We start from the raw sequence: 114,483 nt of genomic DNA on the forward strand, positions 1-114,483 counted from the left end.
GGGTGGTTTGCGTCCTAACGTGCGGGGGGGGCGAAACTCATTTCGTTGGGGGGGGGAGCCCGCGCCCGCAGGGCGCTCGCCGCCGCAGGCGGCACAGCGGCGGCACAGCGGCGCACAGGGGACACCCAGCTCCGCGCAGGCGTCGGCCACGGCGGGCAGCACTCGGGTGCCGGCCATGGTCACCACCACCTGCGCCCCCTCCTCGCCGACCAGCTCCGCTACCGCCTGCCGGGCGCCCTCGGGGTGCGACCGGCTGTCACGGGCCGCGAACCGCAGCGGGTACCGCCGGGAGCCGTTGGTCATCGCCGGCAGCCGGGGTGCCAGCCGGCCCAGGACGAAATCGAGGGGATCCCCTAGACGAGCCAGCCGCCCCGACCGGGGGACGACCGCCCCGACGCATAGACCTCTCTCCGTGCTCCGCTGCGCGACCATCGCGTCGGCCTCCCGGATTCCCTGCCGCCGTCGGCTTCAAAGTCCCACGATCGCAGCCATGTTCACGTATGGAGGACAGATCCGAAAGGGGTGGGCCACGCACTCCGGTACGCGGTGCCATCAGGGCCCCGGGGGCCGACCTCGGGCCGACGTGGCCGGAAATCACCCTTGCCCCATTGTCGGGGCAATGACAAGGATGATCTTTGTTCGGCATTGGCGACCCGCATCGGGTAATGCCGTTCGTGACAACGGGCCGCGTTCTCGTCGAGGCTCTTCGGCCGGCGGCCCGCGTCGGCGACAGGTCGTGCGGGGCGCAACGCCGCGTCCCGCGCCCGTGCGGCGCCGTGCCCAGCCCCCCATCGCACGACAGAGGTGAAAGTCATGACAGTGCATGCTGTCGACCACGTCGGCCTGCAGGTAGCCGACGCCACCGAGGCGGCCCGCTACTTCTGCGAGGCCTACGGATTCCACATCGAGGCGGAGGCGGGTCCCGGGACCGGCTTCACCGACGGGCACTCCCTCGTTCTCACCCACGGCGGCGTCCGCCTCGTCGTGACGTCCGCCGACCACCCGGAGCAGCCCGGCGCCGAGTTCGTCGCCCGGCACGGTGACGGCGTGCGCGATGTCGCCTTCGCCTCCACCGACGTCGCCGCCGACTTCGCCCGCGCGGTCGCCGCCGGGGCCGAAGCCGTCCAGGAACCGCGGGTCTTCGAGGAGGAGGGGGCCGGGCGGGTCGTCGTCGCCGTCATCGGCACGCACGAGGGCCTGCTCCACTCCCTGGTCCAGCGAGACACCCCGGACGGTGCCTTCCTGCCCGGCCGCTACCGTCCCCTCCCCGTGGCGGCGTCCGGCGAGCCGGCCGCCCCGCTGCTCCGCAGCGTCGACCACCTCGCCCTGTGCCTGGCGCCCGGATCGCTCGACACCTGGGTCTCCTTCTACGAGCGCGCCCTGGGGCTGCGCCACACCTACAACGAGTCGATCAAGGTCGGCGGCCAGGTCATGGACTCCAAGGTGGTCCAGGACGAGACCCGTGGTATCACGTTCACCATGGTCGAGCCCCGGGCGGAGGGGAAGCGTGGCCAACTCCACGACTTCCTCGACAAATTCGGCGGGCCGGGCGTCCAGCACATCGCGTTCGGCACCGATGTCATCACCGACGCCGTGCGCGGCCTCGCCGAGCGCGGCGTGGAGTTCCTCTCCACCCCGGCCGAGTACTACAACGGCCTGGCCGGGCGGGGCATCGACGTGGGCGTGGACACCGAGGTGCTCCGCGAACTGAGCCTGCTGGTGGACCAGGACGAGTGGGGACACCTCATACAGATATTCACCCGGTCCCCCTACCCCCGGCGCACCGTCTTCTTCGAGCTCATCCAGCGCGTCGAGGCCCGGACGTTCGGCAGCGGCAACATCAAGGCCCTCTACGAGGCCGTGGAGCGGGAGCGCACCCGCGCGGCGGACTCCGACGAGGAGACAAGCCCGGCTCCGGCCATGACCGCGGCCCGGTGAGCATGCCCACCGAGCCCGAGCCCGGCCCGGAGTCCGCGACCGTCCGGCCGGCACCGGTCACCCTGGACGACTACCGCACCGCCGCACAGGCCGTCGTCGACCCCGGTGCCTGGGGCTACATCGAGGGCGGCAGCGGCGCCGAGACCACCCTGCGCGAATCCGAGGCCGCCTACCGCCGCTACCGGCTGCGCCCCCGGGTCCTCGTCGACGTCTCCGACTGCGACCTGCGCACCACCCTGCTCGGCAGCCCCGTCGAACTCCCCGTCGCCATCGCGCCCATGGCCTACCACGGGCTCGTCAGCCCCGAGGCCGAGCCCGGCACCGTCCGCGCGGCGGCCGCGGCCGGGGCGCTGACCATCGTCAGCACGTTCTCCGGAACCCCACTGGAAGAGATCGCGGAAGCCGCCGCGGGCGCCCCGCTGTGGATGCAGCTCTACGTCTTCCGCGACCGCCCCACGACGGAGGCGCTCGTACGGCGGGCCGAGGCGGCCGGCTACCGCGCGCTGGTCGTCACGGTGGACACCCCGCGGGTCCCGCGGCGCGCGAGGGACCTGCGCAGCGCCTTCAGTCTGCCGCCCGGCATGGTCCCGGCGAACTTCGACGACCGCCACGCGAGCGGACTCCACCAGGCGCCCCGCGGCTCCTCCGTGATCGGCGCGCACGCCGCCCGGCACCACGACGCCGCGTTCAGCTGGAACGACCTGGCCTGGCTGCGCTCGCTCACCACGCTGCCGCTCGTCCTCAAGGGCGTGCTGACCGGCGAGGACGCGGCCCGAGCCGCCGAGCTGGGCGTCGAAGGCATCGTGGTGTCCAATCACGGCGGCCGTCAGCTCGACGGTGCCGTCCCGGCCCTGGACGCCCTCCCCGAGGTCGTCGCGGCTACCGCCGGCCGCTGTGAGGTCTACGTCGACGGCGGCGTCCGCCGCGGCACGGACGTCCTCACCGCCCTCGCCCTCGGCGCCCGTGCCGTCCTGGTCGGCCGCCCCGTGCTGTGGGGCCTGGCCGTCGCGGGCTCCGCCGGCGCCCGCGATGTGCTGTCGGTCCTGCGCGCCGAACTGGAGGACGCCATGGCCCTGTCGGGCCGCCCCGACCTCGCGTCCGTCGATGCCGGTCTCCTCCGGCCCTACGGCGCCCCCGCCGCCCCCCTTCCCGCAGCCCCTCACCGCACCCCCAGCAAGGAGAGCACCCCCCGATGAGCACCGCCGAAGAGCTGACCTCCTCCGCCGCCGCTGCCTTCGACCTCAGCCCGGCCGACCGCGAACTCCTGCCCACCGCCGAGGACGTGGAGTTCTACCAGGAGCACGGCTGGTACCTGACGAAGCAGCTGCTCACCGACGCCGAGGTCGATGAACTCCTCGAGGCCAGCGAGCGGTTCTACGCGGGGCACCGCGACCGCACCCTGCCCGTCCGCCCGCCGCGCCTGGCGTACTGGGAGCCCGAGCAGGGCGATGTGCACCGGCACAACGACTACATCTTCTACGAGGACGACACGATCCGGCGGATCCTGTCGAAGCCGGTCATCGCCGCCACCGCCGCGCTCATCGCCCGCACCGAGCAGATCCGGCTGTGGAACACCACCCTCATCTACAAGCCCCCGCGTCCCGAGGACGCCCGCAACATCGTCCCGTGGCACTTCGACCGCCACTACTGGCAGACCTGCAGCTCGGACGAGATGCTGACCGCCTTCATCCCGTTCCACGACTGTGACGAGGAACTGGGCACCATCACCATGGTGGACGGCAGCCACACCTGGCGCGAGATCCCCGCCGGCGACTCCGTGACCCGTCACTTCGCCGAGCGGGACCGCTCGGAGCTGGAGGACATGCTCAAGGAGAACGCCGACTTCAACGGTGTCGAGATCCGTAAGATCCCCATGATCATCCCCAAGGGGCACATGAGCTTCCACCACTGCCGCACGTACCACGGCAGTGGGCTGAACACCAGCGACCGCCCCCGCCGCGCCATCAGCCTGCACCTCCAGGACGGCGCCAATCAGTGGCGCCCCTACCCGCTGTCCACCGGCGGCAACGTGGTCTACAACAACGACGTGCTGGTGCGCCCGGACGCCGACGGCAACCCCGACTACACCGACCCCGAGTTCTGCCCGGTGCTGTGGGAGGACAAGCGGTGACGGCTGCCGAGACCACCGACGGGACCACCGGTCGGACAGCCACCGGGGCCCTCCTGCCGCTCGGGGAGCTGCACGGCTCGCTGGCCGACCCGCTCATGGAGGTGATGAACTTCCTGAACGAGATCACCCTCCGCTACCCGGATGCCATCTCCTTCGGCCCCGGCCGCCCCTACGAGGGCCTCTTCGAGGTCGAGCGGATCGGCGAGTACCTCCAGGCCTGGACCCGCTACCTCGCCGAGGACCTCGGCCAGGGGCCCGACCAGGTGCGCACCACCCTCTTCCAGTACGGGCGCACCAACGGCCAGATCCACGAGCTGATCGCGCGGACGCTCCACAACGACGAGGGCATCAACGTCGACCCGGCGGGCATCGTCGTCACCGTGGGCTGCCAGGAGGGCATGCTCATCACCCTGCGGGCCCTGATCGCCGGGCCCGACGACGTCCTGCTCGTCACCGACCCCAACTACGTCGGCATCATGGGCGCCGCGCGCGTGCTCGGCGTCGAGACCGCGCCCGTCACCGAGGACGAGGGCGGCGTCGACCTCGACGCGCTGCGACGCGTGATCCACGCGCTGCGGGCGGCGGGGAAGCGCCCCCGGGCCCTCTACACCGTGCCGGACTTCTCCAACCCCTCCGGCACGTGCATGCCGGAGGAGCGCCGCCACGAGCTGCTCGCCCTCGCGGACGCGGAGGACCTGCTGATCCTGGAGGACAACCCGTACGGATTCTTCACCCGCACCGACACCGTCCGGCCCACCCTGAAGGCGCTGGACACCCGGCGCCGGGTGGTCCACCTCGGCTCGTTCGCCAAGACCTGCTTCCCCGGTGCCCGCGTCGGCTATGTGATCGCCGATCAGACGGTGGTCGCGCCCGACGGCCGGCACACGCTCCTCGCGGACGAACTGTCCAAGATCAAGAGCATGGTCACGGTCAACACCCCGACGCTCAGCCAGGCGCTCATCGGCGGCATGCTCGTCACCCACGACTGCCGTCTGCGCGAGGCCAACGCACCGGCCATCGCGTTCTACCGCGACAACCTGGACGTGCTGCTGGAGTCGCTGGAGGCGCACTTCCCCGCCGCGCTGCGCGAGCGTACCGGCATCCACTGGAACGCCCCCGAGGGCGGCTTCTTCCTCACCCTCACCCTGCCGTTCCCCGCCGACGACGCCCTGCTGGAGCTCTCCGCCCGGGAGCACGGCGTGCTGTGGGCCCCGATGCGCTACTTCCACACCGACGACACCGGTGACAACCGGCTGCGCCTGTCGTGCAGTTACCTCTCCCCGGAGCAGATCCGCGAGGGTGTCTCCCGGCTCGCCGTCCTCGTGGAGAAGGGCCTGGCGCGATGAACGCCGTGCTCTACGCGGTGACCGTGGTGATCTGGGGCTCGACCTGGCTGGCCATCAAGGGCCAGCTGGGCGAGGTCCACCCCACGCTGTCCGTCTTCTACCGCTTCGCGCTCGCCGCCGTCCTCATGCTGGCCTATGCCCGCGCCCGCGGACTGCCGCTGAAGTACCCCCTGCGCATGCACGTCCGGTTCGTGCTCATGGGCGGCCTGATGTTCTCGGGCAACTTCGTGTGCTTCTACTTCGCGGAGCAGCACCTGGCGACGGGGCTGGTCTCCATCCTCTTCGCCATGTCCCTGCTGCTGAACATCGTCTTCGCGCGGCTGTTCTTCCACCGCAGGGTGTCCCCGGTCGTGCTCATCGGCGGTGCCATCGGCCTGCTGGGCATCGGCACGGTCTTCTGGCCGGCGCTCGCGGACTTCGACCCGGACTCCGGCAACGGGCTGGGTACGGTGCTGTCGATCGCCGGAACCCTGGTGTTCTGCCTCGGTAACGTCGTCTCCGGCAAGGTGCAGGCCGAGGGCGTGCCGGTCGTGCAGAGCACCGGCTGGTCGATGGCGTACGGCGCCGTGCTCATCGCCCCGTTCGCCGCCGTGCTCGGCCACGGCACGCTCTACGAGCCGACGTGGAAGTACACCGGCTCGCTCCTCTACCTGGCCCTGATCGGCTCGGTGATCGGCTTCGGCACCTACCTGACGCTGCTCGGCCGCATCGGCGGCGAACGGGCCGCCTACGCGACGGTGCTCTTCCCGATCGTCTCGCTGCTGCTGTCCACCGTCTTCGAGGACTTCACCTGGTCGGCGCGGGACGGGCTGGGCGTCGTCCTGGTGCTGCTCGGCAACGCCGTGGTGCTGGCCGGCCCGAAGCTGCTGGCCCGCCACCGGGAGCGCGACCCCGCGCCACCGGACCACAAGGCGGCGCAGACGAGCGCGAGCGGAGGCAAATGACAGCGGCGGCCCGAACGGGCCGCCGCTGTCCGGCTACCGGCCGCCGCGCGCCCGCTCAGCCCTCTTGCCAGCTGACGCTGCCGACCCCCGTGCCGCCGCCGCAGGTGGCCGAGGACGTACCGGAGCCGCCGGGGTCCAGCGTCCGCCAGGTCCCCGACGATGCGGCGGAGGGCGCCCTCACCTATATCGAGGGCGCCCACGCCATGCTCGTCCAGCGGGACCCGCGCGCCATCGCGCTGTTCGCGCGGGCCCGGGAGCGGTACCGCCGCGACGGCCGGCTCGGTGACGCCCACATGGCCACGATGCTCGGGGCGATGACATCGGCCCTGCTCGGCGAGCGGGAGGCCGCGCTGGCCGACTGCCGCGCCCATTTGGCCGAAGCCGACGACTACCGGGCGGGCTGGGCGTACTCGTGGGGCCTGTGGGTGATGGCCCTGGCCGAACTGCGCCACGGCGACCCCCACCGGGCCGCGGGTCTGATCGACGACTCCCTGCGCCGCCAGCGCGACATCGGCGACCGCTGGGGCCCCTGCTGGGGCGTCCACGCCATGGCCTGGACCGCCGCCGCCCTCGGCGACCCGCACCGTGGCGCCCGGCTCATGGGTGCCTCGTACCAGCTCCGCGAGGCGATCGGCGTCGCGCTCGCGGGGCTGCGCCCCCTCCACGACGCCCACGTCGAGGCGGAGCGCGTCATCCGTGGCGCCCTCGACGCGCGGGTCTACGCGGCGGCCTTCGCCGAGGGCGCCGCCGCCCGCGACGCCGTGGGGCTCGCCCTGGGCACCGGCCGGTGAGCCGCGGCGGCCCGGGCGTTCACCATCGGATGGCGGTGAAATCGACGGGCCGGGGCCGCAGCGCCCGGGTGCGGACCGTCAGCCGTTCGAGCCGCCGGGACATCTCCGCCGCCGGGAGCCGCTTGCGGTCGCCGTGGCCCGGCAGCAGCCACTCGAAGCGCAGTCGGGCCGCGGTGCGCGACAGGGAGGTGGCCAACTCCTCGATGGAGTACCAGGTGACGCTCTCCGCCACCTCGATGTCCGCCGTCGTGCGTGACCAGTAGAGGCTGTCGCCGCTGAAGCAGTACCGCTCGTCCGCGACGTAGAGCACGCTGCCCGCGGTGTGCCCGGGGAGCGGATACGCGACGACGCCCTCGGCGATCCCGGCCGGATCGGTGCCGCGCAGCACGCGGTCGGCGTCCGGCGCGGCGTCGAGGTCACCTTCGTGGATCCATAACCGGGCCCCGAAACGGTCGGCGTAGCGGCGCCCGTGCGCCACATGGTCCCGGTGTGTGAGCAGGACGTCGGTGACCGGGCCCAGCGCCTCGTACCGGGCGGCCAGCGGCTCGTTCCAGCGGGGTGTGTCCACCATCATCCAGGTCCCCGAAGGGCGGCGCAGGAGATAGGAGTTGGCCCCGGCGGTGTGGTTGGAGTTGTGCCCGCACAGCAGGACACCCTCGTCGAGGGCCAGCGGGAACGGGTCCTGCGCCGGGTCCAGGCCGCCGCCGGTGCGGCGGATCGACCGGGTGGGGCAGGCGTACGCGGCGGCGTGCAGCAGACCCTCCTCCGCCGCGTCGCGGGGCTGGCGGAGGATCTCCGAGCGGCCGTCGACCTCGCCGATCAGCGTCGGGGCGAGTTGCCGGGCGACGTCGCAGTTCGTACAGCGGTCGTCCACGTACCAGCCGTCGTCGTCCTTGGGTGTCCCCGACGGTGCGTTGCCCATGGTGAGGCTCCTTTCCAGGGTTCCAGGCAGGTGCGGGCGGCCCATGGTTCGGTCGCCCGCATCCAGAGGTATCCCGGGTCGCGAGAGGAAAGGAAGGGGGGAGCGTTCTTGTGGTTTGCCGCCGGAGCGCATCTCTCCGTCACCGACAGTGGGGAGCGAAATGCACCGCATGTGCCTTATGGTCGGGTGCAGCGGCCGGTGCTGTCGCCCGTCGTGCCCGTCGCGGGAAGGCACAGGGCGTCCCGGTCGCCCGCGCTGTGGCTCACGTACCGGCCCACGCACGCGTTCCTGGTGGTACGGCCGTGCTCCGCGCACCAGTTGACCGCCTCGGACCCATTGGCGAACGGCCCCGGGGCGTAGAAGACCCAGTAACCGGGATTGAGCGAGGCGTAGTCGTCGCTGCGCAGCATGACCGCCTCGGGGATGCTCTCGCGGACGGTCGCCAGCCGCCGGTCCCGGGTGGCGGTGCCGGTGGAGACGGGCTCGGAGTGGAGCTGGGCGATCCAGGTGCCCGCGGGCCCGGCCAGGGGCGGCTCCAAGGCGCGCGACGGGGTGGGCGACGGCGAGGGGCGCCGCGAGGCCGGGCTTCCCGTAGCCGAGGCGCGCGGGGTGGGGCTCGTGCCCGCGGTGCCGGGGTTGCCGCCACCTGCCGTGCCGGGGGAGGCCCCGGTGGCCCGGTCGCCGTCGTCACCGCCGGGTTTGACGGCGAGATAGACGCCACCCGCGACGAGCGCCGCCGCGACGGCGGCGGCCACCGCTACCAGCGGTCCGCGCCGGGAGCGTGGCACACCGGGCGGCATGGGTCCGGTGGGTCCGGTAGGCCTGGTGGGCCCGGTCGTCCCGCCGGAGCCGTTCGTGACCGTCGGCAGGGAGTGACCGTCCCACTGGGTCGGCGGGTGGGCGGGTGCCGCTTCCGCCCGCGCCAGCATGTCGTCCAGCCGGGCGCCGTCGGGCCGCGCGGCCGGGGCCCGTACCAGTAGGGCCGTCAGCACCGGAGCCAGTGGCCCCGACCGTACGGGCGGTGGCACCGGGTCGTCGAGAACGGCGGCCAGGGTGGCGAGCGTGCTGGCCCGGCGCAGCGGACTGATGCCCTCCACGGCCACATACAGCAGCATGCCCAGCGACCAGAAGTCGGAGGCCCAGGTCTCCTCGCCGCCCCGGATGCGCTCGGGGGCGATGTACTCGGGCGAGCCGATGAGATCGCCGGCCGCCGTGAGGGCGGTGGAGCCCTGGAGCGCGGCAATGCCGAAGTCGGTGAGGACGGCCCGGCCGTCCGCGCGCAGCAGGACGTTCGCCGGTTTCACGTCGCGGTGGTGGATGCCCGCGGCGTGCGCGGCGCGCAGCGCGGAGAGCACCTCCCGGCCGACGCGGGCCGCCTCCCGTGGCGGCAGCGGACCGCGGTCGAGACGGTCCTGCAGGCTGTCACCCGGCAACAGCTCCATGACCAGCCAGGGGTGCGGGTCCTCGGCCACGATGTGATGAATCGTCACCACGTTGGGGTGGGAGAGCCGGGCGAGAGCCCGGGCCTCGCGCAACACCCGTTCCCGCAGGATACGCGTGGCCTCGGAGCCGGGGGCCGCCGCCCCCGGCTCCGGCGCTCGCACCTCCTTGAGCGCGACCTCGCGGTGCAGCGCGAGATCACGCGCCCGCCACACCGTCCCCATCCCGCCGCTGCCGAGGCGCTCCAGCAACGCGAAACGCCCGTCGATGATCCGCCCGCTCTGTCCACTCGCGCCCCCGGTCATGGCGCCAGGGTAAGGGCTGAGCCCCACCGCGGACCGGCCGACCGCCGGGTAACCCCGGCCGGTGGAACAGCCCTTGGGCGACGCCCTCGGCTTCCCCTACCAGTGCCGGCCCGTCGGGATCGCCGCCAGGTGCGGCGACGACAGATGCAGGACCTCGTAGCGCTCGGTGTCGGCGGCGGAGGCTTCCGGGGCCCCGGGGACGGTGTCCGCCCAGAGGGTGAAGCGCATCAGCTCCCAGTGGTGGGGATCGAAGGCGAGCGCCGTGGTGTGGACGTCCGCACGGCGGGCCAGCGCGCGCAGCTCCCCGAGGGCGTCCTCGACGAGGGCGGCCGGGTCGGCTCCGGCGGGCAGCGGTGTGACGCTGCGGGAGGCGGCCCGGGGCGTGCTCGCGCGGGCGGGGCCCGCCTCGCAGCCGATGCCCGCCCACTGGCGGACGGCGGGCCGCCCGAAATCGGCGATGATGCCCTGGAAGCCCCCACGGCCGACGAGGAAGTGGCTCATCGCGCCGATGTCGTCCCACAGATAAAAGGGGGCGTACTGATTGACGGGTGAGCCGTCGACGCCGCGCTCGCGGATGACATAGGCCTTGAGCCCGAGGCCCGGCCGGTCGTCGAGGGCGTGGCCGCGGGTCGCCACCCGCTCGCGGATGATCTCCATGTCGTAGTCGGCGGGCAGGGTGATCTCGTATTGCATGGCATACATGAGGTGTTCCCCGTGTCTCGTCTGCGGGTGTCGGTCAGGAGAGTGCGGCCGCGGAGGGGCCGGCGGTGTGTGCGGCCAGCAGTCCGAGCGCGCCCCTGACGGCTCGGTCGTACGGCTCCGTGGACCCGGCCGCGCGGGCGAGGACGTAACCGCCCTGAAGCACCGCCATGACGGCCGAGGCCGTGTCGGCGGGGTCGAGGCCCGCGGCCGTTTCACCGCGCTCGCGGCCCTCCGCCAGGAGCTCGGTGAGGCGGGTGCGCAGCCACTCGAAGGTCTCCTCGACGGGCCCGCGCAACACGGGGTCGGCGAGGACGTCCGGGTCCTGGGTGAGGCGTCCGATCGGGCAGCCCTTGAGCACGTCCCGCTCACGCAGCAGGTAGGCGGAGATCCGCTCGACGGCCGTGCCGGGGGCGGAGAACTGCCGCTCCGCCTGCTCCCGCAGCTCGGCGGCGGTGCGGCGGATCGCGGCGAGCGCCAGGTCCGGTTTGCCGCTGAAGTGGTGGTACATGCTGCCCTGCCCGGCGCCCGCGCGCTGCTGGATGGCCTTGGGGCTGGTGCCGACGTAGCCGCGCTCCCAGAGGAGTTCACGGGTGCTCTCGATCAGGCGTTCCGAAGTGCTCACAAGATCACTGTACATACCAGTAGGTACAAAGATCGAATGCCCGGCCCGGGTAAGCCCCTACGGCCTAGCATGAATGCGTCACTTGCGTGGAATTCATCCGATACGTCGGCCAGGGTCGGTGCCGATCGTAGGAAGGGCGCGCACTCATGCCGGACAGCTCCGCGTCAGACCCGCAAGGCGTCCCCGGCTGGGGCGGACCGTCGGCGGCGGGACATCCGCACCACGCGCCGCCCGGGCACCGCAGACGCCGGAAGTGGCCGTGGGTCCTGCTGGTGCTGCTGCTGTTGATCGTCGGCGGCTGCGCCGTCCTGTTCGCCGTCGTCTCGGACGAGTCCGACAAGACCGTCACGGTGAAGTACGAGGTGACCGGCGACGCCAAGGACGTGACGATCGTCCACACCACGTGGAGCAGCGGGAACCGCTCCGAGAGTCTGCAGAAGGTGCCGTCCCTGCCGTGGCGCAAGCGGGTCGACACCAAGGGCTTTGTCAAGGGCGGTCTGCTCGCGGTCACCATCGGCCCCCGGGGAGGCTCGGTGACCTGCAGCGTCACCGTCGACGACGGCAAGCCGACCACCGCCACGGCGTCCGGCGCGGGGGCCACCGCCACATGTGAGGGCTTCTGACCGCGGAAGCGGCCACGTGGCCCCGGCGGGCGCGGGGGAGCCCGGGACTACGACCGGCGGCGGGGCTTGCCGCCCTTGCTGCCCTTGGCGCCCTTGGCGCCGCCGGAACCGCCGCGCGGGTTCTTGCCGGTCGGCTTGCGGGCCGCGGGCTTGCGCCGGTCGCCGCTCGCCTCGGGGCGCTTGCGCTTCGGCTGAGCCGGGGCCGGGGTCTGGGAGCGGCCCCGTGAGCTGTTGACGGTCCGCCCCCGGACGATGCCGATGAAGTCCTCGACCAGATCGGTCGTCCTGTCCTCGGGCCACGACAGCGCGACGCGGGACTCGGGGGCGTCCGAGAGCGGCCGGTACGTGAGGTCCTTGCGGTGGTGCAGACGGGCGAGTGACTGCGGGACGACGAGGAGCCCCACGCCGGCCGCCACCAGTTCGACGGCGTCCGCCGTCGTGGCCGGCCGCTCGAACGCGGGCCGCCCCGGCGGACGCTCCCAGCCGAGGGTGTCGTCGAGGGGGTGCAGCACGATCTCGTCGGCCAGATCCTCGGCGGACACCTCCTCGACCGCCGCCACGACGTGGTCCTTCGGGACCACGACCACCGTGGTCTCGGTGTAGAGCGGGATCGCGCTGAGGTCCGCCCGGTCGACCGGCAGCCGGACGAAACCCGCGTCGGCGCCGCCGCCCCGCAGCACGTCGAACGCTTCGGCGGGGGACACCGCGACGAGGGTCAGCGGGACGTCGGGCAACCGCTCGTTCCAGATCCGCACCCACTTGGTGGGCGTCACTCCCGGGACATACGCGAGCCGGAACGAAGGGGAAACATCCGAGCCTGTCACTCCGCCAGGTTACCGGTCGTGGTCAGAGGTAGCGCACACGCTCGATACTCTTGACACCATGACGTCGCACAAGACCACCCAGACCATGAAGCCCGCGACCGCGGCAAAGAAGCTGGGTGTGTACCTCGAGGCCACCCCCGCCGAGTTCCAGGAGGGTGTCGTCTCGCGCACCGAATTGAACGCCCTGCAGGCCGACCCGCCCGAGTGGCTGCAGGAACTGCGACGCAACGGCCCGCACCCCCGTCCGGTCGTCGCGGCGAAGCTGGGCGTCTCCATCGCGGGCCTCGCGCGCGGCGGGGTCACCGAAGCCCTCACCACGGAGCAGATCGAGGCGCTGAAGGACGCCCAGCCCGAGTGGCTGCAGCGCGAGCGCGCCGTCCAGGCCGAGGTCCGCAAGGAAGCGGTGCGCATCAAGGAGAAGAACGCGGCGCGAGGCGAGTAACCCCGCCGACCGCGTCCCCGCCCCGGCGGCGCCGGAAGTGTGAGCCGTGATGCCGCCGGTGATCTTCTCGCGACGGTCCGCCCGCCCGCCGCCGCAGCGACCGGGCGGCGGTCGCCCCCTGGGCGGCGGCCGCCCGTCCCTCGTGATCACCTTTGCGCCCGACCCGACCCCGGCGCGGGGCCCGTCCCCCGGGGCGCGCCCAGTGATGCGCCTGTGCGCCGTAGAGGGGGCGCTCGTACAGCAGTACCTTCGGCTCCTGTGTCAGGGGCGGACGGGGGCCGTGATGGGTGACGACAAACGCTGGCTCAAAGTCGGAGTCCCCGTCACCGGAGTGCTTATCGCGGCGATCGGGCTGCTGTACGCCAGCGGAATCATGCCTCCGATCGGGAAGACGGGGTACATCGAGCGAGCCGACGCCGCCTGTGCGAAGCATCGCCCGGCCCTGGCCGCGCTCGGTCCGGATACGCAGAACGCGGGACCGCAGGCGTTCTACGCCCATATCCAGAGAGTGGCGGCCGTGATGCGGGCGGCGCACCGCGACTGGGGGACGGTCAAAATGCCGCCGGGGATCGCGAGCTCCGTGCGAGACGCCTACGCCTCCACCGACACGGCGATTCGCCTGTACGAGCAATCGGTGGAGGAGGCGCGGCGGGGTGACTTCGCCCGGGCGGATGCCTACCTCCAGGACGCCAACAAGCAGGGACAGGTGGCGTTCACGAAGTCCCGTGCGGCGGGGTTGAACGTCTGTCCCGTCGGCTTCTGAACTCTCCGCTCACCCGCCCGCCTCCGGCATCGGGCTCACATACACCCACTGGCCGTTGTCGCGGAGGAAGCGGCTGTTCTCGTGCTGGCTGTCGGCGTGCCCCTGCTCGCTGTAGTGCGCGATGAATTCGACCGAGCCCTCGCTGTGGAAGGCGCTGCCCCCTGTCGTGCCGAGGATCTCGAGCCCCGTCCACCGCTGGTCCGGGTCGAAATCGAGGTCGGCCGGCCGGGTCGCCGGGTGCCAGGTACGCAGCAGATAGGCCGCGTCGTGGACGACGAAGGCGCTGTAGCGGGAGCGCATGAGCCGCTCCGGGGTGGGAGCGGTGCTCTCCCCGCGGTGGAAGCCGCCGCAGCAGTCGCGGTAGGTCGCTTCGCGCCCGCAGGGACAGGGTGCGGAATCGGTGATCGCCGGCTGCCGGCGTGCGCTGTATCGGGCCACCCCACGATTGTGCCCGCTCCGCCGGGCGCCTCGGACCCGCGAGGGCACCCCGTCCGGCGTCCCGGGGTCGATTCCTTCTGCCGTGACATTCTCCGGCGCCTTATAGCGGGTATTCGGTGATTTTAAAAGTCACGTGATCCAGGTACCGATTTCCGAAACTGTCAAGGGTTTTCGGGAAAAAACTCGACCCGCTATTGACCGGTCCGCGAAACGCTCGCTACGTTGATCGAGGAACGAGGGGGACCCGACAGGAACTGGCGGCCCGGGCAGGCGTGATGGCCGCCCGGGCGGACCGCCGGCCTTGCCTGCGCAGCGTCTCCGTATTCATCGGGGTATTCACCCGAGTCGTGCTCCGAACAGCAATTAGACAGACGTGCGTGAAATAAAGAATTTCACGCTGTTCACTTGTGCTGCGCGTTGACCAGACACGCGGCCGGGGGAGTTTATCGTGGCCAGTGACGAGCGGACCGAACCCGCATTCAGCCCCACCGGAGACCCGGCGGCCGATGCCTGCACGGCGTCCCGCGCCCAGCAGCGGATGTATTTCCTCCAGGAACTGGAGGAGGGCAGGCCGACCTATCACATGCCCGTCTTCTACGCCCTCGACGGCCCGGTGGACGCCGAGGTGCTCGGCCGGTGCGCGCAGCGGCTGACGGACCGGCACGAGGCGCTGCGTACCAGGTTCGCGCTGCGCGACGGCGAGTTGCTGCAAGTCATCGACGAGCGGGCGCGGTGGGAGTGGCGGACGGCCACGGCCCGGGACGCCGACGACGTCACCCGCTGGCTGGAGGCCGAACACCACCGGCCCTTCGATCTGCACCACGGGCCCTTGTTCCGCGCCGGGCTGCTGCACACCCCGCAGGGTGGCGCCGTGCTCGTGTTGAGCATGCACCACATCATCGCGGACGGCTGGTCGGTCGGCGTGCTGCTGCGCGAGCTGCTCACCGACTACGCGGCGCACACCGGGGACCCGGCGGCCGCCGCCGCGACCCCGCTCGAGGAGCCCGACTACCAGTACGCCGACTACTCGGAGTGGCAGCGGGACTGGCTGGAGAGCTCCGCCGCCCGACGTCAGCTCGACTACTGGGCGAGGCAGCTGGCCGGGGAGCTGCCGTCCACCGCCCTGCCCAGGGACCACCGGACCCCGGCCCAGGGGCGCCCGGGCAACGCCGCCACCGCCGCCGTCCATGAGTTCCCGCTGTCCCCGGAAGCCCTCGACGGGCTGCGGCGGCTCTGCCGGGAGAGCGGGAGCACCCTCTACTCCGGGCTGCTCGCGGTCTTCCAGGTGCTGATGAGCCGCTACACCGGGCTGGACGACGTCATCGTCGGCACCCCGGTGGCCAACCGGAACCGCAAGGAGTTCGAGAACACCGTCGGGCTCTTCGTCAACACCGTCGTCATCCGGTCCGACCTCTGTGACGACCCCAGCTTCCGCGACCACCTGGGGCGCGTCCGGGACACCGTGCTGGACGCCCAGGACCACCAGGATCTGCCGTTCGAGCGGATCGTCGAGCACCTGGGCCCGGAGCGGACCGCCGACAGCGCCGCCCTCTTCCACGTCATGTTCGGCTTCCACGACGAGGACGACATGACGGCCGGCCTGCCCGGCCCACGCGCCCGCCTCGTCGACGGGCCCGCCGGGAGCGCCAAGTTCGAGCTCACCTTCGACGTCGTCCGGACGGACGAGACGGTTCGCTGCCGGCTGGAGTACCGCGCCGACCTGTTCGAGGCGGCCACCATCGAGCGGGTCGCCCGGCACTACGAGCGGCTGCTGACCGAGGCCGCGACCCACCCGGAGCTGCCTGTTTCCGCCCTGCCCATGCTGTCGGAGACGGAGCTGCGCGGCATCGTCGGCGAGTTGCCGCCGGGCGCCGGGGCGCCCGCCGACTGCGCCCACGAGATCTTCGCCCGGCACGCGGCCGCGACGCCGGACGCCATCGCCCTCGTCCACGGCACCACCCGGGTCACCTACCGGGACCTCGACCGGCGCGCCAACCGCCTCGCCCACCGGCTGCGGGCGCAGGGCGTCGGCCCCGACACGCTCGTCGGGCTCTGCCTGCGTCGCTCGCCCGAACTGGTCGTCGGCCTGCTCGGCATCCTGAAGGCGGGCGGCGCGTATCTGCCGCTCGACCCCGACAACCCGCCCGAGCGGCTGCGTTACATCATCGGCGACGCCGGGCTGACCCACCTGGTCGGCGCCACGGACACCGGTCACCTCTGGGGCGACCTGCCGCTGCGCGCCGTCGACCTGGACCGGGACGCCGCCCTGCTCGCCACCGAGCCGGAGACCGCCCCCGGGACCGGCGTCACCCCGGACCACCTCGCCTACGTCATCTACACCTCGGGCTCCACCGGCCGCCCCAAGGGCACACTCGTCCCGCACCGCAACATCACCCGGCTGTTCTCCGCGACCGACCACTGGTTCGGCTTCGGCCCCGACGACGTCTGGACGCTGTTCCACTCGGTCGCCTTCGACTTCTCCGTCTGGGAGCTGTGGGGCGCGCTCGCCCACGGCGGTCGGCTCGTGGTGGTGCCGTACGCGACCAGCCGGTCCCCGGAGGAGTTCCACCGGCTGCTGCGCGCCGAGCGGGTGACCGTGCTCAACCAGACGCCCTCGGCCTTCTACCAACTGGCCCGCGTCGACGAGGCGCACACGGCGGCCGGACACCGGCCGGAGGACGGCGGACTCGCCCTGCGCTACGTCGTCTTCGGCGGCGAGGCGCTCGACGTCGGCGCCCTCGGCCGGTGGTTCGAGCGGCACCCGGACGACGCGCCGCGCCTGGTCAACATGTACGGCATCACCGAGACGACCGTCCACGTCACCTACCGGCCGCTGACCGCCCGCGACGCGCGGGAGGGCCGGGGCAGCGTCATCGGCGTACCGATCCCGGACCTGCGACTGCACCTGCTGGACCGGCGGGGGAATCCCGTGCCGCCCGGTGCGGCGGGCGAGTTGTTCGTCGGCGGCGCGGGCCTGGCCCGCGGATATCTGCGCCGGCCCGGGCTGACGGCCGAGCGCTTCCCCGCCGACGCCTTCGGCGACGGCCGCGGCCCGGCCGGCGAGCGCCTGTACCGGACCGGTGACCTCGCGCGCCTCCTGCCCGACGGAGACCTCGAATACCTCGGCAGGATCGACGACCAGGTCAAGATCCGCGGCTTCCGGGTGGAGCTGGGCGAGGTCGAAGCCGCGCTCGCCGCGCACCCGCTGGTCGACGCCGCGGTCGCGCTGGTCCGGCCCGACGCCTCCGGCGCCGACACGCTGGTGGGCTATCTGGCGGTCAAGGGCGGAACCGGCCCCACTGTCGAGGACCTGCGCGAGCACCTGGCGCGACGCGTCCCCGCGTACATGATCCCCGGCGTGTTCGTCACCCTGCCGGAGTTCCCGCTGACCGCCAACGGCAAGGTGGACCGCCGGAAGCTGCCCGCGCCCGGCGCCGGGACGGCCCTGTCGCACACCGCCTACGAGCCGCCCCGGGGCCCCGTCGAGACGGGCCTCGCCGAGATCTGGCAGCAGGTCCTCGGCCGCGAGCGCGTCGGCGCCCACGACAACTACTTCTCCCTCGGCGGCGACTCGATCCGCAGCATCCAGGTCCTGGCCCACGCCCGAGCGCGGGGGCTGGACTTCGCGGTGAGCGAACTGATGCGCCACCAGACCGTCCGCGACCTCGCCCCCGTCGTCACGACCACCGCGGGGGCCACGAAGGAGGCGGCGTACGAGCCCTTCTCGCTGCTCGACCCGCGCGACCGGGCCGCGCTGCCGGACGGGCTGGAGGACGCCTACCCGATGACCCGGCTCCAGGCGGGCATGCTGTTCCACAGCGACCTGCCGACCGCCGGGACCATTTACCACAACGTCGCGAGCTACCACATCCGCGCGCCCTACTCCGAGCGCGCCTGGCGCGAGACGATCGCCCTCCTCGCCCGGCGGCACGAGATGCTGCGCACCGCCTTCAATCTGCACGGCTTCAGCGAACCCCTGCAACTGGTCCACGCCGACGCGGCACCGGAGATCACCTTCGAGGACCTGAGCGCCCTCGACGAGGACGAGCGGCGCGCCGCAATCACCGCCCGCTACGACGCGGAGCGGGCCCGGCCGCTGGACTGGGAACGGGCGCCGCTCATGCGGTTCCACGTCCAGCGCCGGTCGGCCGACACCTTCCAGCTCTTCCTCACCGAACACCACGCCGTCATGGACGGCTGGAGCGAGCGGTCGCTGTTCACGGAGCTGAGCGAGACCTACCTCTGCTTCCTCGCCGACGAGCGTCCGTCGGCGCACGGGCCCCGGTCGCGGTTCGCCTCCTTCGTCGCCCTGGAGCGCGCCGCCGTCGACAGCGACGAACAACGCGCGTTCTGGGCCGAGCAGATGGCGGGCATGGCCGTCACCCGACTGCCCCGGCGGACCCAGGCGACGGGCCCCGCGAGGATGGCGCGGATGTCCTGGCATCTCGCACCCCTGCCGGACGGCCTCCACGACCGGCTGGCCGCGCTCGCCGCCGAGCTGGGGGTGCCGCTGCGGGTCGTGCTGCTCGCCGCGCATCTGCGGGTCATGGGACTGCTGGGCGGCAGCGACGACGTCACGACCGGGGTGGTCTACAACGGCCGCACCGAGGAGAGCGACGGCGACAAGGTCGTCGGCGTCTTCCTCAACACGCTCCCCTTCCGGCTCACCCTCCCCGACGGTACCTGGCGCGACCTCGTCCGTGCGGTCGCCGCGCTGGACGTCCGCGTCCACGAGCACCGCCGCTTCCCGCTGGCGGAGATCGTGACGGCGGCGGGCGGCGGCGCGCTCTTCGAGACGTTCTTCAACTACACCCACTTCCACGTCGAACGGGACGCCCCCGCCCCGGACGCCTTCGCCGTGCTGGAGGAGGACGGGGAGGCCGGCACCGACGTCGCGTTCGGCGCGGAGTTCTCCCGCACCCCGAACGGCGACCGGCTCGAACTCGGTCTGCGCTACGACGCGGCCCGCTTCACCCCCGAGCAGGTCGCGGACATCCACACCCACTACGCCGCCGTGCTCGGCCTGCTGGCCACCGACCCGGACGGCACCGGACACGACGCCGACCTGCTGACGAGGGACGAACACCGGGCGTACGCGCGGTGGAACGACACCCGCGTCGACTACGAGCAGCCCCACGTCCTGCACGAACTGATCGAGCACCAGGCCCGGTCGACGCCCGACGCCCCGGCCGTACGGTTCGAGGGCACCGAACTGGACTACCGGCAGTTGGACGAGGCCGCCGACGGCCTCGCCCGCGCCCTGCGCGAGCGAGGCGCCCGCCCCGGAGCCTTCGTCGGAGTCCTGCTGGACCGCTCGGCGGACCTGTCGGTCACGCTGCTGGCGATCCTCAAATCCGGTGCCGCCTACGTCCCGCTGGACCCGGACCACCCCGAGCAGCGAGTGACGTCCCTGCTGGCCGACGCAGGCATCACGCTGGTCGTCACCGACGAGCGCCGGCAAGCGCTCCTGCGCGCCGCGGGCATCGACGCGATAGGGCCGCGGACGACAGAAAGCCACCCGGACGGCCACGCCACCGTCGGCGCCGGCCCGGACGACCCCGCCTACATGATCTTCACGTCGGGCTCCACCGGAAAGCCCAAGGGCGTCGTCATCTCCCACCGCGCCATCTGCAATCGGCTGCTGTGGATGCAGGACACCTACGGACTGCGCCCGGGGGAGCGGGTCCTGCAGAAGACGCCCTACACCTTCGACGTGTCGGTGTGGGAGCTGTTCTGGCCCCTCCTGACCGGCGCGACCGTGGTGCTCGCCCGCCCCGGCGGCCAGCGCGACCCCGCGTATCTCGCCCGGGCCGTCCGGGCGGAACACATCACCACCGTGCACTTCGTCCCCTCCATGCTGAGCGTGTTCCTGGAGGACCCGGCCGCCGCGGACTGCACCGGGCTCACCCGCGTGGTGTGCAGCGGCGAGGCTCTCCCGCACGACGTGCAGAGCAGGTTCTTCGAGCGGCTGCCCGGCGTGGAGCTGCACAACCTCTACGGGCCGACGGAAGCCGCCGTCGATGTGACGTCCTGGCGCTGCCACGACGACGGCACGGGCGTCGTCCCCATCGGACGGCCCATCGCCAACATGCGCGTCCACGTCCTCGACCGGCACCTGGCCGAGGTGCCCCTGGGCGTCACCGGCGAGCTGTACCTCGAAGGCGTCGGCCTGGCCCTGGGCTACCACGGACAACCGGAGCTGACGGCCGAGCGGTTCATCGAGCACACCGGCCGCGACGGGGTCGCGCGGAGGCTGTACCGCACCGGCGACCTGGCCCGGCACCGGCCCGGCGGGGAGCTGGAGTACGCGGGCCGCACCGACCACCAGCTCAAGATCCGTGGTTTCCGGGTCGAGCCCGGCGAGATCGAGGCCGTCCTCGCGGACGACGACGCGGTGCGCGAGTGCGCCGTCCTGCCGCGCGGTGACCGGCTCGTCGGCTACGTGGTCGCGGCCGCCGGACACCGGCCCTCGGCCGCCGGCCTCGCCGAGTGCGCCCGGCGCCGCCTGCCCGAATACATGGTCCCCGGCGCGTGGGTCCTCCTCGACGCGCTGCCGCTGACCGCCAACGGCAAGCTCGACCGGGCCGCGCTGCCCGCACCGGAGTCCACCGACGCGCGCGGCGGGCACCCTGCGGCACCCCCGCGCGACGAGCTGGAGTCCCGGCTCCTGGGGATCTGGGAGCGGCTGCTGGAGATGGGCCCCCTCGGCATCCACGACGACTTCTTCGCCGCCGGAGGCCATTCGATCGCCGCACTGCGGCTGATCACCCGGATCAACGAGGAGTTCGGCGAGCGCCTCGGCGTCGGGACCGTCCTGGAGAACGCGACCGTCGCGCAGCAGGCGGACCTGCTGCGCGACACCCACCGGGCGGCCCCCGACGAGAGCGTGGTCCGCATTCAGCGGGGCGGCGAGCAGCCGCCGCTGTTCCTCCTCCACCCGATCGGCGGGCACGTCTTCTGCTACCGGGCGCTCGCCACGGCCCTGGGCCCGGACCGGCCCGTGTACGGCCTGACCGCCCCCGGCCTCGCCGAAGGCGACGCGCCCGGCACGGCCCGCACGGTCGAGGAACTGGCGGCCGGGCACCTCGAGGCCCTGCGCCGGGTGCGGCCCACCGGCCCGTACCACCTGGCGGGCTGGTCGTTCGGCGGACTCCTCGCCTTCGAGATGGCCGCCCGGCTGCGCGCGGCCGGCGAGCAGGTCGCCACGCTGGCCCTGCTCGACACCGCCTACCCGCGGCCCGAAGCCCCCGAGAATGACGTCGAACTGCTGGAGTGGTTCTACGAGGACCTCGCGCGGGCGGCCGGCGCCGTCTTCGACGACGACTCCCGGGCCGCCCTGCGCGCCCTGCTGGGCACCGCCGGCGATTCCGGCACCCGCCTCAAGGCCCTGGCCGAGCAGGTGGCCGAGGACCGGCTCGCCCCCGGCCTCGACGCCGACCGGCTGGCCCGTCACTACGAGGTGTTCCGCACCGGCGTCCGAGCCGCAGCGGCCTACCGCCCGCCGGTCCTCGACGGTCCGGTGACCTTCCATCAGAGCGCGACCGGCGCCGACCAGGGCGCCGCCCGGCAGTGGGCCGAGCGGGTCCGGGGCACGTTCGACGTCCACGACACCGAGGCCGACCACTACGACCTCATGCGTCCCCCGCACATCACGGCGGTCGCCGCCACCCTCACCCCGGGCCCGGCCGGCCGGTGAGCGCACCCCCCACCCGCAGACCTCTTCGCAACGGAACGGAAGACCACGTGAGAAGCGAACACACCGGCCCGCCGGCCGCGCTCAGCGGCCGGATCGGCAGCGGGCCGAGCGAGCTGCTGCACGACGAGGTGCTGGACCCCCAGTTCAGGTTCGAGTCCCGGCACCTGATGGGCCACTACGTCGCCATCGAGAAGGTGCTCGCGGCCGAGTACGAGCGGATGGGGCTCGTCACCCCCGGCGAGGCCCACGCCATTGCCATCCTGCTCGACGGCGTCGGCCCCGACACCCTCACCGCGCGCCCCGGTGCCAACATGTCGGACATCGCCTTCGCCCTCGAACGCCACGTCGAGGAGGGCCTGGCGAAGCCGGTGACGCGCTGGCACGTCGACCGCAGCCGCAACGACCTCCAGTCGTGCGCCCAGCTGATGTTCGGCCGCGCCCGCCTCGCCCACTTCGCCGAGGCCCTCCTCGAATTCGGCACCGTCGCCCACCGGTTGGCGGAGTCGACCCGCGAGCTGCCCATGCCGGGGTACACCCACTTCCAGGCCGCGCAGATCATCACCCCCGGCTTCTATCTCGCCGCGGTCAGCGAGCAGGTGCTGCACACCCAGCGGCGGCTGCTCGCGACCTACGACGGCCTCGACGCCTGCCCCCTGGGCGCCGGAGCCATGGCCGGCCAGGAACTCGCCTGGGACCGCGACCGGATGGCCCGCCTCCTCGGCTTCGCCCGGCCCCAGCCCAGCGCCCTGACCTCGGTCGCCTCCCGACGCTGGAGCACGGAGATCACCGCGGAACTCAGCCTCCTCGGCGCCGCCCTCAGCCGCTTCACCACCGACCTGCTCACCTGGGGCAGCAGCGAATACGGCTTCATCGAACTGCCCGACGAACTGTCCGGCATCTCCTCCGCCATGCCGCAGAAGAAGAACTACCCCGTCCTGGAACGCGTCCGCGGCCGCACCGCACACCTCGCCGCCTTCCACCTCGACGGCCTGCTCGGCCAGCGCAACACCCCCTTCTGCAACCTGGTGGAGGTCTCCAAGGAAGCCGGCACCCACCTGCTGAACGCCTTCGAATCGGCGCACGGCACGGTACGGCTGTTCACCGAGGTGCTGCGCCGGCTGACCTTCCGGGCGGACCGCATGCGCGAGGTGTGCGAGCGGGAGTTCCTCGGCGGATTCAGCCTCGCCAACTCCCTCACCCTGAACCGGGGCGTGCCCTGGCGCACCGCCCAGGTCGTCGCCGGCCGGTACATCGTGCTGGCCGCCGCCGCCGGGCTCCCCCCGGCCCCGGGTGACGCGGACCTGCTGCGCGAGGCCGCCGCCGAGAAGGGCATCACCCTCGAGGACCCGGCGGAGCTGCTCGCCGAGGCCTTCGACGTCCGGCGCGGACTGGAGCGCATGTCGTCCGCCGGATCGGCCCACCCCGAGGCCGTGCGCGAGCTGCTGCGCACACAGCAGGAGGAGTACGAGCGGCTGCGCGAGCAGTGGGCGCGGCGGTCGGCGGCCCTGCGGGCCGGCGCACAGGAGACGGACCGGGCGCTGGGCCGGGAGACGGAGCGGGGTGAGAGCCATGTCGGTACCGATGGTGACGAGCGCCGACCGCGCTGAACACGAAAGAGGGCCGGGCACCCGGACCGGCGTCGGACGGGCCTTCGGAACGTTCGGGGAACTGCTGCAAGGGGCCCTGCCCGAGCCGCGCGGCGAATTCCTCGTCACCTTCCCGATAGCCCGCTGGGCCACCGCCGTCTTCCACCACGACCCGGACGCCGACGCGATCGTCGTCCGCCCGGCGCACAAGGGCAAGTCCCGCCGCGTCGCGGCCCAGGTCCTCGCCTCCCTCGGGGTGCGCGGCGGCGGCCTGCTGGACATCAGCGGCGAACTGCCGGAGGGCAAGGGCCTGGCGAGCTCGTCCGCCGACCTGGTGGCCACCGTACGGGCGGTCGGCGCGGCGTGGGACGTGACGTTCACCCCGGCCGAGACCGAGGCGTTCCTACGGGGCATCGAACCCGCCGACGGCGTCATGTACGACGAGATCGTCGCCTTCCACCACCGCGATGTGCGCCTCGGCCACCGGCTGGGCGCGCTGCCCCCGCTCACGGTCGTCGCCCACGACGAGGGCGGCCAGGTCGACACCGTCACCCACAACCGCAAGGCCAAGGTGTTCGACGCCGAGGAACGCCGCGAGTACGCCGCCCTCCTCGGCCTGCTGACCGACGCGGTCGCGACCCGCGACCTGCGCACCGTCGGCGCCGTCGCCACCCGCAGCGCCGAGATGAATGCCCGGCACCGGGCCCGCGGCGGATTCGAGGACCTGCGCCGCCTGTGCCACGAGGTCGACGGCCTCGGTCTGGTCCTCGCGCACAGCGGCACCATGCTCGGCGTCCTCCTCGAAACCGCCGACCCGGGGCTGGCCGGCAAGACCGAGCACATCCGCGCCGGCTGTGCGCCGCTCGGCGGCGAGGTCTCCGTCCACCGCGCCTTGGGCACCGGCGACCGCTGGACCCCGGCGACGCCGCACGCCGATCCGCCCCCCGGTGCCCACCCGAGCGCCCACCCGAGCCACGAGCTGGAGACCTGAGCATGCTGTTCGACACCATGACCGACGCGATCGGTCACACGCCGCTGGTACGGCTGCGGCTGGGCGAGGACCGGGGCGTGGAGGTCTACGCCAAGCTGGAGCTGCAGAACCCCTTCGCCATGAAGGACCGCGTCGCCCGCAACATCGTCCTGGAGGCCCGGCGGCTGGGCACCCTGCTGCCCGGCGCCCCGATCATCGAGAGCTCGTCGGGCACCATGGCGCTCGGCGTCGCGCTGGTGGGCCGCTCCCTCGGCCACGCCGTGCACATCGTCACCGACCCGCGCATCGACCCGATCACCCTGGCCAAACTCCGCGCCCTGGGCTGCGAGGTGCACATCGTCGAGGCCATGACCAGCCACGGCTGGCAGAGCGCCCGACTGGAACGGCTGGCAGAGCTGATGCGCGACCTGCCCGGCGCGTTCTGGCCGCAGCAGTACACCAACCCCGACAACCCCGGCGCCTACCGCACCCTCGCCGAGGAACTCCTGCGCGACCTCGGCGGCTTCGACGTCCTGGTCGGCGCCACCGGCAGCGGCGGTTCGCTGTGCGGCTCGGCGCGCGCCCTCAAGGATTCCCTGCCCGGCCTGCGCGTGGTGGGGGTCGACTGCGTCGGCAGCGCCCTGTTCGGCCAGCCGGACGTGCCCCAGCGCCTCCAGAGCGGACTCGGCAACAGCCTGCTGCCCAAGAACCTCGACCGCTCGCTCATCGACGAGGTGCACTGGCTCAACGACCACGAGGCCTTCGCCGCCGCCTGGGACCTCGCCCGCGAGCAGCAGATCTTCGCGGGCAACACCTCCGGCTCCGTCTACCGCGTACTCGGCTCGCTCGCCGCCACGGCCGCGCCCGGCACCCGTGTCGTCGGCATCTTCCCCGACCGCGGCGACCGCTACGCCGATACCGTCTACAGCGACGAGCACTGGGCCCGACACGAGGTGAGCGAGCTGCCCACCGCTCCCGCACCTCGGGCCGTCCGCCCCGGCGACACCGCCCTGACCTGGTCGCACATGCCCTTCCAGGCCCCCGGCGAGGTGCTCCGACACCTGCTGTTCGTCGAGTCCAACACCACCGGCACCGGCATGCTCGCCCTGGACCTCGCCCGCGAGCTGGACACCGTCCCCGTCCTGCTCACCGGCGACCCCGACCGCTACGCCGGGCTGGCGGACACGGGCTGCGAGATCATCGTCTGCGACGCCAACTCCCAACCCGAGCTGCGCCGGGTGATCCAGGAGCGGTTCCGCCGCGAGGAGATCGCCGGCATCACCACCACCAGCGACTTCTACGTCCCCGTCGTCGCCGAACTCGCGCACTGGCTCGGCCTTCCGGGCAACCCCGCCGAGGCCATGACCACCTGCCGCAACAAGGCCACCCTGCGGGAGACCCTCGCCGCGGCCGGGGTCCGCCAGCCGCGGTTCGCGGTCGTGCGCGAGGCGGACGAGGTCGCGGCCGCCGTCGCCCGGGTCGGGCTGCCGTGCGTGGTCAAGCCCGTCGACGACTCCGGCTCCACCAACGTCCTGCTGTGCGCGGACGAGGCGACGGCCACCGCCCACGCGGCCCGGATCCTCGCGGTGCGCACGAACGTACGCGGCCTGCCCACGGCCAAAAGCGTGCTGGTCGAGGAGTACGTGGACGCGCCGGAGTTCAGCGTGGAGATGTTCTCCTGGGACGGCGGCACCGCATGTGTGGGCATCACCGCGAAGACCGTCACCGACGGACCGCACTTCGTCGAGCACCGCCACATCTTCCCCGCCGACCTGCCGCCCGCCACGGCCGAGGAGATCACCGAAACCGTCCGCGCCGCCCTGGACGCGGCCGGCGTACGCCTCGGCGCCACCCACACCGAGGTCAAGCTCACCGCGGCCGGTGCGAGCGTCATCGAGATCAACCCCCGGTTGGCCGGGGGCATGATCCCCGAACTCGTCCGCCGGGCCGGCGGCGTACGGCTCCTTGAGCAGCAACTGCGGGTCGCCGTCGGTCTGCCGCCGGAGCTCAAGCCCGACACCGACGGATACGCGGGCATCCAGTTCCTCCTCGCCCACGCCGACGGGCAGCTGACCGCCGTCGAAGGCACCGACGTTGTACGCGCCTTGGACGGCATCGAGGCCGTCACCCTCACCGCCGCGCCCGGAGACACCGTGCGCACCGCACGCGGCGCCGCCGACCGGCTCGGCCACGTCATCGCCCGTGCGGACTCCGGGCGGCAGGTGGCCGACGCCCTGGACTCGGCCCTGCGTCGGCTGACGCTCACCATCGAGGACTAGGCCTGCCCGGCTGTCCCTCTGCGGGCGCGTCCTGGCCGCCTGCGGCGGCGGGCGCCCTGCGGGCGCGTCCTCAATCGCCGGACGGGCTGGTTCTCGGCTCAGCCCAGCCGTCACGCCACGGCCTGACAACTCCCCTTCCTCCCTGCCGCCCGCCCGTCCACGGGCGGCGGCCCCCAACACCACTGAGGTGACCCACCATGAGCAACCCCTTCGAGAACGACGCCGCCACCTACCTCGTGCTGAGGAACGACGAGAACCAGCACTCCCTGTGGCCCGCCACCAACCCCGTCCCCGCCGGCTGGACGACGGCCCACGGCGAGGACACCCGGCAGGGCTGCCTCGACTACGTCGAAGCGCACTGGACGGACATGCGCCCCGCGAGCCTCGCGGCCGCCATGGGCGACCCGCGTCCGTGACGACGGTGACAGGCGAGCCCGAGGAGATCCACCATGTTTGACGCACCGCGCCAGGGCACCACGCCCGTGCGGACCGGCCACGAAGAAATCCTGTGCGCTCTGTTCGCGGACGTCCTGGGCGTCCCGCGGGTCGGCCCCGACGAGAGCTTCATCGGCCTGGGCGGCGACAGCATCCTGGCCATCCAGGTGGTCAGCCGCGCCCGGCTGGCCGGACTCGTCGTCAGCACCCGCGAAGTCCTGCGCAAGGACACCGTCCGCGCGCTGGCAGCCGCCGCCCGCGAACCGGAGAGCACCGCCCCGCGCGTCCCCCCACGCCGCACCGGCCCCCTCCACCCCACCCCGATCATGCACTGGCTCCGCGAACTGGGCGGCCCGGTCGACACCTACCACCAGTCGCTCGTACTCCGCACACCCCCGGGTCTGGACGCCCGGGCGGCCGAGACGCTCCTCCAGGCACTGCTCGACACCCACGACGCGCTCCGGCTGCGCCTGCCCGCCGGCACCGGCGCGCCGGTGTGGGAACCGGTCATCGAGCCGCCCGGCGGCGTCCGCGCGGCCGACCTGATCGAAAGCCTCGACGCGAGCGACATCACCGACGACGCCCTGCCCGCACTCACCCGGGACCGGATGCGCCACGCCCGGCGGCTGCTGTCACCGCGGGACGGGGTCATGCTCCGGGCCGTTCTGCTCGACCGCGGGCCCGGCCGGCAAGGACGCCTCGCGCTCCTCGTCCACCACCTGGCCGTCGACGGGGTCTCCTGGCGCATCCTCCAGGACGACCTGCGCTCCGGCTGGCAGACGCTGTCCCGCGGCGGCGAAGTCGGTCTCGACCCGGCGCCCACCCCCTTCCACCACTGGTCGACCGTGCTGCTCACCGAGGCCACCCACGGCCGCCGGATGGCGGAGGCCGACGCGTGGCAGCGCACCCTGCGCACCGACCCGGCACCGCTCGGCGGAGTCTCGACCCTCGCCCTCGGCCCCGAGACCGAGGAGTGCCGGCACACCCTCACCCTCCCCCCGGAGATCACCGGCCCGCTGCTCACCACCGCACCCGCACTCGTCAACGGCACCGTCAACGACGTCCTGCTCACCGGTCTGGCGCTCGCCGTGCTCGGCTGGCGCCGCGACCGGGGGAGCGACGAGAGCGGCGCGGTCCTCGTCGACGTCGAGGGCCACGGCCGCGAGGACATCGTGGACGGCCTGGACCTGTCCCGCACCGTCGGCTGGTTCACCACCGTCTACCCCGTCCGCTTCGCACTCGGCCGCCCGGACCTCGCCGACGCCCGCTCCGGCGGCCACACCGTCGGCACCGCCCTGCGGCTGGTCAAGGAGGGCCTGCGGGCCGTGCCCGACCACGGCATCGGCTTCGGCATGCTGCGCCACCTCAACTCCCGCACCGGCCCCGGCCTCGCCGGGCCGGGCATCCCGGAGATCGGGTTCAACTACCTGGGCCGGTTCCCGATGGGCGACGCCGCCGACTGGGCGGCCGCCCCCGGGCACGACTTCGCCCTCGACGCCGCCGACGACGGCCTGCCCATGGCCCACGCCATCGAGGTCAACTCCGCCGCCCACGAAGGCCCCGGCGGACTGACCCTCAGCGCCACCTGGACCTGGGCCCCCGACGCCTACCCGGCCGCCCGGGTGAAGGCCCTCGCCGACGAGTGGTTCGCCATGCTGACCGCCATCGTCACGCACACCGAACTGCCCGGCGCGGGCGGCCTGACCCCCTCCGACGTGTCCCACTCCGAGATCAGCCAGGCCGATCTCGACGACTTCGCATCCCAGCTCGGGGAGTTGCTGTGATCCCTCTGTCCCACGCCCAGCAGCGGCTGTGGTTCCTCGACCGCACGGGCGACGGCGCGCTCTACAACATCCCCGTCGGCCTGCGACTGCGCGGCACCCTCGACCGCGAGGCGCTGCGCGCCGCCCTCGCCGACGTGAGTGCCCGGCACGAGGCGCTGCGCACCGTCTACCCCGACCACGAGGGGCGCCCCCACCAGCTCGTCCTCGACCCCGCCCAGGCACCGCCGGCCTGGACCGTGACCCACTGCCCCGCCGGTGCGCGCCAGGAGCGCGTACGGGCCGCGGCCCGGCACACCTTCGACCTCGCCACCGAACCGCCGCTGCGCGCCGACCTCCTCGTCCACGGCGACGACGACCACTACCTCCTGCTCGTCCTGCATCACATCGCGGGCGACGGCCGGTCGCTGGAACTGCTCGTACGCGACCTCGCCGCCGCCTACGCCGCCCGGCTCGCGCACACCGACCCCCAGTGGCCCGAACTCCCCGTGCAGTACCCTGACTTCGCCCTGTGGCAGCGGGACCTGCTGGGCGACGCGGGCGACTCCGCCAGCCTCGTCGCCCGGCAGCTGAGCCACTGGTCCAAGGTCCTCGCGGAGCTGCCCACGGAGCTGACGCTGCCCACCGACCGGACCCGGCCGGCGCTGGCCACGCACCGGGGCGCGGTCGTCCAAGCCACCCTCGACGCACGGTCGCACACCGCCCTGGCCGACCTCGCCCGCGACCGGCGGGCCACCCCCTTCATGGCCGTGCAGGCCGCGTTCGCCGCGCTGCTCACCCGGCTCGGCGCGGGCACGGACCTGCCACTCGGCTGCCCCATGGACGGCCGGGACGACGAAGCCCTGCAGGACCTGGTCGGCTTCTTCGTCAACACCCTCGTCGTCCGCGCCGACACCGGTGGCGACCCCTCCTTCGAGACGCTGCTCGACCGGGTCCGCGACACCGTCCTGGAGGCCCACGCCCATCAGGACGTCCCCTTCGAGGCCCTGGTGGAGCAGCTCAACCCGGCCCGGTCCGCGTCCCGGCACCCGCTGTTCCAGGTCGCCGTCGCCGCCCAGAGCACCGGTGGTGCGGACCCCCGGTTCCCCGGACTGGACCTGGTGATCGAGCCCGTCCGCACCGGCACCGCCAAGTTCGACCTGACCCTGGAGGTCGACGAGCACACCGACGCGGCCACCGGCGCCCCCGCCGGGATCGGCCTCGCCCTGGAGTACGCCACCGACCTCTTCGACGAGGACACCGCCCGGCGGATGCTCGACCGCCTCGTCCGGGTCCTGCGCGCGGTCGTCCGCGACCCCGCCGCGCCCATCAGCCGGCTCGACGTCCTCGCCCCCGCCGAACGCCACGACGTCCTCGAAGGCTGGCAGGGCCCGGCGCCCGAAGCGGGCGCACACACCGTGCACGGCCTCTTCGCCGAGCGGGTCCGCGCCCACCCGGACCGGACCGCCGCCGTCAGCGGCGCGCGGGAGATCACCTACGGCGAACTCGACGAGCGCGCCACCCGGATCGCCCACCGGCTCACCGCCCTCGGGGTGCGCCCGGGCGACGCCGTCGCCGTCCTCATGGAACGTTCCGTCGAGCTGATCGCGGCCTGCCTGGGCATCCTGAAGGCCGGAGGCGCGTACGTCCCCCTCGACGCCCGGGCGCCGCACGACCGGACCGCCGCCATCGTCGCCGACACCGGCGCGGCGGTCCTGGTGACCGACGCGGACCTCGACCGACAGCCCGCCGTCCGGCACACCCTGCGGCTCGGCGACGACGCCGAGCCGCTGCCCGGGGCCGCCGGAGCGCCGGCTGCCGCCGGGCACCCCGACGCCCTCGCCTACGTCATGTACACCTCGGGGTCCACCGGTGTCCCCAAGGGCGTCGCCGTACCGCACCGCGAGGTGGCCGCCCTCGCCCTGGACCGGCGCTGGCGCGGCGGCGCGCACGAGCGGGTGCTGTTCCGCTCGCCGCACGCCTTCGACGCCTCCACCTACGAGATGTGGGTGCCCCTGCTGACCGGCGGACTGGTCGTCGTGGCCCCGCCCGGCGAGCTCGACGTGGACGAGCTGGCCCGCCTCCTGGCCGACCGGCGCGTCACCGGCACCTTCCTGACCGCCGCCCTGTTCAACGTGCTGGCCGACCGGTGCCTGCCGCAATTGGCGTCGCTGCGCGAGGTCATGACCGGTGGCGAGGCCGCCTCGCCGCCGATGGTCCGCCGGGTGCTGGCCGCCTGCCCGGACACCACGGTGACCAACGCCTACGGGCCCACCGAGACCACCACCTTCGCCGCGACCTTCGCCATGCGCCCCGGCCACGAGGTCGCGGCCGACCAGGTACCGATCGGCCGGCCCCTGGACGGCACCCGCGCCTACGTCCTCGACGACCGCCTCGCCCCCGTGCCGCCCGGGGTGACGGGCGAGCTGTACCTCGCCGGATCGGGCCTCGCCCGCGGCTATCTGGGCCGCCCCGCCCTGACCGCGGAACGCTTCGTCGCCTGCCCGTTCGGCCCGGCGGGGGAGCGGATGTACCGGACCGGCGACCGCGCCCGGTGGAACGCGCACGGCCAGGTGGAGTATCTCGGCCGCACGGACCGCCAGGTCAAGATCCGGGGCTTCCGCATCGAGCCCGGCGAGGTCGAGGCGGCCCTCGCCGACCACCCCCGCGTCGGCCAGGCCGCCGTCACGGTGGTCGACTCCGGTGCCGGCCGCTCGCTGGCCGGTTACGCCGTGCCCGCCGACGGACAACCCGCGCCCGCACCGGGTGAACTCCGCGACCACCTGGCCCGCCGACTCCCGGACTACATGGTCCCCGCCTCCCTCCTCGTCCTCGACCGCTTCCCCGTGACCCCCAACGGCAAGGTCGACCTGCGGGCGCTGCCCGCACCGGAGCCGGTCACGGCCGCCGGTTCCCCCACCGCGCCGGAGACCGCGGGGGAGCGGGCCCTGTGCGCGATCTGGCAGCGCGTGCTCGGCCGTGAACGCGTCGGCACCCGCGAGAACTTCTTCGACCTCGGCGGGCACTCCCTTCTGGCCGCCCAACTGCTGTCGGACATCCGCTCCACGCTCGGCGCGGTGGTGAGCGTCCGGCAGTTCTTCGCCGGCCCCACGATCGCCGAACTGGCCGCCCTCCTCGACGCCGGCACCACCGGCACGGACGACGGGGAACCCCCGGTCGTCCGGCGCGCCCGCCGCCACCGGCCGCTCTGACCGCCCCCGCCGCCACCACCGCCCCACCCGACCTCGAAGGAACACCCGCTGTGAGCCAGTCCCGCATCGAAGACGTCCTGCCGCTCGCCCCCCTCCAAGCCGGCATCCTCTTCCACGCCCAGTACGACGAGAGCGAACTCGACGTCTACGTAGCCCAGTTGGCCCTCCACCTCGACGGCCCGCTCGACGCCGACCGGCTGCGGCAGGCGGCCGACGCGGTCGTGGAACGCCACGCCAACCTCCGCGCCGGGTTCCTGCGCCGCTCCAACGGCGACCCCGCGCAGGTCGTCCAGAAGGGCGTGCGCGCGCCGTGGGAGGACGCCGACCTCACCGGGCTGGACGAGGCCGCGCGCGAGGCCGCGACCGACCGGCTGCTGGACGAGGACCGCAGGCGCCGCTTCGACCTGACCCGCGCCCCCCTGCTGCGCTTCACCCTGATCCGCACCGGCCCCGACCAGCACCGGCTGCTCCTGACGTACCACCACATCCTCATGGACGGCTGGTCCTGGCCGGTCCTCGTCCGCGAGATGCTCGCCCTCTACCACGCGGCACCCGGCACCGACCCGCTGCCCGCCGCCACGCCCTACGCGTCCTTCCTCACCTGGCTCGGCGACCGCGACCGCGAGGCGGCCCGTGAGGAGTGGGGCCGGGCCCTGTCGGGCCTCGCCGGCGGCAGCCGCACCGCGCCGACGGCCACCGGCCCCGGCGGCGGGCTGCCGGACCGGGTGGAGACCGAGCTGACCGAGTCCGCCACCGCCCGCCTCACCGAACTCGCCCGCGGTCACCGGCTCACCCTCAGCATCATGATCCAGGGCGCCTGGGCAGTGCTGCTCGGCCAGCGCATCCGCAGCGACGACGTCGTCTTCGGCGCCATCGTCAGCGGCCGCTCACCGGAACTGCCCGGCGTCGCCGACATCGTGGGCCTGCTCATCAACACCGTCCCCGTCCGGGTGCGCATCGACCGCTCCGAGCCGCTGACCGGCCTCTTCGGCCGCCTCCAGGAGGAGCAGGCCCGGCTCATCGACCACCACCACCTCGACCTCGTCGAGATCCAGCGGCTGGCCGGGGCCGGTGAACTCTTCGACTCCTGCGTCGCCTTCCAGAACTACCCCGTCGACCCGGCGGGCCTGGCCGCGCTCTCCGCCGGCGAACTGCGCGTCACCGGCGTCGACCCCTACGACGCCGCGCACTACCCGCTCACGCTGACCGCCGTCCCCGGGCCGCGCCTGTGCCTCCAGATCGACTACCGCGCGGACGTCTTCGACCGGGACGAGGCGGACGCCATGCTGGCCCGCCTGGTGCGGATCCTCGACGCCGTGGCCGCCGACCCCGGCCTGACCGTGGGCCGGCTGGACACCCTCTCGCCAGCCGAACGGCACCGGGTCCTGGTGGAGTGGAACGACACCGACCGGGACGAGGACTACGCCGAACTCGTCGAGCGGGTCCGGGCCGTCGCCGAGCGCGCCCCGGACGCCGTCGCCGTCACGGACGCCACCGAAGAGATCACCTACGGGCGGCTCGTCGCCCGGGCGGACGCGCTCAGCCACCGACTGCTGGCCGCCGGCGCCGGAGCGGGCTCCCTGGTCGCGGTGCTGTCCGAGCCCACCACCCGGGTCCCCGTCGCCCTGCTCGGCATCCTCGGCGCCGGCGCCGCCTACATCCCCCTGGACCCCGAAGGACCCGTGGGCCGCACCAGTGACCTGCTCGTCGCCGGGGGAGTGGGCTGGCTCCTCGCCGCCCCCGCCCAGCGGGCCCGCGCCGACGAGATCGCCGCCGCCACCGGCGGCTCCGTCCGGGTCCTCACGCTCGACGACACCGAGGAATCCGGGCAGCGCCCGCCCCTCGCCGGGGGCCGCGACGCGCTGGCCTACGTCTGCTTCACCTCCGGCTCGACCGGCAAGCCCAAGGGCGCCATGGTCCACCGCCGCGGCATGAACAACCATCTGCTCGCCAAGATCGAGGACCTGCGGCTGACCGCCACGGACCGCGTGGTGATGAACGCCCCGCTCACCTTCGACATCTCCGTCTGGCAGATGCTTGCCCCGCTGATCGTCGGCGGCCGGGTCCACCTCGTCGGCCGTGACATGGCACGCGACGCCGCCGCGCTCTTCGACGAGGCCACACGCAGGGGCATCACCGTCCTGGAGACCGTCCCCTCCTTCGTCCGCGCCGCCGTGGACCTGTGGGACGGCGGCACGCCCGCGCCCGCGCTGCCCGCGCTGCGCTGGTTCATCGTCAACGGCGAGGTGCTGCCCCCCGAGCTGTGCGAACGCTGGTACGCCCGCTACCCGTCGGCGGCCATCATCAACGCCTACGGCCTCACCGAGTGCTCGGACGACAACACCCACGCCTTCATCACCCACGAGGTCACCGCCCAACTCGACCAGGGACGGCTGCCGGTGGGCAGGCCACTGCGCAACAACCGGCTCTACATCCTCGACCAGGGCCTCGCACCGGTGCCGCCCGGCGTCCCCGGCGAGCTGTTCATCGCCGGCACCGGCGTGGGACCCGGCTACCTCGGCGACCCCCGCCGCACGGCCGAGCGCTACGTCCCGGACCCCTTCGCCACCGAGCCCGGCGCGCGGATGTACCGCACCGGAGACCTGGCGCGGCTGCGCGCCGACGGCCAGCTCGACTTCCTCGGCCGCCAGGACCACCAGGTCAAGATCCGCGGCAACCGCATCGAGCTCGGCGAGGTCGAGACCGCCCTGCGCGCCGTGGACGGCGTCACCGAGGCCGTCGTCGCCGTGGACCGCGACGGCGCCGGCGGACAGCGCCTGATCTCCTACTTCACCGGCACCGCCACGCCCGAGGAGGTGCGGGCCGCGCTCGGCGCCGCACTGCCGAACTACATGGTCCCGTCCCTGTTCCTGCACCTCGCGACGTTCCCCCTCACCACCAACGGCAAGCTCGACCGCAAGGCCCTGCCCGCCCCCCAGGCCGTGCACCGGACCGTGGGCCGGGCCCCGGGCACCGAGCACGAGCGGACCGTCTGCGCGATCTTCGCCGAGGTCCTCGGCCTCCCCGAAGCCGGCCTCGACGACGACTTCTTCGCCCACGGCGGCCACTCCCTGCTCGCCGCCCGCCTCGTCGGCCGGATCCGCACCGCCCTCGGCGCCGAGGTGAGCATCCGGGACCTCTTCGAGACGCCCACCCCGGCCGGCGTCGTGGCCCGGCTCGCCACGGCCACCCCCGCGCCCGCCCGACCGGCCCTGCGCCCGCGCGCCCGGCAGACCGCGACCGGCTGACCCGCCGCCGCACCCCGCCCCCTCGAGAGGAGACCCCCCCCATGACCCGGACGGACACCCCCGTCCCGCTGCGCATCGCGCGCCAGGCGGCCCGGACCCCCGACGCGACCGCCGTCAGCGGCCCCGGCCAGGAACTGACCTACCGTCAACTGGACCGGCGCGCCCGCGCCCTGGCCCGCGACCTGCGCGCCGCCGGAGCCGGCCCCGAGGACACCGTCGTCCTCGGCGTACGCCGAGGCGCCCACTGGGCCGTCGGCCTGCTCGGCATCTGGTACACCGGCGCCGCCCTGCTGCCCGTCGACCTCGACGCCCCCGACGAGCGGCTGCGCACCCTCGTCACCGCGGCCCGTGCCCGGCACGCCGTCGTCCCCTCCCGCGCCGACGCCGCCGAGCTGCGCACCCGGTGCGGGACCGAGCTGTTCTGGGCCGCCACCGACGAAGCGGCCGCCGCCGCGGGCGCCGAAGGCGGCCCCGTCGCGGACATCGCGCCGGGCTCGCTCGCGTACGTGCTCTTCACCTCCGGCTCGACCGGCGCGCCCAAGCCCGTCGCCGTCACCCACGCCGCCCTCACCCACCAGGCCACGGCACTCGCCGGACGGTACGCCCTGACGGCCGACGACCGGGTGCTGCAGTTCGCGGCCCCCGCCTTCGACGTGTCGCTGGAGGAGGCCGTACCCACCTGGTGCACCGGCGGCGCCGCGGTGTTCGTCGAGGACAACGTCCTCTCGCCCGCCGAACTGGAGCCGTTCCTCGCCGACCACCACGTCACCCTGGTCAATCTGCCCACCCCCTACTGGGCGCAGTGGGCCCGGGACGTCGAGCGGCGCCCCCGGGCCCTGCCCCGGGCGCTGCGCCAGGTGGTGATCGGCAGCGACGCCGGCCGGATCGCCGACCTGGTCCGCTGGTTCGCCGCCGGCGGCCCGCCGGTCATCAGCTCCTACGGCCTCACCGAGACGACGATCACCGCCACCACCTACGAGCCGCGACCCCAGGCACTCGCCGGGCGCCCCGGCGACGAGGTGATCCCCCTCGGTGTACCGCTGCCGGGCGCCCGCGCCTACGTCCTGGACGGCGAACTGCGCGAAGCCGCCCCGGACGAGGCCGGCGAGCTGTACATCGGGGGCGGCTGCCTGGCCCGCGGCTACCACGGCCGGCCGGGCCCGACGGCCGAGCGGTTCGTCGCCGACCCCTTCACCACCGAGCGGGGCGCGCGCATGTACCGGACCGGGGACCGCGTCCGGCGCGGCGCCGACGGGACGCTCGCGTTCCTCGGCCGCTCCGACGACCAGGTCAAGATCCGGGGGCACCGGGTGGAGCTCAAGGAGGTCGAGGCGGCCGTCGCCGCGCACCCGGCGGTCGAGGAGGTGGTGGCCCGCGCCCTGCGCGACCGGGACGAACCTCAGCTGGCCGCCTACGTCGTGGCCGCCCCCGGCACCACCGTGGAGCCCGACGACATCCGCCGATTTCTCGGTGACAGGGTGCCCGGCTACCTCGTACCGTCCCATGTCGTCGTGCTGGCCGAGCTGCCGCGCACCCCCGGCGGCAAGCTCGACCCCCGCGCCCTGCCGGACCCCGCGAGGACAGCGGACCGGCCGCTCGCCGCCGCCTCGTCCCGCTAGACCGACGATCCCCACGTAAGGAAACCCCAGGTGTCCGTCTCCACCGCGGAACGCGCCGCGCCCGACCGCCGGCGCCGCCGCGACTTCCGGCTGTTCATGTCCTCCCACATCTGCAACGAACTGGGCAGCAGCATCACCTACGTCGCACTCCCGCTGATGGCCGTGCTCACCCTGCACGCCTCGCCCTGGGAGGTCGGCCTGCTGGCCGCCGCGGAACAGGCGGCCGCGCTGGTGCTCGGACTGCCCGCCGGGGCGTGGGTCGACCGGATGCGCCGCCGCAACGTCATGATCGCCGCGGACGCGGTGCGCGTCGTGCTGTTCACCGCCGTCCCCCTCGCGTACCTGCTGGACCTGCACTCCATGGCCCTGCTCTACACCGTGGCGCTGCTGCTGGGCTGCGCCCGGCTCTTCGGCGACGTCGCGGACCAGAGCTATCTGCCCACGCTGGTCGGGGACTCCGAGCTGATCGAGGGGAACTCCAAGCTGGAGACGGTCCGTTCCGCCGCCGAGCTCGGCGGCCCCGGCATCGCCGGATTCCTGGTCCAGGCCTTCGGCGCGGCCGGGACGATAGCCGGCCAGGCCGTCACCTCGCTGGCCTCCGTGATTCTCCTCGGGCGCATCGACGCCCGCGAGGAGCCGCCCGCCGCGGACCGCGAGGGCGGGTTGCTCACGGACATCCGCGAGGGCCTGTCCTACGTCCTGGGCCACCGCATCCTGCGGCTCATCGCCCTCAACACCGCGGCGACCAACCTCTTCCTCAGCGCGACCATCACCCTTGAGGTCCTCTTCCTCAGCCGGACGGTCGGGCTGCCGGCGGCGGCGGTCGGCTGGGTGCTTGCCGTATCCACGATCGGTGCGATGCTCGGCGCGCTCGTCGTCGGCCGGCTCTCCAAGGCCATCGGCGCGGCCCGGCTCACCTGGCTGTCCCTGCTGGTCACCGCGCCGTTCGGACTGCTGCTGCCGCTCGCGGAGAAGGACTGGCGGATCGGCCTGTTCGTCCTCGGCGCGGTCATCCAGTCGGCGGGCATCACCCTCTACAACATCTGCCAGGTGACGTACCGCCAGACGGAGTGCCCGCCGCACCTGCTCGGCCGGATGACGGCCACGATGCGCTTCCTGGTCTGGGGCGTCCTCCCGCTGAGCGGCCTGCTGGCCGGCGCCCTCGGCGAACTCATCGGCGTCCGGGAGACGCTGTGGATCTTCGCGGCCGGACTGGTGCTCGCCCCGCTGGTGCTGCTGTGCTCACCGCTGCGCACGATGCGTGATTTCAAGACGACTCCGCTCTCCTCGGAGCCCGTGAAAGCGGCATGAGGGAGCGTGATCGAGCTGATCCACGTCACGAGCGTGCCCGGCTTCGAGGTGGCCGCCCAGTCCGTCGGCGTCATCGGTGACGACGGCGGGAGGGCGGCACGTGGCACCGCTCCACGGCGGGATCCCATGAGTACGCCCTGGCCAAGGACGGTTACGTGGTCCGGCTCAGCGCGGCCCGCGACGCTGTGAGCCGCGACGTCCTGCGCGGCGCCGCCGAGGCCGCCCACCTGGCGAACGACCAGGAACTGGACGCGGTGCTCCCGCCGCTGCGCGAGCGGGGCGGCGTGCGGCCGGACGAGCGGGGCGACATGTGGCCGGGCCGTGAGGTGCCCGACAACCGCCCGCCCGCCGGCTCGGGCGGCTGAGGCCGGCCCGCCACGGCAGTGGCCCGAACCCTTCGGAGACCGACGGGCTCGGGCCACTGCCGTACGTACGCCCCGGGAAGCCGCGCTACCGCTGCGGCGTGAACCTCACGGGCAGGCCGATCAGTCCGCGCAGCGCCATGCTGGGCCGCCAGGCGAGGTGGGCGGGGTCGATGTCGAAGGCGAGGTCCGGGCAGCGCTCCAGCAGCGCCTTGAGGGCGATGGCCGCCTCCATCCGGGCGAGCGGGGCGCCGATGCAGTGGTGGACGCCGTGGCCGAAGGCGAGGTGCCCGCGGGCCTCGCGGCGGATGTCGAAGCGGTCGGGCTCGGGGAAGTGCCGGGGGTCACGGGCCGCCGCGGCGAGCACGACGATCACCGGTTCCCTGGCGGGGATGGTGGTGCCGCCGATCTCCACCGGCTCGGCGGTGTAGCGGAAGGCGCACCGCTCCACCGGGCAGTCGTAGCGGAGCATCTCCTCGATCGCGCCGTCGAGCAGGGACCAGTCGGCGCGCAGCGCCGCCAGCTGGTCGGGGTGGCGCAGCAGCTCGTGGACGCCGCTGGAGATGAGGTTGACGGTGGTCTCGTGGCCGGCGACGAGCAGGACGAAGGCCATGCCCAGCAGTTCGTCGGGTGAGAGCCGGTCGCCGTCGTCGTCCGTGGCGGTGGTCAGGGCGCTGAGGAGATCGTCGCCGGGCGCATGCCGCTTGGCCTCGATGAGCGAGACGAAGTAGGCGGTCATCGCCTGGGCGGCGGCGCCGGCGGCTTCCGGGCTGCTGGGCAGCACGACCTCGTTGGACCACTCGCGGAAGGCGGGGCGGTCACCGACGGGCACGCCGAGCAGTTCGCAGATGACCGTCAGGGGCAGCGGCAGCGCGAAGGATTCCACGAGGTCGGCGCGGCCGAGCGGCAGCATCGCGTCCAGGAGCTCGTCGGTCCACCGCGCGATGCGGGGGCGCAGCGCCTCGATGCGGCGCGGGGTGAACTCCTTGGCGACGAACTTGCGCAGGCGCGTGTGGTGCGGCGGGTCGACCTGGAGCATGTTCAGGCCGATCGCGTAGCCGCCGTCGTCCTCCCAGTCCGGCGAGTAGCGGATGTCGTTGCGCAGCCGGGGGTCCGTCAGGGCGGCCCGGGCCTCGTCGTTGCCGACGATCAGCCATGACTCGCGCCCGTCGGGGGTGCGCACCCGATGGACGGGGCCCCGCTCCCGCAGGCTCGCGTAGAGCGGATACGGGTCCTTGGCGAAGTCCGTGCCGACGGGCGTGAGGTCCTCGAGAGTTGGCGTGGACACAAGCGTTCCCTTCGTCGTCCGGGAGCATGACCGGAGCTCAAATGGGGATTACCCCCCACTTGATGGGCCGACCCTAGCATCAAATGGGGGGTTGTCCACACTTCGAGGGGTGCGGGGAGGAGTCGTCGTCATCGCGCGCGAACGCGCGGGGCCCTGATCGCTCATCACTCGTCGATCCGACGGGTTCGCACGCAATGCGGAGGCTGTTATTCAGTCACCGGGCGGCATGGCCCACGGAACCGGCGGACGCGCGCCGGGCCGCTCTGTCGACGCCCTGCGGGGGTCGGCCGCGACCGCCGGTAACTCCCTTGATATCCAGTCGATTTCACGCTCGGCCCGACGCTGATTTCCGCTGCATGAGGGCTGTTGACAGGGGTTCGGGCGGGGTGAAATCGGCCTCCGGTTCCTTGAGTCGACGCGAAGTGAACAAGTTCACAGAAGGCTGTTTGGGCTCTGGTTTTGAGTGGTTGATGATGCAGGATCTTTGCTCGAACACAAGAACCCGTCACAGAGGCGGGCGACCCGGGCGGACGCCGAGTCCTGCCGCCGTCCGGGTGCAGATTCAGATCAAGGATCGGCAGGAGCGGGAGACCCAAGCACGACGAACCACGATGGCAGTGGTTCTTGGGGTGAAGCCACGTATGTGGCCGGGCAACTTTGTCAGCCCGAACCCGACAGGTCACCTTTCGTAGGCGGATGACGAAGGGCTTTGGCATGTCTGCGTTCCCTGGCATACCCGCACTCCTTTCCCGGGCCGGAACCGCATCGGTTCTGACCGCAGCCACCGTCACCGCGTCGATGCTGATCCCGTCACTGGCAACCGACGCACAGGCGGCGACTCCGGGAACGAAGGCGCTGCAGATCGCGGCCTCCAAGAAGGGGTCGCCGTATCAGTACGGCGCCACCGGTCCGAACCGTTTCGACTGCTCGGGCCTGACGCTGTACGCCTTCAAGAAGGCGGGTAAGGCACTGCCGCGCACCGCGGCTTCGCAGTACAACAAGACCAGGCATCTTTCGTCCGGCTCACGTCAGCCGGGCGACCTGGTGTTCTTCCACTCGGGCAGCAACGTCTACCACGTGGGGATCTACGCCGGGAAGAATCAGATCTGGCACTCTCCGAAGCCGGGCAAGTCCGTGCGGCTGGAGAAGATCTGGACGAACAGTGTCTGGTACGGCCGCGTCAAGTAGCCCTTGAGGCTGTGCAAAAGCCCGCCCGGACGCTCTTGTGGGGGCATGTCCGGGCGGGCTGACGGCCGCGGAGGCACCGCTGCGCGCAGCACGCTACCAGCCCGAATCCGAAACGCCCGGGCGCCCGTCACCCCATTGGCCGCTCCCGAAGGCGCGCCCCGCGTGCGCGCGTAATTGCCCGCCCTGTCTCCCGGTGGGCCGGGGTCGTTTGACGGTTGCCTTTCGATGTCGCCGCCCATGATCCGGCTGGCTCAAATGAGTGAATGTCCGGAACTTCTTAAATCGACCGGAGTTACTCAGGTCGCTTCCTTGTGAGGGGCGCTAATCGATCGAAAGGCATGGACGTGCTCAAGAAGGTACTCGCCACGACCGCGATGACGGTTTCCGCGGTCGGCGCCATCACCGCTCCCGCGATGGCGATCGGCAACGACAACAACGACGTCGCCAATGGCAACGCTGCGAAGACCGGTTACGGCAACACCAAGACCGGCGGCGAGCAAAGCCCGCAGATGAGCCTGATCCAGGGCACGCTCAACAAGCCGTGCCTCGGCATCGGCAAGATCGGCCTCCAGTCCCTCATCGCGCTGATCAACATCGGTGTCCAGGACATCCCGATCCTCACGTCGCAGCAGCAGCAGCAGTGCACCGACAACTCCACGATCAGCGACGGGGACGACCAGCTGTCGCACATCCTGGACGAGATTCCGATCCTGTCGGGCAACGGTTCCGGGAACAGCGTGCACGACGGGCACTGACGGCCAGGAGCCTTTGGTGTTCATCCCCCTGCTCCGGGTACGCGGGATCCGGAGCAGGGGGATTCTCGTATGCCGACGCAATTGATCACCTTGTCCAACGGGCGGATTATCACGGGGGCTCGGGGTCCGCAGCGAGGAATGGGCCCGGAAGAGGATCACCCCGGATTCACCTCTTGTTGATGTACTGTCAACTCTGCGCTTTTATGGTCCGGGAGACCAGGCCTCGCCGCCGGTCGGTGATGAGGCACCCCCCAACTCCCCTGGAGTGACCGTGGAACGTCGCACCTTCCTGCGTGCGGCCGTCGTCGGCACCTCGGCCGCCGCGCTCGGCGGCTCACTGTGGAGCGCCGCCTACGCGAGCCCGGCCCAGCCGGGCGCCGGCCCCTACGGACCGCTCGGCGCCGCCGACGGCAACGGACTCCGGCTGCCGAAGGGCTTCACGGCCCGGGTCGTCGCCCGGTCCGGACGACAGGTCTCCGGCACCTCCTACACCTGGCACAACGCCCCGGACGGCGGCGCCTGTTACGCCGACGGCGCCGGCTGGATCTACGTCTCCAACTCGGAGATCAACCCCTCCGGAGGAGCGAGCGCGCTGCGCTTCGATGCCGCCGGGACCGTCGTCGCGGCGTACCGCGTGCTCTCCGGCACCCGCCAGAACTGCGCGGGCGGCAGGATACCGTGGAACACCTGGCTGTCCTGCGAGGAGGTCGACCGCGGTTACGTCTACGAGACCGACCCGTGGGGCAAGAAGGCGGCGGTGCGACGGGACGCGATGGGCCGCTTCAAGCACGAAGCGGCCGCCGCCGACCCCGTCCGCAAGGCGGTCTACCTGACCGAGGACGTCCCCGACGGTTGCTTCTACCGTTTCACGCCCACCACCTGGGGAGACCTCTCGGCCGGGAAGCTCGAGGTGCTCAGAATGGGCTCGGGGACCTCGGGACCCGTCACCTGGGGGGCCGTCCCCGACCCGTCGGGCGCCCGCACGGCCACCCGCGATCAGGTCTCCGGGGCCAAGCGCTTCAACGGCGGCGAAGGCTGCTACTACGCCGACGACACCTGCTGGTTCACCACCAAGGGCGACAACCGCGTCTGGCAGTACAACGCGGCGGCCGGAACCATCGAACTCGCCTACGACGACTCGCTGGTGAGCGGCAGCGCACCGCTCACCGGCGTGGACAACGTCACCGGCACGCCCTCCGGCGACCTCTTCGTCGCCGAGGACGGCGGCACCATGGACATCTGCCTCATCACCCCGGACGACGTCGTCACCCCCTTCCTGCGGATCGACGGCCAGCCCGGCTCCGAGATCACCGGGCCGGCCTTCTCGCCGGACGGCAGGCGGCTGTACTTCTCCAGCCAGCGCGGAACCACGGGAAGCTCCTCGGGCGGCATCACCTACGAGGTGACGGGCCCCTTCCGCGCCTAAAGGCTGGTGCAGAACGGACAAGCGTGGTGACTCACCCGATCCGGGGGGTGCGTCGCGGCTGGGAACGATCACTGCGCGGGGTGGGCGAGGAACCCCCGCGGTGCAGTGGGGCGGGGTTTGCGGAGCGGTGGGAAAGACACGGACCCCCGGGCCACGCGGGCCGGCTCAGGGGGTCAGCCCGTGCTCGCGGCACGCCTGGTTCCACCGCTCGGCGGCTTCCTTCGTCCGCAGTCTGCTGCGGCGCGCCTCCGCCGCGTGCAGCCGGTGGTACGCCGGGAACATCTGCCGTACGCGCAGGGACAGTTGGAGGTCGGCGGGGATGATCCTGCGCAGCACGTAGAAGGGGGCGGGCGCGGTGAAGTAGCGGGGCTCGGGGTGCCGGGGATCGTCGGGCTCGGCGGGGTCCTCGTGGAAGAGCGCCGCCGTGCACCCCCGCGCGTACACCGCGGGCAGCACCGCGCGGTGCGCGGCGGCCACCACCGGCAGCAGCGGGGCGGGCGGCCCGGGGAAGGCCACGACCAGCCCCGGGTGTTCGGTCGATTCCCGCTGGGAGGCCCGGTCGAACCACGCCAGGTAGCCGACGAGCGCCCGGGCCACCGCGCGCGGTGCCGTGTGCCCGGCCACCCGCAGCTCCGCGTAGTGCATGACGCCGGCCCGCAACGCGCCGCGGACGAACGGGCAGATGGCGTTCGAAGGGCCCGCGCGCCCGATGGAGTCGCCGATGTAGTCGCGCAGATAGGGGCGGAAGACCGCGCCGAGCTCGGTACCACCGTCACCGCCGTCGTCACCGTCGACGTCGTGGAAGACGACGGGAGTGGGCCGTATCAGCTCGCCGCGCCGCACCGCGCCGGGGTCCGGCGCGAAGGACTCCTCGGCGGGTGGCTCGGGGTCCGGCTCAGGGGACACGGGCACCATCCTCCTCGGCCTCCTCGGAGGCTCCCCCCACCACGGGGGAATCGACCGCCACGCTCGTGGGCGGCGTACGCAGGGACCGGACACAGAACCAGGCGGCCGACGCGCCGAACAGTGTCGTACCGGCGGCCGCGGTGGTCCACACCCCTGGGACGTCCGCGAGGCCGATGCCGAGCCCGCCCATCACATACAGGCCGAGGCCGGTGGCGAGGGAGTTGAACAACCCGCCCGCGGACAGCATGGTGGCGCGCGACCGGGCGGGCACCCGCTCGTTGAGAGCGGCCTTGAGGCCGGGCATGCACAGACCGCCCGCCATCACGAAGCCGATGTACAGCGGGACGCCGACCCAGCCGGAGGTCGCGAGGGCCGAGCCGGCGAGGAAGAGCCCGGCGGCCACGGCGGCCAGCACGATGATCCGGGCCCGCGCGCCCGGGTCGTGACGCACCTTCCGGGCGACGACCTCCAGCAGCGGGATCTGCAACAGGTCGCCGGTGCACCGGGCCGCGGCCAGGGCGATCAGGGAGCCACCGGTGAGGATGTCGAAGTGGACGGTCCACTGCACGCCCGGCAGCCCCCGGAAGAGGCACAGCGCGGCCGCGCACACCAACAGGCCGGTCAGGACGCGGTCGGTGCCCAGCGCCCGGCGGCAGGCCCGCAGGGCCTCCAGCGAGGCGGCGGCCAGCTCGCGGCGCACACCCGCCCGGTCCGCCCCGGCTCCGGCCCCCTCCGCCACCGGTGTCCGCCCGCGCAGCAGCACGGTCGTGCACACGGCCCCGGCCAGACAGGCGGCCCCGGCCAAAAACTGCGGTACGGCCAGCCCCAGGAACTGCCCGGCCGCGGCTCCGGCGACGGTGCCGGTCACGATGCCGGCGTTCTCGGCCATCCGGCCCCGGGCGAACAGCGCGTCGAGGCTCGCCGACGGATCCTGGTGCCGCAGCCGGTCGACGGCCCAGGCGTCCAGGCTGCCCGAGGCGAACGGCGTGCCCACGGCCGCGATCAGCGTTCCTGCCACCGCCACCGCCGGGTCGGCGGAGAAGAACAGCATGCCGTAGCCGACCGCCCGCACGGCGAAACCCACCACGACGGAGGCACGGCGCCCGATGGCGTCCGCGAAGACCCCCGTCGGCACCTCCAGCAGCGCCTCCAGCAGCCACACCGATGCGATGAGCCAGATGATGGTGCTGCTGCTCAGACCGCGCTCGCCGAGCAGCAGCACCGACGTGACCGTCAGGCACATGTCGCCGAAGAAGTCGAGGCCGGTCAGCAGCAGATACAGCCGCACCGTCGCGCGCCGCGCGGTGCCGTCCGGCGTCGTCGGGCCGCCCTTCACCGCTCGTCGTCCCCGCGGCGCAGCACGGGGACGACGCCCATGTCATAGCGGTACGGCCGCCCCGCCTCCTCGAAGGCGTGCCGGATCCGGTTCCGTACCTGCATGGGAATGCCCCCTGGGTGTCTGCGGGAGAACGCCGACTCGTGTTGGAACAACAGGAAGAACCCCTCCGCCTCGAACGCGTAACGGGTGTGGTCCGGCCCGAAACACGGGCCGAAGGCAACAGTGAACAGCCGGTGACCGTCGAAGGGGAACCACCAGGCGGGGTCCTCCAGTTCGGCCATGGTGACGTGGGAAGGGCTCGTCGAACGGCCGGCGAACCACGTCAGTACCGTCAGCGACGACGCCCGCAGCGTCGCCACGTCCGTCCCGAGCCGCGCCGGGAGGTCCAGGACGAACCCGTCGGCGTCGCCCGCGGCCGCCTGCCGCAGGGCCTGCCGGAAGCGCGGCAGGGCCCGTTCGAGGTGGTCCTCGACGGGCGCCCCGTCACGGGCGGGTTCGGAGACCGGCCAGGTGGAGGCACGGGCGTACGGGCAGTGGGTGCGGTCGATGACCGGCCGGAACCGGGACGGCCCGGCGCTCCCGCTCACCGCGCCGGGCCGTTCGACGACCGCCCGGCGCTCCCGCTCACCGCGCCGGGCCGTTCGACGACCGCCCGGCGGGCCCCGCCGTCAGCTGCTCGCGCAACTCGCGCCAGCTGTCCGCCTCGTCCCACCAGCGCTCGCCCCATCGCTCGGTGAACCCGGCCACCGTACGGTCGGCGAGGGCATGCCCCTCGAAGACCGCGCCCCAGTACCCGGCCCGCTCCGTCTCCTCCCGCACGTGCCGTGGATCGATCAAGTCGCCCGAGGCCCGTGCCACTTCCTCCTCCAGCAGCTCGGGGCGGGCGGCGCAGCGCAGGATGAGAGCGGCCAGCGCCCGGGTGTAGCGGTCCTCGTGGCGGCAGTGGACCGCTACCCGCTCCGCGGTGTCCGTCGGGATGCCGAGCGAGGCCAGCCAGGCGGCCGACAGACCGAGGGTCTCCACGACGAGGGCGCCCCACTCCGCGATCACGGGCGGGCGGCGCCAGCGCTCGGCCAGCGGCAGGCCGGGGGAGCGCCAGGCCAGTTCCATGGCATGCCCCAGTTCGTGGTGGACGTACTGGGCGCACAGGGGGGCGGGGCGGTCGGGCAGCGCCACCGCGGACCGGTCGGGGATCCGGACGGGGAAGGTGACCGAGGGCCGGTCCCGGGTCCACACGAGCGACAGCCGGTGGCCCTCGGCCAGGGCGGCCAGGCCCCGCAGCCGGGGCACGGCGGCCCGCACCAGCGCGCGCGGGCAGAGCTCGACACCGGCGAGATCACCGCGGAGGAAGGCCCTGCGGTCCGCGCGGAAGGCCGCCTCCGTGACGCCCATGGACCGCGCCCACTCCCGTACCACGCCGGACAGTTCTTCCGGGGCGTGCGGGCCGTTCGTGACATGCGGGGCGTGCGTGGTGCCTGGCGGCTCGGCGGGCGCCGGGCTGCCCGCGACGGAGCGCAGCAGCGCCGCGAGCCGTCTGCCGTTCTCGTCCAGGCCGGGCAGGCCGAGGTCGGCGGCGCGCAGCAGCTCGATCGCCCGCTCCACCACCGCCTCGTCATCCGCCCGCACCGGGGCCTGCGTCACCCGGTGCCCCCGTCCCGCACCAGTGCCCCCACCTCGACCAGCCGGCGCAGCAACTCCTCGCCCGGTTCCCCGGCCGGCACGCGCGCGTGCTCACGCGGGGCTTCGGTGAGCCAGGCGAGAGCCGCCGCCTCCTCGTCGTGCAGGACCAGCGGGCGCCCCGCGCCGGGGCCGGTGCCCGGGACCAGGATCGCGGTGCGGCGCTCCACCGGGCGCACCGTGTCGAGGACCAGGTCCCACGGCATCCGCTGCTTCTTCAGGGCCGTCCGACGGGCGAAGTCGGCGGTGTCGTAGGGGGTGATCCGCAGTCGGGTGCCGGGGGCGGGCGACAGCCCGGCCCGGCGGGCCGCGGGCGAGGGCACCGGTGGGCGGTAGGCCAGATCGATGTCGGCCGACGCCAGCTCCCACTGCCAGCCGGGACGGCCCTCGGGCCACCCCTTCTCCAGATACTCCGCGAAGGCGCGGGCCGTGCTCGGGCCCGGCGGGAAGTCCTCGCCCGGCTCCCGCTCCCGCGCCCGCCAGGCGTCACTCGCCACGAACCGCCCGATGCCCGGGGTGCCCTCGCCGGCGAGATAGAGGAAGCCGGCGGTGGGCAGCCGCGCGGTCACCGCGGCGGCCACGGCCGCCAGCCGCCGGGCCCGCTCCAGCCGGAAGCCCGCCGCGTTGCGCACCTCGGGCGGCACGGCGGTGGTGTCCTCGGTGTCGTACAGGGCCGCCCACACGCCGCGCACGGCCCGCTCGTACGCGCTCTCGCCCCCGGTGCGCGGGGGAACGACTCCCGTCATCGGCCCTCCCCGCGCCAGATCCGCACCTCGGCGGCCATCCGGCCGACCTTGGCCACCAGGTCCTCCCCGCGGATGCCCTCCGACTCGGCCACCATGGCGCGCAGCGCCGTCGCGGCCGGCAGGTGACGCCGCGCCAGCAGCCACAGCTCCTCACGGATCGGCGCGGCGTGCTGGTCGTCGGCGGTCACCCCGTCATCGGCGGCCAGCACCGTCACCCCCGACAGATGCCCTTCGACGACCCGGTCCCACGCGAAGTCGTCCGGCATCAGCGCGTCGGTGGCGATGCCGCTGACCTCGGAGGCGATCAGATGGTGGCCGACGTCGTAGACCATGAAGGCGTCGGCCCGCCGGGCGATCTCCGACTGGAGCGCGAACGGATTGGCGTCGCCCACGACGTAGGCGTAGGCGGAGTTCTCGACCGCGACCCGCACGCCCAGCAGCTCCTGCATCCGCTCGACGCGGGGGACCACGTAGTCGACGGAGTCCTTGATCCACGGCATCGGGACCAGCGCCTCGACCAAGGACTCACCGTCCTTGGTCCACATCGCCAGATCGGTGGTCACCCAGGAGACGCCCAGCCTGCGCACCGCGTCCCCGAGCTGCTTGACCAGCTCGTCGTCGACGGGATCGAGGCCGCACAGATCGAGGTCGAGGGTGTGCAACAGCGGTACGAGGCCGTGCTGTTCGCAGAACCGCACGGCCTCGTCGACCGTGGCGGCGTCCCGTGCGTAGGGCCCCACCATGAACGCCCGGTCGTCGCCCGCCAGCCGCTCGGCGAACGGCGCCAGCCGCTCGTGCTCGGAGGTCATGTCCCAGCTGAAGCCCACCAGGGGCGGCGCCCCGGGCGGGGCGGCCTCGCTCAACGTACGCATGAAACCACCAGTCCTCGTCCCAGGGCGGCCGTCACGGCCCTGCCGTCCGTGTCGAGCGGCCCCGCCTCCTCGTCCCACAGCGGGCGCAGCGCCTCGCAGGTGGCGTCCCGCAGATGCGTACGGCGCAGCCCGGTGGGCGTGCGCAGGGTGAGGGTCGCGAACGGGCGGGCCCGCGGGCGGGTGTGGCGCACCGCGTCCGGCCAGGGGTAGGAGGCGCAGGCCTCGCGCAGCCGGACCGCGTACTCGGGCACGTCGAAGACGCAAGCGGCGACCCACGCGCCCTCCGGCAGCCGGACCCCCGCCCGCAGCGCCGCCGCCGTGGGCCCGGTCGCGGCACCCCACAGCACGTCGCACTCGTACCGCGCGATCTGCCGCGCCCACGGGTCGGCCGTCGGCAGCCACGCCTCCTCCAGGAAGGCCGCGAACGTGGTGACCGTGGAGGCGGCCTCGGGGAAGAGGGATCCCTCCTGCGCCCGCCGCCCGTGCCAGTGCTCGCTGCCCAGGTAGGCGTCCATGGCGTCCGGGACCAGACCGCAGTAGACGCGGGTGGTGGCGGGCAGGGCGCCCGTACACCGCTCCAGCACCATGGCCTTGCGGGTCGAGCGGTCCACGGCCATGCCGGGGTCGGGCGGCCCGTCCACGGGCGCGGGCCCGTAGAAACCGCGCCACAGCTCGGTCACTTGCGTCACATACGGGTGGGGGGCCGGCGTCGGGCCCGCGGTTCCGGTCGTCACCACGACACCGCCTCCAGACAGTCGTCCATCCGCTCCAGCTTGACCACCAGGTCGTCGATGCCCATGCCCTCCGACTCCCCGATCAGGGCCTGGAGTTGAGTCATCCTCGGCATCAGCAGCTCCGCGGTGCGCCACACCGGGTCGTCGACGGGCCATCGGTGCTGGTCCTGTACGAGCTGGTAGGCGTGGAAGTCCCGGCAGGTGATGCCGGAGATGTGGGCCTCCACCACCCGCTCCCAGGGGAAGTCGGCGTCCTCGGGGCGCTCGATGGGCTCCCCGCGCTGCTGCCGCAGGATGTACAGGTGCCCGATGTCCATGCACAGGCCGCAGTCGGCCCGCTCGGCGATGCCGGCCATCAGGGTCAGGATGTCCAGATCCCCGGCCAGTACCGGGTAGGGCGGGTTCTCGCCGACGATCGGCAACTGGGCGATGTCCTGGATGCGCTTCGTCCGGTCCGCCACCCAGTCGACGGCCTCCCGGGTGAGCGGCACGGGGAGCATGTTCTCGATCAGTTTCTCCCCGCGCAGCACCCACATCGCGAAGTCGGTGGTGATCCACGGGGAGCCCAGCGCCCGCGCGTAGTCGGCGATCTGGCGGACCATGCCGGGGTCCACCGGGTCGATGCCGGCCAGGTCGAGGTCCAGGGCGTGCAGATAGATGGACAGGCCGTTGGCCTTGGCGAACGTTCCCAGCTCGTCGACCAGGTCGTCCTGTCCGCACAGGGCCGCCGCGCTGAAGGCCGTCACCGGCGGCCGGGTGCGGCGCACCGCCTCCGCCGCCAGGTCCCGCTCGGTCATGGAGTCCGTACTCAGCCCCAGCACCGGCCGGCCGGTACGGGCGGGCAGGGGTGGGGTCACACCGGCGACAAGGGTTTCAGGAGCCATCGGCGGCTACTCCGTTCACGGTGGCGACAGGGGGTGCGGTGCGCAGCAACGCCCGGGTGCGGTCCGTGACCTCGGACCCACCCCTCTCACGGGAGGCAAGGGCGTCGATACGGGCCGCCGCGCGCAGCAGCAGACCGTCGAGTCCGGGCGAACCGGTGCCCGGCCGGGGCAGCAGCGCGGCGAATTCCTCGGGGGTGCCGGGGGTGCCGGAGGCGTCGGGCGTATGGCCGCCACCTCGGCGTTCGCAGTCGTCGAGGACATGGTCGAAGAAGAGGTTGGGGGCGTGCCGCGCGGCCACGACGTCGAGCTGCAGGGCCAGTTCGTCCGGCGTCACCGGATGCTGTTCGCGTCGGCGCGCCCGGAACTGGAGCAGCGCCTCGGCCTCGGCGAGTACGAGATCGACGGCGGGCTGGTAGGCGGCGCGGAACCACACCAGGGCCGCGTGCGCCCGGGCCGTGGCCGCGTCCTCGATCAGCGTGTCGATGGGCGGCAGTTCGGACATCCCGAAGGCCGTGCCCCGGCGCTCCTCGTAGTAGTCCCGGATGGGGGTGCCCGCGTACAGCACGAGGTGGGTGTACAGATGTTCGTGCGGTACGTAGTCGTAGAAGCCGCCCGCGCGCAGGAACGCCTGATTGGCGCGCAGGTCCTCGACCGTGGTCTCCGGGTCGATCATGATGAAGTCCAGGGACACGCCCAGCCCGTGCCGCTCCAGAAGCCTGACCGCGCCCAGGTTGTCCGCGGGGTCCACACCCTTGGCAAGCCGTTTGAGCACCTGCGGCGAGGCGCTCTCGATCCCCAGCTCGACGAAGCGCAGCCCGCACTCCTTGAGATCCGGGAGGAAGCTCCGGTGCTTGATCAGCTGATTGACGCGGGTGCCGAAGCTGAAGGTGATCTCGGGGTCGTAGGCGTGCAGGGCCTGGACGATCAGCAGCGCCCGCTTGGGATACACGTAGAAGTTCGCGTCGCTGAAATAGACGTGCTTGTAATCCAGCCCGTCGGCGGCCCGGAAGTGGGCCATCTCCGCGACCACCGACTCGCCGGACCGCATCCGGTACTTGCGCCCGATGGTCAGCACACCGCAGAAGGAACAGTTGTACGGGCAGCTGCGGCTGGAATTGACCGCCAGCGCGGGCAGCAACGTGCCCCGCGCGGAGTCGAAGTAGGTCAGCGGCGGATATCCGGAGTCGGAGACGAACGGGAAGTCGGGAAAGGGCAGTGCGTCGAGGTCGTCGAGGAAGGGCGAGTCGATGTTGACGCGGACCTCCCCGGACGGCAGCCGCACGGTGGTGCCGGGGATGTCCAGCCAGGAGTCGTCGCCGCGGCGGGCCAGATCGAGCATGGGCTTCTCGCCCTCGCGACGGACCACGACGTCGACATCGGGGCAGTCCCGCATGATCTCGGTGTGCACGGCCGTCGCGTGCGGTCCGCCGAGCACGACGCGCGCCGAGGGATTGCGCCGCTTGATCCACGCGGCGTGCTCCAGCGTGGCGTCCAACGACTCGTTGTAGACGGAGAACCCGACCATGGCGAAACGGTCGAGGCCGTGGCGGGCGGAGAGGTCCACGGGCGCCTCGGGGCTGTCCCCGAAGTCGAACCCGGAGGCCTCGAAGCCGTTCCGCCGGAGGTAGGCGCCGATGTAGGCCAGGCCGATCGGCTTGGACTTCCGGCGGTCCGAATACCCCACGGAGGGGTTGACCAGAGCGATTCCCGACGGCTGCGGACCGGTCGCCGTCATCGGTCCCGCCAGCCGAGCACGCCCCGGGCCAGCAGATTCTCCAGGAACCGCCGGGACGGCTCGGGCAAGCCGGCCAACGCGGCCTCGTCCAGGGAGCCGACCGCGCCCCGCCACAGCCGCGAGGCCGAGGCGTTCAGCCGGAGGCACTCGCCTGCCGGGCCACCGCCGGCGACATACACATGTCCGCATTCGTCGAGCACGGGAAGTTCGCTGCGCAGCACCATCGCGCCCCTTCTCATACGGGCGCGGGGGCATGCGGAGCACGCCGCCGCGCCGTGCCCCGAGTGATCAGGACCAGATCCGGCCGAGCATCTTGGTGTAGCTGGCGTCGCCCATGCTGACCACGTCGGCCTCGGGGTTCTCGATCTCCTCGAAGCCGAGCAGCTCTTCCTGGCCGATGCCGTCGTCTACTTTGTTATCGGGGGAGTTGAGTGACTCGTTCATATTTCCTACCTCCAGCGCTCGACGTGTCGGACAACAACGGACCGACCGGCCCCGTGGGGCCGCTGTGCCGGTCCGGGCTTCGAGGTCGCCGCCGCGGTGACCGCGAGCGGCGTGACGTGAAGGAGCAGGGCGGGGGCGGTGGGTACGGGCGATGCAGAGGATCGGATGGGTCTGCCGGACCAGATGGACCGGATGGACCGGACGGATCAGCCGGGTCGGCCGGGTCATGACGAAGACGATGAAGATGACGTCATGGGCCCCCTATCACAGAGCACCCTAGGTCTGTACCTGAAAGCTGGTCAATACACGCGCACAAAGAGGGATTTGGCCCATGATGGACGACATGGCGGCAGAGCGGGACAACGACGAAACGATCCAGCCGTGGGAGCCGGAAACCTCCGGATCTCCCGGTGAGCAGGTGGCGGCCCAGGAGCGCGCCTTCTGGGAGGCGCGCCGACGCTTCGAGGACCTCGGCGGCGAGGACGGTGAGGACGGCGAGGACGGCGAGGGAGAGAGCGAGGGTGCCCGGCGCGAGCGGCGGCGCTTGAGCAAGCAGGCCCGGCGGCTGCACCTGAACGTGCGCAGCCACCGCTACGCCCGCGCGGTGGACGACGGGCCGGTGCCCGGCGATCTGCGGCTGCCACCGCTTCCGGGCCGCGATGACGATTTCGCAGCCGAGTTCGACGCTGATGTCGACGCGGATTCTCAGGACGGTTTCGAGGGCCGGGACGGTTTCGAGGGTGAGCTGGACGACCGGGACCCGGGGGAGGGAGCCGCCCGCTGATGCGTCCTGTCCCCGGGCGTCAGCGGTCGGTGGCGGGCTCCGTCAAGTGGGCCCGGGCGTGACGGACGAAGGCGCGGGCGGCCGGGCCGACCGGGCCCTCGGTCCGCCAGGCCAGCGCGAGAATCCCGCGCAGCGCCGGGCGGAATCCGACCGTGTGCAGTTGGGACGCGTGGGCACGGGCGACGGACTCGGGCACGACGGCCGCGCCCAGACCGCGCGCGGCGAGCTGGGCGAGCACGTTGGGGTCACCGGCTTCGAAGGCGACGTGGGGCCGGAATCCCGCGGCGGCACAGGCGTTCTCCACGGAGGTGCGCAGGCCCGTGCCGCGGGGCAGGCTCATGATCGGCCGGTCGGCGAGGGCACCGAGCGCGAGGGTGGTCCGGGCCGCCAGCGGGTCGTCGTGGCTCACGGCCACGACGAGCGCCTCGTCCACGACGGTCTGGACGCCGACCCCGGGCGGGGGCTCGCCCGCCAGCCCGACGACCGCCAGATCGATCCGCCCGCCCGCCACCGCTTCCAGCAGCCGGTCGGAGGTGTCCGCGGTCAGGCCGATCTCCACGGCCGGGTGGTCGTGATGGAAACCGGCCAGCAGCCCGGGCAGGTCGATGGACGGTCCGAGCGAGGTGACCGTACCGATGGCGACCTGCCCGCGCAGCAGCCCGGTGAGTTCCTCGACGGCCTGCCGGGCGCCACTGACCGCGCCGAGCGCGGCCCGCGCGTACGGCAGGACCGCCTCCCCGGCCTCGGTGGGCCGCACGGTCCGTCCCGACCGGTCCAACAGGTCCTGGCCGAGCTCCCGTTCGAGCTTGCGGATCTGGGCGCTGATGCCGGGCTGGGCGACGTGCAGTGCGGCGGCGGCCTTCGTGAAGCTCGCTTCCTCCACGACCCGCACGAAGTACTCCAGCTGGCGAAGCTCCATAACCGCTGATGCTAGCAATCGGGAAGTCGGGTGCTTCGCCTTATGGGGGCTGGAGGCTGGGGGAGGGGGCCACGGGGCTCGTCAGGCGATCATCGGCTCGTGTCCGTCGTCCGCGACTTCCCCGCAGACGTCGGCCAGTTCGTCCAGGGACAGGCCCAAGGTGCCCGCCAGGGCCGCCACGGTGAAGAAGGCGGGAGTCGGCGCGCGGCCGGTCTCGATCTTGCGCAGGGTCTCGGCGGACAGTCCGGCGGCTGCCGCCACCGCGACCATGCTGCGCTCGCCGCGTGCCCGGCGCAGCAGCGCGCCCAGTCGCTCGCCGCGCTGCCGTTCCCACGGGGTCAGAGGAGTTCTCACCATGACCGTGATACTAATACCGGTATAAGAATTGGTTGTCGGCGGTGTCGGTATGCCCGGCGCCGCCGCACGAGGGTGGGAGCCTGAGCATGGTGGAGATCAAGACAGATGAGGCACTGGAGGCCATGCGCGAGGCGGGGCGCGTCGTGGCCCACGCGCTCGCCGCGGCTCAGGACGCGGCGGCCGTGGGGGTGAGCCTGCGGGAGCTGGACGAGGCCGCCCGCACCGTGCTCGACAAGGCCGGGGCGCGCTCCCCGTTCCTCGGCTACCAGCCGTCCTTCGCGCCTACCCCGTTCCCCGCGGTGATCTGCGCCTCCGTCAACGACGCCGTCGTCCACGGCATCCCCGACGACTACCGGCTGCGCGACGGCGACCTCGTCAGCATTGACTGCGGCGCGGAACTCGACGGCTGGACCGGCGACGCGGCCGTCAGCTTCACCGTCGGCACCCCCGCCCCCGCCGACGTGGCCCTGATCGACGCCACGCGGCGAGCCCTCGAAGCCGGCATAAAGGCAGCTGTCGTCGGCAACCGCATCGGTGACATCTCCCATGCCATCAGCACCGTCGCCCGCGCGGCCCGCTGCGGAATGCCCTCCGACTTCGGCGGCCACGGCATCGGGCGCCGGATGCACGAGGACCCCGCCGTCCCCAATCACGGCCGCCCGCGCCGTGGTTATCCGCTCCGCCACGGCCTCGTCCTGGCCATCGAACCGATGCTCATGGCCGGCGGGCGCAACGACTATCGCACGGCCCCAGACGGCTGGACACTCCGCACGACCGACGGCACGCGGGCCGCGCACATCGAGCACACGGTCGCCATCACCGAGACCGGGCCCCGGATCCTGACCCTGCCGTGACATCGGGGGCCCGGCCGTGAGGCCTTGGGCTTCTCCCGGGCCGGGGGAAGCGCCCGAGTGGGGTGAAAGCACCGGGGGAGTGGCGTGTAAGGTCCGCTCATTCACTGAAAAGCCCTGGTGAGGGGCTTACTCGGAAAGAGGCGGAGGACATGGGCGAGGCAGTGCCGAGAGGCAGCTCCTGGAAGCTGAGCGCGAAGGAGGGCGGCGCCCTGGCGGCGCGCTGGTGGCAGTGGGCCCTCTCGGCGCCGGACGACCACGATCCGGTGAGGGACAAGACCGGGGAGTTCGCCGACTGGCAGCAGCCCGACGACCTCTGGTTCCTCGCCGGTACCTATGGCGGCCGGGTGGAGCGGCGCTGCTCGATACCGGCGGACCGGCCGGTTTTCTTCCCCGTCTTCAATACGCAGCGCCCCGTCCCGTGGCACTCGAGGAAGCCCATGCTGATGGGGGTGGCCGAGGCGACGGCCCACCTCAACGGCTCCGCGCTGCCGCTCGAGGAGTTCACCTCCCGCCCGTTCCGGGCCGCCGATCGCCGCCGGGTCGCCTGGGGCCTGTGGGCGGGCCTCGCGCCCCTGGTCCCGGGCCAGTACGTGCTGGAGATCAACGCGAGCACCACCGGTGGCTTCTGGGTGGACACCACGTACCACCTGACGGTCGAGGACCGCTGAGCGCGCTTCGGCCTGCGCCCGACCGCTGAGCGCGCTTCGGCCTGCGCCCGACCGCTGAGCGCGCTTCGGCCGCGCCGGTCGCGGCCTGTCCCGTGGTGCCGCCAACGGCCTAGCCGATCGGGGCTCGCGCCGCCAGCCTCCGGCTCTTCCGCGGGCGAGCGACTTAGTCTGCGAACACCTCGTCCGCGTCCTGGGCGGGGTTTTCGCGGCACGGCTATCACCTGGAGGAAGAAATGGCGCCGCAGCAGCCTTTCGGCACCGTCGTCAGCTCCATCGGGATCAATCTGCGCAGATATCCCAGCACCGATTCCGCCATCCTCGGAACACTCGCCAAGGACGCCCAGATCGGCCTGCGGAGCAAGGTCCACGCCCAGGACATCGAGGGCAACAGCATCTGGTACCTGCTGAGGGACCAGGCCGCCTGGGTCGCGGCGCGGCACGTCCTGAACACCGGACAGGTCCCGCTCTCCAAGGACGCTGACGGCACGGGCTGAGGGGAAGCGGCCGCGCCGTCGCCGACGGGGCGTGCGTATGTGTGATCCGCAGGATCAGTTGTGGCCGAACTTCCGCGGCTGCTTGTGCGCGACCTGTTCCGGAGTCGGGCGCCCCGTCTCCTGGGCCGACGATGCCTTCTCCTGCTTCCTGGTGTCCGTGGTGGTGCCGTGGTCGTGGCCGCCCGTGCGGGCGCCGCGGTTCTGACGCGTCTGCTTCTTGCCCACGATCGTGCCTCCTGCAGCGGATCTCGGATGATGAGCTGCTACCAGGCTCGCACGAACGTACGAAGCGTGCCATGTCGGACATTCCGGGGTGCGCCCGCGGTCACGGAGCGGGCGCGCAGCGTGATGCCCGCTCCAGCAGCTCCCCCTCGCGCGCGTTACGGGTCAAGGACGCCGCCCTTTCGCACTCAGCCGGTCTGCTTGACGCACGTCCCGTCGTTCGCCGGGAGTTCGCCCGTGGCCAGGTAGGCGTTGACCTTCTCGTCCACGCAGGTGCTGCCGTAGTAGCCGTAGATCCCGTGCTGGTTGGCGCCCTTCAAAGTGATCAGCCTGGAGCCGGGCAGCAGGCCGTGCAGGGCCACGGCACCCGTGTGGGGGGTGCGGGGGTCGCCGGTGGCGGACACGATCAGTGCCGGGGCGTCGTGCCGCACCTGTGTGGGCTCCTCGCGCGGACGGCCCCAGAACGCGCACGGGCCGATGTTGTTGGTCAGCGGGCCGAACAGCGGGTGGGCGGCACGGCTGCGCTCGATGTCGCGCCAGTAGCGCTCGGGATCGCGCGGGGCGGCCACGTCACCGCACAGGATGGCCGTCTGCGCACTGCCGGTGTGTGAGTTCGCGGCGGTCAGCATCCGTCGCAGGTACTGCTTGAACTCCGGGGAGAGCCGGGTCGGCCGGCCCTTGGCGGCCCTGGCCATCACCGACAGTTGATCTCCGGCCGCCGCCCGCGCGGCGTCCGTGTCTTCCGAGATCACGCCGACGATCAGGGTCGGCACCTGGGTGTCGTCGACCCGGAAGACATCGGGGGCAGTGCCGAGGGTCAGCCCGCGCGCGGACGCCTCGACGACGCGGTCGACGGTGGCCAGCACCTGGGCACGGGTGCGGCCGAGGCCGTAGGCGGCGTGCCTCTTCGCGGCCCAGGCCGCCCAGTCGGCGAGCGCCCGCTCGTTCTCCCGCTCGACGCCCCGCAACAGCCGGGGGTGGTAACGGCGCGGGTCGAGTGCCCCGTCGAGGACCACCCGGTCGTAGCGGCCGGGGAACATCTGGGTGTAGACGGTGCCCAGATAGGTGCCGTACGAGTAGCCCAGGTAGGAGATCTTCCGCTCGCCGAGCACGCCCCGGATGACATCCATGTCGCGGGCCGTGTTGCGCGTGCTGACGTGCGGCAGCACAGAAGCGTTCGTGGCACGACACTTCGCGGCCAGGTCCTTGTGGAGGGCAACCTGCCGGTCGAAGCCGGCCCGGCCGAGGCCGGCCGAGAAGACGGAGTGGCCCACGGGCCAGTGACAGTCGAGCGGGGTGCTGCGGCCGACGAAGCGCGGGTCCATGCCGATGATGTCGTAGCGTGCGCCGATGTCCTTCATCGCCTTGCGGGTGGCCGGCGGCTCCTCGAGGGCGGTCCCGCCGGGGCCGCCGAAGTTGATCAGCAGCGAACCCACGCGACGGCGCGTGTCGGTGGCCTTGAGCCGGGACATCGCGACGGTGATCGTACGGCCCCGGGGATCGGCGTAGTCGAGCGGCACGGTCACGTTCGCGCACTGTGCCCCGGCCTTCTCCAGGTCATCGCCCGTGGTGTCGTCGGGGCCCAGGACGCAGCTGCCCCAGTCGAGACGCTGCCGGTAGTAGCGGTCGAGACCGGACCCGGGCGTCGGCTCGGCGGCGAAGGCCGTTGGGGTCGCCGGGGTCGCGGTGAGACAGGCGACGAGGGCGAGGCCCACGGCCGAGGCGCGGCGCGCGGCGACGGAGCTGGGTATGGTCACGGAGTCTCCTCGGCACGGTCGGTGCTCCCGATGTGGTCGGCGCGATCGTTGCGGTCGGCGCAGAACGCGGTGCTCACGACGGCACGGAAGTCCTCTTCCGCCTGTGTGGTGCCGGGCGCCTCGTTGAGAGCGAGGGAAATGCTCCGGCCTCCGGGGCCGACCGCGCCCAGCGCCCGGTGGCCGCCGGGCGTCGTCCCGCCGTGCCCCCACCACCGGCCGCCGCACTCCAACGGAGAGGCGACCAGGGCCAGCCCGTACCGGGCGCCGGGCCAGAGCCGGTCCGGGTCGGCGGGGACGGTGCGCTTCATCTCGGCGAGCCACCGCGCGGGCAGCAGCTTGCCGCCGAACAGCGCGCCGAAGAACCGGTTGACGTCGGAGGGGGTGGAGACCAGCGCGCCGCCCGCGCCACCGGCGGTCATGTTCCACTCGGTGCCGTCGACCCGGGGCGGGCGTGCGCCGTCCGATGCGTCGGCGTCCGTGAAGTAGCTGCGTGAGTGCGGGCCCCGGATGCGGGTGTCGTCGCCCGGCCAGTAGGTGTCGCCCAGGCCGAGCGGCTTGATGATCCGACGGGTCACCTCGGCCTCGACACCGCGCCCGGTGACCTTCTCGACGACGAGCCCGGCGATCAGGGTGTTGGTCGTGGAGTAGTGCCATTTCTTGTCCGGGCGCGGCAGCTTGAGCGCGGTCGCGATCAGTGCGCGGGGCTCGAAGTGCCGGTAGCGCCACTCGTTCACGGGCCGGTCGGCCAAGGCCGCCATGTGGTCGGCAATTCCGCTGGTGTGCTGGAGCAGTTGCCGCACGGTGATCGTGCGACCGTCGTGGCCGTCGCCCCGGATCAGCCCCGGCAGATAGCGCTCGACCGGCGCGTCCAACCCGATCCGTCCCTCCCCGGCGAGCTGTACGACGACCGTGGCGACGAAGGTCTTGCTGACGCTGCCGATCCGCAGCCGGTCCGTGGCATTCATCGGCCGCCCGGTGCCCAGGTCGGCCGTGCCCCGGGCGGCCCCCCACTTCCCGCAGCGGCTGTCGACCACTTCGACGGCCGCGCCCGCCAGGCCGTGGCGCTGGGTGAGGGCGCCCAGGGATTCGACGACCGCGTCGCGCGCGGTGTCGCATCCGGCGGAGGACGAGACGCGTGGGCCCGCCGCGCCGGCGGAAGGGGCGGTGAGTGCCAGGACGACCGACGCCACGGCGAACGCCGCCGCGCCACGCCCCCGCCTTCCTAAGGAGGCTCTTCTTTCGCTGTGCCGTAGGGATGTCATACGCCCAGACGCTAGTGACGCGCCCGTCCGCGAACCCTCCGGCTGTCCCCCGTATCCCTACGGGGGTTTGCTCCACCGACAGCTTATGCGTGCGGGTGGGGCCAACTGGCCAGTGGTCGGCGGACCATGCGCGTTTTTCGCTGTTGGCCGAGCGGGGAGGAGCCAGTACGCGCCCGGAGGCGATGAGAAACGGGCTGGAGTGGTGGGCGGCCGTCGATGAGATGGGCGGGCGGCTGCAGCGTGTCGAACAGCCTGCCGACCCGGAACAGCGCCGCTCCGACGCGACGGCCCGGCGTCGGAGCGTGCGTTCCCGGCGCGCGGAGGCGACGATGGGGTGCATGGGGCAGTCACAGCGAGTGCGGGTGCGAAGGGTCTACGATCCGGTCGAGGAGGCGGACGGCAGCCGGGTGCTGGTCGACCGGGTCTGGCCGCGCGGGCTGCGCAAGGACTCGGCCGCCCTCGACGAGTGGTGCAAGGACGTCGCGCCCTCCACCGAGCTACGGAAGTGGTACGGGCACGATCCGGCTAAGTATGAGGAATTCAGCCGCCGCTACCGTGCCGAACTCCGCGATACGGCACATGAGCAAGCCCTGCAGCACCTGCGCGAGCTGACCCAACGTGGACACCTCACCCTGCTGACCGCCACCAAGGACTACGAAATCAGCGCGGCAGTCGTACTACAGGCGGAGCTGACACACAGGTAACGACCGCTCACCCGACCGGCTCCCCGGAAACGCACGGCGCGTCGGTGCCTGCATCTGCTCGGCTGCGAACGTGGCGATCTGCTCAGCCGCCTCCGACGCCTTGACGCGACGTCACCTCGACCCGATAACTCAGTAGCGAGCTGGGTCGTCACGGACGACCATAGAACGCATGACTGACCAACCCAGGCGATGGAGCCAGGCAACCGTCTACCCCGACATGTGGGCCGACCCCAACGACGACCCCCGCAACAGCGAAGGTCCCAGTCCGGACGGTGAGCTTGCGACACTGCAGGACTTCCTGACGAACTACCGCATGACCCTGCGGATGAAGTGCGAGGGCCTGGACGCGGAGCAATTGGCCCGTCGGTCGGTTCAGCCGTCGACGATGTCGCTGCTCGGCCTGGTCCGGCACCTCGCCGCGGTGGAACGGGACTGGCGCAACTGGATCAGTGACGTTGACCCGCTGCCGAAGCTGTACGGCGAGCGTGACGCGGACTTCGATGGAGCCGTCGCCGAGCAGGCCCTGGTCGACGCCGCGTACTCCGATCTGGAGCGCGAGCAGGCCGCGACCGACGCCGCGTTGGCCGAGCACCCGGACCTGGGCGAGCGTGTGGGGAAAGGCGGGATTGCCATTCGGGAGCTGATGGTGCACAGGATCGACGGGTATGCCCGTCATTGCGGGCACGCCGACCTGTTGCGCGAGCGCATCGACGGAAGGGTGGGCCAGTGACAAGGGCCGGAGTTCGCAGCTGACCCCATGGGCATCCCGTGACAGCGCGCGCCCGGTGGCATCGGCAGGCCCGTCCGACGACGGGCCTGCCGATGACTTTGCCCCCGGACCGTAGACCCGGGCCGCTCCGGTTGGCGCCTCTCGTCAAGCCACGTTCTCGATCAGGAATTGCTGGTCCGGGCCACCGGTGCACCGCGTTTCGATGGCCTCCGCCTCCGGGGCGCTGTCCTCGGCGGCGATGCCCACGCACCGGTCCGTGCCCTCTGCGTGCAGGCGGTAACGCTTCGTGCCGCCCACAGGCTCCACGCGGAAGTGCTGGTCCTTGTTGGAACGGCTGCACGCGTCCCAGGGTTCGAGCATGCCCTTCGCCGGGGCGCTCCGGCGGATGGTGAGGCAGCCCTTTCCGTGTTGGGGGTGGCGCCATTCGATGTAGTACGGGGCGTCGGAGCCGTCGTGGACTCGCTTGAGGTACGTGTGCGGCGGTCTCGCCTCCCCGCAGGGACGTTGCGCGGCGATCGCGCTCGGGTACGCGCCACTGCGGTCGCGGCCTTCCGTCAGGCAGAGGTGCGGGGTGCGGGCCGGGCGGATCTCCACCCAGCCCCGTACCGCCGTGGCCGCCGGCGCACGTGTGCCGTTCTCGTCACCGGACCCCAGCAACGTCCACACCCCCGCCGCCAGCAGGAGGGCGGCGGTCACGGCCACGGCGGCGGCCACCGGCGACCGGCCGACGGGGGGCCTGGGGCGCAAGCGCCATGGCCTGCCCGACCCGTCCTCGATGCGGCTCCGGGTCCTCAGCCATTCCGCGATCTCGCGTTCGTCGTCCACCCCACAGGCGTGGAGGAACGCGACGAGCAGTTCCGGCCGTGGCAGGGACTGGTGCCGCAGTACGTCCGAGAGGGTGCTGCGGGCGAGCAACTCGCCCCGGTTCTGGGCCCGCTGTTCCAACTCCCGGTAGGTCAGCTCCGAACGGTCCTTGATACGGCGCATGAGATCGGTGAACTCGTCCGCGTCGCGTGCGCCTCGCAGCTGTATGTCTGTCCCCCGCATGCCGGAATGGTTCTCCGTGTCGGCGCGGGGTCGCAATCCGCGAACCGGCCAACCTGCCCGAACAAGGCCCGGACAAGGCCCGGACAAGGCCGGACACCAAGCCGGACACGGTTCTCATGTCCGGGACGTGCCACGGCGTTGACCCGCTTTCTCCGGTGCTCGCAAGGTGGTCCCGGGCCACCCCGGGGGTCAGCGGGGATCGCCCTCCTTCCACTTGAGACCCAAGGAGTCGTCGTGTTCACACGCATAGCCACCGGCATCGCCGCTCTCTCCCTCGCCGGCGCCGGAATCGTCCTCGCCCCCGTCGCTCAGGCCGGTACGGAGGCGTGGAAGCCCCCGAGTTGTCAGGGGCACTGGGCGAACACCGCTGTATGGGTCACCTGCAAGGGCCAGGGGTCCGCCAGCCAGGTCCGCATGGTCTTCAACTGCCGGGTCCTCGGCACTGTCGTCCGGCACTACACATCGTGGGAGCACCTGGGCGCCCGCAGCTCCACCACGATCAGCGACTCGTGCAACTTCGAAGCGGTCTCCGCCAAGCCTGAAAGTCGCCAGGCCTGACGGCCCGCTCGGCTCCCCGTCCCGCCGGCAACAGCAACTGGTCCGCGCAGCATCAGGCCCAGTCCTCGCCCAGTCCTCGCCCAGTTCGAAGGATCGGGCGAGGACTGGGCCGGACTCCGGGTGGGCGATGGGCGCTCGTGTGGCGGTTCGGGGCGCACGCCCGCGACCGCGGAACACCGCCGGTGGCGAAGAGGCGGCCCTCCGAACAGTTGTACTTCCAATCCCCTGACGCCAGTTGGCGGGTGCGGCATACTGCCGCGCATGAGAGTGGCTCTGTTGACCGCTGGTTCGCGTGGTGACGTGGCTCCCTACACCGGACTGGGGCACGCCCTGGAGCGGGCCGGGCACCGGGTCACCCTGGTCACCCACGCCCCCTTCGCGCCCCTCGCCGAACAGGCGGGCATCGGTTTCCATCCGCTGCCGGTGGATCCCCGGGCGGAGCTGGACAGTGCGCGAGGGCGCGCGCTGCGGCGCAGCGCCAACGATGTGGAGCAGCGGATCCGGGCCTTCGCGCTGGCCCGGCAGGGCGCGGGGCAGATGGCGGACGGCCTGCTGGCGGGCGCGGAGAAGGCCGATGTCCTGCTCGTGTCGAGCTCGCTGCAGTTGCTCGGGCACACCCTCGCCGAGGGGTTCGGGCTGCCCGCCATGGGGGTCTACCTCCAGCCCCTCCACTCCACCCGCGAGTTCGCCCCGAGCGTCATGAGCACCCGCTCCCTGGGCCCGGTCGGCAACCGCATCGCCGCACGGGCCGTGAACGTCGCCATTGACGCCGTCTACTCCGGCACCGCCCGCACCCTGCGGGCCCGCCTCGGCCTACCGCCAAGCAGCACCCGTGCCGCCCGCCGCACCCGCGAACGGCAACGTTGGCCCGTCCGGCACGGGTTCAGCCCGCTCGTCGTCCCCCGCCCCCGCGACTGGCGCCCGGAACTGACCGTCGACGGATTCTGGTGGCAGTACGACCCGCCCGGCGCCGGACTGCCCCCGCACGTCCAGGACTTCCTGGCCGCGGGCCCACCGCCCGTCTTCGTCGGGCTGGGCAGCATCCCCGTGCCCGACCCGGCGCGACTGGGAGTGACCGTGGTGCGGGCCCTGCGCGCGGCCGGGCTGCGCGGGGTGATCCAGCGCGGCTGGAGCGGGCTGGAGGCCGACGGCGACGACATGCTCACCGTCGGCGAACTCCCGCACGCCGCGCTCTTCCCGCACACCGCCGCCGTCGTCCACCACGCCGGAGCGGGCACCACGGCGGCGGCCCTGCGCGCGGGGGTACCCGCCGTGCCGCTCCCGCTTCAGCTCGACACCGGCTTCTGGGCCGCCCGCCTCATCGCCCTGGGCGTCGCACCCCGGGCCGTACCACTGCGCCGCATCACCCCGGAGGCCCTGGCCGCCGCCCTGCTGCGCGTCACCACCGACCCGTCCTACCGGGACCGGGCCCGTGCCCTGGGCACCCGTATCCGCGCGGAGGACGGGACGGCCCCGGTCGTCACCGCCGTGAACCGCTTGGCCGGGGCCTGAACCCTGCCGCGTGAGCGCAGACAGCACCCACACGCCTTGCTGGACAAAGTCTTGAGGTACTCGACGAAGACTTGGGGTGCTGGAAGAAGGCTTGAGGTCCCGCCCGCGCCGGGCGCACGGCACCGGTCTGCGCCGGCGCCGGCCCGAGGCCCGCCGCCCCCCGCGATGCCGCCGTGAGACTTTTGTCATCGAAATCCAGGAGGCCCACGCCCCCGCGGCCCGTTGAATGGGTGAAGACACAGCGGGCGTGAGGAGACGGACATGGGACGCATACGGCGGATCCTGAGCAAGCGGGTCGTGATCGGGGTGCTGATCACCGGACTGGTGGCGGTCGGAGCCGGGGTCTTCTGGTTTCAGCCGTGGAAGCTGTGGGTCGACGAGACCGTGCGGGAGGCGGTGCCCGCCGCGGCGGACGCGTCGGCCGCGCGGACCCTCGCCTCCGGTGAGCTGATCAGCCACGAGCACGCGACCAGCGGCACGGTGCGGATCCTGCGCCTGGCCGACGGGACCCGCGTGCTGCGGCTGGAGAACCTCGACACCAGCAACGGGCCCGATCTGCGGGTCCTGGTCGCCGACGCACCCGTGAAAAAGGGCACGGCCGGGTGGCGGGTCTTCGACGACGGAGCGCACGTCAGCCTCGGCAAGCTCAAGGGCAACAAGGGCGACCAGAACTACGTCCTGCCCGCCGGGCTCGACCTCGACCGGTACACCAGCGTCAGCATCTGGTGCGACCGCTTCGACGTCTCCTTCGGCGCCGCCGCCCTCAGCCGCGCCTGAACCACCGCGCGCCCGGGCGCTCAGTGCGGATGGCTCAGGCCCCGCCGTCGTACCCCCGGCGGGCGGCCCGCGAGCAGATCGCTGGTCGCCCGGGTGGGGCGCACGCCCAGCTCGCGGTCGAGGACGTGCACACACGTCTCGTAGGCCCGCCAGGCCTCGCCGATGTTGCCCTCGGCGAGGTGGACGCGCACCAGCACCCGGTGCGCGCTCTCCCGCAGCATGTCGGCGCGCAGCACGGTCAGCGCGACCTCGATGGCGAGGCCGTAGGAGCCCGTCTCGCACAGCCGCTCGGCCACGGTCTCCATGACGTGGAGGCGCATCTGGCGCAGCCGCTCGCGGGCGTCGGCGAGCCATTCGTCAACCCAGTCCGGCAGCAGATCCCCGGAGTTCTCGCCCGAGGGCCACGCCGTCGGGTCCACCTCGCCGCCGTGCAGCACGCGCAGCGAAACCTCGACCACGTCGCGGACGTCCACCTCGGCGCTCGCGCGCAACGCGATCTCACCGGCGGTGGTGACCACCAGCTCCGGTGCCGCCTGGTTGACCCGCCAGATGCCGGTCCGCAGCCGGGCCAGGGCGCGGTGCTCCTCGGTCTCCGGCCAGAGCATCCCCGCCAGTCGGCTGCGGCTCATCCGGCCGCTCAGCGCGAGGGCCGCGACCAACCGCTGCGCACCGCCGGGCAGTTCCACGTCGCGGCCGTCGAAGGTGAGCCGGAACCCGCCGAGGAGAGCGACCGTGACCCGGCCCGGCGTCCGCTGCGCCGGCCGGTGCGCGGGCGCGGGCCACTCCCCGGCGGTCAGCTGGCGCGGGACGTCGGAATTCCCCCGTGTATCGGTCATGGCTCCCCCCACCGGGTGCCTGCGGCACCTGCCGCACGGCGGCCGCGTCCTGGCGCTGCCTGACTGGGGGGCGGTCGGCGTGACGCACCCGGTCTGTGCCCGTCGGGCCCGGTCCCCACGACGAGGATGCCCGAGTTTGGGGGCACATGCCAAGGGATAGGCGGTGCCGTGAGAAGCCGGGGAAGATGCGGCTTCCGGCTGGTCGGCCGACGGGTGACGGCGAGCCGGGCGCGCGGGACCCGTGCCCGGGGCGGACGGCGGTACCGGTGCCGGTGCCGGGACCGGCGGTCCGGCCGGGGGCGGCAGGAGCGCAGAGCAGCCAGGTGTTCCGCCACCGCCCCGCACCCCTTCTTCCTCTCCGCACCTGTCCCCGGGTCAGCCGGAGACAGGTGCGGCACCCGCGTCCTGGCTGTCCGCGTCCCGGCCGGGTCCCGCGGGGGCGTCCGGCCGGGGCACCTGACCGGCGTCGGCGAGCCGGACGAGGTCGGTCAGCCAGCCGGGGGCCGCGCCCCCGTCGGTGCCCCGGCCCGCGGCGCCCGCGGCCGGCTCCCCGGCCGTCGCGCCCGGGGCGGCCCCGGCGTCGGCGGCCTCCGGACCGGTGGCCGGCGTGCCGACCGCCGCGGTGCCCGCGGGCCCGCCGTCGTCCGCGACCGTGATGTGCAGCTTCATGGACGGCTCCCTAGGTGATGAGACGGGGCTGAGGACTAGTTGAGGACCGCATAGCGGCCTTCGAAATTGATCTGCGCGCCACTTATGTTCTTCACCGTCAGCCAGTAGGTCACCGCCGTGGCGGACGCCCGCTCCACCGTGGTCTCCCACTCGATCTGCGGGGCCCCGGCCTGGGGCGACGTCGGCATGAAGTACCAGACGACATGCCACTCCTGGGGCCAGCTGTGGGTGAACCAGCGTCCGGTCTGCCCGGGGCCCAGCGTGCCGGTGAACTGCGTTCCTACTCGCATCGTTGCTCCCTCTCCCGATCTCGCATCTCCCGATCCCGGCGTGCCCGGTCGCGACGCTCCCGGCGTGACCGGTGCAGTGTTTCCGGTCCGACGCTCACCGTCCGGCCGTCACCATCCCCGTCACCATCCGAGGACCGCGAACCGGCCCTCGAAGTCCACCGGGACGCCCACGAGGTTGGTCACGTCGATCCAGTACGTCGCGTACGCGTCACTGGCCCGCTCGACCCGGACCCGCCAGCGGACCTGCGGGGCGCCGGGGCGGACGCTCGTCGGCTGGACCGTCCACACCACGTGCCAGTGGGCGGGCCAGCTGTAGGTGAACCAACGGCCGGTCGCGTTGGCCGCCAGGGTGCCCCGGAACTGGACGCCGACCCACGTGGCCGTCTGCAACGCGGCCGGGATCAGCTGTCGCAGATCGGGACGGTTGCCGATGCGCTGGGTGGCCGGACGGCCGGGCGCGTCCTGCTGCGGCGAGCCGGTGGCGCGCAACAGCTGCCTGGCGCGCGCCGGTGACAGCGGGATCCGGCCGTGGGCCCGCAGGACCCCTTGGGTGGAGGCCAGCGCGCCGACGACGATCGGCGAGGCACTGGAAGTGCCGCTGAAGTGGTCGGTGTACCAGAGGTCCTGGTTGGTGCCGCCCTGGAGGTCGCCGTACCCGGTGGACGTCACCTCCCGTCCCCAGCCCTGGGCGTCCACGCAGGCACCGTGGTTGGAGAAGTCCAGCCGCGACCGGTCGGGACCGTGGTCGGCGCCGTGGGTGCCCGGTGGCGGCGCACCGGCGCCGACGATCACGGCGCCGGCGTCCAGCGCGGTGCGCCGGAAGGGGTTGCGCCACCAGGCGGGGAAGCCGGGCTGCGGGGTGTCGTAAAGGGCGGCGTCCAGGTTCTCCGCGCCGTTGCCCGCGGCCTCGACCACGACGACGCCCTTGTTGACGGCGTAGCGGATGGCCAGGAAGTCGTCCGGCCACCACTCGACGGCGATGAACCCCTGTTGGCCGGAGCCGGTCGCGTTGGGACCGGGCCGGTGGATCTCCAGCAGGATGATGTCGCCCGGGCCGAGCCGGTCGGCCGCGTTGCGGATCGCGGTGGCGGTCGCGATCGAGAACGCGGAGGCGCTGGTCACCGCGTCGGGCGAAATGCCGGTGACACCGAGCGTGTTGACATCCCCGCCGATCTCGCCGAGGACGGCCGTGCCGTGGTTGACGAACGCGGTGTCGGTGCTGCCGGTGCCGGAGACGATGCCGCCCTGGTTGTTCAGCAGGTCCTCGTGGGTGAAGCGCCAGCCCCACTCGCAGTCGATGACCCGGACCCCCGCGCCCCGGCCGCCCGGCCGCGTCCAGGCGTAGCGGGCGTCGATCCCGCCCGGTGCGGCGTCGAGATAGCCCTGGCGGGCGGTGAAGTCCGGGGTGACGGGCGGGGCGTCCGCCGCGGCGGGGACCATGTCGTTGAGGGGCGGGCCCGCTGCGCTGTCGGTGCCCGTCTTCTTCGACGCCTTGGCCGCACTTTCCCGGGTCGCGAGCTGCGCGCCGGGTTTGACGTAGGCGGCTTCGACGGCGTCCGAGGACCGCAACCGCTCGGCCAGTTCCTCCAGCCGGCCGGCCGGAGCCGACACCTGGTAGAAACGCGCCATCCTGTCGATGACCTCGCGCGCGTCGTCGTCGAGGGGCGGTGCGTCCGCCCGCTGCGCCTGGGCGAGCAGCCTGTCCTGGTCCGCGCCGAACAGCGGACTGATGACGACGTCCGCGTCGGCGGCCACGGCGTGCAGAGCGCTCACCGAGACGTCCGAGTCGGCGCTCGCGCCGGTCGGAGTGATCCGCACGCCCGCACCGGCGCGCGTCACGCACACCAGCTCGGCCTGCCCGTAAGGCGATTGGGGCGGAGGGGCCGTGCCGCCCCCGCCGTTTCCCGCACCTGTTCGCTGTGCCACAGCACTCTCCTTCGCCCGTTACGGAAGGTCTGCCGGTGGTTTCACATAGGCGGCCTCGACGTCCGGGCGGCCGCGCAGGGCCGCCGCGACGGCCTCCGCGTCCGCGTCGGCGGGGACGCCGACCCTGAGCCACCGGGCCGAGTCCGGGTCGCCGCCGCCCGGGTGGAGGGGCTCGGCGATGACGCCGAACCGCCGCGCCAGCCAACCGCGCAGGTCCGCCGGACGCCCGGCCCCGACGGGCCTCGCGAGCTCGGTGGGCGACTGCTTACGAAGCTGGACGACGATTTCCGCCTCGGCCATGGGCAACCCTCCGCGTGCCCCTGGTCCCGTGCCTGCTGCTCGGCCACTGGGCGCGGCCGAGACTAGTGAGGGCCTCGTCACCCGCCCGTCACGGCGGCGTCACCGCGGCGGCCGGGACCCCGCGAGGGTGTGCGAGGGACGCGCAGGAGACCGGGAAGGGCCGTCGGGGGCAGAGGCCTACCGGATGACGCCCCCCTGTCCGCATGCCGAACCCTGGCTGGAAATCCCCCACGGGCTCCCGTGACCTGCGCGTTCACGCGTCGCACAGCGCCCGTCGAACAGCACGGAGTTACGATTCGGCCCTGAGCGCGTGCCGGGGGAACCGCGTGAAGAGCACAGAACGGGGAATCGGGTGCTCGGTCGGGAACGGCCCGCGTCCGGCGGTCTTGGGGGGCAGGCATGGTCAACGACGGTGGCGGGCTGACATTCGCCGTACTCGGCCGACTGCGGGCCTGGCGCGACGGCGAGGCCCTGGAGCTCGGCTCCCCGCAACAGCGGACGCTCCTCGCGGAATTGCTGCTGCGCCAGGGGCACGCCGCCTCGGCCGCCGAGATCGTGGACGCGATCTGGGGCGAGAATCCGCCGCCCCGCGCCGTCGGAGCGCTGCGGACGTACGTCTCCCGGCTGCGCAAGCTGCTGGAGCCGGAGCGGGCGCCGGGTGTGGCCCCGCGGGTCCTGGTGTCCGTGTCCGACGGCTACGCCCTGCGGGTGCCCCGCCAGGCGCTGGACGTGGCCCGGTTCGAGGACCGGGTGGCCGCCGCCGCCCGCGCGCGGGCCTGCGGACGGCTCACGGAGGCCCGCGACCTGCTGAGGTCGGCCCTCGCGCTGTGGACCGACGAGCCGTTGGTCGGTCTGACCGGCGCACAGATACGCTCCCGCCGCGACCGGCTGGCGGACCGCAGACTCATGGCGCTCGAGACCCGCCTTGAACTCGACCTGGAGCTGGGCGCCTCCGAGCCCGCCCTGCGGGAGCTGGCCGAGCTGACCGCCCGGCACCCGCTGCGCGAGCGGCTGTGCGCGCTGCGCCTGATCGCTCTGCACCGCGCCGGCCGCAGCGCCGAGGCGCTCGCCGTGTACGAGGACACGGCGAGCGCCCTGTCGGAGGAGCTCGGCCTGGAACCCGGCCGCGAGCTCGTCGGGATCCAGCGGCGGATCCTGGCCGCGGCACCGGACGAGCCGCACCCCGACACCGGCCCGGCCGCCCCGGGGGAGCGGGCCGTGCCCGCGCAACTCCCCGGCGACCTGGCGGATTTCACCGGCCGCGGGGAGACCGTCGCCGAGCTGTGCCGCGCCCTCGTCCCCGAGCATCCGCAGGCGGTCGTCACGGTGGCGATCTCCGGCATCGGCGGGGTGGGCAAGAGCGCCCTGGCCGTGCACGCCGCCCACCGGGTCCGCGAGGACTTCCCGCACGGGCAGTTCTACGCCGATCTCCAGGGCACCGGGGAACACCCGGCGGACCCGGCCACCGTTCTCGGCTCCTTCCTCCGGGCACTCGGCGTGGACGACGCCGCCGTACCCGACGGACTGGCCGAGCGAGCCGCGTGCTTCCGCACCCAGCTGGCCGACCGCAGGATGCTGATCCTGCTGGACAACGCCCGGGACGCCGACCAGGTCCGGCCCTTTCTGCCCGGTACCCCCTCGTGCGCCGTACTGATCACGAGCCGCGCCAAGCTGGGCGACCTGCCGCCCGCGCGCCTGATGGACCTCGACGTCATGACGGCGCGGGAGGCGGTCACCCTCCTGGGGCGGGTCGTGGGCACGGACCGTACCGCGGCGGAGCCGGAACCGGCCGCCCAACTGGTCTCCGCCTGCGGCTTCCTGCCGCTGGCCGTACGGATCGTGGCCGCCCGGCTCGCCACCCGCCCCACGTGGACCCTCGCCACGCTGAACGACCGGCTCGCCGACCGGAAGCACCGGCTGGCCGAGCTGCGCGTCGCGGACCTTGCGGTCGAGGCCGCCTTCACACTCGGCTACCACCAGCTCGACGAGCGCGCCCGGCGGACCTTCCGGCTCCTTTCCCTCCCCGACGGCACGGACATCTCGGTGGCCGCCGCCGCGGCGGTCCTCGGCCTCGGTGAGCGGGAGACCGAGCCGCTGTGCGAGGCGCTCGTGGACGCCAGCCTGCTGGAGTCCCCGGCGCCCGGCCGCTACCGCTTCCACGACCTGCTGCGACTCTTCGCCCGCGAACGCGCGGAAGCCGAGGAGCCCCCGCGGCAGCGGGCCGACGCGCTGCGCCGCCTCATGGAGTTCTACGTCGCCACGGCGCGCGCCTCCCATCTGCTCACCAGCCCCGGGGCGGGCCGCCGCGACGTCGCCTCCCCGGCGCCCGGCCTCACCTTCGACAGCGCCGACGCCGCCCGCGACTGGCTCTTCACCGAGGCGTCGTGCCTGTTCGCGGCGGTGGGCCAGGCGGTCGCGGCCCCGTGCCCCGCCGTCGCCCCCGCCGCCGACCTGTTGCTCATGATGGACGGCCTGTTCGAGTACGGGGCACACGGGCGGGAGTTCGAGCAGGCCGCCCGGGCGGTGATCGCCGGCGCACTGCGGATGGCCGACCGGCGCAGTGCCGGCCGCGCGTATCTCGTCCTTGGCTCCGTGTACTACCACGCCGACCGGCTCGTCGAGCTCGTCCCCGTCTGCCGGGAGGCGCTGGCGCTGAGCCGTGCCGCCGACGACCCGCTGACCACCGCCGACTGCCTGGTGCAGCTGTCCCGGTGCGACCACCACATGCGCCGTCACGACGCGGCCCGCGAGCGGCTGTCCGAGGCCCTGGCCGTCTTCCGCGCGAACGGTGACCGGTTCGGCGAGGCGAACGCCTTCGGCGCGCTCGCCCGGGTCTATCTCGCTCTCGGCCACCGGGAACCGGCCCTCATGGTGGCCGAGGAGGGCCTCGCCCTGCACCGCGCCCTCGGCAGCACCCACCTGGTGGGCCACGCGCTGTACCAACTGGGCATCGTCCTGGCCGGCACCGGCCGGACCGAGGAGTCGGCGGCCCGGCTCACCGAGGCGCTGACCCTCTTCGGCGCGCACCGCAACCGGCTGTGGGAAGGGCTCACCCTCTTCCGGATGGCCGAGAACGACCTGGCCGCCAACGTCCCGGAGCGGGCCGCCCGCCACGCGCGGCGGGCCGTCGCCACGCTGGAGGAGGTCCGGGACGCGTGGGGCCGGGCCAAGGCGCTCGCCGTCCTCGGCGATGCGCTCGACCTGCTGCACCACCCCGACCGGGCGCGGGCGAGCCGGCTCGCCGCCTACGAGATCTTCCTGCGCCTGGGCGTCCCGGAGGCCGATGACCTGCGGGTACTCCTGGACCTGGACAGCGCCCGAGCCAGTGCGCGCGAGGAGGCGGCCGCGCGGCCCGTCGACTAGCCGGCAGCTCTCACGACCGAGGCCCCACCGAATTCCCCGGCTCCCCCCACCGGACGCCCGACCTCCCCCGGCTGTCCCGACCCACGGAGAACACCATGACCGCGCCCTGCGCCTCGGACCCCGCCCCAAACGGCCCGCCCGCACTCCGCTTCGCCGTGCTCGGCCCGCTCCGGGCCTGGCACGGCGAGCAGGGACTCCCCCTGAGCGCACCCCGCACCCAGGCCGTACTCGCCGCGCTCCTATTACGCGCGGGCCGACCCGCGTCCGCGCGGGAACTCATCGGTGCCGTCTGGGGAGACGACGCGCCACCCCGCGCGTCGGGCGCGCTGCGCACCCATATCTCCGGGCTGCGGCGCCTGCTCGAACCCGGACGCGGCCCCCGCGGCCGGGCCCGGGTCCTGGTCTCGGTCGAAGGCGGCTACGCCCTCCGCCCGGAGCCCGGGGCACTCGACCTCGCCGTCTTCGAACAGCGCGCCGCGGACGCCGGGCGGGCCCGCGACGCCGGGCGCCTGGAAGAAGCACGCGAACTGCTCGACTCGGCGCTGGCCCTGTGGGCCGGAGCGCCCCTGGCGGGTGTCCCCGGCCCGTACGCGCACGCCGAGCGCACCCGGCTCACCGAGCGGCGGCTGACCGTGCTGGAAGAGCGCTGGGAAGTGGAGACCGAACTCGGCGGTCACACCGCGGCGATCGACGCGCTCGGTGTGCTCGCGGCCGAACACCCCTGGCGGGAGCGGATACAGGAACTGCTGATGACCGCGCTGTACCGGGCCGGCCGCCAGGCCGACGCCCTCGAGGTCTACGCCCGCGCCCGCCGCTTGCTGGCCGACCAGCTCGGGGTGGAGCCGGGCCCCGGCCTGGCCCGTCTTCAGCAGCGCGTCCTTACCGCCGAACCGGGCCCCGCGGACCCCGCCGGCCTGCTGCGGCTCGCGGCGACCTCCCCGCTCCCCGCACAGCTCCCCTACGACACCGACGACTTCACCGGACGCGAGGAGAGCGTCGCCCACCTGTGCGCGGCCCTCGGCAGCGGCCGGATCGTGGCACTGAGCGCCATCAGCGGTATGGGCGGCGTCGGCAAGACGACCCTCGCCGTCCACGTCGCCCACCGGACGCGGGACAGATTCCCCGACGGCCAGCTCTACGCCGACCTGCGCGGCACCGACCCCCGGCCCGCCGAACCCATGCACGTGCTCGACCGGTTCCTGCGCGCCCTGGGCGTCCACCCCGGCCACGTCCCGGCGCTGCCCGACGAGCGGGCCGCCCTGTACCGCTCCCGACTCGCCGGCCGCAGGGTGCTCGTCGTGCTGGACAACGCCCGCGACCTGGCCCGGATACGTGACCTGCTGCCCGGTTCGCCGGGCAGCGCCGTGCTGCTGACCAGCCGCTCACGCCTCGCCGGACTCACCGGCGCCACCCACGTGGACCTCCGCCCCATGATGCCCGAGGAGGCGTTGACGCTCCTCGCCCGCATCGTGGGGGAGGAGCGGGTGAACGCCGAGCCGAGGGCCGCGGCGGAGGTCGTCGAGTCCTGCGGCGGACTGCCGCTCGCGCTGCGCATCGTGGCGGCCCGGCTGGTGGCCGGCCCGGACCGCACCCTCACGCGGACCGCCGAGTTGCTGGCCGACGAGCGCCGTAGGCTCCGCGTGCTGCGGGCCGAGGACGCGGCGGTGGAGACCACGTTCCGGCTGGGCACGGGCCTGCTCGACGACGAACAGGCCCGCGCCTTCCGGCTGCTGGCGCTGCCCGACGTGCCCGAGATGACGCTGCCCGAAGCGGTGGCGGTCCTGGACCGGCCGTGGCGAGTCGCCGAGGACCTGTGTGAATCGCTGGTCGACCTGAACCTGCTGGAGTCCCTCTCGCCCGGCCGCTACCGCTTCCACGACCTGCTGCGGCTGTTCGCCCGCCAGAACGCCGTCGAGGAGATGCCGGCCGACGAGCGGACCGCGGCGCTCACCCGGCTGCTCCACTTCCTCCTCGCCACCGCCCGCAACGCCCACCGGACGACCATGCCGGACGACGTGTTCCCCGGTGACCCCGCCCCGCCTCCCTCCGCCGGGCTCACCTTCGCCACCCAGCGGGAGGCCGCGGGCTGGCTGGTGGACACCCAGGCGTCGCTCCTCGGCGTGATCGAACAGGGGGTGCGCGACGGGCGGGCGCCGCTGGCCGACTGCGCCGATCTGCTGGTGGCCGTGGACCCGCTCGGCCGGATGGGCGCCCGGCCCTACGGCCTGGAGCGCGCCGCCCGGGCCGTGTGCGAAGCCGCCGAACGGGCGGGGGACACCAGGGCGGAAGCCCGCGCCCGGTACATGCTGGGCGGCGCGATGAGCCAACGCTTCGAACTCGACCCGGCCGTGCCGGAATTCGAGCGGGTGGCCGAGCTGTGCCGGGCCGCGGGGGACCGGGCGCTGCTGGGGCCCGTGCTGATCGCGCTCGGCGGCTGCGCGCTCGCCCGCCGCGACTTCACCGCCGCGCACGACATGCTCACCGAGGCGCTCGCGCTGAGCCGGGCCGTGCACAGTCGCGGCAGCGAGGCCTACGCCCTGGGCTTCCTCGCCATCGCGCGGCTGGCGACGGGGAAACCGGAAGCAGCGGTCGCCACGGGCCGGGAGGCGGTCGCCCTCACCCGGGCGACGGGCGACCGGGCCGGGGAGGCGAACGCGCTGCACAACCTCTCCCAGGTCTGCCTGTGGACGGGCCGCACCGAGGAATCCCTCGACTGCCTCCACGAGAGCCTGCGGCTGTGGCGGGAGACGGGCTCCCTGTACCGCGAGTCCCTGCTGCTCGGGGCGCTCGCCCAGGCGTACAACTTCGCGGGCCGTCCGGCCGAGGCCGCCGAGCACGCCGAGACGGCCCGGGACATCGCCGAGCGGCACGGCGACGGCTATTTCCTCGGCCGCGCGTTCGCCCAGCTCGGCCACGCCCGCGCGGCTCAGGGGCACCCCGCCGAGGCGGCGGTCTGCTTCCGGAAGGCGTACGACATCTTCCACGGTCTCGGCCTGCCCGACGCCGATGACCTGGCCCCGCACCTGACCGCCGGGGCGGGCTGACGGGGGCCGCTCCCGGCGCGGGGCTCCTGTCGGGGAGGAGCCCCGCCCGTGGGCAGGCGGCCTCAGCCCAGCAGCCCGCCCACCAGGCCGGTCAGCAGTCCGGTCACCGTGCCCACCAAGCCGGTGACGGTGCCCAGCAGTCCGCTCACCACACCGGTGACGAGGGAGAGCGGACCGCCGACGGTGTCCGTCGCACCGTCCCTGCTGCCGTCCTGGGGCCCGCCCTTGGTCTGCCCGGCCCGGTGCCCGCTCTCGCCGCCATCGGGGCACGCGCGGAGCCGGGGCCGCCGGCCCGTCGCGGCCCGTGCGGACCACTGCGGATCGCCGGGGCACAGGCGTCAGCGGGTCCGGTCGAACGCCGCCCAGCGCTCCAGTGCGAACTTGCTTCCCTCGCGGCGGATTTCGGCCGCACCGTGGCCCGGCAGATGCGCCGGGAACACCAAGGAACGGGTGTCGGCGGCCTGTTCCAGGATCCGGCGGCGCGACCGGGTGGCCTCCTCCTGGTCCTCGCTCAGGCAGGTGTCGCAGTCGGGCTCCACGAACTGCAGCGGGCTGTGCACGAGGTCGCCGATGAACAGGGCGCGCTCCGTGCCCGACGCCAATTGCAGCACCGACGAACCCGGGGTGTGCCCCGGGGCGAGCCGCAGACTCAAGTGCGCGTCGATGCGGTACTCGTCCTCCCACAACAGCGTCTGACCCGCCCGGTGCACCGGCGCGACGCTGTCCTCGAACATGTCCCCGCCGGCCAGCGCCACGCCGACACCGCCGAGAGAACCCCGCTTGGGGTGGTTGTTGAGCGGATTCCAGTAGTCGAAGTCGGCCTTGGCGATGACATAGGTGGCGTTCGGGAAGGTGGGCACCCACTCGCCGTCCACCAGCCGGGTGTTCCAGCCCACATGGTCCGAGTGCACATGCGTGTTCACGACGATGTCCACGTCCTCGGGACGGACCCCGACGGCGGCCAGCTGTCCGAGGAAGTCGGTCCGCAGGTGTGACCAGGCGGGCATGTGCGGCCGTGGCTTGTCGTTGCCGATACCCGTGTCGACGAGGATCGTACGGCCCTCACTGCGCAGCACCCACGTCTGCACGTTCGCCATGAGTTCGTCGGTCCCGGGCGTCCAGAAGTCCGGAACCAGCAGCGACTCGTTCTCCCGCCACATCTGCGGGGTGCTGCCGGGGAAGATGGCGGGGGTGGGGGCGACCGGCGCGTGCCATTCGACGACGCGGGTGATGTCCACCGCGCCCAAGGTGATTGTCTGCATGCCGTCGACGTTAGAGAGCGCGGGTGAGACGGCCAATAATCGATCGTGCCCGATCTATACGCCATCGTCTCAGTGGGGACCGGTGGGTGGAACGTGACCCGGTCTTCCGCATACTCGCCTCATGGACGTACTCAGCGACGCCGTCGCCGCCCTGCGCACCGGGCGGCCCTATTCGGCGCTCTCCGGCCGGCACGGACGATGGCGGACGGACATCGAGCCCTTCGCGGGCGCCGGATTCCATGTGGTGCTGCGGGGGAGCTGTCTGATGCTGCCCCACGGCGGCGGCGAGCCGATCGCGCTCGCCGAGGGTGACGTGGTGTTCCTGCCGCACGGCACGCCCCACGCCCTCATCGGCTGCGAGGACCCGGCGGACACGCCGTCCGACGCGGCGGTCGTGCCCTGCGGCGCCCCGCAGGCCGACCCGTCCCACGCTCCGCTGGTCCTGCTCTGCGGTGCCTACCGGCTGGACCAGACCCGGGCGCACCCCCTGCTCGCCGACTTCCCCGAGGTCATCCACCTGCCCGCCCACCACGGACGGCACCCCTCGCTGCGCGCGACCGTCACCCTGCTCGGCGACGAACTCCAGTCACCGGGGCAGGGCACCGACGCCACCCTGCCCGCACTGCTGGACCTGCTGCTCATCTACCTGATGCGCGCCTGGTTCGACGAACGGTCCGCCCGGCCGGGCACCGGCTGGTGCCGGGCCCTGGCCGACCCGGCCATCGGTGCCGCGCTGCGCACGGTCCACGACGACCCGGCGCGGCCGTGGACGGTGGCGGAGCTCGCCGGTCGGGCGGGACTGTCCCGGGCGGCGTTCGCCCGCCGGTTCACCACTCTCGTCGGCAGGCCCCCGCTGACCTACCTCACCTGGTGGCGGCTGACGCTCGCGGCCAGCCTCCTGCGCGAGAGCGACGCACCCCTGGCGGCGATCGCCCAACGGGTCGGCTACACCTCGCAGTTCGCCTTCGCCACGGCCTTCAAGCGCGCGTACGGCGTCTCCGCGGGCCGCTACCGCCAGGAGCGCCACGACGACCACCGGCACATCAGCGACTGGGCGATGACCACGACCACCACCGAGGCACCGCAGCTCGCCTCCGCGTGAGCCGTGGGCCCGGCGGCCCGATTTTCCGGCAGGGCCGGAATCCCCGCCCTTCCGCTGCGCGGGCCGGTGTCCCGCCCGGCACGATGGTGGAGGTCTGCCGGGAACGTCCCCGCCCATGACGGCGGGGTGGCACCGCCCACGCGCGTGGGACACCCGGCCCGGCCACCGAGCCCACCGTCCGGAAGCAACGGGAGCACTCCATGATCTTCATCGTCGTCAAATTCACCGTCCGCCCCGAGCGCAGCGACGAGTGGCTGACGCTCGTCGACGACTTCACGCAGGCCACCCGGCGGGAGCCGGGCAACGTCTTCTACGAGTGGTCCAAGAGCGTGGACGACCCCCACCAGTTCGTCCTGGTCGAGGCGTTCAAGGACGCCCGGGCCGGCGAGGAGCACGTGAACTCCGAGCACTTCAAGACCGCCATGGCATGGATGCCCGACGTGATCGCCAAGACGCCCGACATCATCAATGTCGAGGTCCCGGGCACCGGCTGGGGCCCGATGGCGGAGCTCACCCCGCGCGGCTAGGGCACACGACGGCACCCCGGCGAGGGGGCCGGTCCGGGGGACCCCGGACCGGCCCCCTCGCCCGTTCGGCCCCCGAGCACGGGCCGCATCCGCCGCACCGCCATAGCGTCGAGGCGGAGCGGGACGCCGAGGACGAAGGAGACGGATGATGTTGCGGGTGGATGTCGATATCTTCTCCGGCCGTCCCAACCCCGCCTGGGTCATCTCCGACGAGGACGCCGCGGGCGCCCTGCTGCAGGAGATCGCGGCCGTGGCCGACGAAGCGGTCGGCCTGTCCGGAGCGGGCTACGGCGGTCTCGGATACCGCGAAGTCGTCATCTCCTCGATGAGCGACGACGAGTCCTGGCCGGAATCACTGCCCCGCACCTTCACCCTCGGCACCATCGGCGCCCCCGACCCCCGGCGCTCGGCCGAGCTGGCCCGACGGATCGTCGCGGACATGCCCCGGTACCGCGAGTTCAAGCTGCCCGGACACGCGGAGACCCCCCTCGACGACGCGACGCGTGACCTCGTCCTGGAGCAGATGGACCGGTTCTTCCAGGACCCGCCGGAGTGGTTCCGGCCGCCGCTCTTCCCGTCGAATTCGCTGCGCAGCACCATCAAAGAGGACGATCCGATCGACACCGGCTGCTTCTACGAGGTGAGCGAATTCAACCCCGACTTCTGGAACCGCCCGGAAGTGCAGCCCTACAACAACTGCTACAACTACGCGCGCAACTACCGCACGGACACCTTCGCCCAGCCCGGCCGCGCCCACGGCGCCCAGACCGACGTCATGGCCTGTGCGGACGTCACCCGGGCCGCGCTCGCCGACGGACTGGTCCGCCGCTTCGACTGCCTGCCCGACAGCGAGTACCCCCGCCGCCTCATGGCCCTCGTGATCTGGCCGGGCGTCGACTACCACTGGTACCGCGAACAGCGCGGCGACTTCTGGGGACACAAACCCGGCTCGACGGCCGCGCGGAACTACGACAACAGAGGCGCCCTCATCACCGATCCCGAGACCTGCGACCGGGGCGGCTACACCGACTTCTGCGGGTACTTCTACGCGGGCAAGTCCGTCGTCATCAATTGAGTGATCGCGGAACTGGACATCCTCAGCGGCCGCCCGAATCCGCGCTGGCCACTGGACCCCGGCGCGGCCGCCGCGCTCCGGGCGCTCCTCGCCGCACTCGCCCGGGTGGACGCGAAGCCGCCCCCGGCCCCGGGCCTCGGGTACCGGGGGTTCACGCTCACGGACTCAGGGACGGTCTGCCACGTGTTCAACGGCTGGATCACCGTCGGCGACGCGACGCTGGCCGACCCCGGAAGAACCGTCGAGCGCCGGCTGCTCGGCACGCTCCCGCCGGAATTCGAGCACCTCGGGCCCGTCGTGGCCGCCGCGCTCGACGGCTGAGGGACAGCGGCCCGCCTCACCCCCGACCGAGCGCGGCCGCCATCCGCCGTACGGCCTCCGTGATCACCTCCGGTGACGTGGCGAGGTTCAGCCGCACGTGCCCGGCCCCTCCCGTGCCGAAGTCGGTGCCGCTGATCAGCGCGACCCGCCCCCGTTCCAGGAAGACAGCGCCCGGGTCGTCGCCCAGACCGAGCGCACGGCAGTCCAGCCACGCCAGATAGGTACCTTCCGGCGGCGTGTACCGCACGTCCGGCAGATGCCGCGACAGCAGCTCGGCGAGCAGCCGCCTGTTCTCGTCCAGGCCGGTCAGTACCGCGTCGAGCCACTCGCCGCCGTACCGAAGGGCCGCGGTGTGGGCGATGATGCCGAGGTGGCCGGGGCCGTGGCTCACCTCGTGGGGCAGGCGGGCCAGGTCGTCCGTGGCGGCGGGGCCCGCGATGGCCAGCGCCGCCTTGAGCCCCGCCAGATGCCACGCCTTCGACGCCGACATCAGGGAGAAGGCCCCGCCCGCGCCGGGCACCGACAGATACGGCACGAACCGGGTGCCCGGCGGCACAAGGGGTGCGTGGATCTCGTCGACGACGACCCGCACGCCGTAGTGGTTCGCCAGCTCCGCCAGGGCTGCCAGCTCCTTGGCGGTGTGCACGGTGCCGGTCGGATTGTGCGGACTGCACAGCAGATACGCCGCGCGCCGCCCACCTGCCACCGCCCGCCCGAATGCCGCCTCCAGGGCGACGAGGTCGATCCGGTGCCCGTCGCCCAGCGGCGCCTCGACCACCCGCCGGTCCATGTTCTCCACGAACGGGAAGAACGGGGGATAGACCGGAGGACTCACCACCACCGCGTCCCCGGGACCGGTCACCAGCTTCAGCATCTCGACCACGCCCAGCATCACGTCCGGCACGATCGCCGTCCGCTCCGCCACCACCCCCTCCCAGCCCCACCGCTCCCGTGCGAACGCGTCCAGCGCCTCCGCGTACCCCGTCCCCACCGGGTACCCCGTATCGCCCAGCGCGACCGCGTCCACCAGCGCCCGCGCCACGGGCTCGGCGAGGGGTACGTCCATCTCGGCCACCCACAGCGGCAGCACGTCCGGCGGGTACGTGCGCCATTTGGCGCTCGTCCGCAGGCGCAGTTCGTCGAGCGAGAGCCGGCGCAGCGGGTTCTTCTCGTCGTACGGCATGGGGATATTGTGCGCGGCGCCCCGCTGGAGGGGAACGCGGCTGCGGGGACACGGAGTTCAGACGGCGCGTCCCTCGTCCCCCTCGGCCGGGGCGGGGCCCGCCCGGTCGTCGAGGACGATGACCACCTGGGGCCCGTACCGGTCGGCGGAGTCGGTGTGCTCCAGCGCGCCGGTGATGCGTCGGTAGAGCTCGGCAGCCATGGCCAGGTCACCGAGCCGCTCGGTGTCCTCTTCCTGAGAGGTGCGGAAGAGGGAGAGGAGCACAGCGATGAGGCTCCGGCCCGAGAGAGTGACCTCCACCCTCCCCTCGTGCTCGTCGTCGACCGGCCCGGGCGCGCGGAAATGCGGGTCGCGTGCGGTCTGTTCGAGGAGGAAGGCCCAGGTGTCGCGGTGACAGACGAGCTTGGCGGAGGAGACACCGGCGGCGCGGCGGAGCAGCCGCCGAAGCCGCGCGGGGTCGGGGGCTTCGGTATCCGTGCCGTCAGGGGTGACCGGGGGACGGGGGAGGGGCTGCGCTACGGGAGGGACGGTCTGCCGCTCGACGGCTTCGGCGGGAGGGGTGGTGCGGGCGTCGACGAGGTCGCTCAGGGCCGCGCAGTCGGCGCGGAGGTGCTCGATCTCCCCGAGGGCTTGGTCGAGTTTCCTGTGCAACTGCTTGTGATCCTCACACAGCCAGGCCTTACCGGCGGCTATGGTTTCCGGCAGCCCCGCCAGCTTGGCGAGGGTGGTGCGCACTTCGGTGAACCCGGCGCCGAGGGCACTGAGGATCTCTTGGCGCGTCGTGTGGGCGTCGTTCAGGATCGTGGCGGTCTTGACCCAGGCCATGACGCGGACGTCCCCCTCCTGTATCCGCTGATGTCGCCCACATCTCTATCCGTACGGACCGGGCCGGACACGCGACTTCTGTCCCGGATCGCCACCACCCGCGTCACTGGACGTCACTCCAGGCCGGTGGGGCAACGCCCATCCCAGACGTCGTTGACGCCGGCGGCGACGGCCCACCACGATCGGGCACACAGCGTGAACGAGGGTTGTTCCAGCGTGAGGAGCCGCACATGTCCACTCCGCAGTCCGGTCCCGGGGCCACGCCACCGGGCAAGGGTCTGATCCTCGACTTCGGCGGGGTGCTGACCACCTCCGTCGCCGCCTGCACCCGCGCCTTCTGCCTGCGCGAGGGGCTGGCCCCGGACGCCTTCCTGAACGCCGTCTCCATGGACCCGGTGGGACGCGAACTCTTCGCGGACCTGGAGCGCGGGGCGATCACCCAGGAGGAGTGGAACGAACACACCGCGCCCCTCCTCGGAGTCGACCCGGTCAACCTGCTCGGCCGGGCCCTCGCGGACCTCCGTCCCGAACCGACGCTGACCGCCGCCGCGCGGGCCGCCCGGCGGGCCGGGGTGCGGGTCGGTGTGCTGTCCAACAGCCTCGGCTTCGAGCCGTACGACCCGTACGCCGGGTACGAACTCGACACGTCCTACGACACGGTGCTGCTCTCCGGCCGCTACCGGATGCGCAAGCCCGACCCCGGGCTCTACACCATCATGCTCGGACTGATGGAACTCCCCGCCGAGGCCTGTGTGTTCGTCGACGACTCCGCCCGCAACCTCGTCCCCGCCCAGGAGCTCGGGATGGCCGTCGTCCGCGCCACCGAGCCCGCCGACACTGTGGCCGGGATCGAGGCCCTGCTCGGCGTCGACCTCACGGGCCAGGTCCGTTGACCTGCGGCGCCCGGCGCCCGGCCGCCGGCGCGGGCGGCGCGAATGGCATCCTGAAGAGGTGAACGGACCGGAGATCCACATCAGCGTCGCCCCCGAACTGAAGCTCTTCGTCGCCGCCGAACGGCGCGGCGAACGGGCGGCCGTCGTCACCGACGGAGCGTCGACGCTCGGGCACGTCGTCGAATCGCTCGGCATCCCGCTCACCGAGGTCGGCCGGCTGCTCGTCGACGGCCGGGAGGTGCCGGTGGCGCATGTGCCGGGCGCGGGCGAGTCCGTCGAGGTGCACGCCGCCGCGCGCCCGCAGTCCGTGCCGGGGGCGCCGCTGCGGTTCCTGCTCGACGTGCACCTGGGGACCCTGGCCCGGCGGCTGCGGCTGCTGGGGGTCGACGCGGCGTACGAGGCCGAGGACATCGGCGACCCCGCGCTGGCCGCGCTGTCCGCCGCCGAACGCAGGGTGCTGCTCTCCCGGGACCGGGGCCTGCTCCGGCGCCGTGAGATCTGGGCGGGGGCGTACGTCTACAGCGACCGCCCCGAGGAGCAGCTGCGGGACGTGCTCGGCCGATTCGCGCCGCGACTGGCGCCGTGGACCCGGTGCACCGCGTGCAACGGCGCGTTGCGGGACGCCGACAAGGAGGCCGTCAGCGAGCTGCTGGAGCACGGCACGCAGCGCACGTACGACGTCTTCGCGCAGTGCACCGCCTGTGACCGCGTGTACTGGCGGGGCGCGCACCACGAGCGGCTCGAGGCGATCGTCGAGGGCGCGGTCCGTGAATTCGGGGCGGCTGGGGCCGGACTCAGGTCCTGACCCGGCCGTTCCCCGGCATCACGCCAAACGGGAGCAGGTCCGCACGCCCGGGCCGCCGGCGACGAGGGCCGCCACGAGAGCCTCACCGGCGGCGGCCAGGGCCTCGTCCGACAGCGGGGCGAGCGCGTCGAGGATGAAGACGGCGCGGGTGGTGTCGTGGGTGAGGCGGGTGCGGGTGCACTGGCGCCAGTTCCAGCGGCGGCAGGTGACGCCCGCGTCGTCGCGCCACACGACCTCGCCGGGTTCGGGGTGCTCCACGACGGCTTCGCCCGCCGCGGTGGTCTCGAAGGGCTCGGTGCCGTCGGCCCGGGTGAGGAACGCCGGCCCCCGGTAGTGGTCGAGGTCCTCGCCGCCCAGCGGAATGCCGTGGGCGACGGAGATCGCGTTGTAAATGTCCGTGAGGCGGTCCACGCGGGGCAGCCCGGCCGACGCGCGGCGCAGCAGCCCGTCCACGCTGGGGCGGGTGCGCTGCGGCTTCGCGCCGAAGTCGCGGAACGCCTCGCGCCAGGCGGCCACGTGCGGGTGCGGCCCGGCGGCCCCGTCCCCGGTGCGGTCGAGGGCGGTCGCCTCGGCGGCGGCGAGCAGTTCCTCGCTGAAGGCGTCGCTCGGCCCGGGCCGCAGCCCTTCGGCGACGACGACCAGCGCGCGGTAGTCCGGCCGCAGCTCCCGCACGGCGGGGTCGATGGCGACGGTGTCGAGCCATGTCTTGATGTCGGGGGTCACGTCTCTCCTTGCCTGCGCGTCCTCGTTCAGTTCAATGTACCAGCAGGCCATTTTGTTGAACCCCCCTCTTTTGTTGCCGCTCCGGGTGTTGCCGCGTGCAACACCCGCCCGGTGTCCGACGCTGTGCTCGTCCGGGCCGGTCGTCGTGCCCGGGCCGAGCCGGGCCGGTGCCCGGCCGTGGAACGGGAGGTCCGTGGTGAAGGGTTCGCTGTTGACGCCGAGAGCGGCACTGGTGCTGTTGCTCGGGGTGCTGACCGGGCTGGGGGCGGGGGTGTTGTCGGCACTGGCCGGGGTCGACTCCGCGCGATGCGTCCTGTGCGGTGGTGCCGTCTTCGGTGCGGCGGTGTCGTTCTTCGATCGTTTGGTGGCTGATTCCGATGCCTGAACGGACACGGGACCGTCCCGGTGGGGCCGCGTGGGAGGCTGGGCACCACCGGTCGGCACGGTCGACACGGACGGCGGTGCCGGCGGTGACGGTCGCGCGGGGTGAGCGCGGGAGGCCGCGGCGCGGGGACGGAGCGGGGCATGCGTGAATTGCGGCCGCTGGCCGAGGGACTGACCGAGGAGTGCCGGACGTTCGCACAGACGCTGCGCGAACTGTTCGCCGGCCTCGGGGTGTCGGTCCGCCGGTACGCCGCGCGCCGGTTCCGGGACGCGGGCACCATCTCCCGCTATCTGAGCGGCACGCGCATCCCGCCCTGGGAATTCGTCCTCGACCTCTTCGCCGATCTCGCGGAATCGCGCGGCACCGCGGTCACCCCGGCCGCGATCGAGCGCGTCCGGGAGCTGCACCGGGCCGCCGTCCGCACCAGCGGATCACCCGCGCACGCCGTGGAACTGCTGGAACACCAGCTGGCGGACGCCGACCGGGAGTCGAGGCGGTCCACCGTGCAGGAAGACGTGCTGGGCGACGCGCTGCTCGACCGCCAGCACCGGATCGCGGACCTCGAGGTGCGGCTCAGCCAGCTGGAAGCGGCCTGGGCGACGGAGCGCACCCGAGCGGACGAGCTGGAGATGAACGTCCCCGACCGCGAGGAACTGGTCCAGGAGCGCGACAAGCTCCGCCAGGACGTGCAGCGGCTCACCGAGGAGCTGGAGGACGTCCGCCGGCGCGGGCTGCTGGCGGAGGAGCGCTGTCTGCTGTTGGAGCGGCAGTTGGCCGTGGTGGAGGCCCAGCAACCGCCCCCGGCACGGGAGGACCGCTACCCGCCCCACGCCGAACCCACCCCCGTCACCCCCTTGGGGGCCTACGTGGGACTCCGACCGAAAATCCTCATCGTCGACGACCAGCACAACAACCTGCTCGCGATGACGGCCGCCCTGTCCACCCTCGACCAGGAACTGGTGGCCGCGTCCTGCGGGCAGGAGGCGCTGAAAGCCCTGCTCGACCACGACGACTTCGCCGTCATCCTGCTGGACGTACAGATGCCGGAGATGGACGGCTACGAGACGGCCGCGCAGATCAAACGCCGCGCCCGCAACCGGGACATCCCCATCATCTTCGTCACCGCCATGGGCATAGACGCCGAACACTCCTCGCGCGGCTACGCCGCCGGGGCCGTGGACTACATCGCCAAGCCCTTCGACCCCTGGGCCCTGCGGGCCAAGGTCTCCGTCTTCACCGAGATCTTCCTCGAACGACGCCGCTACCACCGGCGGGAGTACGCCCATGAGCACTGACGCGGGAGGGGTGCGGCCGGACGCGTGGTAAAGCCGGGGAAGTACCGCGCTATTCACCTGCCGTACGAGGCGTGTGCGAGGAGAATGGGCACTCTGGCAACAGACGCTCGCTCTCGCCTCGCGGCCGGGACACGACGGACGGCTTCGGGGCTACCGGACATCACTCGACCGAGGAGCCCGATCATGCCCCCGTCACTGCCCACGTCCCGCACCGCCGCCGCGTCCTCGCCGGCGGGCACCCCCGCCCCGGCTCCGGCCGCCCGCCTCGGCGAGCGGCTCGACGCCGCCCGCCCCTATGTGCTGTCCCTCTTCCGGATCGTGGTCGGCCTGCTCTTCCTCTGCCACGGTGCAGCGGCCCTCTTCGGCGTCCTCGGCGGTGCCGTCGGCGCGGACGGCGGCACGATCGAGGCGGGCACCTGGCCGGGCTGGTACGCCGCCGTCATCCAACTGGTCGGCGGCGCCCTGGTCCTGCTTGGCCTCGGCACGCGCACGGCGGCGCTGATCTGCTCCGGCTCAATGGCGTACGCGTACTTCGACGTGCACCAGGGCGCCGCGCTGTGGCCGTTGCAGAACGGCGGGGAGGCGTCGGCGATGTTCTGCTGGGCCTTCCTGCTGCTCGTCTTCACCGGCCCCGGCGCGCTCGCGGCGGACCGCGTCTTCGACCGTGACGGCAGACGCGAGGTGTAGATCCGTACGGAGCCGGCACGGCGTGTTCGGCGGTGCGTGGATGGATCGGGCTGCTCGCCGCAGTCCGGCGGGACGATGGCCTGTCCGGCCGAGTACGCCGTCGGCGTGCGCCGCGTCCTCGGCCCCCAGGCCCGCCCCCACCGCCTCGCGTCCGGCTTCCCTTTCGACGACGTCCAGGCCTCGGGCGTACCGCCGTCGATGCGCTGCACACGCGCCGAGTATGGGGGGCGCTGTCACTAGTAGTAGTTGCGCAGTTTCATTTCCGGAGAGTAGTGGTTGCACCGCATGACATGGTTCCCCTGGTCGACCTGGCATCTGTTGTCTTTGTCTTCGCCGGTGAACCAGGTGTAATTCCCCTCCATGTATGCTGCTTTCCTGTAGTTGTCCGGGCCCTTGATGGTGATAGGCGTGGCAACGGCCCAGTCATCGGTCCCTGCTTTCCACAGCTGGAAGTGTGTGGGCGTGCCGAATGTGCTGGGGACGGTGATCGTGTAGGTGGCCGTGTCGTTTCGTTCGAAGTCGTTGCCGGGGTTGTCGAACTCGGTCCACTTGCCATTCTGCTTGTTGAACAGTTTTCCCTTGACGGTGCTGTCCGTCCCGCCCAGGTAGACGTCCGCGGTCCTGATGGTGACCGTGTACTCGACGGTTTCCGCATGGGCTGCGGGTGCGTCGACGGTGAGGGCAAAGATGGTTGCCGATGCCAGGCAGGCGAAGTTGCGGAACATGCGATTCCCTCCGGGGGTGTGCACGGCGCGGTCAGCTGTCGGCGGAGGGCTCGGGGCCGTTGACGGCTCCGTTGGCGGTACCGGCGGAGCAGGTGACGATTTCAGTGACAGCACTGACGGCGCCGTTGGCCTGGGCGACGGTGTCGTTGACGATGTTGCCGGTCGTCTGGACGGGCGCGGCCGTCTTGCAGGAGGCGGCGGCAGCAGTGCCGGCCGACATCCCGACAAGACTGACGGCGAGCAAACCGGCCGTGCCGGCGAGCACGCCGATCTTCTTGAACAGGTCCATCGTCGTGTTGATCATTTGAGTCCGTCTCTTTTCTCTGGGGAATGGTCAGGGCCGTTGTCGCGGAGGATCCGGTTGATGCGCTTGCGAGAAATCTCTACCGGATACGGATGAGAATCCGAAAGAGTGGGGCCTCGCCGAAAGAGCCTGCCCCGGCGATCACCTCGGGAAGAGGAATCCCCTCATCGCCGGCGCCCTGAACGCCGGGATGCTTTTGCGTAGAAGCTTGGAAGGGTGCGCCTGCTTCCATGTGAAGAAGCCTTCACCTCAACGCGCCGTTGATGCGCTGGCCGAGGTGTGTGCCAGTAGGCGATTTCGATCCTCGGTAGTTCGATCGACCACCTGTAGTGGCCCGCCCGCGGCCATGTTTCCCACCTGCCGCCCGCCGCCCGGCACGACAGGCCGAGGAAGTAGACGGCATCAGACCGGGCCTGCCGGCTGCTCGGCACCGAGCGGCTGCACACCGCACACAGCTATGCGCCCCGAGACCCCGTCGCCGTCGGCGGCCAACTGCTCCTCGGGTACAACGCTCCGCCCGGACTGCGGTCCGAGACCGCCGGGAGCACTTCCGGGGACGTCTTCACGCTGCGCACCCTCCGGCGCGGCGGCGATCGCACCACCTTCGGCGACACCACCGACGGGGTCGCTCCCCGGACTGCTGGACGACCCCTCCTGCGCCTGCGAGTTCGGCGAGCCGTCTCGCTACTACCGCGCGGCGACCCTTCTACGGCTGCGGCACGTCGACGGCAAGCTGTCGGCCGTCTCCCGCACCGGGCCGCACCCCGGCGACCTACGCGTCCTGCGCCGGCGGCTGGACGCGGACGGAATGCCGCACTACCGCGACGCGCGCGGCAGCGCGGCCACGTCCTGCCGCCCTCCCACGACATCGCGGTGCCGTCGCCGCCCTCGACATGCTCGCCGACCGCGTCGCCGCCGTGGAAACCGCCATCACCCGGGCCGGCACGCAGGGCGCCGCGCCCGACGTGAGCGGCCCGGGACCGGACGGGAGCCGTCAGACCGGGGAGGGCCGCGACTCGTACAGCCGGGTGTGATAGCGGCCGGCGGCCTCCAGCCCGGCGGGGTCGTCGCCCGCGAGGAGGACCCGCTCCATGGCATTACGCTGCTCCGCCACCGTGGTGAACAGCCGCTGCGGATACGTCCGGGAGGCGTCCGTGCGCGTCGTCAGACCACGGGCCTCCAGACTGGCGGCGACCTGCCCGTAGGGGAAGGTGCGCAGCACGAACGCGCTCACCCACACCGGACGCCGCGTCCACTCCAGCAGCGCCTCGAAGGTCCGGTGGGTGACGTAGCCGACGCCCCCGGTGACCGTGATCAGCCCGGTGCGGCCGAGGGCCCGGCGCAACGGGAGGCTGGGGGAGGCGCTCTCCAGGTCCTCCGCGTACGCCTCGTCGAGCAGGCCGACGGCCAAGGCGTAGCGGATGGCGCTGTTTGAGGCGTCGAGACCGACAGCGGGTGACGCGTCCTCGCGGCGCCGCGAGGCGTAGAACTCCTTGTCCCGCCCGATGAGTTCGGCGGTGGTCAGGGAGTTTGCCTCCGGGCCGGTGTAATGGGCGTAGAGCTCGGCGAGGGAGACGTCGTGGTTGAGGAGGGCGGCGTTGATGCCGTAGGAGCAGCACACGTCGAGCACCGCGACCGGACCCTCACCGCCGTCCGTGTCGAGCGCGGCGCGCTCGGCACGGGTGCGGCGGAAGACGTCCTGGGCGTGGTGGGGGATCTCGTATTCCAGCGGGGCGAGCCGCCGGAAGTAGGCGCGGGGATCGGGCTCGTTGTAGATGTCGTGGAACCATGCCTTGCCCGTCGTGTCGCTGCTCCGGCTTTCGGCCATGCGCGTACCTCCGGGGGACGGTGGGACAGCTCTCCAGCGCGTGCCTAACGGACCCGTGGCACGAGCCGATAGGCCGCAGGGCTGGAACCGGTCAGGACACATGGTCCGCGCGTTGACGGCCGGGCACTCCGAAGTGTCCGAAACATACCTCGTGTGGGGTACACCGAACGGGGCCGGGCCCGCCGCACCGTGCTGCGCACACGAGCCGGACGGCGACAGCGGTACGGACCGCCCCCGGTGGTCACACCCGTACGAACCCCCGCTGCGCATACCTTGGCCGACAACCGCCCGTGCCTCTTCGGGCCCAGTCGACCGGAACGGACGTCACCCATGGGAATACTTCGAGCCGTCGCCCTGATGGCGGCCACGCTCACCGTCGGCCTCGTGGCCGGGCTGTTCTTCGCGTTCGCCTGCGCCGTCATGCCGGGGCTGCGCCGGTCCGGCGACCGGGCCTTCGTCGAGGTGATGCAGCGGGTCAACGCCGCGATCCTCAACGGGTGGTTCCTCTTCTGTTTCCTCGGCGCGCCGGCGTTCACCGGCCTGGCCACGGCGCTGCACTTCCGCGCCGACGGGCGGGCGGTGCTGCCCTGGACGATCGCCGGCCTCGTCCTCTACGCGGTCGTCCTGATCGTCACCGCGGCCGTCAATGTGCCGTTCAACAACCGGCTGGAGGCGGCCGGACCGCCGGAGGGCAGCACCGACGCGGCGGCCGTCCGCGAGCGCTTCGAGGCCGTGTGGGTCCGCTGGAACCTCGTCCGCGCGGTGGCCTCCGCGGCGGCGTTCGGCGCTCTCGCCTGGGCCCTGGTGCTGCACGGGCGGGCGGCCTGATCCGGGCGGCGCGCCCACGGACCGGACTTCCCCGGGGCGAACGGCCTGTGCGGCCCGGTTCGGCAACCGGTGCTTCGCCGGGACGCACCGGTTGCCGGCATCACCGGCATCACCCCGAGAACGTGAGCTCCCACCGGAGGTGAACCCCGCCGGTGGCGCCCACGCCCGGAGTGCTACGCGGGGACGTCGATCCCCGCGGCGGCGAGCCATTCGGTGATCCGCCGCGGCGGCCAGGCGCCGCTGAAGCGGAAGACCTCGGAGCCGTCCCGCATCAGGACGACGGTGGGAACGCTCAGGGCGTCGAACCGTTCCTGCGCCCACTCCGCCTCGTCGACATCGATCTTCACTCCGACCAGGTCGCCTCCGCACGCGTCGACGATGTCCTCGAGCACCGGCGTGAGCAGCCCGCACGGACCGCACCACGGCGCGGTCAGATCGATCAGTACCGGCACGGGACCCGCCAGCAGCCCGTCCAGGTCCGCCTCCCGGACGATGTCGCGGAGCACCCCGCCACGCTCCTCGGCGACGGCCGCCAACTCCTCGTCCATGTCCTCGTCCAGGACCGCGGCGTCGGCGGCGGCGCGGGCGAAGACGGCGGCGTTCCGCGGGGGCGCCGAGATGCCGTTGACCGCAAGGCCCGTGGACAGCAGGCGCTCCAGCACCGCGAGGTCGAGTTCGTGTCCGGGGCGCTCGGCCACGGACAGGTCGGTCAGCGGGGGAGCGAGCGTGAGCACCGCGTCGGCCAGCGCGTCGTCGACCGGGGTGTTCTCGACGGTGAGGGTGCCCAGGTTGTGCCGGCCCGCCAGCTGCCGGAGCGAGGCGGGCTCGAAGGCGCCGCCGCCACACAGCACCAGGGAGTCCAAGGAGGCGAGGGTCTCGGAGCCGGCCAGCGCGGCCAGCCCCGCGCCGGTGAACCGGGGGGAGTCCAGGACGAGGTCGCCCAGCGAGGACAGCCCGCCGAGCGCCCGCACGCCCTCGTCGGTGAAGTCGCCCGCCACGACGAGGGTGCGCAGCCCGCTCAGCTTTCCGACCGAGCGGAGCGTCTCGTCCGTCGCGCCGCCCAGGTCCACCACGACGAAGGTGTCGGGCGGCAGCTGGGCGAGGTCGGCCAGGCTGTGTCCGTCGGCGTCGGCCGCGTAGACGAGCTGGGCCTCGGCCGGGACCGTGACCGCTCCCCGGGGCGCGACCTCGACCGGGCCGCCCTCGCCGTCGGCCTCGGGCGCGGAGGGTTCGGTGTAGTAGACGACGGTGCCGGGCAGGCCCTGCTCGGGAAAACGGACGACGCGTGTGCTCATGGGCCCCATGCTAAACAGCCGACCCACCCTTCCCGGAAGGGCGGGTTCCGTGGCGGCCGGGGACTCGTCAGTGTTCAGGCCGCCGCCACGCGGGGTCGCGTCCGCTGAGCCCGATGACCCGGTCGAGGAGCGGGGCGTCGGCGGGCACCTCGACGACCGGGCCGAACGCGTCGCCACGGGCGTCCTGCTGGTCCGGTCCGGACATCGCGGAGACGAACGACAGGCACGCCTCCAGCTCCCGCGCGTCGGCCTCGTACGGCCGCCCCATGGCACGGGCGACGTCCCAGCCGTGCACCACCAGCTCGTTGAGGGCGATCCGCCCGGCCAGGTCGGCGGGCAGGTCGAGGCCCCCGGCACGGGTCGCGCCCGCCCAGGCGGCGGGCGCGCGCCAGGCGTCGCCGAGCGCGGCGAGCCGGGCGGGGACGCGGGTGCGCCAGTCGTCGTCCAGCCGGGCGGCGTGCCCGGACGGGCTCCGGGACGTCGCCCGGGCGCCGGATTCGGTGGCGTCCTTGGTGGCGGCGGCGGTGAAGGCCAGCGACAGCCCGTCGACGTGCTCGACGAGGTCGCCGAGGGTGTACCGCTCGCAGGGGGTCGGTGCGGTCAGCAGGCTGTCGGGGACACCGTCCACGAGGTCCGCCAGCCGCCGGGCCGCCGGCCCGAGGTCGAACATCGCCGTCATCGTGAGCTCCTTCGGCGCTTGTGCTCTCGATGGCGGGTTCTCAGAGCCGCGCTTTGATCAGGTCCTCCAGCGAGCCCTGCGGCACCTCGCCGTCGGGAGTGAGCTTGTCGACCGCTTCCGGCAGTGCCGCGGCCAGCTGGTCGGCGGCCTCCTCAGGGGCGATGCCCGCCTGCTGCGCGACCCGGTCCAGCGTTTGGTACGGCAGGGCCTGTGCGACCTCCGCGCCGGTGATCGGTTCGTTCGCCCCCGGCCCCACCCAGGACTGCGCCTTGCCCTCCAGGCCGCCGTCCCGGAGTTCGCTCAGCAGCGCGGCGAGCGGGTTCCCCCCGCCCTGCCCGCTGTCGCCGAGCGTGCCCAGGAGGGCGGCCAGCAGATTGCCCGTCCCGCTGCTCCGCCCGCCGCCGAGCAGCCCGCCCAGCAGTCTTCCCAGGTCGTCATCCGCCATGTCCCACGCCTTTCCCGGTAGCGGGCCGGGTGGCGGCGCGTGGCACGGCCGCCACCCGGCTCCTGTCTTCCGATGCTTACCCGTGGCGGCGGCTTCCGGCCTGGTGAGCGGGGCATGTTCACCCGTACGTAGCCGGTGACCTTCCGGCGCGGCGCGCAGCGGGAGGAGTGGCCGCGCGGCGGCCCGTCACTCCACTGGCCGCGAAGGCGGCGATGCCTGTCGAGTGGATGACGCGCGGCACGCAGTTCCATTTCATGATCGCGTGGGGTTGGGGAAGTGGAGCGGAGAGCAATGCCGTGGACCGCGTGCCCTCCACGTGCCCTGGCGCGAAAGTGACGTCGGCGCCCAGGGAATCGCCCGTTGCGACGGGCGCGTTGCACTCGATCCGAGTGAACCCGGGGCCCGGTGGGGCCACTTGGATCGGCCTGTGGGCCGCCCTCGGTCGGTATTGACCCTTTTCGCCCGGGCCAAGTCGCCCTGTGTACCAGGTCCGTACGCCGCCGTGTAACAACTCCGTATAAGCCACCGCGCGCGCCCCGCTCCACAGTATTACTGGTGCCTCACAGCGAGCGGTACGACCCGGAGGAAGCCCTATGGGTAGGCACAGTCAGCCCAACCGTGTGGTGCGCGCGCATGCCACGGCGATCAAAGCGGCCACCATGATGGGCGTGGCGGGGGCACTGGCCTTCACCTTTCAGACGACGGGCGGCAACACCGCCGCCGAAGCCCGGTCCGAGCCCCGTTTCGAGCCGATGCCCGACCCCGCCGACGACACGGCCGAGCCCACCGCCGCCACGCACCGGGACAAGAGCGGGAAGCCGGCCGGGGCGAAGCCCGCCGGGCCGTCCGACGTCACCTTCTCCGCGGAACCGAAGGTCCGGCACACGGTGCGACAGCCGACGGGGCCCGTGACACCGCCGCCGCGGGCGGCCGGGGCGCCGACGGGCCCGTCCGCGGCCGCGACCGATGTGTCCTCCCTCCCGGCCGTCGCCACCGACGCCGCCGCGGATGCCGTCTCAGGGGCGGCATCCGGGGTATCGGGGGCGGTCTCCGCACCCGAGCGGGCCGTGGTACCGCCTCCGGTGCCCGCGCCCGCCCCCGGTGCGCCCACCGCGCCGGCGGCACGTCCGGCGGGCGGCGAGTCCGCCCAGCGGCAGGCGCCGCTGAGCGGGGTGGTCGACGGGCTGCTCGGTGGCGTCACCGGCGTCACCGGCGGTCTGCTGGGCCGCTGAACGCACAGCCGACACCCAGGGGGGCGCCGTCAGCTCCGGCCGGCGGTCACCGTGAGCAGATCCACGACGTCGCGCAGATCGCCGCGGCGGCGGAACGCCTCCCGCTGCCGGTCGGCTCCGCCGCCGAGCAGGCGTCGGCGCTGCCACAGGTCCCGGACGAGGGGCAGCTCGCCCGCCGCCTCCAGGGCGGGCACGGCACGGTGCAGCAGCCGGTCGACGGTTTCGGCCGCCGGGTGCTGGTCCCCCGTCGCCGGGTCGACGCCGCGCCCGGTCAGACCGTCCCGGGCCGCCCGCCAGTGCGCCGCGCGCAGCAGGGCGTCGGGGACGTCGGGGGCCGGGACGCCGCGCCGTACGTCGGCCAGCAGCACCGCCGCCAGCGCGCGCGCGAGGCCGGCCAGCAGGATCACGGTGTCCACGTCGGCGTTGACGTCGGTCACCCGGATCTCCACGGTGGGGCAGTGCTCGGAGGGTCGGGCGTACCAATAGACCATCCTGCGGTCCACCATCATGCCGGAGGTGACGAGGGAATCCACGAGCGTGTCGTACGCCGTGGCGTCGGGGAGCAGGGGGGCGGGGCCGGCGCCCGGCCATTGGGCCCAGCGCATCGTCCGCCAACTGGCGTATCCGCTGTCCCGGCCCGCGTGGAACGGCGAGTTGGCGGCGAGTGCCTGGAGTGCGGGCAGCCAGGGCCGGAGGTGGTTGGCGAGCTGCACGGCCTGTTCCCGGTCGGCGACCCCGACGTGGATGTGGCAGCCGCAGACGCCGGTGCCCTGGTCCCCGCTGACCAGTGGGCCGTACTCGCTGGCCATTCGCAGATAGCGGCTCTGGTCGGTGACCTCGATCGGGCCCCTGGAGGGAACGATCACGGTGCCGGACGCCACTGCCCGGCAGCCGTACTCGGCGGCGGCCGCCGCGACGCCGGCGCGCAGTCGGTATAACTCCTTGTACAGACCGTCGAGCGTGGTGACGGGGTGCGTGCGTGTCTCGACCATGTTCGGGAAGATCTCGGCGCCGATCTGGTCGCCGAGAACGCTCTGGGCGCCCTTGATGACCACCGGCGCGCAGTTGACCGCGGCTCGGGAGTGGCTGTCGACGAGGACGAACTCCTCCTCGATGCCCAGGGTGGGTATGTCGTCGGACGTCAAAAGCGGCGGATCGCTCGAAGAACCGATGTGCCGTATCGTCCCATCGCCCATCGCGCCAACTCCTCCTGCTGGTAGGTGTGATGATGGACTTGCCGGGGCCGGGCTGTTTCGTTTTTCCTGAAGGCGCCGTACCGTTCGTTCGGCTTCCCGGCGGCGGTCCACGCGCGTCGCCCTCGGCCGGTGGAGGAACGGAATCGTCGAGCTGTTCGCCCCTGCGGGCGAGGAGTCGGACCCGCCGACCGTCATCAGCACTCCCTCGGCGCCAGGGGGGAAACCCATGGTGATGGGCGCCGGTCAAGCCGTCAATATGGGTCGGACCCGGTCAGGACGCGGACGGAACCGGTGCCAAACGGGCAAAGCCCCGATCCGGGCGGCCGGGGCCGCGCCGGTGTCGGGGCCGGTGCCGAGCGCTTCTAACCTGCGGTGACGGGCTCCTGGGACAGGCTCCGGGCGCGCAGCCCGATGCCGTAGCGGCGCAGCAGCAGGACCGCCGTGGTGGCGAGGCCGACAAGCAGACCGAGCCAGATACCGAGGGTGTCCAGACCCGCCGCGTACCCCAGCAGCCAGGCGGCGGGCAGGCCGACGAGCCAATAGCCGATGAGGGTGATGCGGAAGCCGCTCTTGGTGTCGTCGAGGCCACGCAGCAGACCGACACCGATGTTCTGGGCGCAGTCGAAGAACTGGAGGAAGGCGATGACGAAGAGCAGTTGGGTGGCGATGGTGACGGCCTTCCCGTCGCCCTCGGCGTCGGCGTCGAGGAACGGACTCAGCACCAGGCCGGGCAGCGTGGCGTAGACGACGGCGACGACGGCCATGACGGCGGCGGCACAGGCGAGGGCGGTGTTCTTGATGCGCCGGGCGGCGTCGGTGCGGCCGAGGGCGAGCTCGCGGCTGACGTTGATGGACGCGGCGTGGGAGAGCCCGACGGCGACCTGGAAGACGATGTAGACGAGCTGGTTCACGGCGGTGTGGGCGGCGAGGGCGGCACTGCCGAAGGAACCGGCCATCAAGGCGGTGACCGAGAAGAAACCGGCCTCCGAACCGTAGGTCGCGGCGATGGGTACGCCCAGCCGGACGAGTTCGCGCACGGTCGCCCGGTCGGCGCCCAGGAGGTTGAGGCTGAGCAGCGGGGCGAGAACGGTGTCCCTCTTCGCCGAGAGGTACAGGGCGAGGAAGGAGAGGAGGTAGACGGTCGAGGTGGCCACGCCGATGCCGGGCAGACCCAGTTCGGGCAGCCCCCAGGTGCCGTGGATCAGCAGCCAGTTCAGGCCGGCGTTGACGGCTACCGAGGCGATGGTGATCCGCAGCAGCGCCTGCGGGCGGCGCATGCCGACGGTGAACTGCCGGATGGCCTGGAACCACAGGCACGGCAGCAGCCCCGGGGCCAGTGCCGCCAGCATCGTCCGCGCGCGGTCGGCGACCGCGGCGTCCTGGCCGAGCCAGGTGAGGGCCTGCCCGATGAGGACCATCAGGACGGCCCCGACCAGTCCGGCGAGCGTGGCCACCGCCAGGCTCGCGCGGACGATCCCGACGACCTCCGCGTCCGCCGCCGACGCGTCGGCGCCGTTCGTGTCCGCCCGCTCGGCACGGGCCGCGGCGGCCGCGATCCGGTTGCCCACCGAGGTGACGAGGCCCACGCCCATGGTGCGCAGTTGGTTGAAGATGACGATGGCCAGCCCGCCGGCCGCCAGGGCCCGGGTGCCGAGCAGCCCCATCATCACCGTGTCGGTGGTGGTCAGCGCGACCTGGGCGAGTTGGGTGAGGACGAGGGGGACGGCGAGGGTGGCCAGCGCCCGGCTGTCGCGGAGAAGGGTGAGCGGCTGTAGGGAAGGCATCAGTTCCTGCGCAGCTTCGTCAGCGTTTCGTCGATCTCGCGCTCCACGACGGGGTCGATCAGATCCCGGGCGTTCATCCAGTCGTCGTTGAAGACGGTGTCCAGGTACTTCTCGCCGCCGTCGTTGACCAGCGCGACCATGGTGCTGCCCGGCGGCAGCGACGGCAGCCGGGTCAGCGCCTCGTGCACGACGCCGCCCGCGGAGCCGCCGATGAGCAGGCCGGTACGGGCGACGGCCCGGGCGGTCGCGAACGCCTCGACGTCCCCGACCTTCACGCCCTCGTCGATCAGGTCGAAGTCGACCAGCGCGCCGATCTCGGCGCCTTCGGGGGTGCCGGTGCCGGACTGGTAGTAGTCGTGGGCGGGGCCGCCGAAGGCGATGGAGCCCTTCGGCTCCACGCCGATCGTCCGCACATCGGGGACGAGCTTGCGCAGTTCCCGGGTGGTGCCGCACAGGGCGCCGCCGGTGCCGACCGCGCCGATGAGGACGTCGATGCGGCCGTCGAGGGCCTGGTGGAGCTCGTGGGCCACGGGGAAGTAGCCGACGCCGTTGCTGGGGTTGTTGTGCTGCTCGGTGAAGACGGTGTTGTCCTGGCCCTGGGCCATGTCCTCCGCGAGCTCCTCACGGGCGGCGGTGGCGAGTTCCTCGGTACCGTCGTCGGCCACGTAGACGAGTTCGGTGCCCAGTGCCTTCATCCCGCGCAGCTTGTCCACGCAGGCGTGGTGGTCGACGACAGCGGTGAAGGTGTAGCCGCGCTCGGCGGCGATGACGGCGAGTCCCAGGCCGGTGTTGCCGGAGGTGGACTCGATGATGCGGCCGCCGGGGCGCAGCTCGCCGCGGGCCTCCGCGTCGAGCACCATCTGACGGGCCATGCGGATCTTGGCGGTGCCGGTGGGGTTGTACATCTCCAGTTTGAGGAGCAGCCGACTGCCGTTCTCGGTGCGGCACAGCTCGAACAGCGGGGTGTATCCGATGAGGTCGGATATGCGGGAGACCACGGCGGGGCGCGTCAGAGCCTCGTTCATGGGGGAGCTCCTGTGGCAGGCGGGGCGGGGCGGGGCGGGGAGGAGGAGGTCAGCAGGCGGGGCGGCGGTCCAGGCGCCAGCGCGGTCGCCCGCCGGTGTCGTCGAGGACGACCTTGGGCGGCAGCGGCAGATCGTGGAACGGTGATTCGTTGGAGTCCATCTGGTACCCGGCGGTGTTGGGGTAGACCAGCAGATCACCGACCGAGGGACGGGCGGGGAAGGGGATTTTTCGCCAGGTCAGCAGATCCGACTCCAGACAGCTCGCACCCCCCACGGCCGCGGGGAAGGCGGCGGTGCCGACCGGGTCGGGCAGCGCCCGCCCGTCCGGGGTCACCAGCACCGGGTCCGGGAGGTACTCGCTGTTGAACCACTGCTCGGACAGGCTGAGGCTCGTCCCGTCGACGGTGACGATCCCGTATCCGTCGCGGTCCTTGACGCCCTGGACGCGGAAGACGGAGGCGCCGGCCCGGTCCAGCAACGCCCGTCCGGGCTCCATCAGCAGGAGAGTGCCGCTCTCGCGGAGTCTGCCTGCCAGGCTGTCCTGGCCGCCCTCGGGGACGGCGGCCAGGACAGCCCGCAGGGCGTCCGCCCCGGCGACCGGCGAGTGGTACGGGTAGAAGTCGGGGGCCGAGAAGGACTTGTGCGCGTGGTAGTGCTCGGGCCGCTGCGCCGCCAGGAAGGCGTGCCAGTCGTCGGCCGCGGCGTAGTCGACGGCGAAACCGCCGCCGATGCTGATCCGGTCGGCCTGGAGCCCCATGACGCGGGCCTTGAGACAGAGGTCGACGAGCTGCCCGGCGAGGTCGGCGCGCGGCTGGGTGGCATAGCCGGACAGATGGAAGCTGAACCCCTCCATCCGGACGGCGTCGCCCGCCCGTACGCACCTCTCCAGCGCCTCGGCGAGCTCGTCCCCGTCCAGGCCGAAACGGCTGTGGGACTGTGCCGGGGGGAGTCGGCGCAACAACAGCCGGGCGGGGCGGACCGTGCCGGCGCGCGCCAGCGCGATGAGCCGGTCCAGCTCGTCGAGGGAGTCGACGGCGGTCAGGGCGCCCTGGAGGACGGCGATCCGCAGCAGTTCCTCGTGCTTGGCCGGACCGGTCACCACGACGTCTTCGCCGCGCACCCCGTGGCCGAGGGCCCCGCGGAGTTCGCCGAGGCTCGCGACGTCCACTCCGGCGCCGGTGGCCGCGCAGCGTTCGATCCACGCGGCGGCCTTGTTGGCCTTCTTCGCGTAGTACACGTGCCCGTCCACCCCGGCCTCGTCCAGCGCCGACCGGAACGCGGCGAGGTTGTCGTCGAAGCGGTGCGGGAGCAGGAAGTGGAAGGGGCCGCCGAAGGCATGGGCCAGCTCGTGCGGCAGACCGCTGTCGAGGATCGCGTCCGTCTGGAGGTCGGGGTGCGCGGGCAGCGTCGGCAGCGCGGGCCCGGGGCGCGCGGTCACCGCCACAGCGGCACCCGCGTCCCCAGGCCCAGCTCGATGGCGAGCTGCGCGAACCGGTGGCCGAGGGCGATGTCGGTGACGACCAGACCGCTGTTGTAGGCGAAGATCCGCTCTTCCGGTGCGGTGCGGCCGACGGCGGCGCCCGCGAGAACCGGGGGGAACTCGGTGTCCACGGCGGGGAAGTTGCCGTCGGTGTCCGCCATGTCGGTCCCCGTGACCTTCATCTGGGCCTCGCTGGTGGCCACGACGCGGTCGGCGCGGAGCAGGGTCGAGGGGGCCAGCCCGTGGCCGACGAGGATCGACAGCGTGCCGGGCTTCAGATCGTCCGCCTCGACGGCCGCGGGCGTGTGGGCGCCCGCCGTCGCCACGATGACGTCGGCTTGCGCCGCGGCGGCCCGCACGTCGGTGACGACCTCGACGTCCCGGTCGGGGAAGTGGGCGCGCAGCTGCGCCCGAACCGCCTCGATTCCCTCCGGGTGGGTGCCGAAGAGCATCAACCGGTCCAGGCCGGGCAGCGTGGTGAGCAGGAACGGCAGGGCCAGCCGCCCTTGCGTGCCGGTGCCGATCACCAGCGCGCTGCGGGCCCCGGGGGCGGCGCACTCGCGGGCCAGCAGGGCGGAGACGGCCGGGGTGCGCAGCGAGCCGATGCGGCCGCAGTCCATCATCGCCACGGGCAGGCCGGTGACGTCGTCGTAGAGCGCGAGGGCGGTGTAGTAGTGCTGCTCCTCACGGCCCTTGTCCAGACCGTGCTTGTACGAGGTCTTGATGGCGACGACATCGCGGGAGCCGTCGCGGCCGAGCATCGCGTACGAGACGGAGTGGCCGTCGGAGGGCTTGACGGTGAGCTTGCGCGGGTTGTCCGACCGGCCGGCGGCCAGCGTGCGGTAGGCGCCCTCGACGGTGTCGACGACATCGGTGAGGGTGATGTCGATGCCCGCGAGGTCACTGGTGGACAGCAGGCGCAGGGTCGTGTGGTCGGTGGGGGCGTCGACCGCGTCGGATATGCAGGGGTCGCCGGTGGCGGCGGTGGTGTCGGTCATCTCTCGCTCCTCGTCTGCTGGTTGCCGGAAGGGGGGAAAGGGAGGAAACGGGGAAGGGGGAACGGGGGACGGCGGGTCAGGCGGCGCGGGCCTCGACGGCGGCCTGGCCGTAGCCGTGTTCGGCGGCCTCGGCCGGAGGGCGGGTGTCGCGGCCGGGGACCCGTACGGAAGCGCGCTTGAGCCAGCGGTCGGTGCCGTCGTAGCGGGCCGTGAAGGGGACCCGGCCGTGCACGACGAGGTCGTTGTCGACGACCAGCACCTCGCCGGGGGCGAGGCTCACCGCGACCGAGACGCGGGCGAGTTCGGCCTCCAGGCGCCGGTAGGCGGCCCGGTGCTCGGGCGTGGCCCGCTCCAGCGGGGTGTACGCGGGGTCGAAGCGCAGGGTGAGGCCGTCGGGGGACCGCCACAGGGTGGGGACGTCGGGCGGGAGACCCTCGAAGCCGCGCGCCTCGGTGTAGGCGTCGTCGGGGAGGATGGGCAGCGCGGGGCGGGTGAGCGTGTCGAGGTCGGCGTCGTCCAGCCGCACCTTGCGGATGCTCGCGGCGGTGGTGGCGATGCGGTCGTGGTTGCGCAGGCAACCGAGCATCAACAGATGGGCCCGGCCGGGGTGGAAGGCGTCCTCGGTGTGCGGGCTGAGGAGGACGTCGCTGCTGGCACCGGTCTGCTCCTGCTCGTGGCCGGGGGCGGGGACGATGTTGTGGACGAACCGCCCGTTCTGCTGCCCCTGCCAGGCCAGGGGGGTGCCCATGACCGTGGCGAGCAGCAGCATCACGAGGTCGTGGACGGCTCCGCTGCCCCCGGCGGCGGCCCACCCCGCGGGCGTCGGGCCGATGCCCGCGTCGTCGACGCGCAGGCCGCGCAGCACGAACAGGCCGTCGTCGGTGTCGACGGGCCGCAGCTCGTGCCGGATCGGCTCGCTCAGCTCCGCGGCCGATTCGGCTACACGGGCGAGGAGTCGGGGGGAGGTGGCGGAGGTGCCGAATTCGGCGAGGATCTTCGCGGCGGCGCGGTGGAGTTCGGCGGCCGGGGCGGCATCGAGCAGGCGGACGGGCGCGGCTCCCGTGCTCATGGCGAATTCATCCGTTTCGTGAGGTGGGGACTTCGGGTGGGGCGGAGGTTCCGATTCCGGGCACGGTGCGGGAGGTGCCGTGGGCAGGGCGGAGTGCGCTCGACGCCCTGGAAGAGGGGTGCGGCCCGTGGCGGAAACACGGCAGTCGGCGTCAGCGGTCGCCGAGGAAACTACCATCCAAATTAGGTAAGGCAAACCTTACCGAACGGTAGTCCACTTCGCCCGATTTTCAGCAATTCATGGGCGTGAAGCGGAGGTTGGGGCCGATTCGTCTTTCGGTTCACTGCTCACGCACAATTGCGATCAGGGTTCGTTTTAGGGTAGCCAAACCTAAGTAAGTGCAACTGCGGCGGAACGAGGACCACGTGAATTGGACAAGGCGCCAGGCGCTGTGGGCCGGCGGGGGCGTGGGCGCTGCCGCGCTGCTCGCCGCCTGCGGGGGCGGCAAGGACGACGCGGCCTCCTCATCGGCGGACTCCGCCGGTGGCACACCCAGGAAGGGCGGCACGCTCCGCATAGGTGCGCTCGGCCGCGCCTCCGCCACCACGCGTGACCCGCACGGAGTCCAGGGCAACGAGAGCGACTACCTGATCATCGCCCTGGTCCATGACACCCTCACCGCACCGGGCCTCAAGGACAACACCGTCGGCCGCCTCGCCTCCGGTTGGAAGTCGTCCGACGACCTCAAGACCTGGCGCTTCACGATCGCCAAGGGTGCGACCTTCCACGACGGCTCGCCGGTCACCGCCGACGACGTGGTGTGGTCGCTGCGCAGACTCCGCAACACCCCCGCGGGCGCGGGCCGGCTGCCGGGCATCAAGGCGGAGAACATCACCGCCGACGGCAAGGACACCGTCGTCCTCGTCTCCGACGACGCCAATGCCGAACTGCCGCTGCTCACCCGCCTGTCGACGTTCGTCCTCAAGAAGGACACCCCCGACAAGGAGATCGCCAAGGCCCCCGGCGCCGGTCCCTTCACACTCGATTGGTTCCGCGGCGGCAACGCCCGTCTGCTGCGCAACGACACGTGGCACGGCGGACCGGTCCACCTCGACGCCATCGAGGTGACCATGTTCGAAAGCCCCCAGGCCATGGCCAACGCGCTGCTGGGCGGCCAGATCGACGTCGCCTCCAACGTGGGCGCCGTCGCCGCCCGGACCGCCGCCTCGCGCAAGGACATCCAGGTCACCCGCCGTCCCAACGACATGGCGATGCCCATCGTCATGCGGACCGCCGAGGGCCCCTTCGCCGACCCCAGGGTCCGCGAGGCCATGAAGCTCGTCGTCGACCGCGACGCCATGGTCAAGCAGGTCCTCTCCGGCTACGGCACCGTGGCCAACGACATCCTCGGCACCGGCGACCCCGCCTACGCCAAGGACGTCCCCCAGCGCCGACGCGACCTCGACAAGGCCAAGAAGCTCCTGGAAGAAGCCGACTTCGACTTCTCCAGGACCTACGAGCTCGTCACCACCGAGGACATCGCGGGGCTCGCCGAATCCGCGACCCTGTTCGCCACCCAGGCCCGCGAGGCCGGCATCAAGATCAAGGTCGTCAAGCAGGAGTCCGGCGCCTTCTACGAGAAGACCTGGCTCAAGGGCGACCTCTACACCAACTACTGGGGCACCAACGACTCCGTCATCTTCTTCGCCTCGAAGACCATGGTGACCGGTGCCGGGCAGAACGAAGCCGGCTGGTCGGAGAAGACGTTCGACGACACCTACCGCAAGGTCATCGGCACCGCCGACAAGAAGGCCCGCGCCACCTCCCTGCGCGAGCTCCAGAAGATCGAGCACGAGAAGTCCGGCTATCTGCTGTGGGGCATGGCCGACGGCATCGACCTGGCCGCCCCCAAGGTGCGCAACCTGCCCAAGCTGCCCGGCTACGGCCGGGTCCAGCTCGAGAACGTCTGGCTGGCGCGTTGAGCCACACGAAGACCGTACGGGTGGGTGCCGCCGCCGACGAGGTGGCGGCACCGGCCCCGCGCCGTGCCGCGTCGTCGGCCGCCCGTATCGCCGTCGTGCTCGCCAAGCGGGTCGTGCTGCTGTGCGTCCTGCTCGCCGTCGTCTTCGCCGCGATCGAACTGCTCCCCGGCGACGCGGCGTCCGCCGCCGCCGAGCGGGGCGAAAGCGCCGCGGACACGGCGGCCCGCCGTCATCTGCTCGGCCTGGACCGGCCGTTGTGGGAGCGGTTCGGTGACTGGATGACGGCGCTGCCCACCGGCGACCTGGGCACCTCCGCACGCGGGGAGCGCGTCACCGACCTGCTGTCCGCGCCCCTGCCCAACACGCTCCTCCTCGGCGGCGCCGCCTTCGCCCTGACCCTCGTCTCGGCCCTCGCCCTGGGCTGCTGGGCTGCCACCCGGCCCGGTGGCCCGGTCGACCGCGTCATCGGCCTCACCTCCACCGTCACCCTGGCGCTGCCCGAATTCGTCGTCTCCGTGGGTCTGTTGCTGCTCCTGTCGCTGTGGACCGGCTGGCTGCCCGCCGCCACCATGACCACCGCCGACGGCTCACCCGCCTCCTGGACCATGCTGGTCATGCCGGTCCTGGCCCTCGCCGTCCCGCAGACCGGCTGGAACGCCCGTATCGTCCGCGGCGCCCTGGCCGACCAGGCCGCGGCCCCGCACGTGATCGCCGCCCACCTCGACGGACTGGCACCCCGTCGCGTGCTGCTCCGCCACGCCCTGCCCGGCGCCTGGCCCGCCATCGCCACCGGAGCCGCCACCTCCACCGGCATGCTGCTCGGCGGCGCGGTCGTCGTCGAGACCCTTTTCAACTACCCCGGGCTCGGCACCGTCCTGGCCGGATCCGTCGCCGATCGCGACACCCCCGTCATCGCCGCCGTGGTCGCCTGCACGGGAGCCGTCATCAGCCTCGTCCTGCTGGGCGCGGACCTCGTCCGCGCCCGCACCCTGGGAGCCCGCCCATGAGCGCCGACGCCCTCGCCACGCCCCGGCCCCGCCGCCCCCGGGCGCGCGCCCTGGTGCGGGTGGCGCCCGGCCTCCTGCTGACCCTGCTCGCCCTCGCCGGACCGCTGCTCGCGCCGCACCCCCTCGACAAGCCCGTCACCGCCCCCTACGCCGAGCCCGGCGGCCCGGCGGTCCTCGGCGGCGACCAGCTCGGCCGTGATGTGCTGAGCCGGATGCTGTACGGCGGCAGTGAACTCATCGGCAGCGCGCTCGTCGTGGCCCTCCTCGTCACGGCCGTCGCCACCGTGCTGGGCTGCTTCGCCGTCCTGCGCCCCACCCTCGGCAGGCTCCTCGAGCGCGGCGCCGACCTCGCCATCCTGCTGCCACCGGTGCTGGGCATGATGCTCCTCGCGCTGGCCTGGCCCGGTGGCGGACGCCTCGCCGTGATCGTCGCCGCCGTCGCCCTGGGCGTCCCCTACGCGGTGCGCGTCGTCGCGAGCGCCGCCGCGCCCGTCGCCGCCCGCGGCTTCATCGAGGCGGCCACCGCGAGCGGGGAACGGCTGTGGTACCTGGCCCTGCGGGAGATCCTGCCCAATCTGCGCGCCACCGTCCTGGCCCTGTTCGGGCTGCGCTTCGTGGCCGCCGTCTACGTCATCGCCATGGCCGGCTTCCTCCAACTGGGACCCCAGCCACCCGAAGCCGACTGGGCCCTGATGATCCGCGAGAACGCCGCCGGCGCCCTGCTCAACCCGTGGGTCGTCCTCGCGCCCGGCGCCGCCGTCGGCCTGCTGGCCGTCAGCGTCAACCTCGCCGCCGACGCCCTCGCGCCCACCGCGGGCCGCACGGCGGTGACCGCCCGATGACCCCGGCCGACCCCACACCCCGTACCGCGGAGGAGCCCCGCCCGGCCATGACCGACCACCCCACCGCGGTACGGGTCACCGACCTGGCCGTTCACCTGCCCGGCGGACCGGAACTGCTCGCGCCGACCACCCTCGCCCTGCGCCGCGGCCGCGTGAGCGCCCTGACCGGCCCCTCCGGCTCGGGCAAGACCACCCTGCTGCGCGCCGTCATCGGCGACCTCCCCGGCGGCGCCCGGGTCGCGTCCGGCACGGTCGACGTGCTCGGCCACGATGTCTTCGCCCTCCCCGCGGGCCGGCTGCGCGACCTCCGCCGCCACCGGGTGGCCTACGTCGGCCAGGACCCCGGCTCCGCCCTCAACCCCCGCATGCGCGTCCGGCACCTCGTCGCCGAGACCGCCGTCGACCCCTCCCTCCGGGCCGTCCTGGGCCTGCTGGCCGAGTGCCGCCTGCCCACCGGCACCGGGCTGCCCGACCGCCGCCCGGGCGCCCTCTCCGGAGGCCAGCAGCGCAGAGTCGCCCTCGCCCGGGCGCTGGCCCGCGAACCCGAGGTCCTCCTCCTCGACGAGCCCACCGCGGGGCTCGACACCGCCCTGCGCGACGAGATCGCCGACCTGTTGTGCCGCCTCGCCACCACCCGGAACCTCGCCGTCGTCCTCGCCTGCCACGACCCCGAACTCGTCGAGCGCTGCGCCGACGACGTGATCGACCTCGGTACGGCCCGAACCCCGGCGGCACCGTTGGCCGTCCCCGCGCCCAAGGTCCGTCCGGCGGACCGTCGTGGACCGGCCGGCGACGCCGGGTGCGTGCGATCGCACGGCGGAGGACCGCCCCTGTACCAGGCGCACTCGGGCGACCGGGACAACGCCGCGGGCGTGCGTGCCGGACGTCGGGAGCCCACGAAGACCCGCCTGACAGGCCCTGTGCGGCCCCGCCCGGAGCGCCCCGACGCCGTCGCACCGGGCTCGGGACTGGCCGCCCACCGCATCGAGGTGGGTTTCACCCAGGGCGGGCGGACCCACCGGGCCCTGACCGGAGTCGACTTCGCGGCGGCCCCCGGTGCCGCCGCCGGAGTCGTCGGTCCCTCCGGCTCCGGCAAGACGACGCTGCTGCGGGTGCTGGCCGGACTGCAACGCCCGGCCGCCGGAACCCTCACGCTCGACGGGCGGCCCCTGCCGGCGACCGCCCGCGCCCGCGATCGCGACCGACAACGCCGCATCCAATTGGTCCCGCAGAACCCACTCGGCGCCCTCAACCCCACCCGCACCATAGGGGCCACCCTCGCCCGGCCCCTCCGTCTCCACCGGACCACGCCGAAGCCGGACATCGCCGGACGCGTCACCGGGCTCCTCCACGACGTCGGCCTGCCCGCCGACTTCGCCGGGCGCTACCCCCACGAACTCTCCGGCGGTCAGCGCCAACGCGCCTCCATCGCCCGGGCTCTGGCCCCCGATCCCGATGTCCTGCTGTGCGACGAGGTGACCTCCGCCCTCGACGCGGACACCGCCACCGCCGTCATGGAGCTGCTCACCCGGCTCAGGGACGGCCGCGGGCTGACGCTCGTCCTCGTCAGCCACGAACTCCCTCTCGTCGCCGCCTACACCGACACCGTCCACCTCCTCGAGGAGGGACACGTCACGGCCACCGGCCCCACCGCGGAGCTGCTGCCGACGACCGGGTGAACACCGCGCGGGGGCGGGGCGGTGAGCAGGCGATGGCGCGGAACGCACCCGCGAGAAGCGGAAACCTGGTCGCCGGGCTCCGTCCGCTCCTACCATGGCCGGTATCCGGGGGAGAGGTGGGGCAGTGGCGCGCAGAACCATGGATCCGGGGGGCCGGGTCGAGAAGGCCGTCTCCTGGACCATCAAGAACCTCGACGGAGTCGTCGCCACCGGCGCCGCCCTCATCATCGGTCTGCTGGACATCTTCGACCAGAACATCGACGGCAACGTCACCTCCGGCGCGACCCTGCTGGTCCTGGCGGCGCTCGTCTTCGGGACGCTGACCGAGCGACGGCGGCGGATGGCGGACATCCGCGAGGCGACCACCGGAACCCGGCACGCGCTCGAAGACCTCACCATGGTGCGGTCGTTGTCCGGCGCCGAGCTCGAACGGGCCCTGGAGCAGGCGCGCCAGAACACCGACCACTGGATCTTCAAGGGCGGCACCGGTACGTATCTGCGCGCCGTGACCCTTCCGGTCTGCGTCCGGGAGGCGCAGCGCCAGCGCCGCTCCCTCTCCATGAAGATCGACATCGTCAACCCGGCCGACGACCAGGCCTGCGCGGCGTACGCCCGCTTCCGGCAGACCTTCGCCCACCGGCTGGACGTCGTACCGCCCGACGCCTGGAGCGCCGACCGGACCCGCAAGGAGTCCTTCGCCACGGTGCTCGCCGCCTGCTGGTACCGGCAGCGGCTGGACACCCTGGAGATCGGTGTCCACCTCTCCTCCGTCGTGCCCACCCTGCGCTTCGACCTGTCCGCGTCCTGCCTGATCATCACTCAGGACGACCCCCGCCGGGTCAATCTGCTGGTCGAGCGGAACCGGCCGCTCTACGACTACTACGTCACCGAACTCCACCAGAGCCGGGAGCAGGCGGTCACCCTCGACCTGATCCGCACCGAGCCCCTCGGCGATGAGCCGACGGTCGACGAGGTGTACCGGCTCTTCGACGGGCTCGGGCTGCCCCTCCCCGCCGCGTTCACCGACCGGGACGTCAGCGACATCATCGACAAGGCGCTGCACCCGGAGAATCCGTACCGGAGGTGAGCTTCGAGTGCGCAAACCCGTGGACTACCGACTGTTCGAACGGGCCGTGGACGGAAGCGAGGCGGTGGCGGAGCTGTTCGACGCGGCCGCCTCGGCCCTCGACGAGATCGCCTCCGGGCGGCGCGAGCTGCACGCCGTCCGCCACCCGCTCGGCTTCCTGTGCCTGCCCGTGGAGCGCGACGGCGACCGCGGCGTCTGTCTGCACGTCTTCGGCACCGGCACGACCGGTCCGCGCCCGGCACCGACCACCTCGCCCGTCCACTCGCACAGCTGGGAACTGACCAGCTGTGTGCTGTACGGCAGTGTGGGCAATCTGCGGGTACGGGTGCGCGAGCGCCCGGAAGTCCCCACCCACCGTGTCTTCGAGGTGCGCAGCGATCCCGCCGGGGTGGACGACATCAGGCCGACTTCGCGCCTGGTGAGCTGCGAACCCGGCCCCGAACAGACGGTCGTCGGAGGGGAGATCTACACCCTCCCGGCGGGTGAGTTCCACACCTCCGTCGTACCGCGCGGCAGCACCGCCGCCACCCTGCTGCTCGGCCGTTCGCGACCCGGGCGCTTCGACCTCTCCCTCGGGCCGGTGCATGGCCGGGGCCACCGGGTGGTACGACAGACATGCGACGCCGCTCAGACGGCCCGGACAGCCCGCACTGTCCTCAGGAGGATCGATGCGCCTCATCCCCGATAGCACCCACGGCCGGGCCGCGGCCCACGACCCGGACGGCCCCGACGGGGAGTTCGCGGGGCCGTTCACGGCCGAGCGGCGACTGGCCGTCGCCGCCGCGCGGGAGGCGGGCGCGCTGCTGCGCTCGCGCTTCCAGGACGACTACGGCATCCGGGCCAAGGGGGACCACGGCGATGTGGTCACCGAACTCGATCTGATGGCCGAGCGCCTGGTCGTCGGGCGGATCCGGGACGGCTTCCCGCACGACCGGATCCTCGCCGAGGAGGCGGGCACGCTGGACGGCGACGCCACCGGCGGGGCCCCGCGCCGCACCTGGCTGGTGGACCCGCTCGACGGCAGCAACAACGTCGTCATCGGGCTGCCCGCCTACGTCGTCGGCATCGCCCTGTGCGTCGACGACGCACCCGTGGTCGGGGTCGTGCACGATCCGGTCACCGACCGGACGTGGACCGCCCTGAGCGGTCGTGGCGCCTACGGGCCGCATGGGCGGATGCGCTGCCCCGCCCGCCCGCTGTCGCCCGCCGGGCCGTTGCTCGCCTGGACCCAGGGCCACGGCGTGGCGCGCGACGACCGGGCCGCGCACGGTCTGAAAGAGGTGCTGGAGGCCCGCTCGCGGCGGTTGCTCCAGCTCTGGGCGCCGCTGCTGACGTGGTCCATGCTCGCCCGCGGTGACATCGACGGCTTCGTCGGCTATCGCGCGGAGGCCATCGACCTGCCCGCCGGTGCCCTGCTGGCCGCCGAGGCGGGGCTGGAGATCCGGGCCCTGGACGGGGGGCCCTTCCGCCCGGGGGTGACGGGCCCGGACACCGACCGCAGCTTTGTCGCGGGCCGGCCGGAGGACCTCCCGTACCTCCTGGACCTCGTCGGCCGGAGCGGCCGGAGCGGCCCGATCACCGCGAGCACGGCCGACGGCGGGCGCTGAGCGGCGCTCCGGGCGCCCCGGTGGCGTCCCCCTCGGGATCATCGCGTTGCCGCGAGCGCCGCCACGGACGCCAGGACGGCGCCGGTCGCCAGCACCGCGCCGGTGCCGAGGAACACTTTCAGCGAGACCTTGACCCCCTGGGCATGACAGCGCTCGAACCACAGCAGAGTGGCCAGTGAGGCCCAAGGGGTCACCACCGGGCCCACGTTGGTGCCGATGAGCAGCGCCAGCAACTGATCGTGGTTGCCCACCGGCACCGCCGACTCCGCGGCCAGGTACACCGGCAGGTTGTTCAGCACGTTGGACATCCCGCCGCCGACCGCCCCCGCCCGGAACATTCCCAGCAGCCCGCCGTCCGTCCCCATCGCCGCCGACAGCGCGTCGTGCAGACCGTTGACGTTGACCGTCTCGACCACCAGGAACAACCCCGGCACCAGGACCAGCAGCCGCCACGGGATCAGGGACACCCGCAGCGCGGGCCGCTGCCGCACCGCGAAGGCCGCGGCCGCCACCAGGGCCGCCGCCGCCGACGCCATCCACAGCGGGATGTCGGCGAGCAGTATGGCCAGCAGGAAGCCCGCACAGGCCAGCCCGCAGACCCGGAAGAGCACCCGGTCGGCAGGCCGGTGGGCGGCCGGTGGCACATAGGTGTCCGAGCCGCGTCTGCCGCGCCGCCAGAAGAACAGCCACAGGCAGCCCATCGTCACCGCGATGGAGACCAGTTGGGGAGCCCACATCCTCGCGGCCAGGCCTGCCGGGGACAGCGCCACCCGGTCTGCGGCCAGCAGATTCGTCAGATTGGACACCGGCAGCAGCAGACTCGCCGTATTGGCCAGCCAGACCGTGGTCATCGCGAGCGGCACGGCCGCGATCCCCACCCGCGAGGCCAGCGCCAGCATGACCGGCGTCAGCAGGACCGCCGTCGTATCCAGATTGAGGGTGATCGTGGTGACCGAGGCGAACGCCACGCACAGGACGAACAGCACCGGATAGCTGCCGCGCCCGGCGCGCGCCACCGCCGAGGCCACGACGTCGAACACCTGGGCCCGGCTCGTGAGTTCGGCGAGCACGATGACCGTGCCGAGGAACGCCAGCAGCGGGGCGATGCGGACCATCGCGTCCCCGGCCGGCTCCGCCGGCAGCAGTCCCGTGGCAAGGCAGAGGAGACCGCAGGCCAGCACCCCCCCGGCCACCCAGTCCAACGCGTGCAGACGATGTATGGCGCGCACGGACAAGAGCATCGCACACACTTCGCACGAAAGCGGTGACCGGGAGTGACCTGACGCATAAGATGGGGTCCATGGTCCTACGCCAGGAACTCGCGGGACAGCAGCGGCCGTTGGACTTCTTCATCAGTTATTCGCCGGCCGACGAGCGCTGGGCGGCCTGGATAGCGTGGACCCTGGAGGAGGCCGGATACCGCACCGTCATCCAGGCCTGGGACTTCGTGCCGGGGACGAACTTCGTCGATTTCATGGACCGCGGCGTCAGCGAGTCCGTCGCCGTCATCGCCGTCCTCTCCCGCAACTACGAGCGCTCCCGCTACGGCCGCATGGAGTGGCAGGCCGCGCTGCGCGCCGACCCCGACGCCCCCGAGCGCAGACTGATCACCGTCCGCGTCGAGGACATCCCGGTCGAGGGCCTGCTCGCCACGATCACCTACGTCGACCTGGTCGCCGTCCACGACACCGCCGCCGCACGCGATCTGCTGCTCACCCGCGTCGGCCAGGCGCTGGAGGGGCGGGCCCGGCCCGCCGAGCACCCCGGCTTCCCCGGCGGCCGGGGCGCCGCCGCCCCCGGTGTCCCGGGCGCCATCCCCGGCATCCCACGGCCGCACTCCGACCGGCAGCTCGGCAGCCCCGGCTGGGCGGGCCGCCGGCGCCCCGCGAGCCCGCCCGGTTACCCGCAGGCCGCCGAGGAGAACCACGCCAGGGAAGCCGTCTCCGTGCTCCACCTGGCCGGCCCCGGCTTCGGCCGCGGCGCCGACCCCGCCGAACTCCAGGCCGCCGTCTGGGGCGACCTCGTCGAGCTCACCGACGCCGGTGCCCCCGCGCCCGATCTCCTCGTCGTCACCGGCGACCTCACCGCCTCCGGCAGCCCGCGCGAATGCGACCAGGCGCTGACCTTCCTGACCGGACTGCGCTCCCGGCTCGGCCTCGCCGCCGACCGGCTCGCGGTCGTACCCGGCGGGCAGGACGTCAGCCAGGCCGCCTGCCGCGCCTACTTCAGCACCTGCGAAGCCGACGAGATGCAGCCCCGGCCGCCCTACTGGCCCAAGTGGCGCCACTACGCACGGCTGTTCCAGGAGCTCTACCAAGGCCTCGACGCCGTCTTCGACAGCGACCAGCCCTGGTCCCTCTTCCCCGTCCCCGCCCTGCGCACCGTCATCGCCGGGATCAACTCCTCGATGGCCTACAGCCACCGCCCCGACGACCAGTACGGCCGGCTCGGCCCCGAACAGGCGGCCTGGTTCGCGCAGGCCCTGCGCCCGTACGAACAGGAGGGCTGGCTGCGCCTCGGCGCCCTGCGCCACCCACCGGGCGCCCTCCGGTCGCTCGACGGCGTCGCCCCGGGCCAGGCGCGCGAGAGCGGCGGACCCCGCCGGGGCCACGAAGACGGCCCCGGCGTCGGCGGCCGCCGCCCCGGCACCGCGCCCCTGCGCGACAGCGACGTGCTCGCCCGGCTCACCGGCCCCCGGCTGCATCTGCTGCTGCACGGCCCCGCCGGTGACCCCCGCGCCGCCGACGCCTCGCCCACCGCCGCCGCACTGCCCCTCGCCTCCGGGGAGCTGCCCGTCCTCGGCGCCGCCGCCCCCGCCCGTCACCAACTGCTCCGCCTCACCCGCGACGGCCTCACCCGCTGGCCCGAGCGCCCCGGCCGGGAACCCTGGCACTACGCCTGTGAGTGGCGCGGCGCCCGGCGTGCCTTCGGCCCGCCGCAGCCACCGCCCGCCCCCGGCACCGAAGCACCCGCCACCGCCGGGACCGCCCCCGGCACACCGGTCGACGAGGAGGTCACCGGGCAGCCCGTCGCCGGGCCGGAGGCCCGGGCCGTCGAGGGCCCGCTCGACGGCCTCGTCGCCCGCGTCGCCGACGTCTGCCGCATCCGGCACGAGGGCGTCCAGCTGCGCCGCCTCCCCGGCGACGTGCCGGGGCTGCTGGCCACCTGGACCGAATCCGGCTTCGTCCGCCAGCAGCGGGTGGCCGTCTGCGTCGGCACCCCCCAGGCCGAGGACGTCGACCGCTTCATCGACCACATCTACGCCTCCGACACCGAGCCCGACGCCGAGCTCGTCCACGACGGTCCGCCACCCGCGCGCGAACTGCGCGAGCGCGCCCGCCGCCGGGGCGTCCTCATCCGCAGCTTCACCGAATTCCAAGGCCTCCTCGACCTGCGCGGCTACGTGGCCGCCCAGACCGAACGGCTGAGCACCGACCTCCAGTACCAGCCGAGCCTCTACCTCCCCCAGCGCTACCGCGAGATCGAGCGCCTCGGCGGCGCGGAGCGCGACGGGCTCGTGGCGGACCTCCTGCGGCTGCTCGAAGCCGACCACGGCCGCTTTGTGTTGCTCCTCGGCGACTTCGGCCACGGCAAGACCTTCGCCCTGCGCGAGCTGGCCCGCCGCCTCCCCGAGGAACTGCCCCACCTCGTCCCGCTGCTGATCCAGCTGAGCGCCCTCGACAAGGCGCACACCCTCGACGGCCTCGTCGCCGCGCACCTGGCGAGCCATGGCGTCGACACCATCGACCTGCGCGCCTTCCGCTACATGCTCCGCCAGGGCCGCATCGTCCTGCTCTTCGACGGATTCGACGAACTGGTCAACCAGGTCAGCTACGACCGGGCCGCCGACCACCTCCAGGTGCTGCTCGACGCCGCGGTGGACAACGCCAAGATCGTGGTCAGCAGCCGCACCCAGCACTTCAGATCCCAGGCCCAGGTGCTCACCGCGCTCGGCGAGCGCGTCGGGCTGCTCCCGCAGCGCCGTGTCCTCGCCCTGCAGGAGTTCTCCCCGCAGCAGATCCGCACCTACCTCGTGAACCGCTACGGGGACGAGCACGCCGCCGACCGCAGGGTCCGGCTGCTGGAGGGCATCCCCGACCTGTTCGCCCTGTGCCGCAATCCCCGCCTGCTCAGCTTCGTCGCCGACCTCGACCACGAACGGCTGCGCGCGGTCGCGGGCGCGGGCCGCGCCCTGAGCCCCGCCGGGCTGTACGAGGAGGTGTTCACCTCCTGGCTCCGGTTCGAGGAGCGGCGGGGCCAAGGAAGCCTCGGCAGCCCCCCCGGCCTCAGCCTGCGCCAGCTCTGGCGGGCGGTGACGACCCTCGCCCTGCGCCTGTGGGAGAGCGGCGAGGGCGCCCTCCGCCTGGACGAGCTGACCGATGTGGCCGAGGTGCTGAGCGGGCTGGCGGACAGCAGGCTGTCGGTCGGTCAGGCCGCGCACGCCGTCGGATCCGGCAGCCTGCTGGTGCGCACCGACGAAGGCCTGTTCCAGTTCATCCACGGCTCCGTGGTCGAGTGGCTGGTCGCCCGCGAGGCCGCCGCCCGACTCGGCCACGGCGACCGCGGCGAGGTCGGTCTGCTCGCCCGCCGCC

The 114,483-nt window shown here is 72.9% G+C and carries 98 protein-coding genes, 3 pseudogenes and 1 riboswitch (1 of these 102 cut by a window edge); of the genes and pseudogenes, 54 read left to right on the forward strand and 47 right to left on the reverse strand.

What is annotated here, in order from left to right; genetic code table 11:
• Nucleotides 1-303 (reverse strand): annotated as a pseudogene (locus ACZ53N_RS07675) (hypothetical protein); the annotation flags it as partial.
• A gap of 510 nt (nucleotides 304-813) precedes the next feature.
• Here ACZ53N_RS07675 and hppD point away from each other — a divergent pair.
• The 6 genes from hppD (at nucleotide 814) to ACZ53N_RS07705 (ending at nucleotide 7,150) form a co-directional block, all read left to right on the forward strand.
• Nucleotides 814-1,938, forward strand: coding sequence for a 4-hydroxyphenylpyruvate dioxygenase (hppD, locus tag ACZ53N_RS07680; protein ID WP_469140018.1), 1,125 nt, complete (start codon nucleotides 814-816; stop codon nucleotides 1,936-1,938).
• A gap of 2 nt (nucleotides 1,939-1,940) precedes the next feature.
• Complete coding sequence (locus ACZ53N_RS07685) at nucleotides 1,941-3,134, forward strand: alpha-hydroxy acid oxidase (protein ID WP_469140174.1); 1,194 nt, start codon at nucleotides 1,941-1,943, stop codon at nucleotides 3,132-3,134.
• Complete coding sequence (locus ACZ53N_RS07690) at nucleotides 3,131-4,069, forward strand: phytanoyl-CoA dioxygenase family protein (protein ID WP_469140019.1); 939 nt, start codon at nucleotides 3,131-3,133, stop codon at nucleotides 4,067-4,069. The genes ACZ53N_RS07685 and ACZ53N_RS07690 overlap by 4 nt, the downstream gene beginning before the upstream one ends.
• Nucleotides 4,070-4,164: 95 nt before the next feature.
• Nucleotides 4,165-5,415 (forward strand): aminotransferase-like domain-containing protein, encoded by a 1,251-nt coding sequence (locus tag ACZ53N_RS07695; protein WP_469140175.1) that lies wholly within the window; start codon nucleotides 4,165-4,167, stop codon nucleotides 5,413-5,415.
• Nucleotides 5,412-6,359: a DMT family transporter gene (locus tag ACZ53N_RS07700; protein WP_469140020.1), complete on the forward strand. Its 948-nt coding sequence runs from the start codon at nucleotides 5,412-5,414 to the stop codon at nucleotides 6,357-6,359. The genes ACZ53N_RS07695 and ACZ53N_RS07700 overlap by 4 nt, the downstream gene beginning before the upstream one ends.
• A gap of 89 nt (nucleotides 6,360-6,448) precedes the next feature.
• A complete protein-coding gene (locus ACZ53N_RS07705) occupies nucleotides 6,449-7,150 on the forward strand; it encodes a hypothetical protein (protein WP_469140021.1) in 702 nt (233 codons plus the stop codon).
• 19 nt (nucleotides 7,151-7,169) lie between these two features.
• Here ACZ53N_RS07705 and ACZ53N_RS07710 read toward each other — a convergent pair whose 3' ends face one another.
• The 4 genes from ACZ53N_RS07710 to ACZ53N_RS07725 all read right to left on the reverse strand — a co-directional run bounded on the left by ACZ53N_RS07710 (nucleotide 7,170) and on the right by ACZ53N_RS07725 (nucleotide 11,141).
• Nucleotides 7,170-8,072 (reverse strand): MBL fold metallo-hydrolase, encoded by a 903-nt coding sequence (locus tag ACZ53N_RS07710; RefSeq protein ID WP_469140022.1) that lies wholly within the window; start codon nucleotides 8,070-8,072, stop codon nucleotides 7,170-7,172.
• A gap of 176 nt (nucleotides 8,073-8,248) precedes the next feature.
• Entirely contained in the window at nucleotides 8,249-9,817 is a 1,569-nt protein-coding gene (locus ACZ53N_RS07715; RefSeq protein ID WP_469140023.1) for a serine/threonine-protein kinase, read from the reverse strand.
• A 96-nt stretch (nucleotides 9,818-9,913) separates the two neighbouring features.
• Complete coding sequence (locus ACZ53N_RS07720) at nucleotides 9,914-10,519, reverse strand: DUF4865 family protein (protein ID WP_469140024.1); 606 nt, start codon at nucleotides 10,517-10,519, stop codon at nucleotides 9,914-9,916.
• A gap of 34 nt (nucleotides 10,520-10,553) precedes the next feature.
• On the reverse strand, nucleotides 10,554-11,141 hold the full coding sequence (locus ACZ53N_RS07725) for a TetR/AcrR family transcriptional regulator (RefSeq protein WP_469140025.1): 588 nt from the start codon (nucleotides 11,139-11,141) through the stop codon (nucleotides 10,554-10,556).
• Between the two features lie 146 nt (nucleotides 11,142-11,287).
• On the opposite strand from ACZ53N_RS07725, the gene ACZ53N_RS07730 reads away from it, so the two are divergent.
• On the forward strand, nucleotides 11,288-11,764 hold the full coding sequence (locus tag ACZ53N_RS07730; RefSeq protein ID WP_469140026.1) for a hypothetical protein: 477 nt from the start codon (nucleotides 11,288-11,290) through the stop codon (nucleotides 11,762-11,764).
• Between the two features lie 47 nt (nucleotides 11,765-11,811).
• Here the strand turns inward: ACZ53N_RS07730 and ACZ53N_RS07735 are convergent, their stop codons facing one another.
• Nucleotides 11,812-12,588 carry a LysR substrate-binding domain-containing protein gene (locus ACZ53N_RS07735; protein WP_469140027.1) on the reverse strand — a complete coding sequence of 259 codons (777 nt, stop codon included), beginning with the start codon at nucleotides 12,586-12,588 and terminating at the stop codon, nucleotides 11,812-11,814.
• Between the two features lie 58 nt (nucleotides 12,589-12,646).
• Between ACZ53N_RS07735 and ACZ53N_RS07740 the strand changes: the two genes are divergently transcribed.
• Together ACZ53N_RS07740 and ACZ53N_RS07745 are read left to right on the forward strand one after the other, a co-directional pair.
• The gene (locus ACZ53N_RS07740; protein WP_469140028.1) at nucleotides 12,647-13,030 is read left to right on the forward strand and encodes a DUF5997 family protein; all 384 of its coding nucleotides are present in this window, start codon (nucleotides 12,647-12,649) and stop codon (nucleotides 13,028-13,030) included.
• 283 nt (nucleotides 13,031-13,313) lie between these two features.
• Nucleotides 13,314-13,793 carry a hypothetical protein gene (locus ACZ53N_RS07745; protein ID WP_469140029.1) on the forward strand — a complete coding sequence of 160 codons (480 nt, stop codon included), beginning with the start codon at nucleotides 13,314-13,316 and terminating at the stop codon, nucleotides 13,791-13,793.
• Between the two features lie 9 nt (nucleotides 13,794-13,802).
• On the opposite strand, the gene ACZ53N_RS07750 is transcribed toward ACZ53N_RS07745, so the two are convergent.
• Nucleotides 13,803-14,231: a YchJ family protein gene (locus tag ACZ53N_RS07750; protein WP_469140030.1), complete on the reverse strand. Its 429-nt coding sequence runs from the start codon at nucleotides 14,229-14,231 to the stop codon at nucleotides 13,803-13,805.
• 448 nt (nucleotides 14,232-14,679) lie between these two features.
• On the opposite strand from ACZ53N_RS07750, the gene ACZ53N_RS07755 reads away from it, so the two are divergent.
• The 11 genes from ACZ53N_RS07755 to ACZ53N_RS07805 all read left to right on the forward strand — a co-directional run bounded on the left by ACZ53N_RS07755 (nucleotide 14,680) and on the right by ACZ53N_RS07805 (nucleotide 38,712).
• The gene (locus tag ACZ53N_RS07755; RefSeq protein WP_469140031.1) at nucleotides 14,680-21,927 is read left to right on the forward strand and encodes an amino acid adenylation domain-containing protein; all 7,248 of its coding nucleotides are present in this window, start codon (nucleotides 14,680-14,682) and stop codon (nucleotides 21,925-21,927) included.
• A 47-nt stretch (nucleotides 21,928-21,974) separates the two neighbouring features.
• Nucleotides 21,975-23,534, forward strand: a complete 1,560-nt coding sequence (locus tag ACZ53N_RS07760; RefSeq protein WP_469140032.1) for a lyase family protein — start codon at nucleotides 21,975-21,977, stop codon at nucleotides 23,532-23,534.
• Nucleotides 23,497-24,504 carry a GHMP family kinase ATP-binding protein gene (locus ACZ53N_RS07765; RefSeq protein WP_469140033.1) on the forward strand — a complete coding sequence of 336 codons (1,008 nt, stop codon included), beginning with the start codon at nucleotides 23,497-23,499 and terminating at the stop codon, nucleotides 24,502-24,504. Before ACZ53N_RS07760 ends, ACZ53N_RS07765 begins: the two co-directional genes overlap by 38 nt.
• A gap of 2 nt (nucleotides 24,505-24,506) precedes the next feature.
• Nucleotides 24,507-26,762: a pyridoxal-phosphate dependent enzyme gene (locus ACZ53N_RS07770; protein ID WP_469140034.1), complete on the forward strand. Its 2,256-nt coding sequence runs from the start codon at nucleotides 24,507-24,509 to the stop codon at nucleotides 26,760-26,762.
• Nucleotides 26,763-26,959: 197 nt separating this feature from the next.
• Entirely contained in the window at nucleotides 26,960-27,178 is a 219-nt protein-coding gene (locus ACZ53N_RS07775) for an MbtH family protein (protein ID WP_469140035.1), read from the forward strand.
• A gap of 33 nt (nucleotides 27,179-27,211) precedes the next feature.
• A complete protein-coding gene (locus tag ACZ53N_RS07780; RefSeq protein ID WP_469140036.1) occupies nucleotides 27,212-28,981 on the forward strand; it encodes a condensation domain-containing protein in 1,770 nt (589 codons plus the stop codon).
• Nucleotides 28,978-32,169, forward strand: coding sequence for a non-ribosomal peptide synthetase (locus tag ACZ53N_RS07785; protein ID WP_469140037.1), 3,192 nt, complete (start codon nucleotides 28,978-28,980; stop codon nucleotides 32,167-32,169). The genes ACZ53N_RS07780 and ACZ53N_RS07785 overlap by 4 nt, the downstream gene beginning before the upstream one ends.
• A gap of 50 nt (nucleotides 32,170-32,219) precedes the next feature.
• On the forward strand, nucleotides 32,220-35,417 hold the full coding sequence (locus ACZ53N_RS07790) for an amino acid adenylation domain-containing protein (protein ID WP_469140038.1): 3,198 nt from the start codon (nucleotides 32,220-32,222) through the stop codon (nucleotides 35,415-35,417).
• Nucleotides 35,418-35,458: 41 nt separating this feature from the next.
• The gene (locus ACZ53N_RS07795) at nucleotides 35,459-37,036 is read left to right on the forward strand and encodes an amino acid adenylation domain-containing protein (protein WP_469140039.1); all 1,578 of its coding nucleotides are present in this window, start codon (nucleotides 35,459-35,461) and stop codon (nucleotides 37,034-37,036) included.
• A gap of 30 nt (nucleotides 37,037-37,066) precedes the next feature.
• Nucleotides 37,067-38,347 (forward strand): MFS transporter, encoded by a 1,281-nt coding sequence (locus tag ACZ53N_RS07800; RefSeq protein ID WP_469140040.1) that lies wholly within the window; start codon nucleotides 37,067-37,069, stop codon nucleotides 38,345-38,347.
• A 155-nt stretch (nucleotides 38,348-38,502) separates the two neighbouring features.
• Complete coding sequence (locus ACZ53N_RS07805; RefSeq protein ID WP_469140041.1) at nucleotides 38,503-38,712, forward strand: hypothetical protein; 210 nt, start codon at nucleotides 38,503-38,505, stop codon at nucleotides 38,710-38,712.
• 85 nt (nucleotides 38,713-38,797) lie between these two features.
• Here ACZ53N_RS07805 and ACZ53N_RS07810 read toward each other — a convergent pair whose 3' ends face one another.
• Nucleotides 38,798-39,997: a cytochrome P450 family protein gene (locus tag ACZ53N_RS07810; RefSeq protein WP_469140042.1), complete on the reverse strand. Its 1,200-nt coding sequence runs from the start codon at nucleotides 39,995-39,997 to the stop codon at nucleotides 38,798-38,800.
• A 545-nt stretch (nucleotides 39,998-40,542) separates the two neighbouring features.
• Nucleotides 40,543-40,707, forward strand: a riboswitch (cyclic di-AMP (ydaO/yuaA leader).
• Between the two features lie 4 nt (nucleotides 40,708-40,711).
• On the opposite strand from ACZ53N_RS07810, the gene ACZ53N_RS07815 reads away from it, so the two are divergent.
• The 3 genes from ACZ53N_RS07815 to ACZ53N_RS07825 all read left to right on the forward strand — a co-directional run bounded on the left by ACZ53N_RS07815 (nucleotide 40,712) and on the right by ACZ53N_RS07825 (nucleotide 43,366).
• On the forward strand, nucleotides 40,712-41,185 hold the full coding sequence (locus ACZ53N_RS07815; RefSeq protein WP_469140043.1) for a C40 family peptidase: 474 nt from the start codon (nucleotides 40,712-40,714) through the stop codon (nucleotides 41,183-41,185).
• Nucleotides 41,186-41,529: 344 nt separating this feature from the next.
• Nucleotides 41,530-41,940, forward strand: coding sequence for a rodlin (locus tag ACZ53N_RS07820; RefSeq protein WP_469140044.1), 411 nt, complete (start codon nucleotides 41,530-41,532; stop codon nucleotides 41,938-41,940).
• 271 nt (nucleotides 41,941-42,211) lie between these two features.
• Nucleotides 42,212-43,366 (forward strand): alkaline phosphatase PhoX, encoded by a 1,155-nt coding sequence (locus ACZ53N_RS07825; RefSeq protein ID WP_469140045.1) that lies wholly within the window; start codon nucleotides 42,212-42,214, stop codon nucleotides 43,364-43,366.
• Nucleotides 43,367-43,531: 165 nt separating this feature from the next.
• Here ACZ53N_RS07825 and ACZ53N_RS07830 read toward each other — a convergent pair whose 3' ends face one another.
• The 11 genes from ACZ53N_RS07830 to ACZ53N_RS07880 form a co-directional block, all read right to left on the reverse strand.
• Nucleotides 43,532-44,272 (reverse strand): DUF6875 domain-containing protein, encoded by a 741-nt coding sequence (locus ACZ53N_RS07830; RefSeq protein ID WP_469140046.1) that lies wholly within the window; start codon nucleotides 44,270-44,272, stop codon nucleotides 43,532-43,534.
• Nucleotides 44,262-45,608 (reverse strand): MFS transporter, encoded by a 1,347-nt coding sequence (locus ACZ53N_RS07835; RefSeq protein WP_469140047.1) that lies wholly within the window; start codon nucleotides 45,606-45,608, stop codon nucleotides 44,262-44,264. Before ACZ53N_RS07835 ends, ACZ53N_RS07830 begins: the two co-directional genes overlap by 11 nt.
• On the reverse strand, nucleotides 45,605-46,198 hold the full coding sequence (locus tag ACZ53N_RS07840) for a hypothetical protein (protein ID WP_469140048.1): 594 nt from the start codon (nucleotides 46,196-46,198) through the stop codon (nucleotides 45,605-45,607). Before ACZ53N_RS07840 ends, ACZ53N_RS07835 begins: the two co-directional genes overlap by 4 nt.
• 37 nt (nucleotides 46,199-46,235) lie before the next feature.
• Nucleotides 46,236-47,252: a hypothetical protein gene (locus ACZ53N_RS07845; RefSeq protein WP_469140049.1), complete on the reverse strand. Its 1,017-nt coding sequence runs from the start codon at nucleotides 47,250-47,252 to the stop codon at nucleotides 46,236-46,238.
• Nucleotides 47,249-48,034, reverse strand: coding sequence for a hypothetical protein (locus tag ACZ53N_RS07850; protein ID WP_469140050.1), 786 nt, complete (start codon nucleotides 48,032-48,034; stop codon nucleotides 47,249-47,251). The genes ACZ53N_RS07845 and ACZ53N_RS07850 overlap by 4 nt, the downstream gene beginning before the upstream one ends.
• Nucleotides 48,031-48,906 (reverse strand): multinuclear nonheme iron-dependent oxidase, encoded by an 876-nt coding sequence (locus ACZ53N_RS07855; protein WP_469140051.1) that lies wholly within the window; start codon nucleotides 48,904-48,906, stop codon nucleotides 48,031-48,033. The genes ACZ53N_RS07850 and ACZ53N_RS07855 overlap by 4 nt, the downstream gene beginning before the upstream one ends.
• Nucleotides 48,894-49,643, reverse strand: coding sequence for a hypothetical protein (locus tag ACZ53N_RS07860; RefSeq protein WP_469140052.1), 750 nt, complete (start codon nucleotides 49,641-49,643; stop codon nucleotides 48,894-48,896). Before ACZ53N_RS07860 ends, ACZ53N_RS07855 begins: the two co-directional genes overlap by 13 nt.
• Nucleotides 49,637-50,524 carry a multinuclear nonheme iron-dependent oxidase gene (locus ACZ53N_RS07865; protein ID WP_469140053.1) on the reverse strand — a complete coding sequence of 296 codons (888 nt, stop codon included), beginning with the start codon at nucleotides 50,522-50,524 and terminating at the stop codon, nucleotides 49,637-49,639. Before ACZ53N_RS07865 ends, ACZ53N_RS07860 begins: the two co-directional genes overlap by 7 nt.
• Nucleotides 50,514-52,259: a B12-binding domain-containing radical SAM protein gene (locus tag ACZ53N_RS07870; RefSeq protein ID WP_469140054.1), complete on the reverse strand. Its 1,746-nt coding sequence runs from the start codon at nucleotides 52,257-52,259 to the stop codon at nucleotides 50,514-50,516. Before ACZ53N_RS07870 ends, ACZ53N_RS07865 begins: the two co-directional genes overlap by 11 nt.
• On the reverse strand, nucleotides 52,256-52,483 hold the full coding sequence (locus tag ACZ53N_RS07875) for a hypothetical protein (RefSeq protein WP_469140055.1): 228 nt from the start codon (nucleotides 52,481-52,483) through the stop codon (nucleotides 52,256-52,258). Before ACZ53N_RS07875 ends, ACZ53N_RS07870 begins: the two co-directional genes overlap by 4 nt.
• 64 nt (nucleotides 52,484-52,547) lie before the next feature.
• Nucleotides 52,548-52,703: a hypothetical protein gene (locus ACZ53N_RS07880; protein ID WP_165451648.1), complete on the reverse strand. Its 156-nt coding sequence runs from the start codon at nucleotides 52,701-52,703 to the stop codon at nucleotides 52,548-52,550.
• A gap of 331 nt (nucleotides 52,704-53,034) precedes the next feature.
• Here ACZ53N_RS07880 and ACZ53N_RS07885 point away from each other — a divergent pair, with 331 nt between their 5' ends.
• Nucleotides 53,035-53,487 (forward strand): hypothetical protein, encoded by a 453-nt coding sequence (locus ACZ53N_RS07885; protein ID WP_469140056.1) that lies wholly within the window; start codon nucleotides 53,035-53,037, stop codon nucleotides 53,485-53,487.
• A gap of 19 nt (nucleotides 53,488-53,506) precedes the next feature.
• Here the strand turns inward: ACZ53N_RS07885 and ACZ53N_RS07890 are convergent, their stop codons facing one another.
• Entirely contained in the window at nucleotides 53,507-54,406 is a 900-nt protein-coding gene (locus ACZ53N_RS07890; protein ID WP_469140057.1) for a LysR family transcriptional regulator, read from the reverse strand.
• Nucleotides 54,407-54,487: 81 nt separating this feature from the next.
• Entirely contained in the window at nucleotides 54,488-54,763 is a 276-nt protein-coding gene (locus ACZ53N_RS07895) for a helix-turn-helix domain-containing protein (RefSeq protein ID WP_469140058.1), read from the reverse strand.
• A gap of 86 nt (nucleotides 54,764-54,849) precedes the next feature.
• On the opposite strand from ACZ53N_RS07895, the gene map reads away from it, so the two are divergent.
• The 3 genes from map (at nucleotide 54,850) to ACZ53N_RS07910 (ending at nucleotide 56,779) form a co-directional block, all read left to right on the forward strand.
• Entirely contained in the window at nucleotides 54,850-55,617 is a 768-nt protein-coding gene (gene map / locus ACZ53N_RS07900) for a type I methionyl aminopeptidase (RefSeq protein ID WP_469140059.1), read from the forward strand.
• Between the two features lie 149 nt (nucleotides 55,618-55,766).
• Entirely contained in the window at nucleotides 55,767-56,285 is a 519-nt protein-coding gene (locus tag ACZ53N_RS07905; protein ID WP_469140060.1) for a hypothetical protein, read from the forward strand.
• 233 nt (nucleotides 56,286-56,518) lie between these two features.
• Nucleotides 56,519-56,779: an SH3 domain-containing protein gene (locus tag ACZ53N_RS07910; protein WP_469140061.1), complete on the forward strand. Its 261-nt coding sequence runs from the start codon at nucleotides 56,519-56,521 to the stop codon at nucleotides 56,777-56,779.
• Between the two features lie 54 nt (nucleotides 56,780-56,833).
• Here ACZ53N_RS07910 and ACZ53N_RS07915 read toward each other — a convergent pair whose 3' ends face one another.
• From ACZ53N_RS07915 to ACZ53N_RS07925, 3 genes are all read right to left on the reverse strand, one after another.
• Complete coding sequence (locus ACZ53N_RS07915; RefSeq protein WP_469140062.1) at nucleotides 56,834-57,004, reverse strand: hypothetical protein; 171 nt, start codon at nucleotides 57,002-57,004, stop codon at nucleotides 56,834-56,836.
• A gap of 185 nt (nucleotides 57,005-57,189) precedes the next feature.
• Nucleotides 57,190-58,758, reverse strand: a complete 1,569-nt coding sequence (locus tag ACZ53N_RS07920; RefSeq protein ID WP_469140063.1) for an alpha/beta hydrolase — start codon at nucleotides 58,756-58,758, stop codon at nucleotides 57,190-57,192.
• Entirely contained in the window at nucleotides 58,755-59,948 is a 1,194-nt protein-coding gene (locus ACZ53N_RS07925; protein ID WP_469140064.1) for a serine hydrolase domain-containing protein, read from the reverse strand. The genes ACZ53N_RS07920 and ACZ53N_RS07925 overlap by 4 nt, the downstream gene beginning before the upstream one ends.
• 410 nt (nucleotides 59,949-60,358) lie before the next feature.
• Between ACZ53N_RS07925 and ACZ53N_RS07930 the strand changes: the two genes are divergently transcribed.
• Nucleotides 60,359-60,724: a DUF488 domain-containing protein gene (locus ACZ53N_RS07930; protein WP_469140176.1), complete on the forward strand. Its 366-nt coding sequence runs from the start codon at nucleotides 60,359-60,361 to the stop codon at nucleotides 60,722-60,724.
• A gap of 169 nt (nucleotides 60,725-60,893) precedes the next feature.
• Complete coding sequence (locus ACZ53N_RS07935) at nucleotides 60,894-61,454, forward strand: DinB family protein (RefSeq protein WP_469140065.1); 561 nt, start codon at nucleotides 60,894-60,896, stop codon at nucleotides 61,452-61,454.
• A gap of 144 nt (nucleotides 61,455-61,598) precedes the next feature.
• On the opposite strand, the gene ACZ53N_RS07940 is transcribed toward ACZ53N_RS07935, so the two are convergent.
• A complete protein-coding gene (locus tag ACZ53N_RS07940) occupies nucleotides 61,599-62,501 on the reverse strand; it encodes an RICIN domain-containing protein (RefSeq protein ID WP_469140066.1) in 903 nt (300 codons plus the stop codon).
• A 234-nt stretch (nucleotides 62,502-62,735) separates the two neighbouring features.
• Here ACZ53N_RS07940 and ACZ53N_RS07945 point away from each other — a divergent pair, with 234 nt between their 5' ends.
• From ACZ53N_RS07945 to ACZ53N_RS07955, 3 genes are all read left to right on the forward strand, one after another.
• Nucleotides 62,736-63,059, forward strand: coding sequence for a hypothetical protein (locus ACZ53N_RS07945; RefSeq protein ID WP_469140067.1), 324 nt, complete (start codon nucleotides 62,736-62,738; stop codon nucleotides 63,057-63,059).
• 261 nt (nucleotides 63,060-63,320) lie between these two features.
• Nucleotides 63,321-64,571, forward strand: coding sequence for a glycosyltransferase (locus ACZ53N_RS07950; RefSeq protein ID WP_469140068.1), 1,251 nt, complete (start codon nucleotides 63,321-63,323; stop codon nucleotides 64,569-64,571).
• 261 nt (nucleotides 64,572-64,832) lie between these two features.
• On the forward strand, nucleotides 64,833-65,348 hold the full coding sequence (locus ACZ53N_RS07955; protein ID WP_469140069.1) for a DM13 domain-containing protein: 516 nt from the start codon (nucleotides 64,833-64,835) through the stop codon (nucleotides 65,346-65,348).
• Nucleotides 65,349-65,368: 20 nt separating this feature from the next.
• On the opposite strand, the gene ACZ53N_RS07960 is transcribed toward ACZ53N_RS07955, so the two are convergent.
• From ACZ53N_RS07960 to ACZ53N_RS07980, 5 genes are all read right to left on the reverse strand, one after another.
• Nucleotides 65,369-66,184, reverse strand: a complete 816-nt coding sequence (locus ACZ53N_RS07960; protein ID WP_469140070.1) for an AfsR/SARP family transcriptional regulator — start codon at nucleotides 66,182-66,184, stop codon at nucleotides 65,369-65,371.
• Between the two features lie 375 nt (nucleotides 66,185-66,559).
• The gene (locus tag ACZ53N_RS07965) at nucleotides 66,560-66,853 is read right to left on the reverse strand and encodes a hypothetical protein (protein ID WP_469140071.1); all 294 of its coding nucleotides are present in this window, start codon (nucleotides 66,851-66,853) and stop codon (nucleotides 66,560-66,562) included.
• A gap of 35 nt (nucleotides 66,854-66,888) precedes the next feature.
• Entirely contained in the window at nucleotides 66,889-67,143 is a 255-nt protein-coding gene (locus tag ACZ53N_RS07970) for a hypothetical protein (protein ID WP_469140072.1), read from the reverse strand.
• Between the two features lie 120 nt (nucleotides 67,144-67,263).
• A complete protein-coding gene (locus ACZ53N_RS07975; protein ID WP_469140073.1) occupies nucleotides 67,264-69,069 on the reverse strand; it encodes a S8 family peptidase in 1,806 nt (601 codons plus the stop codon).
• 18 nt (nucleotides 69,070-69,087) lie between these two features.
• Nucleotides 69,088-69,369: a hypothetical protein gene (locus ACZ53N_RS07980; protein WP_469140074.1), complete on the reverse strand. Its 282-nt coding sequence runs from the start codon at nucleotides 69,367-69,369 to the stop codon at nucleotides 69,088-69,090.
• A gap of 399 nt (nucleotides 69,370-69,768) precedes the next feature.
• Here ACZ53N_RS07980 and ACZ53N_RS07985 point away from each other — a divergent pair, with 399 nt between their 5' ends.
• Together ACZ53N_RS07985 and ACZ53N_RS07990 are read left to right on the forward strand one after the other, a co-directional pair.
• On the forward strand, nucleotides 69,769-72,732 hold the full coding sequence (locus tag ACZ53N_RS07985; RefSeq protein ID WP_469140075.1) for an AfsR/SARP family transcriptional regulator: 2,964 nt from the start codon (nucleotides 69,769-69,771) through the stop codon (nucleotides 72,730-72,732).
• Nucleotides 72,733-72,827: 95 nt separating this feature from the next.
• Entirely contained in the window at nucleotides 72,828-75,776 is a 2,949-nt protein-coding gene (locus ACZ53N_RS07990; protein WP_469140076.1) for an AfsR/SARP family transcriptional regulator, read from the forward strand.
• Nucleotides 75,777-76,114: 338 nt separating this feature from the next.
• Here ACZ53N_RS07990 and ACZ53N_RS07995 read toward each other — a convergent pair whose 3' ends face one another.
• Entirely contained in the window at nucleotides 76,115-77,038 is a 924-nt protein-coding gene (locus ACZ53N_RS07995; protein WP_469140077.1) for an MBL fold metallo-hydrolase, read from the reverse strand.
• Between the two features lie 121 nt (nucleotides 77,039-77,159).
• Here ACZ53N_RS07995 and ACZ53N_RS08000 point away from each other — a divergent pair, with 121 nt between their 5' ends.
• The 4 genes from ACZ53N_RS08000 (at nucleotide 77,160) to ACZ53N_RS08015 (ending at nucleotide 80,063) form a co-directional block, all read left to right on the forward strand.
• Nucleotides 77,160-78,140: an AraC family transcriptional regulator gene (locus ACZ53N_RS08000; RefSeq protein WP_469140078.1), complete on the forward strand. Its 981-nt coding sequence runs from the start codon at nucleotides 77,160-77,162 to the stop codon at nucleotides 78,138-78,140.
• A gap of 200 nt (nucleotides 78,141-78,340) precedes the next feature.
• Complete coding sequence (locus ACZ53N_RS08005; RefSeq protein WP_398049688.1) at nucleotides 78,341-78,667, forward strand: putative quinol monooxygenase; 327 nt, start codon at nucleotides 78,341-78,343, stop codon at nucleotides 78,665-78,667.
• 157 nt (nucleotides 78,668-78,824) lie between these two features.
• The gene (locus ACZ53N_RS08010; protein WP_469140079.1) at nucleotides 78,825-79,742 is read left to right on the forward strand and encodes a hypothetical protein; all 918 of its coding nucleotides are present in this window, start codon (nucleotides 78,825-78,827) and stop codon (nucleotides 79,740-79,742) included.
• A complete protein-coding gene (locus ACZ53N_RS08015; RefSeq protein WP_469140080.1) occupies nucleotides 79,743-80,063 on the forward strand; it encodes a hypothetical protein in 321 nt (106 codons plus the stop codon).
• A 16-nt stretch (nucleotides 80,064-80,079) separates the two neighbouring features.
• On the opposite strand, the gene ACZ53N_RS08020 is transcribed toward ACZ53N_RS08015, so the two are convergent.
• Both ACZ53N_RS08020 and ACZ53N_RS08025 read right to left on the reverse strand, forming a co-directional pair.
• Complete coding sequence (locus ACZ53N_RS08020; protein ID WP_469140081.1) at nucleotides 80,080-81,246, reverse strand: MalY/PatB family protein; 1,167 nt, start codon at nucleotides 81,244-81,246, stop codon at nucleotides 80,080-80,082.
• A 57-nt stretch (nucleotides 81,247-81,303) separates the two neighbouring features.
• Complete coding sequence (locus tag ACZ53N_RS08025; RefSeq protein ID WP_469140082.1) at nucleotides 81,304-82,071, reverse strand: hypothetical protein; 768 nt, start codon at nucleotides 82,069-82,071, stop codon at nucleotides 81,304-81,306.
• A 230-nt stretch (nucleotides 82,072-82,301) separates the two neighbouring features.
• Here ACZ53N_RS08025 and ACZ53N_RS08030 point away from each other — a divergent pair, with 230 nt between their 5' ends.
• Both ACZ53N_RS08030 and ACZ53N_RS08035 read left to right on the forward strand, forming a co-directional pair.
• Complete coding sequence (locus tag ACZ53N_RS08030; protein ID WP_469140083.1) at nucleotides 82,302-82,964, forward strand: HAD-IA family hydrolase; 663 nt, start codon at nucleotides 82,302-82,304, stop codon at nucleotides 82,962-82,964.
• Between the two features lie 58 nt (nucleotides 82,965-83,022).
• A complete protein-coding gene (locus tag ACZ53N_RS08035) occupies nucleotides 83,023-83,769 on the forward strand; it encodes a Mut7-C RNAse domain-containing protein (RefSeq protein WP_469140084.1) in 747 nt (248 codons plus the stop codon).
• An 18-nt stretch (nucleotides 83,770-83,787) separates the two neighbouring features.
• Here the strand turns inward: ACZ53N_RS08035 and ACZ53N_RS08040 are convergent, their stop codons facing one another.
• Entirely contained in the window at nucleotides 83,788-84,543 is a 756-nt protein-coding gene (locus ACZ53N_RS08040) for a B3/B4 domain-containing protein (RefSeq protein WP_469140177.1), read from the reverse strand.
• 474 nt (nucleotides 84,544-85,017) lie between these two features.
• Here ACZ53N_RS08040 and ACZ53N_RS08045 point away from each other — a divergent pair, with 474 nt between their 5' ends.
• Together ACZ53N_RS08045 and ACZ53N_RS08050 are read left to right on the forward strand one after the other, a co-directional pair.
• A complete protein-coding gene (locus tag ACZ53N_RS08045) occupies nucleotides 85,018-86,172 on the forward strand; it encodes a response regulator (RefSeq protein WP_469140085.1) in 1,155 nt (384 codons plus the stop codon).
• Between the two features lie 183 nt (nucleotides 86,173-86,355).
• A complete protein-coding gene (locus ACZ53N_RS08050; RefSeq protein ID WP_469140086.1) occupies nucleotides 86,356-86,859 on the forward strand; it encodes a DoxX family protein in 504 nt (167 codons plus the stop codon).
• 236 nt (nucleotides 86,860-87,095) lie between these two features.
• Here ACZ53N_RS08050 and ACZ53N_RS08055 read toward each other — a convergent pair whose 3' ends face one another.
• Together ACZ53N_RS08055 and ACZ53N_RS08060 are read right to left on the reverse strand one after the other, a co-directional pair.
• On the reverse strand, nucleotides 87,096-87,584 hold the full coding sequence (locus ACZ53N_RS08055) for a PLAT/LH2 domain-containing protein (protein WP_469140087.1): 489 nt from the start codon (nucleotides 87,582-87,584) through the stop codon (nucleotides 87,096-87,098).
• 31 nt (nucleotides 87,585-87,615) lie between these two features.
• Nucleotides 87,616-87,888 (reverse strand): hypothetical protein, encoded by a 273-nt coding sequence (locus ACZ53N_RS08060; RefSeq protein WP_469140088.1) that lies wholly within the window; start codon nucleotides 87,886-87,888, stop codon nucleotides 87,616-87,618.
• Between the two features lie 420 nt (nucleotides 87,889-88,308).
• Between ACZ53N_RS08060 and ACZ53N_RS08065 the strand changes: the two are divergent.
• Both ACZ53N_RS08065 and ACZ53N_RS08070 read left to right on the forward strand, forming a co-directional pair.
• Nucleotides 88,309-88,476, forward strand: a pseudogene (locus ACZ53N_RS08065) (DNA repair ATPase); the annotation flags it as partial.
• 52 nt (nucleotides 88,477-88,528) lie between these two features.
• Nucleotides 88,529-88,681: pseudogene (locus ACZ53N_RS08070) on the forward strand (DNA repair ATPase); the annotation flags it as partial.
• A 201-nt stretch (nucleotides 88,682-88,882) separates the two neighbouring features.
• On the opposite strand, the gene ACZ53N_RS08075 reads toward ACZ53N_RS08070, so the two are convergent.
• The gene (locus tag ACZ53N_RS08075) at nucleotides 88,883-89,716 is read right to left on the reverse strand and encodes a hypothetical protein (protein WP_469140089.1); all 834 of its coding nucleotides are present in this window, start codon (nucleotides 89,714-89,716) and stop codon (nucleotides 88,883-88,885) included.
• A gap of 330 nt (nucleotides 89,717-90,046) precedes the next feature.
• Here ACZ53N_RS08075 and ACZ53N_RS08080 point away from each other — a divergent pair, with 330 nt between their 5' ends.
• The gene (locus ACZ53N_RS08080) at nucleotides 90,047-90,544 is read left to right on the forward strand and encodes an anthrone oxygenase family protein (RefSeq protein ID WP_469140090.1); all 498 of its coding nucleotides are present in this window, start codon (nucleotides 90,047-90,049) and stop codon (nucleotides 90,542-90,544) included.
• A 173-nt stretch (nucleotides 90,545-90,717) separates the two neighbouring features.
• Here the strand turns inward: ACZ53N_RS08080 and ACZ53N_RS08085 are convergent, their stop codons facing one another.
• From ACZ53N_RS08085 to ACZ53N_RS08095, 3 genes are all read right to left on the reverse strand, one after another.
• Nucleotides 90,718-91,839, reverse strand: a complete 1,122-nt coding sequence (locus ACZ53N_RS08085) for a thioredoxin family protein (RefSeq protein ID WP_469140091.1) — start codon at nucleotides 91,837-91,839, stop codon at nucleotides 90,718-90,720.
• A gap of 67 nt (nucleotides 91,840-91,906) precedes the next feature.
• Nucleotides 91,907-92,518: a TIGR03086 family metal-binding protein gene (locus ACZ53N_RS08090; protein WP_469140092.1), complete on the reverse strand. Its 612-nt coding sequence runs from the start codon at nucleotides 92,516-92,518 to the stop codon at nucleotides 91,907-91,909.
• A gap of 40 nt (nucleotides 92,519-92,558) precedes the next feature.
• Nucleotides 92,559-93,122 carry a YidB family protein gene (locus tag ACZ53N_RS08095; protein WP_469140178.1) on the reverse strand — a complete coding sequence of 188 codons (564 nt, stop codon included), beginning with the start codon at nucleotides 93,120-93,122 and terminating at the stop codon, nucleotides 92,559-92,561.
• Nucleotides 93,123-93,556: 434 nt separating this feature from the next.
• On the opposite strand from ACZ53N_RS08095, the gene ACZ53N_RS08100 reads away from it, so the two are divergent.
• The gene (locus ACZ53N_RS08100; protein ID WP_469140093.1) at nucleotides 93,557-94,195 is read left to right on the forward strand and encodes a hypothetical protein; all 639 of its coding nucleotides are present in this window, start codon (nucleotides 93,557-93,559) and stop codon (nucleotides 94,193-94,195) included.
• A 29-nt stretch (nucleotides 94,196-94,224) separates the two neighbouring features.
• Here the strand turns inward: ACZ53N_RS08100 and ACZ53N_RS08105 are convergent, their stop codons facing one another.
• The 6 genes from ACZ53N_RS08105 to ACZ53N_RS08130 all read right to left on the reverse strand — a co-directional run bounded on the left by ACZ53N_RS08105 (nucleotide 94,225) and on the right by ACZ53N_RS08130 (nucleotide 101,747).
• The gene (locus ACZ53N_RS08105; RefSeq protein ID WP_469140094.1) at nucleotides 94,225-95,391 is read right to left on the reverse strand and encodes a carboxylate-amine ligase; all 1,167 of its coding nucleotides are present in this window, start codon (nucleotides 95,389-95,391) and stop codon (nucleotides 94,225-94,227) included.
• Nucleotides 95,392-95,753: 362 nt separating this feature from the next.
• Nucleotides 95,754-97,175: an MATE family efflux transporter gene (locus ACZ53N_RS08110; RefSeq protein ID WP_469140095.1), complete on the reverse strand. Its 1,422-nt coding sequence runs from the start codon at nucleotides 97,173-97,175 to the stop codon at nucleotides 95,754-95,756.
• A complete protein-coding gene (locus tag ACZ53N_RS08115) occupies nucleotides 97,175-98,200 on the reverse strand; it encodes a cysteine synthase family protein (protein WP_469140096.1) in 1,026 nt (341 codons plus the stop codon). The genes ACZ53N_RS08110 and ACZ53N_RS08115 overlap by 1 nt, the downstream gene beginning before the upstream one ends.
• A 49-nt stretch (nucleotides 98,201-98,249) precedes the next feature.
• Nucleotides 98,250-99,644, reverse strand: coding sequence for a type III PLP-dependent enzyme domain-containing protein (locus ACZ53N_RS08120; RefSeq protein WP_469140097.1), 1,395 nt, complete (start codon nucleotides 99,642-99,644; stop codon nucleotides 98,250-98,252).
• Nucleotides 99,635-100,678 (reverse strand): ornithine cyclodeaminase family protein, encoded by a 1,044-nt coding sequence (locus ACZ53N_RS08125; RefSeq protein ID WP_469140098.1) that lies wholly within the window; start codon nucleotides 100,676-100,678, stop codon nucleotides 99,635-99,637. Before ACZ53N_RS08125 ends, ACZ53N_RS08120 begins: the two co-directional genes overlap by 10 nt.
• A gap of 76 nt (nucleotides 100,679-100,754) precedes the next feature.
• Entirely contained in the window at nucleotides 100,755-101,747 is a 993-nt protein-coding gene (locus tag ACZ53N_RS08130; RefSeq protein WP_469140099.1) for a TauD/TfdA family dioxygenase, read from the reverse strand.
• Between the two features lie 365 nt (nucleotides 101,748-102,112).
• On the opposite strand from ACZ53N_RS08130, the gene ACZ53N_RS08135 reads away from it, so the two are divergent.
• The 7 genes from ACZ53N_RS08135 (at nucleotide 102,113) to ACZ53N_RS08165 (ending at nucleotide 109,891) form a co-directional block, all read left to right on the forward strand.
• On the forward strand, nucleotides 102,113-103,669 hold the full coding sequence (locus tag ACZ53N_RS08135) for an ABC transporter substrate-binding protein (RefSeq protein ID WP_469140100.1): 1,557 nt from the start codon (nucleotides 102,113-102,115) through the stop codon (nucleotides 103,667-103,669).
• Entirely contained in the window at nucleotides 103,666-104,676 is a 1,011-nt protein-coding gene (locus ACZ53N_RS08140) for an ABC transporter permease (RefSeq protein ID WP_469140101.1), read from the forward strand. The genes ACZ53N_RS08135 and ACZ53N_RS08140 overlap by 4 nt, the downstream gene beginning before the upstream one ends.
• Nucleotides 104,673-105,518, forward strand: a complete 846-nt coding sequence (locus ACZ53N_RS08145; protein WP_469140102.1) for an ABC transporter permease — start codon at nucleotides 104,673-104,675, stop codon at nucleotides 105,516-105,518. Before ACZ53N_RS08140 ends, ACZ53N_RS08145 begins: the two co-directional genes overlap by 4 nt.
• A gap of 47 nt (nucleotides 105,519-105,565) precedes the next feature.
• Nucleotides 105,566-107,197 (forward strand): ABC transporter ATP-binding protein, encoded by a 1,632-nt coding sequence (locus ACZ53N_RS08150; RefSeq protein ID WP_469140103.1) that lies wholly within the window; start codon nucleotides 105,566-105,568, stop codon nucleotides 107,195-107,197.
• A 124-nt stretch (nucleotides 107,198-107,321) separates the two neighbouring features.
• Nucleotides 107,322-108,284, forward strand: a complete 963-nt coding sequence (locus tag ACZ53N_RS08155; protein WP_469140104.1) for a hypothetical protein — start codon at nucleotides 107,322-107,324, stop codon at nucleotides 108,282-108,284.
• A 7-nt stretch (nucleotides 108,285-108,291) separates the two neighbouring features.
• The gene (locus ACZ53N_RS08160; protein ID WP_469140105.1) at nucleotides 108,292-108,972 is read left to right on the forward strand and encodes a hypothetical protein; all 681 of its coding nucleotides are present in this window, start codon (nucleotides 108,292-108,294) and stop codon (nucleotides 108,970-108,972) included.
• Entirely contained in the window at nucleotides 108,953-109,891 is a 939-nt protein-coding gene (locus ACZ53N_RS08165; protein ID WP_469140106.1) for an inositol monophosphatase family protein, read from the forward strand. The genes ACZ53N_RS08160 and ACZ53N_RS08165 overlap by 20 nt, the downstream gene beginning before the upstream one ends.
• 38 nt (nucleotides 109,892-109,929) lie before the next feature.
• Here the strand turns inward: ACZ53N_RS08165 and ACZ53N_RS08170 are convergent, their stop codons facing one another.
• Complete coding sequence (locus ACZ53N_RS08170; RefSeq protein ID WP_469140107.1) at nucleotides 109,930-111,120, reverse strand: ArsB/NhaD family transporter; 1,191 nt, start codon at nucleotides 111,118-111,120, stop codon at nucleotides 109,930-109,932.
• A 71-nt stretch (nucleotides 111,121-111,191) separates the two neighbouring features.
• Here ACZ53N_RS08170 and ACZ53N_RS08175 point away from each other — a divergent pair, with 71 nt between their 5' ends.
• Nucleotides 111,192-114,483 carry the 5' portion of a WD40 domain-containing protein gene (locus tag ACZ53N_RS08175; RefSeq protein WP_469140108.1) on the forward strand. 2,708 nt of this gene lie beyond the right edge of the window, so the window shows 3,292 of its 6,000 coding nt (coding positions 1-3,292); its start codon is at nucleotides 111,192-111,194; its stop codon lies beyond the right edge, outside the window.

This window comes from Streptomyces sp. NPDC033229 (assembly GCF_055576875.1).

Coding starts and splice junctions, on each gene's coding strand:
- hppD (WP_469140018.1), top strand. CDS start 814: ATGACAGTGCATGCTGTCGACCACGTCGGCCTGCAGGTAGCCGACGCC.
- ACZ53N_RS07885 (WP_469140056.1), top strand. CDS start 53,035: ATGATGGACGACATGGCGGCAGAGCGGGACAACGACGAAACGATCCAG.
- ACZ53N_RS07940 (WP_469140066.1), bottom strand. CDS start 62,501: ATGCGGGGGACAGACATACAGCTGCGAGGCGCACGCGACGCGGACGAG.
- ACZ53N_RS07990 (WP_469140076.1), top strand. CDS start 72,828: ATGACCGCGCCCTGCGCCTCGGACCCCGCCCCAAACGGCCCGCCCGCA.
- map (WP_469140059.1), top strand. CDS start 54,850: ATGGTGGAGATCAAGACAGATGAGGCACTGGAGGCCATGCGCGAGGCG.
- ACZ53N_RS07970 (WP_469140072.1), bottom strand. CDS start 67,143: ATGCGAGTAGGAACGCAGTTCACCGGCACGCTGGGCCCCGGGCAGACC.
- ACZ53N_RS07700 (WP_469140020.1), top strand. CDS start 5,412: ATGAACGCCGTGCTCTACGCGGTGACCGTGGTGATCTGGGGCTCGACC.
- ACZ53N_RS08005 (WP_398049688.1), top strand. CDS start 78,341: ATGATCTTCATCGTCGTCAAATTCACCGTCCGCCCCGAGCGCAGCGAC.
- ACZ53N_RS07995 (WP_469140077.1), bottom strand. CDS start 77,038: ATGCAGACAATCACCTTGGGCGCGGTGGACATCACCCGCGTCGTCGAA.
- ACZ53N_RS08100 (WP_469140093.1), top strand. CDS start 93,557: ATGGGTAGGCACAGTCAGCCCAACCGTGTGGTGCGCGCGCATGCCACG.
- ACZ53N_RS07815 (WP_469140043.1), top strand. CDS start 40,712: ATGTCTGCGTTCCCTGGCATACCCGCACTCCTTTCCCGGGCCGGAACC.
- ACZ53N_RS07775 (WP_469140035.1), top strand. CDS start 26,960: ATGAGCAACCCCTTCGAGAACGACGCCGCCACCTACCTCGTGCTGAGG.
- ACZ53N_RS08125 (WP_469140098.1), bottom strand. CDS start 100,678: ATGACCGACACCACCGCCGCCACCGGCGACCCCTGCATATCCGACGCG.
- ACZ53N_RS08075 (WP_469140089.1), bottom strand. CDS start 89,716: ATGGCCGAAAGCCGGAGCAGCGACACGACGGGCAAGGCATGGTTCCAC.
- ACZ53N_RS08060 (WP_469140088.1), bottom strand. CDS start 87,888: ATGATCAACACGACGATGGACCTGTTCAAGAAGATCGGCGTGCTCGCC.
- ACZ53N_RS07980 (WP_469140074.1), bottom strand. CDS start 69,369: ATGGCCGAGGCGGAAATCGTCGTCCAGCTTCGTAAGCAGTCGCCCACC.
- ACZ53N_RS07855 (WP_469140051.1), bottom strand. CDS start 48,906: ATGCGTACGTTGAGCGAGGCCGCCCCGCCCGGGGCGCCGCCCCTGGTG.
- ACZ53N_RS08110 (WP_469140095.1), bottom strand. CDS start 97,175: ATGCCTTCCCTACAGCCGCTCACCCTTCTCCGCGACAGCCGGGCGCTG.
- ACZ53N_RS07930 (WP_469140176.1), top strand. CDS start 60,359: ATGGGGCAGTCACAGCGAGTGCGGGTGCGAAGGGTCTACGATCCGGTC.
- ACZ53N_RS07710 (WP_469140022.1), bottom strand. CDS start 8,072: ATGGGCAACGCACCGTCGGGGACACCCAAGGACGACGACGGCTGGTAC.
- ACZ53N_RS07715 (WP_469140023.1), bottom strand. CDS start 9,817: ATGACCGGGGGCGCGAGTGGACAGAGCGGGCGGATCATCGACGGGCGT.
- ACZ53N_RS07960 (WP_469140070.1), bottom strand. CDS start 66,184: ATGACCGATACACGGGGGAATTCCGACGTCCCGCGCCAGCTGACCGCC.
- ACZ53N_RS07890 (WP_469140057.1), bottom strand. CDS start 54,406: ATGGAGCTTCGCCAGCTGGAGTACTTCGTGCGGGTCGTGGAGGAAGCG.
- ACZ53N_RS07745 (WP_469140029.1), top strand. CDS start 13,314: ATGGGTGACGACAAACGCTGGCTCAAAGTCGGAGTCCCCGTCACCGGA.
- ACZ53N_RS07965 (WP_469140071.1), bottom strand. CDS start 66,853: ATGAAGCTGCACATCACGGTCGCGGACGACGGCGGGCCCGCGGGCACC.
- ACZ53N_RS07905 (WP_469140060.1), top strand. CDS start 55,767: ATGGGCGAGGCAGTGCCGAGAGGCAGCTCCTGGAAGCTGAGCGCGAAG.
- ACZ53N_RS07950 (WP_469140068.1), top strand. CDS start 63,321: ATGAGAGTGGCTCTGTTGACCGCTGGTTCGCGTGGTGACGTGGCTCCC.
- ACZ53N_RS07685 (WP_469140174.1), top strand. CDS start 1,941: ATGCCCACCGAGCCCGAGCCCGGCCCGGAGTCCGCGACCGTCCGGCCG.
- ACZ53N_RS07850 (WP_469140050.1), bottom strand. CDS start 48,034: ATGACGGGAGTCGTTCCCCCGCGCACCGGGGGCGAGAGCGCGTACGAG.
- ACZ53N_RS08145 (WP_469140102.1), top strand. CDS start 104,673: ATGAGCGCCGACGCCCTCGCCACGCCCCGGCCCCGCCGCCCCCGGGCG.
- ACZ53N_RS07935 (WP_469140065.1), top strand. CDS start 60,894: ATGACTGACCAACCCAGGCGATGGAGCCAGGCAACCGTCTACCCCGAC.
- ACZ53N_RS08090 (WP_469140092.1), bottom strand. CDS start 92,518: ATGACGGCGATGTTCGACCTCGGGCCGGCGGCCCGGCGGCTGGCGGAC.
- ACZ53N_RS08130 (WP_469140099.1), bottom strand. CDS start 101,747: ATGAGCACGGGAGCCGCGCCCGTCCGCCTGCTCGATGCCGCCCCGGCC.
- ACZ53N_RS08020 (WP_469140081.1), bottom strand. CDS start 81,246: ATGCCGTACGACGAGAAGAACCCGCTGCGCCGGCTCTCGCTCGACGAA.
- ACZ53N_RS07910 (WP_469140061.1), top strand. CDS start 56,519: ATGGCGCCGCAGCAGCCTTTCGGCACCGTCGTCAGCTCCATCGGGATC.
- ACZ53N_RS07765 (WP_469140033.1), top strand. CDS start 23,497: ATGTCGGTACCGATGGTGACGAGCGCCGACCGCGCTGAACACGAAAGA.
- ACZ53N_RS07875 (WP_469140055.1), bottom strand. CDS start 52,483: ATGGTGCTGCGCAGCGAACTTCCCGTGCTCGACGAATGCGGACATGTG.
- ACZ53N_RS08040 (WP_469140177.1), bottom strand. CDS start 84,543: ATGGCCTGCTGGTACATTGAACTGAACGAGGACGCGCAGGCAAGGAGA.
- ACZ53N_RS08150 (WP_469140103.1), top strand. CDS start 105,566: ATGACCGACCACCCCACCGCGGTACGGGTCACCGACCTGGCCGTTCAC.
- ACZ53N_RS08085 (WP_469140091.1), bottom strand. CDS start 91,839: ATGAGCACACGCGTCGTCCGTTTTCCCGAGCAGGGCCTGCCCGGCACC.
- ACZ53N_RS08105 (WP_469140094.1), bottom strand. CDS start 95,391: ATGGGCGATGGGACGATACGGCACATCGGTTCTTCGAGCGATCCGCCG.
- ACZ53N_RS08080 (WP_469140090.1), top strand. CDS start 90,047: ATGGGAATACTTCGAGCCGTCGCCCTGATGGCGGCCACGCTCACCGTC.
- ACZ53N_RS07795 (WP_469140039.1), top strand. CDS start 35,459: ATGACCCGGACGGACACCCCCGTCCCGCTGCGCATCGCGCGCCAGGCG.
- ACZ53N_RS08000 (WP_469140078.1), top strand. CDS start 77,160: ATGGACGTACTCAGCGACGCCGTCGCCGCCCTGCGCACCGGGCGGCCC.
- ACZ53N_RS07870 (WP_469140054.1), bottom strand. CDS start 52,259: ATGACGGCGACCGGTCCGCAGCCGTCGGGAATCGCTCTGGTCAACCCC.
- ACZ53N_RS07780 (WP_469140036.1), top strand. CDS start 27,212: ATGTTTGACGCACCGCGCCAGGGCACCACGCCCGTGCGGACCGGCCAC.
- ACZ53N_RS08030 (WP_469140083.1), top strand. CDS start 82,302: ATGTCCACTCCGCAGTCCGGTCCCGGGGCCACGCCACCGGGCAAGGGT.
- ACZ53N_RS08045 (WP_469140085.1), top strand. CDS start 85,018: ATGCGTGAATTGCGGCCGCTGGCCGAGGGACTGACCGAGGAGTGCCGG.
- ACZ53N_RS08115 (WP_469140096.1), bottom strand. CDS start 98,200: ATGAACGAGGCTCTGACGCGCCCCGCCGTGGTCTCCCGCATATCCGAC.
- ACZ53N_RS07895 (WP_469140058.1), bottom strand. CDS start 54,763: ATGGTGAGAACTCCTCTGACCCCGTGGGAACGGCAGCGCGGCGAGCGA.
- ACZ53N_RS07720 (WP_469140024.1), bottom strand. CDS start 10,519: ATGTATGCCATGCAATACGAGATCACCCTGCCCGCCGACTACGACATG.
- ACZ53N_RS07730 (WP_469140026.1), top strand. CDS start 11,288: ATGCCGGACAGCTCCGCGTCAGACCCGCAAGGCGTCCCCGGCTGGGGC.
- ACZ53N_RS07770 (WP_469140034.1), top strand. CDS start 24,507: ATGCTGTTCGACACCATGACCGACGCGATCGGTCACACGCCGCTGGTA.
- ACZ53N_RS07690 (WP_469140019.1), top strand. CDS start 3,131: ATGAGCACCGCCGAAGAGCTGACCTCCTCCGCCGCCGCTGCCTTCGAC.
- ACZ53N_RS07740 (WP_469140028.1), top strand. CDS start 12,647: ATGACGTCGCACAAGACCACCCAGACCATGAAGCCCGCGACCGCGGCA.
- ACZ53N_RS07865 (WP_469140053.1), bottom strand. CDS start 50,524: ATGGCTCCTGAAACCCTTGTCGCCGGTGTGACCCCACCCCTGCCCGCC.
- ACZ53N_RS07955 (WP_469140069.1), top strand. CDS start 64,833: ATGGGACGCATACGGCGGATCCTGAGCAAGCGGGTCGTGATCGGGGTG.
- ACZ53N_RS07695 (WP_469140175.1), top strand. CDS start 4,165: ATGGAGGTGATGAACTTCCTGAACGAGATCACCCTCCGCTACCCGGAT.
- ACZ53N_RS07880 (WP_165451648.1), bottom strand. CDS start 52,703: ATGAACGAGTCACTCAACTCCCCCGATAACAAAGTAGACGACGGCATC.
- ACZ53N_RS07985 (WP_469140075.1), top strand. CDS start 69,769: ATGGTCAACGACGGTGGCGGGCTGACATTCGCCGTACTCGGCCGACTG.
- ACZ53N_RS08165 (WP_469140106.1), top strand. CDS start 108,953: ATGCGCCTCATCCCCGATAGCACCCACGGCCGGGCCGCGGCCCACGAC.
- ACZ53N_RS08050 (WP_469140086.1), top strand. CDS start 86,356: ATGCCCCCGTCACTGCCCACGTCCCGCACCGCCGCCGCGTCCTCGCCG.
- ACZ53N_RS08025 (WP_469140082.1), bottom strand. CDS start 82,071: ATGGCCTGGGTCAAGACCGCCACGATCCTGAACGACGCCCACACGACG.
- ACZ53N_RS08055 (WP_469140087.1), bottom strand. CDS start 87,584: ATGTTCCGCAACTTCGCCTGCCTGGCATCGGCAACCATCTTTGCCCTC.